Source organism: Pseudomonas asgharzadehiana, from assembly GCF_019139815.1.
In the GTDB taxonomy this organism is placed as follows: domain Bacteria; phylum Pseudomonadota; class Gammaproteobacteria; order Pseudomonadales; family Pseudomonadaceae; genus Aquipseudomonas; species Aquipseudomonas asgharzadehiana.
This window is the reverse complement of record NZ_CP077079.1, coordinates 4,749,527-4,861,765: the sequence shown is the minus strand read 5'-3', so window position 1 is coordinate 4,861,765 and position 112,239 is coordinate 4,749,527. Positions and strand designations below refer to the sequence as shown.

Below are 112,239 nucleotides of genomic sequence, written 5' to 3'. Positions count from 1 at the left end.
CGTAGCTCAGCTGGATAGAGTACTCGGCTACGAACCGAGCGGTCACAGGTTCGAATCCTGTCGAGTGCACCATACAAACAAAAAGCCCGCCTAGTGCGGGCTTTTTGCCGTCTGGGGTTTGAGTAAGATTTATCCCAAGCGCTGTTTTTCTCTCGCCTTCATGTGTTTTCCTTTCGCGCTGCGTCGTCGCAGATCCTAGATGCAGCCAATACTCAACTTTGGCTCGCAAGCGCTTGTTCTTTCCAGTTTTTTGACGTTAAAACCAGCCGAGCGGTGTATCATTGCGCCCGTCAGCCCCGCCGGGGCTTGTGGAATACCTCCATGGACTTACCCAGTAGTTACTCAGTACCCCGTTTTACCAATCATGAATTGACTGATTGATCCTTCCGGCGTGCCCCGCTGCTGGGAGTGGAGTTCGCCTATGACCGAAGTAGAAGTAAAGAAAACACAAGAAAGCCTGCAGGATCGCCTGGCTCAAGTCATCGAGCTGCTGCAGCGCCAGCGTGTGGTCGAAGACCTCACGCACCGCCAGGAAGGTCCGCATCACGACCGCGTTGAAAACCTGGTCCATCGGCAAAATCTCGTCGAGTTGCAGCGCAAGCTCGACGACCTGCACTCCGCCGACGTCGCCTACATTCTCGAAGCTTTGCCGCTCGATGATCGACTGACCCTCTGGCAGTTGGTCAAGGCTGACCGCGACGGCGACATCCTCCTCGAAGTATCCGACTCGGTCCGTGAAACCCTGATCGCCGACATGGACGATCACGAACTCCTGGCCGCGGCCAAGGAGATGGACGCCGACGAGCTGGCTGACCTGGCGCCTGAGCTGCCTCGAGATGTTGTCCACGAGCTGATGGAGGCTCTCGACGGCCAGCAGCGTGAGCGTGTGCGCTCCGCGTTGTCCTATGACGAGGACCAGGTCGGCGCCCTGATGGACTTCGAGATGGTCACCATTCGTGAAGACGTCAGCCTGGAAGTGGTACTGCGTTACCTGCGCCGGCTCAAAGAGCTGCCGGGCCATACCGACAAGTTGTTCGTGGTCGACTACGAAGGCATTCTCAAGGGGGTGCTGCCGATCAAGCGCCTGCTGGTCAACGACCCTGAGAAGAAAGTGGCTGATTTAATGGCCAGCGATACCGTGAGCTTTCATCCGGATGAAGATGCCTACGATGCGGCGCAGGCGTTTGAGCGTTACGACTTGATTTCGGCGCCGGTGGTCGACAAAAACGGCAAGTTGATCGGCCGTCTGACCATCGATGAAATGGTCGACCTGATTCGTGAGGAAAGTGAAACCGAAGTCCTCAACATGGCGGGTTTGCGTGAAGAGGAAGATATTTTTGCGTCAGTCTGGCGTTCGCTGCATAACCGCTGGGCCTGGCTGGCCGTTAACCTGATTACCGCGTTTATCGCTTCTCGGGTGATCGGCTTGTTCGAAGGCTCCATCGAAAAACTGGTGGCCTTGGCGGCATTGATGCCGATTGTGGCGGGTATCGGCGGCAACTCCGGTAACCAGACCATTACCATGATCGTGCGGGCAATGGCGCTGGACCAGGTGAGTACGGCTAACTCTTCGCGCCTGTTGCGCAAGGAGCTGGCGGTGGGGCTGGTCAACGGTCTGGTGTGGGGAGGCGTGATCGGGGTTGTCGCCTACTTGCTGTATGGCAGTTGGTCCCTGGGGGTGGTCATGACCGCCGCCATGACCCTCAACCTGCTGCTGGCTGCGTTGATGGGGGTGCTGATCCCCATGACGCTGGCACGTCTCGGTCGCGACCCTGCCATGGGGGCCAGTGTCATGATCACTGCCATGACCGACAGTGGCGGTTTCTTCATCTTCCTGGGGCTGGCGACAATCTTCCTGCTTTGATCCCTTGTGGGGGCGGCTTGCGTTGGTGAGCAAGCTTCCCTTGCCGCAGCAGGCCGGCCCCAACCCTTGCCCAGTCCGGGCGCCCTTGAAAGACGCGCAAAAAAAAAGCCAGCACATGGCTGGCTTCGGCTATCAGTTGCAGATCAATTGGCTTCTGCGGCTGCCTCTACGTCGTGCGCGATAAGCGAGACCAGGGCATTTTGCTGGCGATGGGAGAGCTGACGAAAACGCTGCAGCAGTTCGCGTTCGTGCAGTGACAGCTCTGGGCTGTCCAGGCGCATGCTCAACTCGTCGCCCAGCGCACCTTCCTGAATAAGGCTTTGTTCCAGGCGCGCGATGATTTCAGAGTTCATGCTGCGATGATGATTGCGAGCCACCTCGGCAATGCGTTCCCGCATTCCGTCTGGCAGACGTACGACGAACTTGTCAGCCGTACGGCTTGAATAGATTGCCTGTTTCAATGGGCGCATATATTTAACCGGTTAGTTCAGGGGAGCGGTTTTTGGAATTGGCCGCAAGATGAGTGTTAAGACAAGACTCACGACCAAAGTTCAACCCGAATTGCAAAGAGGCCGCATCATGCCTCAGATTTGCCAGTTCCTTGGCGTCAATTCTGTGACAAATATTGAACTGCCTAAAGGCTTTATGCCAGCACTCATTTGCATTTTTGCGGACTGGTTGGAAAAATCTTTCGCGCGGGATGCCCAGGGCGATTTCCGCGCAGAACCAAGCTGCATAAGGGTTTGAGGCCGAACATCCTATCGCAAACTGGCCTTTTGCCCTGTTGTTTAAGACTAGTGGCAATTTGCTGATTTACTAGGTTGAGGCGACATAAGGTAGGGCGGGGAACGGGCTAGCGCAAAATCGGGTCGAACTTGATGCGTCGGCCTACGATAAGCGTCAGCAGCAGAAGGCAGGCGAATACGCCGCTGGCAATCTGTGCGGTGGTGTGGCCGGTTCCCAAGCCGAACCCGGCGGTGGCAATGAACAGGCACAGAAACAGCCAGGCAGATTTGCTCATGAGTGCTTTTCTCAGAAAACCCAATGTTCAGAGGCTGGCGAAGCCTGACTACCTTGAGCCAAGCGCAGTGGCGCTTGCGCGGTCGGGGTCATCACCGCCAGTTGCGGGCGTTGTTGCAGATGGTGTGGCACGGCCTGGCTGATCTGCGCGGGGTCGTTGCTGCCGGTCGATTGGAAATGAAACATCACCAGCGCAGCCAGGGCGACGGTATTGAGGGCTAACAGAAGGGCACTGTTCATGGTCATGTTCTCCGTTTAACGCCGTGGCTGAGGGGGTTCACATGAAACATTGCAGGTCGCGTGCCAATCTATTATTTCAATAAAATCAAAGGGTTGAGTCTATCTTGAGTGGCTTTCGGGTTGCAATTTGCAATGCTGGCATTTTGTCGCAGTGCATTCTGCACGATGGCGTCATGTGCCGGTGTTTACAGGGTTGAGCGACGATCGCATTCGCAAGTATCGGCCTACGCTCAAAAAGCCCACGGACGACATGACAAAACCTAACTCGACCGTTAACATGCACGCCGTCCGTCGCAGTGCCCCTGAGCCCGATGGCTGTCATTTGTCCCAGTAGCTCAATTGGATAGAGCATCCCCCTCCTAAGGGGAAGGTTGGCCGTTCGAACCGGCCCTGGGACACCATATTATTCAAGGCTTGTAGCGCTTTTTTTTCTTCTCTTGGCTCTCATGTGGACAGCGTGGGTGCAGCAGTAACAATTCAGGCAGAAAAAATCCCCGCTAAGGTTTGACCTGGTGAGACTTTTTTCGCCGGATGGTGACGAAGAATGCTTATCCGTTGTGCTACGGAGTGAGAGATTTCCCCCACCGCTTGGTTACGGTTTGGATTTCGAGCCCCATTACCTGAATACTCACTTCCAATCGGTGGTATTCAGGCGATGTCAGGCGGGCGGTCATGATCGTCGTTGCTATGCTCTTACCCCGATGAAGAGGTCCAAGCTCATCGGCAATTGTTCATTGATTGCTAAGGCAATTTGCTGCACTTGGTTTTCTGTTAGTGGAAGCTTTCCGTCGGCCTCCGCCGCCAAACTTTTCCAGCCCAGCACCTCCATAACCGCTTGCTGAAACTCAGGGCTTATATCGAGCTCAAATTTAATTGAGTCATCTTCGTTGGCGTCAGCGAGAAACCCCGTAATTTCTAAAAACATCTTGGCCCTCCAATATCACTTTGATGTGGTACGTCCTGGTTCAGCGTCCTTTGTTCGCTCTCCTGTTCCTGGGTTGAACTCCCCCCAGGTGCTTGCCTTGTTTGTCGTATAGCTCGACTCTGCCGTTCTCATAATCCCATTCATAAATTCTGCCTTTGCGATCTTTCCAACGACTTCGTTTTTTGCCTGCGCCCTGGACACTCGACATCTGTTTTGCGCGTATTGCATCTGGGCTACATTTTTTGTTGGCATTCGGTCTTTTCACCTACCAATCGAACCTTGCCGCCGATCGAGGTTCACAGCATGTGCGTCGTGTCTTTTATCGTAACGATGTACCTTGCACGCCACCCGGCAGCGTCTGAGCGGTTAAGCAAAATAATCCCCGGAAACAGCCTCTGCCGCCTGTCCGGAACCTGCCACCCGGGACTATCATGCCGATAGCCCTGTTTCTAACTGCAAGGAGCCGCTCGGAACGCCGATGCGCCAGATCTGGAAATCTTTTCGAGCCCTTTATTTCGCTTCCTTGATGATGCTGATCGGCTCCGGCCTGCTCAGTACTTACCTGGCCTTGCGCCTGGCGGCTGACCATGTCGACAGCTTGTGGGTGGGTGCGCTGATGGCGGCCAACTATTTCGGCCTGGTGCTGGGCGGCAAGATCGGGCATCGCCTGATCGCCCGGGTCGGGCATATTCGCGCGTATGCGACCTGTGCCGGTATCGTCGGTGCGGCGGTGCTGGGGCATGGTTTGGTCGACTGGTTGCCGGCCTGGATCGTGCTGCGGGTGATCGTTGGCCTGGGCATGATGTGCCAGTACATGGTGATCGAAAGCTGGCTCAACGAGCAGGCGGATGCCAAGCAGCGTGGCGTGGTGTTCAGCGGCTATATGATCGCTTCCTACCTTGGCTTGGTGTTGGGGCAGTTGATTCTGGTCATGCATCCTCAACTCGGCCTGGAGTTGTTGATGCTGGTCGCGCTGTGCTTTGCCTTGTGCCTTGTGCCGGTGGCCATGACCCGACGCATCCACCCCGCGCCCCTGCACCCCGCACCGATGGAGCCGCGTTTCTTTATCAAGCGCGTGCCGCAGTCGCTGAGCACGGTATTGGGGGCGGGGTTGATTGTCGGCTCTTTCTATGGCCTGGCACCGCTGTATGCGTCCCAGCAGGGGCTCACCACCGAGCAAGTGGGTTTGTTCATGGGTAGCTGCATTTTTGCCGGACTGCTGGTGCAGTGGCCGCTGGGATGGTTGTCTGACCGCTATGATCGCGCGCTGTTGATTCGTTGTTTTGCCCTGTGCCTGGCGGTGGCGGCATTGCCGCTCGCAATCATGACCCAGGTGCCGCTGGAGGTTTTGTTCGTCGCAGGCTTCCTCTGCTCGCTGGTGCAGTTCTGTTTGTACCCGCTGGCCGTGGCGTTTTCCAATGACCATGTCGAAGGTGATCGCCGCGTGTCGCTGACAGCCATGTTGCTGGTGACATATGGCATCGGCGCCAGTATCGGGCCTTTGCTGGCGGGTGTGGTGATGAAGATGTTCGGCAGCCAGATGCTTTACGCGTTTTTCAGCCTGTGTGCGTTGATTCTGGTGTGGCGCATCCGGCCAAAAGCCGTCACCAACCTGCACCAGGTGGAGGACGCCCCCCTGCATCACGTGGCGATGCCCGACAGTATGTCCAGCTCACCGCTGGTGGCTGCACTTGACCCGCGGGTGGATGAGGCCGTGGTCCAGGAGCAGATGCAGACCACTGCGCCTGAGCCTGAGCCTGAAACCGAGCCAGAGCAGCCGCCGATAGAGGAGCCAGGCTGCGAAGCGCCACCCGAGCATCCGGACCCGGACGAGCATCCCCATGACCTCAGCAGGGCACGCCCCTGAACGAAAAAAACGGGCAGATCCCCAAAGGATCTGCCCGTTTTTTTGTGACGACCTGTATGTATTAAAAATCGTCGTCTTTATCGAACCGTCGCGCTTCACGCTGCAACTGGTACACAAAGCGCTCGACCTGGCGCTGTACCAGCCCACTCATGTTGTGGAAGCGTACGCCGGCAAAGGTGGTATTGATCTTTTCTTCGAAGTGCAGGTAACGCAATTCGACCGAGGTGGTCATGCTGCCAAAGGGCAGGGCGGCAATAAATCGGTCGTAGACCTGGCCCAATTGCAGGCGCTCGGAGATATTGCCTTCAAAACGCAGCTTGCAGCCGGTGGCGGAAATATCCAGCAATTTACCGTTGACCGGCGCCTTGAGTTTTTCGCCACCCAGTTCGATGTTGACCAATTGCGCCAGCTTCAACGCGGCACGGAACGCATTTCGACGCTGATGGTAGACCACCTCGTCCGGCAGGCTGCCGGTGTAAATGCGGTGGCCGTCTTTCGCGCTGATAGCCAGGGTGCCCTTGCTTTCCCAGGCAACGCGAACGCCATCGTGGAAGCCTTCGATGCGGAAGGGCTCGCCGCTCTCAAGGTAGCGTTCGCCGTCGCGTGGAATCATTTCGTCCAGTGCCAGCGTGTTGCTGTCACGGTTGACGTCCACCAGATAGCTTTGGAAGCGCTGGCTGCGTTCGTGGAAGGTGATGATCAGCGGGTCATGGCTGTCTTGCAGCATCCGCAAGGTGCCGGCGATTTCCAGAGGCGTGGTGAGCACCTTGGGTGGCTGCGGGGCATCTTCCGCATTAAGGGCGTTGAACACGGTTCTTCCATCTCCAGACAAAATACGACTACACGCAAGAACCGGCATTTTGCCAGCATGTGGCGCGCCTTGGATAGGGCGCACGGTAAACCGATGTCAGGCTTGGCTGCGGGTGCTTGGTTTGACCAGACGCGAGGTGGAACCCTGGGCGTTATACAGCGCCGGCGGCTCTCCGCCGTGAAGTATGCGTAACTGGTTGGCGGTCGTGGCTTGCTGAAGCTGGATCGACTGACCGTTGAGCCGGTTGGCTTCCTGGCACTGGGCGAGCAACTGATTGAGTTCTTTGCTCTGGGACAGCAATTGGTCGCCAACCGAGGAGTGGCTGGCCAACTGCGCCAGGCCGTCATGGTCTGCCGGCAGGCCGAGACTACTGAGGATCTGGCTGCGTTTTTTGCCGTGTTGCTCCAGCAGCACAATCAGCGATTGCTTGCGCGCCAGAATTTCTTCCAGCAGCGGCATATCCCGGCCATAGAGGGCCAGGGATTCTTCTTTGAGCAGCTCGAGCAATTGTTGCGTCGGCGCTAGATCATCAATGATCAGTTGCAGCAAATTTTCGTCGTGATGCATGGCTGGCCTTGGGGTTTAAGCGTCCAAAAGCCCTGCGCAGGCCTTTGCCTAGCGCTCGGCTTCGAAATTAAGCAGCTTGCTGGCTACACGGTTGCTGTCGACTTTATAGCTGCCATCGGCGATTGCCTGTTTCAACTCGGCCACGCGGGCTTTATTGACCACTGGTTGATCGCGCAGCGAGTCAGTGACCTTCTGCAACTGTTGAGCCTCATTGCTCAGGTGTACGGATTCCCCGCTTTGGCTGACGCTGGCCTGTTCTGTCAGCGGCTGGGCCTTGGCTTCGACGCTTTCTTTGGCAGCGCTGGTACGCGTAGCGCCTGACGTCGACGGGGTGTTATTCAAACGGCTGAAATCGATGACCATGATAAAAAAACCTCTGGGTATTTGGACGCTTGCCATGTTTTCGGCCATACCCGGACAAACTTTAGGCGCGAATGACAATAAATCTCCGCACGGTAAACCGCGTGCACAGTGTAGGAAAACCCAGCGTCCTGTACCAGTAATCTATAAAGCGACCTCTACCTGTCCGGGGGCTGTGACCCGCGCTTTGATCACGCGATTGGAATTGAGATTCTTGACTCGAATTTGTTCACTCATGCCGCCGTTGGACAACGCTTCACCGGGCATTTTTACATTCAGCGTACCGCTGCTGGCGGAAATTACCACTTGGTCGCCCTTGCGAATCACTTCGGCCTGTTCCAGGTGGACCAGCGTGATCACCTGATCGGTGACCACTGGTCGGGTCAATCGTTGGCCGACGGCCTGATCCAGGGACGTCAGGTAGCCCTGGCTGATCAGGCTGATGTCGCGTTCGCGTAATACGACGTCCTCAAAACCGATGATGCCGGTGCGTTTCAGTGGTCGGGCCACTACCACAACATCGCGAAACAACTTGACCTGCGCCGGCACAAACACCGTCCAAGGCGAGGCTCCGTCGCAGCGCACCCGTACCGTCACGCGGCCGATGGGCTGGGCTGGGCTTTCAAGGGTCGCTGTCAATTCCTTGTCGCACATCGGCATGCGCAGGCGGGGGTCCAATTGGTTGACTTGGATTTCATAACGCCCCGGTGTCTGTGTGGTTGCCAGATAATCTTCTACAGTGAACTCAAGAAAGCCCTGAGTGACGCCGATAAGGAGATCAGGCAAGGTGACGTTCTCTGCGCGGGCCGTGGTGTTCAGGCTCAAAGCAAGCAACGCCACCGAGGCGCAGAGCAATCTGCGGTAACGTGGGAGTCGAAGGCGTCGGGAAACTGTCGTTTTAATGTCCATGGCCAATAAATAGCAAGGCTCGTGCCGTTTAGTGTTGGGTGCGCGCTGCCGTGTAGGTACAGCCCAAGGTTTTAGCGTAGGAGTAAAGGCATGGCAGGTGTAATGGATTCAGTAAACCAGCGCACACAGCTGGTAGGGCAGAATCGCCTGGAGTTGTTGCTTTTTCGCCTCGATGGCAAGCAACTCTATGGCATCAATGTGTTCAAGGTACGGGAAGTGCTGCAGTGCCCCAAGCTGACGATCATGCCCAAATCCAGCCCGGTGGTGTGTGGCGTGGCCAATATTCGTGGTGCGACCATTCCGATTCTCGACCTGGCCCTGGCCACAGGTTCGGCAGGCTTGCAGGACCGCGAAAGCCCATTCGTGATCATTACCGAATACAACACCAAGACCCAGGGTTTCCTGGTGCGCTCGGTGGAGCGCATCGTCAACATGAACTGGGAAGAGATCCATCCGCCACCCAAGGGCACCGGCCGCGACCACTACCTCACGGCGGTGACGCGGGTCGATAACCAGTTGGTGGAAATCATCGACGTAGAGAAGATCCTCGCCGAAGTGGCGCCGACCTCGGAATCGATTTCGGTCGGTGTGGTTGACGCGGAGACGGCGCACAAGGCGGTCTCGCTGCGGGTGCTCACAGTGGACGACTCCTCGGTGGCGCGTAAGCAGGTGACCCGTTGCCTGCAAACCGTCGGCGTGGACGTGGTGGCGCTCAACGACGGCCGCCAGGCGCTGGACTATCTGCGCAAACTGGTGGATGAGGGTAAGAAGCCGGAAGAAGAATTCTTGATGATGATTTCCGACATCGAGATGCCGGAAATGGATGGCTACACTCTCACGGCCGAAATACGCAGCGATCCACGCATGCAAAAATTGCATATCGTCCTGCATACTTCGTTGTCGGGTGTATTCAATCAGGCGATGGTCAAGAAAGTCGGTGCCGATGACTTCCTGGCCAAATTCCGTCCTGATGACCTGGCATCCCGGGTGGTCGACCGGATCAAGGCAGCAGAATAATAATAGCCAGGGGCTTTTTCCCTGGCGGTCATACGATTTTAGAGGCGGTATCAGTGTCTACAGGTAATTTGGATTTTGAGCAGTTCCGGGTCTTCCTGGAAAAAGCCTGTGGGATATTGCTCGGTGAAAACAAGCAATACCTGGTATCCAGTCGTCTTAACAAACTAATGGAGCAGCAGGGTATCAAGTCCCTGGGTGAGTTGGTTCAACGGATCCAGGGCCAGCCGCGCAGTGGGCTCAAAGAGATGGTGGTCGATGCCATGACCACCAACGAAACCCTGTGGTTTCGTGACACCTACCCCTTTGAGGTGCTCAAGAGCAAGGTGCTGCCGGAGGCTATCAAGGCCAGCCCGGGCCAGCGTCTGCGCATCTGGTCGGCGGCCTGTTCTTCGGGGCAGGAGCCGTATTCCATCTCGATGTCCATCGATGAGTTCGAGCGGACCAACATCGGGCAATTGAAGGCCGGTGCGCAAATTGTCGCCACCGATCTGTCCGGCACCATGCTCACCAACTGCAAGACCGGTGAGTACGACAGCCTGGCCCTGGGCCGTGGTTTGTCCCAAGACCGGTTGCAGCGCTACTTCGAGCCTAAAGGCGCCGGGCGCTGGGCGATCAAGGCGCCGATCAAAAACCGCGTGGAGTTTCGCTCGTTCAACCTGCTCGACAGCTACGCCAGCCTGGGCAAGTTCGACATGGTGTTTTGCCGCAACGTGCTGATCTACTTCTCGGCCGAGGTGAAGAAAGACATCCTGTTGCGCATCCATGGCACGCTCAAGCGTGGCGGCTACCTGTTCCTGGGTGCTTCCGAAGCGCTGAACGGCCTGCCGGATCACTTCCAGATGGTGCAGTGCAGCCCCGGCATCATTTACCAGGCCAAATAACCGACGCTTTAAAAACAAAAACGGGAGACCTTTGCAAAGTCTCCCGTTTTTTATTCGCGCAAAATCGCTGCCGGTCCTCATCAACAGCGCTCAGGGCGTGGTGCTCATTTGGAGGGGCCCCAGGGACAGGCCATGTTGCCCGCTGGGCACTGTTGCGTTGAAGATGCCGAGTCGCACGGTTCCCGTCGTGGCGGCGGTAAATGTTCCTGTTCCGATTTGGCGTCGGGCATCAGTAATAGTGGTGACGTCAGGCCCGATCCGGCTGCCGTTTATCGTCATGTGCAGGGTCGACCCGTCGCTGACGGCTGTACTTCCCGTCACCTCGAAGCTGCAGTTATAGGTGCGTCCTGCCGTTACCGGAACTGCACGGGTGATGATGTGGGAGCTGGTGGCCTGATTGTTGAACTGGTTAACGACCACGCGGCTACCGATCACGCTTAGCCGCGACACATAGACGCCTTGTGCTACCCAGCCTTGAAAGGTGCCGTCGCTGAAGTCCCATGACTGGTCTGGTGGCACCACAATGGGCAGGCGACCGATGTTTATTCTCGCCTCCCCTGCAGTGGAATACAGCCCTCCACGCAGGATGCGGGCCCGCAACTGGACTTCGGTGCCCGCACTGGCGATGACAATGTTCGTGGGAATCAGAATCCGCAGCGAAGCGGTGCTGTGGGCAATATTAAAGCTTTGATTGTGCGTGCCACCAAGAACGGTGCTGTTGAGGCTCAAATAGAAATAATCGGCTGGCTGCATAGGAAAATCCAACCTCAGTATGGCGACGTCGCCGCTCAGTCGGGCAGGGTCAAGATTCGGGATCGGCTGTGTCGAATCCTGTTCGACAAACCTGGGGGCCGGGATTATCAACATGTCGAGCCTCTGCGTTGTGCTTAAGGGGGTCGGTTGATAAAGCATCAAAGCCTACGCGTGTCGCAATTGTCATAAATAACAGTACGGACAAACGGTTAAATACCCCGGCCCCCTGCGCACACCGTTTATAGCCCTCCACTCGCAAGCGGCAAGCCCGATTGCCGCTTTACTGGCGCTACGCGGAAATCGCTTGCCGCTTTTCTGGCATCACCGCCGGCAACATTGCCGCAAGCCCTTGAAATTCGGGCTCTGCTCAGGTTGGCATGCACCTTGCTATAGTCCTGTTAACGAACAGCAGGTCAGCCTAAAGGTTTCCGCCATGAGCATCAGCTTCGATAAAGCGCTCGGTATCCACGAACAAGCCCTGGGCTTCCGCGCCCAGCGTGCCGAAGTCCTGGCCAACAACATTGCCAACGCCGACACCCCGAACTACAAGGCTCGGGACCTGGACTTCTCCGCTGTGCTCGCTGCACAGCAGGACAAGACCAAGAACGGCACCTTCGCCTTGAACATGACCAACAACCGTCATATCGAAGCGCAAGGCCTGAGCAGTGGTGACGAGTCGTTGCTGTATCGCACGCCGATGCAGCCATCGATCGACCAGAACACCGTCGACGCCCAACTGGAGCAATCGGCTTATGCCGAGAACTCGGTGAACTTTCAGGCCAGCTTTACCCTGCTCAACAGCAAATTCAAAGGGCTGATGTCAGCCCTGCGTGGAGAGTAAGCCATGTCCCTGTCCAGTGTTTTCAATATTGCCGGCAGTGGCATGAGCGCCCAGACCACGCGCCTCAACACCGTCGCCAGTAACATCGCCAACGCCGAGACTGTGTCTTCGAGCATTGACCAAACCTATCGCGCCCGGCACCCGGTGTTCGCCACCATGTTCCAGGCCGGCCAGAACGGTGGCAGCGATTCGTTGTTCCAGGAACAGGACGCCGCCGGCAAAGGCGTGCAGGTACTCGGTGTGGTCGAAGACCAGAGCAACCTCGAAGCGCGCTACGAGCCTAACCACCCGGCAGCGAACGAAAAAGGCTACGTGTATTACCCGAACGTCAACGTGGTCGAGGAGATGGCCGACATGATCTCCGCCAGCCGCTCGTTCCAGACCAACGCGGAAATGATGAACACCGCCAAAACCATGATGCAAAAGGTCCTGACCCTGGGTCAGTGATAAGGGGCGCCAAATAATGGCCATCGTTGATACGTCTAACAACACGGCAGTCCAGGACCTGTTCAATTCCAAGGTCAAGACTGCAACGGACAACAGCAGCCTGGGTGATGCTTCCAAGACCGCGACGGGCAACCAGTCGCTGGGCAAGGACGCGTTCCTGCAACTGCTGGTGACCCAACTGAAAAACCAGAACCCGCTGTCACCCCAGGACAACGGTGCATTCGTGGCCCAGCTGGCGCAGTTCAGCAGCCTCGAAGGCATCAACACCCTGAACGACTCGGTGAATAACATCTCCAGCAACTTCAGCTCCTCGCAAGCGCTGCAGGCTTCTTCGCTGGTCGGGCGTTCGATCATCACCCAGACCGACAAGGCCCTGGTGGATACCAGCAAGAGCATGACCGGCTCGGTGGCCGTGACCGCGGCGACGGGTAACGTCACCGTCAAGATCACCGACAAAGACGGCAACCTGGTGCGCACCCTCGATTTGGGCGCCCAGAGTGCCGGTACGTCGGACTTTATCTGGGATGGCAAGAACGGCAACGGCGAGGTCGCCCCAGCCGGCACCTACACCTTTGCGGCCACGACCAAGAATGACAAGGGCGACGCAGTGGCCCTGGCAACATCGCTGCCGGCAACCGTGACCAGCGTGACGTTGAGCAAGACCGGCGGCGAAATGCTGCTGAACCTTGCAGGTGGCATGGGCAGCGTGAAGCTGTCGCAAATTCAGACTATTGGTACATAGAGCCGGCTAGATACGGCAGAGGGAGAGAAACATGTCTTTTAACATCGGCCTTAGCGGCCTCTATGCGGCCAATAAACAACTGGACGTGACCGGCAACAACATCGCCAACGTCGCGACCACCGGCTTCAAGTCGTCCCGTGCGGAATTCTCCGACATCTATGCCGCGTCCAAACTGGGTACCGGCCAGAACAGCATCGGCAACGGCGTGAACCTGGCGGCGGTGTCCCAGCAATTCACCCAGGGTGACGTCAACGGCAGCGGCGGTATCCTGGACATGGCGATCCAGGGTGGTGGCTTCTTCGTGCAGAAGGGCAGCGACGGTTCGCTGGAGTACACTCGCAGCGGTGCCTTCCGTGCCGACAAAGACGGCTATATCACCAACAACACCGGTACCTCGCGTTTGCAAGGCTATGCGGCGGACGATGACGGCAAAATCATCAAGGGTGGCCTGACCGACCTGCAACTGAACCTGTCGAACCTGCCGCCGAAGGCGTCCACCAAGGTGGATTCCACCAGTAACCTGAACTCCTCGGAGCCGGTGATCAACCAGACGCTCAAGCCATTCGACCCGACGGATACCAGTACTTTCACCACCCAATACAGCACCACCTTGTACGACGCCCAAGGCAATGCGCACCCGATGGTGCAATACCTGGTGAAAACCGACGGCAACAAGTGGAACGCCTATACGCTGATTGATGGGCGCAACCCTAACGGTTCGTCACCAACGGGCGGTACGCCACCCACTCCGCCTGTGCCTTCGACCCTGACCTTTGACGGCTATGGCAAGCTCACCAGCATCGTCACCGCCGGCGCGTCCAGCACGACGCTGACCTTGACCGGTTGGGTGCCAGGTACCGTGACCAATGGCGTCTGGAAAGCCAACGGCGCGGATGCCAACCCTGACGGCATCGCCATCAACATGGCGAACATCACCCAGTACAACTCGGCCACCTACCGCAACCCACCGATCACCGACGGCTATGCCACCGGCCAGATCACCGGCCTGAAAATCGACGGCAGCGGCGTGTTGTTCGCCACGTTCAGCAACCAGCAGAGCAAGGCCATCGGCCAGATCTCCCTGGCCAGCTTCAACAACGAGCAGGGCCTGCAGCCAGCCGGCAGCACCACTTGGAGAGAGACGTTCGCTTCGGGCCAGCCGGGTTACGACACCCCGCAATCCGGTACCTTGGGTTCGATCGTGGCCAACTCCCTGGAGAACTCCAACGTCAACCTGACCAACGAGCTGGTGGACCTGATCAAGGCCCAGAGCAACTACCAGGCCAACGCCAAGACTATCTCCACCCAGAGCACCATCATGCAGACCATCATTCAGATGACTTGATGCCATGGCGTAATGCGCTTGACTGAAAACCCCTCGATCGAGGGGTTTTTTTTGCCCTGACAAACGTCGTCTGGAACGTCCTACGCCCTGAATGCCACCCATGAAGCCGGAAGCTATCGAGCTTGTGACCTTGGGTGGGGAATAACAATGGGAAATCAGTGGGGGATGGGTCGCAGCGAGGCCGGCGTGCATTTTGACGCGGGAGCGGCACAGTTCTATTTGAGCGGCAAAGGCGCGACACACGCGATCAACGAAGACCGGGACGCAAAAAATAAGGAGGCCGTCGCACAACTGCTCAAGGAGCTTGATGACGCGCACAGTACCGGCAAAAACCAGACTGTCCGGGAATTGCGCGACAGGCTCAATGAAAAACGCACAGCATTGGGGGACGACACGTTCAAGAAAATCCTTGAGCAACTCAAGGAAGAACGCTCCAAGCGATGGCTGGAGCTTTTAAAGATGCTGTTTCCGGACCTGTTTCCGGATACGCCTGCCCCTTCTCCGGCACCACCATCGCCTAGGGATGGCGGTGGCGGCGGTGATTTTCCCGGTCGCGGCGGCTTCGGTCCCAGTGAGTCGATGAGCAACAAGCCGATTACCGAAGGCTCACGGCATCACCACTACAAGCCCGACACGAGCAACCCCGGGAAAAAGCCGGACAATATCTGGAGTGGCTTCAGGCAGGGGCCTGACGGCAATTGCGTGACTGTATCGGCGATAAAGGCGGCGATGATGCGGTATGGGCAAAAACCTACGGACATTTTCAAAGACGTTAAGGCGTTGGGCCACGGCTACGAGGTGACCATGCGTGATGGCTTCAAGCTTTCTCTGTCCAATGACGAGGTGAGGCAGGCGGCCATTCATGCGCGTTTCAAGGGCGATGACCCGGCAATGATGACGGATGCCAACTTCATGTATGCCGCGAGCGCCAAGCGGGCGCAGATGGAAAACAATGACGGTACTGCTGGGCGCAGTTTCCAGGCGGCCATGAACAGCCTCAACGATGGCGAACACTCGCGTGAAGGGCTGGACCGTTTGGGTTTGAGAGGGTTCTACAGGCAGACAACCGTTGCTGATTTGAGAAACAGCAAGGTGGGCACCGTGGAGTTCGGTGGCCATTCGATGGCCGTGATTGATGGCCGGATTGAGTTGTGGGGCAAGCGCGGCGGCATGCCTCAATCAGGTATCGCGACCGTATTGTTTTAAATCGCGAGCGCTTTTCACCCAGCAAAAGAAAGCCCCCGATACGCCGTAAGCCTATCGGGGGCTTTCAACTTGGGTGGTTAACCCAATGGGCTCAGCTTATTGGCAAGCTTCGCAATCCGGCTCGTCAATCGCGCAGGCTTTTGGCACGGGTGCCGGGCCGGCTGGAGCAGCCAGAACCGAATCATCACCATGGTTGCCGCTGGACACTGCGTTCAGCTTGCCGGTGTTGATGGTCGACTTCTCGGTGCTGGTCGCTGCCAGGGCACGGAGGTAGTAAGTGGTTTTCAGACCACGGTACCAGGCCATGCGGTAGGTCACGTCAAGCTTCTTGCCCGAAGCGCCGGCGATGTACAGGTTCAGGGACTGCGCCTGGTCGATCCACTTCTGACGACGGCTGGCGGCGTCAACGATCCACTTGGTGTCCACTTCGAATGCAGTCGCGTAGAGCTCTTTGAGCTCCTGCGGGATGCGCTCGATCTGCTGCACGGAACCGTCGTAGTACTTGAGGTCGTTGATCATCACCGAGTCCCACAGGCCGCGAGCTTTCAGGTCGCGAACCAGGTACGGGTTGATCACGGTGAATTCGCCCGACAGGTTCGATTTCACATACAGGTTCTGGTAGGTCGGTTCGATCGACTGCGATACGCCGGTGATGTTGGCGATGGTCGCGGTCGGCGCGATGGCCATGATGTTGGAGTTACGAATACCTTTCTGCACACGGGCACGTACCGGTGCCCAGTCCAGGGTTTCGTTCAGGTCGACATCGATGTACTTCTGGCCACGGGCTTCGATCAGGATCTGTTGCGAATCCAGCGGCAGGATGCCCTTGGACCACAGCGAACCCTGGAACGTCTCGTAGGCGCCGCGCTCGTCGGCCAGGTCGCAGGAGGCCTGGATCGCGTAGTAGCTGACCGCTTCCATGGACTTGTCGGCGAACTCGACCGCCGCATCCGAACCGTACGGAATGTGCTGCAGGTACAAAGCGTCCTGGAAGCCCATGATGCCCAAGCCGACCGGACGGTGCTTGAAGTTGGAGTTCTGCGCCTGCGGCACCGAGTAGTAGTTGATGTCGATCACGTTATCGAGCATGCGTACGGCGGTGTTGACAGTGCGTTCCAGCTTGGCGGTGTCCAGCTTGCCGTTGACGATGTGGTTCGGCAGGTTGATCGAGCCCAGGTTGCAAACGGCGATCTCGTCCTTGTTGGTGTTCAAGGTGATCTCGGTGCACAGGTTCGAGCTGTGGACCACGCCCACGTGCTGCTGCGGGCTGCGCAGGTTGCATGGGTCTTTGAAGGTCAGCCATGGGTGGCCGGTTTCGAACAGCATGGACAGCATCTTGCGCCACAGGTCTTTGGCCTGGATGGTCTTGAACAGCTTGACCTTGCCTGGGTACTCGGTGAGGGCTTCGTAGTACTCGTAGCGCTCTTCGAAGGCTTTGCCGGTCAGGTCGTGCAGGTCCGGCACTTCGGATGGCGAGAACAGGGTCCACTTGCCGTCATCGAAGACACGCTTCATGAACAGGTCGGGGATCCAGTTGGCGGTGTTCATGTCGTGGGTACGACGACGGTCATCACCGGTGTTCTTGCGCAGCTCGATGAACTCTTCGATGTCCATGTGCCAGGTTTCCAGGTAGGCACACACCGCGCCTTTGCGCTTGCCGCCCTGGTTGACCGCAACGGCGGTGTCGTTCACGACTTTGAGGAACGGTACGACGCCCTGGGACTTGCCGTTGGTGCCCTTGATGTAGGAACCCAGTGCACGTACCGGGGTCCAGTCGTTGCCCAGGCCACCGGCGAATTTGGACAGCATGGCGTTGTCGTGGATCGCGTGGTAGATGCCCGACAGGTCATCCGGCACGGTGGTCAGGTAGCAGCTCGACAGCTGTGGGCGCAGGGTACCGGCGTTGAACAGGGTCGGGGTCGACGACATGTAGTCGAAGGACGACAGCAGGTTGTAGAACTCGATCGCACGGTCTTCCTTGTGCTTCTCTTCGATGGCCAGGCCCATGGCCACGCGCATGAAGAACACCTGCGGCAGTTCGAAACGGATACCGTCCTTGTGGATGAAATAACGGTCGTAAAGCGTTTGCAGGCCCAGGTAGGTGAATTGCTGGTCACGCTCGTGGTTGATCGCCTTGCCGAGTTTTTCCAGGTCGAAGGTGGCCAGGACCGGGTTGAGCAATTCGAATTCGATACCCTTGGCGATGTAGGCAGGCAGGGCCTTGGCGTACAGGTCGGCCATTTCGTGATGGGTGGCGCTGTCGGCCACGCCCAGGAAGCCCAGGCCTTCGGCACGCAGGGTGTCCATCAGCAGGCGCGCGGTGACGAACGAGTAGTTCGGCTCGCGTTCAACCAGGGTACGGGCGGTCATCACCAGGGCGGTGTTGACGTCGGTCAGGGCCACGCCGTCGTATAGGTTCTTCAGGGTTTCGCGCTGGATCAGGTCACCGTCGACTTCTTCCAGGCCTTCGCAGGCCTCGGTGATGATGGTGTTCAGGCGGCCCAGGTCCAGCGGCGCAAAGCTGCCGTCGGCCAGGGTGATGCGGATCGAGGGGTGGGCTTGCACGGCTTCGGCGGCCGGTGCGTGCACGGCACGTTCCTTGGCGCGCGAATCGCGGTAGATCACGTAGTCGCGGGCGACTTTCTGCTCGCCGGCACGCATCAGGGCCAGTTCGACCTGGTCCTGGATTTCTTCGATGTGGATGGTGCCGCCCGACGGCATGCGACGCTTGAAGGTCGCGGTGACCTGTTCGGTCAGGCGGGCAACGGTGTCGTGGATGCGCGACGAAGCGGCAGCGGTGCCGCCTTCAACTGCGAGAAACGCTTTGGTGATGGCGACGGTGATTTTGTCATCGGTGTAAGGAACGACAGTGCCGTTACGCTTGATCACACGCAATTGGCCAGGTGCGGTAGCGGACAGATCCATATTCGAATCAGCGGCCTGCGGCACGGAGCCCTGCGGGTTCTCGCGAGTTGTGTCGGTTTGCATGGGGGGTTGTCTCCACGTTCTATATTTGATTGCGAGTGCCAGGCTCTTCCTGCAACACCCGTACCGTTTTCCATATCGGGATGGAGAAACAGGTGCCATCCGCGTGAGCGGTTTGGTCTACTGAAAATCGGTTGGTTCCACGCTGTGTCAGCAATAAAACGCTTGAATTTCGTGCCACTTGTGTGGTTGGGCAATTTGTTCAAAAACCCTACATGTAGGGTCTGTGTTGTCGCCGAGCTACAAGATAATGCGTTTTGGACGCCTTAGCAACGCACTAACCTGTGGATAACGCTGTGAGTAAAATGTGTATGAAAGGTGGAACTGCCGTGTAGGCCGCATCACTGCTGCATTGCGCCGTTTGTCACTAAATGTTCCAAGGACCAAACAGCCCGGCGAATTTCGAAGGGCGCGAACCCTATCACAAAAAAATGCGATCACCGAATGGATTTCCCGGCTTGTGCGCAAGGGTTGGGGCATGGCTACAATCGCCTCCTTTTATGCCTTCCCAACATGACAAACAGGGTATCTGCCTGGTGAAGACCAACCTGTGGGAGGGGGCATTTTTTATAACAATGAGGACAACGCATGGAGCAAGAAGCCTGGCACATATTGATTGTCGAGGACGACCAGCGATTGGCCGAGTTGACCCGCGAGTACCTGGAGAGCAACGGCCTGCGCGTGTCGGTCGAAGGTGACGGCGCCCTGGCCGCGGCGCGGATCATCGCCGAGCAACCGGACCTGGTGATCCTCGACCTGATGCTGCCCGGTGAAGACGGCCTGAGCATCTGCCGTAAGGTGCGCGAACGCTATGACGGCGTGATCCTGATGCTTACCGCGCGCACCGACGACATGGACCAGGTGCTCGGCCTGGACATGGGCGCCGACGACTACGTATGCAAACCCGTGCGCCCGCGCCTGTTGCTGGCGCGCATCCAGGCCTTGCTACGGCGCAGCGAGCCGGTCGAGCCCGTGGCGGTGGAAAACCAGCGCCGCCTGCAATTCGGCCCGTTGGTGGTGGACAACGCCCTGCGCGAAGCCTGGCTGCATGACAGCGGCATCGAACTGACCAGCGCCGAATTCGACCTGTTGTGGCTACTGGTGGCGAATGCCGGGCGCATTCTGTCCCGCGAAGAAATCTTTATCGCCCTGCGTGGCGTCGGCTATGACGGTCAGGATCGCTCCATTGATGTGCGCATTTCGCGCATTCGCCCCAAAATCGGCGACGACCCGATTCACCCGCGCCTGATCAAGACCATCCGCAGCAAAGGCTACCTGTTCGTCCCCGAAGCCTGCGCCGACATGCCGCTGTGAACTCGATCTTCCTGCGCATCTACGGCGGCATGTGCGCGGCGCTGATTCTGGTGGCGCTGCTCGGTGTGCTGGCCCTGCACTTGCTCAACGAGGTGCGCAGCGGCCAGTACCGCGAACGCCTGGCCCATGGCACCTTCGCCTTGATGGGCGACAACCTGCGCCCCATGAGCGCCATCGAGCGTCAGCGCGCGTTGGCGGTATGGGAGCGTTTGCTGGGCATTCCGCTGGAACTGCGCAGCCTCACCGACGCCCAGCTGGACCTCAGCCAGCGCAATCGCCTGCAACGCGGCCACGTGCTGGTACAGCAGACCGGGCCCCATGCCGCCCGCGTGCTGCGCCTGGTCAGTGATAAAGAGCAGTGGGTGCTCACGGGGGAGGTGCAGCAGATCAGCGAGCAGCTGGCCCGTGCGACCATTTACCTGTTGGCCGACGAACTGGTGCGCTTTGCGGTGGCCGAGCAACCGCAACGGCTGGCGGATATAAAACAGGCCAAGGGCTTTGGCTTCGACATGCACTTGATGACACTCGATCAGGCGGACATGGACGATGACCAGCGTCGCCGTGTGTCGGAAGGCGATACGGTGATGGCCCTGGGCAAGGGCGGCGACTCGATCCGCGTGTTTGCCGGTATGGTCGGCACGCCCTGGGTGCTGGAGCTCGGCCCGTTGTACCAGATGAACCCGTATCCGCCGCAATGGCTGGTGCTGATCGCCTTGATCGGCCTGACCCTGATCGGCCTGATCGTCTATCTCTTGGTGCGTCAGCTCGAGCGTCGGCTGCGCGGCCTGGAAGCCGCCGCCACACGCATCGCCAAAGGCAATCTGGAGGTGCGGGTACCGGCCCGTGGCGCCGACTCGGTAGGGCGCCTGGCCGCGGCGTTCAATGGCATGGCCGAGCACTTGCAACAATTGCTGGCGATCCAGCGAGAACTGGTGCGCGCCGTGTCCCATGAACTGCGCACACCGGTGGCGCGCCTGCGTTTTGGGCTGGAGATGATTGGCGAAGCCGCCACCCCTGAAACGCGGCGCAAGTACCTGGACGGCATGGACAGTGATATCCAGGACCTCGACGGCCTGGTGGATGAAATGCTCACCTACGCCCGGCTTGAGCAGGGCGCGCCGGAGCTGAATTTCCAGCGGGTCGATCTTGATGCGTTGCTCGACCAAGTGATCGGCGAATTATCGCCACTGCGCCCGCAAGTGACCGTCGCCCGTGGGATCTGCCTGTCATCGGCGCATTGGGACGATGCCTGGGTCGACGCCGAACCGCGTTACCTGCACCGCGCCCTGCAAAACCTGGTGAGCAACGCCATGCGCCATGCCCAGGGCCAGGTGTTGATCAGTTATCAGGTCGGCCAGGTACGTTGCCGCATCGATGTGGAAGATGACGGCCCCGGTGTGCCGGAAAGTGCCTGGGAACGCATTTTTACGCCGTTCCTGCGTCTCGACGACAGCCGCACCCGCGCGTCCGGCGGGCATGGCCTGGGCTTGTCGATTGTGCGGCGGATTATTTACTGGCATGGCGGGCGGGCGCTGATCGGCAAGAGCAATAACCTGGGCGGGGCATGCTTCAGCCTGAGTTGGCCGAGGGATCAGGACAAGCCCTGACACCGCTGTCGAAGGTAGCCACAGATCACAGTGTGGGAGGGGGCTTGCTCCCAATAGCGATCGATCAGACGCCGACGGCCACCAGGCTCAACAACTGCCCATCAGCCACCGCAAACTGCCCAACCAGCTCCTTGCCGTGGCACCACTCGCTGGACAGGTCGATCAACAGCCGCAAGCGCACGTGCCCGGCCGGCGACCATTGCACCACCTCGGCATGCTCAAAGTAGAAGCGCGTCTGCACAATCGGATACAGCGCCTTGAACAGGCTCTCTTTGACCGAAAACGTCAGCGTCACCAACAGGGCCGCCTGCTCGCGGTCTACCGTGGCCATGCGCTGCAATTCATCAGCGGTGAGAATCTCCCCGGCCAGGCGCTCCGCCCGTTCTCGTGTCAGCACATTTTCCAGATCCATGCCCAGCCCGCGCCATTGGGCCTTGTGCCCGACAATCGCTGCCGCATGCCCGGTGCTGTGGGTGATCGAGCCACTGATATGCGAAGGCCATACCGGCGCACGGTCTTCGCCGATCGCGGGGATGCAGTTGAGGTGGTCGAGCTGTTGCAGTGCGGCGCGGGCACACACTCGACCGGCGAGAAACTCGGCCTGGCGCTTGGCCACCGAGCGCTGGATGCTCGGCGGTGGCGGCACGGCGCTGCGCTGGAAGTCCCCAGCGGTTAATAGCGCCGGGTCAAAACGGGTGCTGAGAAACACCGTGCCCGGCAAGGGAACGGGCAGCGGCCAATGGGCATCGAGTGGAGTGCAGCAAGCGGGTAGGGGCGTCATGGGGCGGTATTTTGCCGAGTTGCAGCGCCCGCGGATAGCCCGCGGCTGTTCAGGGGGAGTTCAGGGGCGTTTGCGTAGGCTGGTCACAACAGCCCAAACGCGTATGAGGTAACCCACCATGACTGCGATCAAAAAGCTGATGTTGGCCTTGACCCTGCTCAGTGCCACCGCCGGGGCCCAAGCCTCGGAAGGTGCCTTCGCCGAGTTCGGCAGGGAGAAAACCAAGAAAACCAGTAGCCTGATCCAGCGTGTGAGTTTCGAGGATGCAGGCAGCCAGCCCCAGCCTTGGGGCCAGGCCCTGGGGCTTGCTGCCCCGCAGCCAACCTACCGCGTCGGCTATGAACATCTGAGCGGCCGGTTCAATGGCATTAAACTGCGCCCGCAAGACCTGCAGGGCCGCTATGATGTCCTCCTGTCGGACAGTTGATTTGCTTTGGAGAGCCTTATGAAATTGCTGGTGGTGGAAGATGAGGCGCTGTTGCGTCATCACTTGTTTACCCGCCTGACCGACAGCGGCCATGTGGTCGAGGCTGTGGCGAATGCCGAAGAGGCGCTTTACCAGACCGGCCAATTCAACCACGACCTGGCGATCATCGACCTGGGCCTGCCCGGCATGGGCGGCCTGGACCTGATCCGCCAATTGCGCACCCAGGCCAAGACCTTCCCGATCCTGATCCTCACCGCACGCGGTAACTGGCAGGACAAGGTCGAAGGCCTGGCCGCCGGTGCCGACGACTATGTGGTCAAGCCGTTCCAGTTCGAAGAGCTGGAGGCGCGCATGAACGCCTTGCTGCGTCGCTCCAGCGGGTTTACCCAGTCGACCATCGTCGCCGGGCCTCTGCTGCTGGACCTCAACCGCAAGCAAGCGTCGCTCGACGAACAGCCCTTGGCATTGACCGCCTACGAATACCGCATCCTCGAATACCTGATGCGCCATCACCAGCAAGTCGTCGCCAAGGACCGCTTGATGGAACAGCTCTACCCCGATGATGACGAGCGTGATCCAAACGTCATTGAAGTGCTGGTCGGCCGCCTGCGCCGCAAATTGGAAGGCCCGGCCGGGTTCAAACCGATCGACACCGTGCGCGGCCTGGGCTACCTGTTCAATGAGCGCTGCCGTTGATTCGCTCGTTACGCGTGCGCTTGATGCTGGCGGCCACCACCCTGGCCGTGCTGTTTATGCTGGGCTTGTTGCCCGCCATGCAAGGTGCGTTCAGCCTGGCGTTGCAGGACTCTATCGAGCAGCGCCTGGCGTCGGATGTCACGACGTTGATCTCGGCCGCGCGGGTCGAAAACAATCGTCTGCTGATGCCGGCGCAATTGCCGGATGAGCGTTTCAACCTCACCGATAGCCGGTTGCTCGGCTATATCTACGACCGCGAAGGCCACCTGGTGTGGCGCTCGCGGGCGACCCGCGACGAAAACATCAACTACAAGCCGCGTTACGACGGGCGTGGCAATGAGTTTGCGCGGATCCGCGAGGCCGACGGCCAGGAATTCTTCGTCTATGACGTGGAGGTCAAGCTGCTTGGCGGCAAGAGCGCGGCGTTCAGTATCGTGGCCCTGCAACCGGTGCGTGAATACCAGCTGACCCTGGAGGGCCTGCGCGAGAACCTTTACCTGGGTTTCGGCGCGGCATTGCTGGTGCTACTGACCTTACTGTGGCTGGGCCTGACCTGGGGCCTGCAAGCCTTGCGGCGGTTGAGCCAGGAGTTGGACCAGATCGAGGGCGGCACCCGTGAAAGTCTCTCCGAACAACACCCCCGTGAATTACTGCGCCTTACCGGCTCCCTCAACCGCTTGCTGCACAGTGAACGCGAGCAGCGGGCGCGCTACCGCGATTCTCTGGACGACCTGGCCCATAGCCTGAAAACCCCGCTTGCGGTGTTGCAAGGCGTGAGCGAAGACATGGCCCAGCGCCCCGAGGACCGCGACCAGGCCTGGGTGCTGCAATCGCAGATCGAGCGCATGAGCCAGCAGATCAGCTATCAGCTCCAACGTGCCAGCTTGCGCAAAAGCGGCCTGGTGCGCCATCAGGTGCGCCTTGAACCGGTGCTGCAAAGCCTGTGCGATACGCTGGGCAAGGTGTACCGCGACAAGGGCGTCACGGTGTCTTTTGACTTGCCGCAGGCGTGCGACATACCAATCGAGAAGGGCGCCTTGCTCGAGTTGCTCGGCAACCTGCTGGAAAACGCCTACCGCCTGTGCCTGAGCGAAGTGCACATCAGCCTGGTAGAAAGCCTTGAAGGCATCGAGTTGTGCATCGAAGATGACGGCCCCGGCGTACCGCCGGATCAGCGCGCGCGGATTTTGCAGCGCGGCGAGCGGCTGGACCGCCAGCACCCTGGACAGGGGATTGGGCTGGCGGTGGTCAAGGACATCATCGAAAGCTACGGCGCGCGGCTGACCCTGGGCGATTCACCTTTGGGTGGGGCGGCGTTCAGGATTCATTTTCCGGCTGTTTGATCCTTATGGGCTGTAAAGGCCTCATCGGGGGCAAGCCCCTCCCACATTTTGATCTCTGAATACATTCAAGTGTGGGAGGGGGCTTGCCCCCGATGAGGCCCGGCCAGGCGACACATCTTTAACGCTCCTGCGCTCTGTAGGCCCCCGGCGTGAGCCCCGTCCACTTCTTGAACGCCCGATGAAACGCCGACGGTTCTGAAAAGCCCAACTGCTCGGCGATCGCTTGCAACGACAAATCCGCCCGGCCCAAGTGGTAGATGGCGATGTCCCGCCGCAGTTCGTCCTTGAGCGTCTGGAAACTGGTGCCTTCTTCGCGCAAATGCCGACGCAGGGTTTGCGGGCTGACGTGCAGGTGTTGGGCGACGGCTTCCAGATCCGGCCAGGGCGTGCGGTCGCGACTTAACAGACGACGCAACTGGCTGCTCAGGCTATCGCCTTCATCCGGGCGTGACAGCAGGTCGGCGGGGGAGCGTTCGAGAAAATGTTTGAGGGTGCGTTCGTCCTGCAACAGCGGCAGGCTCAAATAGCGGGCGGGAAACACCAGGCTGCTGTTCGGTGCACCGAACACCAGGGGGCAGGGGAACAGCAGGTCATATTCACTGGCGTGGGCGGGCATCGGGTAGCTGAACGTGGCCTGGTGCAGCCGGATGCGCTGGCCAATCAGCCAACTGCCCAGGCGATGCCAGATCACCAGCAGGCATTCGCTGAGAAAGTGGTCCGGGTCCCATAGGTGCGAGTCATCCAGGCTCAAGTGGGCCATTTCGCCATCTAGCGTCAGCTGCCAGCGCGGGCCTTGTGGGAATAGGCTATAAAATAATAAGCCGCGTTCCAGGGCCTTCTCCAGCGTGCGGCAGTGAATCAGCGCGTGGCACATCATGGCAAAGGTGCCGCGTTTGCTCGGGGCCTCGGCGAACCCCAGGTATTCGTCGTCCAGCCCCTGCCAGAGCATTTGCAGCAAGTGGGTAAATTGTTCCGGGGTGATGCGTGCACGCGCTTCGGTCAACAATTCAGGAGTGATGCCCACCTGCTGGAGCAGGCCCGAATAATCGTAACCGGCCCGACGCGCACCCCCGAGGGCAGCGCGGGCGTAGTGACTGGCGATGGTACGTTCACGCATGCGGGGCCCTCGTTGCGGAAGGCCAGAGGGTAGTCATTGACGAGCAGGGCAACAAGGCGGATATCCGCCAAATTGTAGGACGGGATCGGGCCGTGCGGCGGAAATCCGCCAACCGCTTCGGTGGCGGGAACCCTGCTTGGAAACCCTAAACCCTGATGTCTAAAGGCCTTTAGCGGATTTGCCGAAAGTGGCACGGCGTTTGCGATACACAAGACAGCGCAGGCTTAGTCCTACAGGCCTCGTAAACAACAAATCCCTCCAGTGCAGGAGGGTTCGCAATTCAAGTGCCGTGGGCAATGGCGGATATTTGCCCCATGGGACGTTTGAGGAATTTCGCAATGACGACTCGTCAGCCAATCTACAAATCCCTGTATTTCCAGGTGATCGTTGCAATCGTTATCGGTATTTTGCTGGGCCACTTCTACCCGCAGACCGGTGTGGCCCTCAAGCCGCTGGGTGACGGGTTTATCAAACTGATCAAAATGGTCATTGCGCCGATCATCTTCTGCACCGTTGTCAGCGGCATCGCCGGCATGCAGAGCATGAAATCGGTCGGCAAAACCGGCGGCTACGCGCTGCTGTACTTCGAAATCGTATCCACCATCGCCCTGCTGATCGGTCTGGTTGTCGTGAACGTTGTGCAACCGGGCGCCGGCATGCACATCGACGTGGCCACCCTGGACGCGTCCAAAGTCGCGGCTTACGTGACTGCCGGTAAAGACCAGAGCATCGTCGGCTTTATCCTCAACGTTATCCCGAACACCATTGTCGGCGCCTTCGCCAACGGCGACATCCTGCAAGTGCTGATGTTCTCGGTGATCTTCGGTTTCGCCCTGCACCGCCTGGGCGCCTACGGCAAGCCGGTACTGGACTTCATTGATCGCTTCGCCCACGTGATGTTCAACATCATCAACATGATCATGAAGCTTGCGCCGATCGGTGCCCTGGGTGCGATGGCGTTCACCATCGGTGCCTACGGTGTAGGTTCGCTGGTGCAACTGGGCCAGTTGATGATCTGCTTCTACATCACCTGCGTCCTGTTCGTGCTGGTGGTGCTGGGCGCCATCTGCCGCGCCCACGGCTTCAGTGTGATCAAACTGATCCGCTACATCCGTGAAGAGCTGTTGATCGTACTGGGTACTTCTTCTTCCGAATCCGCACTGCCACGCATGCTGATCAAGATGGAGCGTCTGGGCGCGAAGAAATCCGTGGTAGGCCTGGTGATCCCGACCGGCTACTCGTTCAACCTCGACGGTACCTCGATCTACCTGACCATGGCGGCCGTGTTCATCGCCCAGGCGACCGACACCCACATGGACATCACCCACCAGATCACCCTGCTGCTGGTGCTGCTGTTGTCCTCCAAAGGTGCTGCCGGCGTGACCGGTAGTGGTTTCATCGTACTGGCGGCAACCCTGTCGGCCGTCGGCCACCTGCCGGTTGCCGGCCTGGCGCTGATCCTGGGCATCGACCGCTTCATGTCCGAAGCCCGCGCACTGACCAACCTGGTGGGTAACGCAGTTGCCACTATCGTTGTGGCCAAGTGGGTCAAGGAACTGGACACCGACAAGCTGCAAAGCGAGCTGGCGTCCGGTGGTACCGGTATCTCCGAAACCCGCGAACTCGATGACCTGGGCGTGGCCGAAGGCCCTGCACCTGTGGTCAAGTAAACGACTGATGGCGTGAACTCACGCTAGCCGTCATCTGCAAACGCCCCGACTGGTTCGGGGCGTTTGCGTTTGTGCGCGGCCACTTTTGAATTCTTTTGCTTTACAGTAAATAAATATTTCAGCAACAACGCTGGCGGGAGGCGTGATGGACAGTGTGGATCTGAATGTCCTGCGTAGCGTGCTCGAATGGCGCCGCGCCGGGCAGCGAGTGGTGTTGTACAGCGTGGTGCAGACCTGGGGCAGTGCCCCGCGCCCACCGGGGGCGATGCTGGCCTTGCGCGGCGATGGGGTGGTGATTGGCTCGGTTTCGGGTGGGTGCATCGAGGATGACCTGATCGCGCGCCTGCAGGATGGCCGCTTACCCGCTGACGGCCCGCCCGTGCAATTGGTGACCTACGGCGTGACGCGCGATGAAGCGGCGCGTTTTGGCCTGCCTTGCGGCGGCACCCTGCGCCTGACTGAAGAGCGGGTGGATGACTGGGGTTGGGTCGAGGAATTGCTGGCGCGTTGTGAGGACCATCAAGTCGTCGCGCGCGAGCTGAACCTGGTCACCGGCGAAGTCACCTTGAGCAGCGCGAGCAAGACCGACGTGGTGAGCTTCGACGGTGAACGCTTGCGGGCCATCTACGGCCCGCGCTGGCGCCTACTGTTGATCGGTGCCGGGCAACTGTCGCGCTACGTGGCCGAAATGGCGCGTTTGCTGGATTTTGAAGTGTTGATCTGCGACCCGCGTGAAGAGTTTGTGTACGGCTGGGAAGAGCAACATGGTCGTTTTGTGCCGGGCATGCCTGATGAAGCGGTATTGAGTATCCAGACCGACGAGCGCACGGCCATTGTCTGCCTGACTCACGACCCGCGTCTGGACGATATGGCATTGCTGACTGCGTTGAATTCGAGTGCTTTTTACATCGGTGCGCTGGGGTCGCGGGTCAACACGCAAAAACGCCGGGAAACCCTCGCTGCATTGGGCTTATCGGCGGCGGCGATCGCGCGGTTGCACGGGCCGATTGGGTTGCATATCGGCAGCCACACACCGGCGGAAATCGCTCTGTCGCTACTGGCGGAAATTGTCGCGATCAAAAATGGCGTGGCGCCGATGCAGAAAAAACCCTTGCCGGTGGTGGTTGAGTGACGCTCGCCGCGATTGTGCTGGCGGCAGGGCAGGGCAGCCGGTTTCGCGCTGAAGCGGGGAGGGATCAGGATAAGTTGCTGGCGCCCTGCGTCGGCCGGGACGGCGTGACGCGGCCGGTGATCGAACAGGTGCTGGTGAATCTGCCGCAGGGGCTGGTGGAGCGCTGGGTGGTGACTTCGCCGGATCGTACGGCCGTTATTCAGTTGGCCAAAACGTATGGCTGCAAGGTCTTGTTGCTGCAATCGGCCGGCATGGGCCACAGCATTGCCGCAGGCGTCGCGGCCAGCGCTTCGGCGCAGGGCTGGCTGGTGGTGCTGGGGGATATGCCGTTTATTCAGGCCTCGACAATCGAGCGCGTGATGGAAGGTCTCGATAGCATCAACGTGCCCGTGCATGCCGGGCGATATGGGCATCCGGTCGCGTTTGCCCGCGCATTCGGGCCTGCCTTGATGGTATTGACCGGGGACCGTGGTGCCAAATCGCTGTTTGCGCAGGCTGCGCTGAAGGAAGTGCCGGTGGATGACCCCGGTGTGTCATGGGATGTGGATGTGCCCGCGTCGTTGGATTACCGCTAATCAGCAACCATAAAAAAGCCCCGCCTGATCACTCAGGCGGGGCTTTTTAGTGGCTCATGGAATCAGACGAGAGGTTTGGTCTCGTGTTCTTCTTCCTGGGCCTGGTGCTCTACCACTGCTTCAGCAGCGGCGTGCTCAACCACGGTTTCAGCAACCGGGGCTGGCGCCTCGACGGCTTCGACTACGGCTGGAGCAGCAGCAGCAGCGGCGGCTTCAGCTTCCTTGCGACGGCGACGCACTTCACGAGGGTCGTTCGGTGCGCGGCCGTTTTCGGTCAGGGCGCTGGCAGGGGGCGTTTCGACCACTGGCGCTTCAACTTCGGCGACGGCCGGCACTTCGACCGCTGGCGCAGGCTCGGCAACCACAACCGGAGCCGCTTCAACCACTTCGGCAACCGGTGCCGGCGCTTCTTCTACGACAGGCGCAGGCGCTTGGGCTTCAATCGGAGCGGCGGGCTCGGCAGCCCATTGGAAGGCGGTCTGTTCTTCACGAACTTCACGAACTTCACGCACTGCCGGGGCGGCTTCTTCGGCAACCGGGGCTTGAGCCGCGACTTCAACCGGGGCTTCAACCACTGGCTGAGGTTCAACCACTGGAGCCGGTTCAACGGCAACCACTTCGGTGTCTGGCTGGGCGTCGCGAACCGGTGCCACTTCCACTTCCGGAACCACTGGGGCTTCGATCGGGGTGGTGGCTTCAACGACAGGTGCTTCAACTACGGGAGTCTCGGCAACAGGCGCTTCTACAGCAGCGGTTTCTTCGACAGCAGCCGTGGCGCGTTCAGCTTGCTCGTGAGCCTGGGCTTCAGCAGGTGCGCTGATGACCGAGCTGGCAACGGCAGCGGTAACGGCCAGCCCGGCAGCCAGTTCGGCGCCGGTCGGTTCGCTGGTGTGGGCCTGCGCGTTCTCGCCGGCTTCTTCCGAGCCTTCGATCACGTTGCCGTTGGCATCACGCTGACGCTCGCGACGGTTGCTGCGACGACGCTGGCCACGGGAGCGGCGGCGTGGACGGTCGCCTTCGGCGCCTTCCTGGCCATCTTCCTGCGAGTGCTCTTCACCGGTCAGCACTTCTTCTTCGCTGGCGGCAGCGGCTTGCTCGGCGCGTGGTTGACGCTCTTCACGCGCAGGGCGCGGCTGGCGCTCTTCACGTGGGGCGCGTTCTTCACGCGGCTGGCGGGCCGGGCGCTCTTCGGTAGTGGCGGCAGCGCCAGCAACGGCTGGCGCGGCGGCGTCCAGCGGCTCGCGCAGTTCACGCACGCGCTCTTCACGCTCGCCACGTGGCTTGCGGTCTTCACGTGGGGCGCGCGGGGTGCGGGGTGCGCGCTCTTCGCGGGGTGCACGTTCTTCACGGGCGACGGCCGGGGTGTCTTCACGGGCTTCGCGAGGCGCACGCTCTTCACGTGGCGCGCGATCTTCACGCGGTGCACGTTCTTCGCGAGGCTTGCGCTCTTCGTCACGGCGACCGTTGCGGTTACGGCTTTGCTGGCGACCGTTGCGACGCTCTTCGTTGCGTGCCGGGCGTTCGGATGCTGGTTTTTCAACCACTACCGGTGCCACAGGCTCTTCCTTGCTGGCGAACAGGCTGACCAGCGACTTCACCAGCCCTTTGAACAGGCTTGGCTCAGGCAGGGCGGCCGGCGCGGCAACCGGGGCTGCGACTTCAACCGGCACCGGTGCGTTGGCGCGGGCCGGCGCGGTCTTCACGGCTGCTTCCTGGCGAACCAGGGTGCGGGTCGCGGCAGCTGGCTGGACTTCTTCCACTTCGGCAGCTGCCGCGGCGATTTCATAGCTGGACTGGCCGCTGTGGGCTTCCGGGCTGTCATCACGCAGGCGCTGCACTTCGAAGTGCGGCGTTTCGAGGTGATCGTTCGGCAGGATCACGATACGGGCGCGGGTGCGCAGTTCGATCTTGGTGATCGAGTTGCGTTTTTCGTTGAGCAGGAAGGCTGCAACCGGGATCGGCACTTGCGCGCGGACTTCGGCGGTGCGGTCTTTCAGGGCTTCTTCTTCGATCAGGCGCAGGATCGCCAGGGACAGCGATTCAACGTCACGGATGATGCCGGTGCCGTTGCAGCGCGGGCAGACGATGCCGCTGCTCTCGCCCAGGGAAGGGCGCAGGCGCTGACGGGACATCTCCAGCAGGCCGAAGCGCGAGATGCGGCCGACCTGTACGCGGGCACGGTCAGCTTCCAGGCATTCGCGGACTTTCTCTTCCACGGCGCGCTGGTTCTTGGCGGGGGTCATGTCGATGAAGTCGATCACGATCAGGCCGCCGATGTCACGCAGACGCAGCTGGCGGGCGATTTCTTCAGCCGCTTCCAGGTTGGTCTGCAGGGCGGTTTCTTCGATGTCGCTACCCTTCGTGGCGCGCGCGGAGTTGATGTCGATGGACACCAGGGCTTCGGTCGGGTCGATCACGATGGAGCCGCCGGAAGGCAGTTCAACCACGCGCTGGAAGGCGGTTTCGATCTGGCTTTCGATCTGGAAACGGTTGAACAGCGGCACGCTGTCTTCGTACAGCTTGATCTTGCTGGCGTACTGCGGCATCACCTGGCGAATGAAGGTCAGGGCTTCGTCCTGGGCTTCAACGCTGTCGATCAGCACTTCGCCGATGTCCTGGCGCAGGTAATCGCGGATAGCGCGGATGATCACGTTGCTTTCCTGGTAGATCAGGAACGGCGCGGAACGATCCAGCGAGGCTTCTTTAATGGCGGTCCACAGTTGCAGCAGGTAGTCGAGGTCCCACTGCATTTCTTCGCTGCTGCGGCCCAGGCCCGCAGTGCGCACGATCAGGCCCATGTCGGCCGGTGCGATCAGGCCGTTCAGCGCTTCACGCAGTTCGTTGCGCTCTTCGCCTTCGATGCGACGGGAGATACCGCCGGCACGTGGGTTGTTCGGCATCAGCACCAGGTAACGGCCGGCCAGGCTGATGAAAGTGGTCAGGGCTGCACCCTTGTTGCCACGTTCTTCTTTTTCGACCTGAACGATGACTTCCTGGCCTTCGCTCAGGACGTCCTTGATATTCACGCGACCTTCAGGGGCTTTCTTGAAGTACTCGCGGGAGATTTCTTTGAGGGGCAGGAAGCCGTGGCGCTCGGAGCCGAAATCGACAAAGGCTGCCTCAAGGCTTGGTTCGATGCGAGTAATACGGCCTTTGTAGATGTTGGCCTTCTTTTGCTCGCGTGCACCGGACTCGATGTCCAGGTCGTAGAGGCGTTGGCCATCTACCAGTGCAACACGCAACTCTTCGGGTTGAGTTGCGTTAATCAGCATTCTTTTCATGTTGTACCGTCGGTTTCCGGGCTGCCGGAAACGGCGTTCGGCACACACGACTTCTCACGGTCGGTGTCAGGTGCGTCAAGAGTGGTTGGCCACTCCAGTGTCCAGCAAAGCCTGCCAATTGGGCGGGCATCGCGACGGACGCGTCCTGCTTGTTAGCGGTGGTGACAAAGGCACCACTTCAACAAAAGCTAAGGTCAGGAGGAGGAATCAACCGACGACTGTGGACGAGATGAAGCGTCTAAATATAAGCCTAGTGCTACACGGTCCGACGGTTGTGCATCTCCACCCTACACGTATCCCTGATAATTCGGGTGCTGCCGCGCGCAGAATCCGCAGCGGGTTGGCATTTACCGTGTTCTCCAATGGGGAGTCCACGCTCATGGCTAAACAAGACTGAATGTGGGCGATTGCGCTCTCACTCAGCTCTTAACAGGCGTTGTTTCCGAAGCATTCGCCATGGTCTGGCACAAGACTGACTGCACTTTGTGAACTGGCCGTAAATATCGGCGCGCAACGCGAGTATTCACTCTGCGCATCGCACTCGCTTCAGGCCTCATGTCACCTGCGCTTGTTACAATCCTGAGCCTTCCAAGGTGGCGAAAGCCCCGTAGGACGGCCTCGCGTCCTGATGAATTGCGATGGTCAGGGCCGGCAGTTTGCCGCATGTCCTCTGGCCAGGCCGCTTTTGGCGGCGTTCGCGACTATAGCAGCAATGATTAAGTGCTTCAATTCCATAAAAAATTGTTATCATCGCCGCCATGACGACTACCGCCCCCCCGACCCCCAGCGTCCAGCTGCTTGAGGTCTCGCCGGAATATGCCGGCCAACGCATCGACAATTTTCTCCTGGCCAGGCTCAAAGGCGTGCCCAAGACCTTGATTTACCGCATCTTGCGTAAAGGCGAAGTGCGCGTGAACAAGGGGCGCATCAAGCCCGAGTACAAGTTGCAGGCGGGCGATATCGTTCGTGTGCCGCCCGTGCGCGTGCCTGAGCGTGACGAGCCTGTGCCCTTGGCCCAGGGGCTGTTGCAGCGCCTGGAAGCATCGATCGTGTTCGAAGACAACAAGCTGATCGTGATCAACAAGCCGTGTGGCATTGCGGTTCACGGTGGCAGCGGCCTGAACTTCGGCGTGATCGAAGCCTTCCGTCAATTGCGCCCGGATGCCAAGGAGCTTGAGCTGGTCCATCGGCTGGACCGCGATACCTCTGGCCTGCTGATGATTGCCAAAAAACGCAGCATGCTGCGCCACTTGCACACCGCCCTGCGTGGCGATGGCGTGGACAAGCGCTACATGGCGCTGGTGCGCGGCAACTGGGCCAGTTCGATCAAGAGCGTCCGCGCGCCGCTGCAAAAGAGCAACCTGCGTTCGGGCGAGCGCATGGTCGAAGTGGACGAGGAGGGCAAAGAAGCCCTGACCCTGTTCAAGGTGCTGCGCCGCTTCGGTGACTTCGCCACCATGGTCGAGGCCAAGCCGGTGACCGGGCGTACCCACCAGATCCGCGTGCATACCCTGCATGCGGGCCACTGCATTGCGGGCGATACCAAGTACGGTGATGAGGGTTTCTCCAAGGAAATCCGCGACCTGGGCGGTAAGCGCCTGTTCCTGCATGCCTACATGCTTACTGTGCCGCTGCCGGATGGTGGCGAATTGAAGCTGCAGGCGCCGGTCGATGAGATGTGGGCCAAGACCGTGGAGCGTTTGAGTGTCGCACCTTGATTACAAGCTGCTGATTTTTGATTGGGACGGGACCCTGGCCAACTCCATTGGCCGTATCGTTGAATCAATGCACGTGGCGTCTACCCGTTCAGGCTTTGCGTTGTGCAGCGACCTGGCGGTCAAGGGCATTATCGGTCTGGGCTTGCCTGAGGCGATTCGCACCCTGTATCCCGAAATCACCGACCCTGAGTTGATCACTTTTCGCGAGCACTACGCCGATCACTACATTGCGCTGGAGGCTGAGCCTTCGCCGCTGTTTGAAGGGGTTGTGCAATCGCTGGACACCTTCCGTGCCGAGGGTTACTACCTGGCGGTCGCCACCGGCAAGGCGCGTCGCGGGCTGGATCGGGTGCTCAGGGCCCATGGCTGGGAAGACTATTTCGATATCACCCGCGCCGCCGATGAAACCGCCAGCAAACCACATCCTCTGATGCTGGAGCAGATCCTGGCTCATTGCGGCGTGTCTGCCCGCCAGGCACTGATGGTGGGTGACGCCTCCTTCGACTTGATGATGGCGCGCAACGCCGGCATGGACAGTGTGGCGGTCAGCTATGGCGCCCAATCCGCCGAGGCGTTGCAGCCATATGAGCCCAGGGTCATGATCGATCATTTTTCGCAATTGCAGGCCTGGCTCAGCCGGGCCCGATAAGTCTTAGCCGGGGTTGATGGCACATGAGTGACGAGTGGAAAGCGCCTGAAAAGGCAGAAAGTGGTGACGACAAAAGCTGGAAGCTGCTGGAGAAGACGCTTCTGGCCAGCGTCCAGGAGCAACGTCGCGCACGGCGCTGGGGGATTTTCTTCAAGCTGCTGACCTTTACTTATCTGTTACTCATGCTGGCCTTGTTCAGCCCGCTGATGGACATGGAAAAAAGCGCGACGCGCGGCGCCAACTACACCGCGTTGATCGAAGTGCGTGGGGTCATCGCCGACAAGGAGCCGGCCAGCGCCGATAACATCGTCGCCAGTCTGCGTGCCGCATTTGAGGACCCAAAGGTCAAGGGCGTGATCCTGCGCATCAACAGCCCAGGCGGCAGCCCGGTGCAGTCGGGCTATGTGTATGACGAGATTCGCCGTCTGCGCGGCCTGCATCCGGATATCAAGCTGTATGCGGTGATTTCCGACCTGGGGGCTTCGGGTGCCTATTATATTGCCAGCGCCGCTGACCAGATTTATGCCGACAAGGCCAGCCTGGTGGGTTCCATTGGTGTGACAGCGGCGGGTTACGGCTTTGTTGGCACCATGGAGAAGCTCGGGGTAGAGCGTCGCACCTATACCTCAGGCGAGCACAAAGCGTTCCTTGACCCATTCCAGCCGCAAAAGGCCGATGAGACCCAGTTCTGGCAGGGCGTACTTGATACTACCCATCGCCAGTTCATTGCCAGCGTGAAGCAGGGGCGTGGCGATCGTCTGAAAGACAAAGAGCACCCGGAGTTGTTCTCGGGTCTGGTTTGGTCAGGCGAGCAGGCGCTGCCGCTGGGCTTGGTCGATGGCCTGGGCAGTGCCAGTTCGGTGGCGCGTGACGTGATTGGCGAGAAGGAGTTGGTGGATTTCACGGTTGAGGAATCGCCGTTTGATCGCTTCTCCAAAAAACTCGGTGCCAGCGTGGCGGAGAAGCTGGCCCTGTACATGGGCTTCCAGGGCCCGAGCCTGCGCTGACAGTTCGGGGCAGGTAGATATCAAAAATGTGGAAGGGGCTTGTGCCCGATGACGGTGTGTCAGCCATAAATAAGCTGGTGGGTCCATCGCTATCGGGGGCAAGCCCCTCCCACATTTTGATTTATGTTTCTCCTAGGGGATTTGCACGCCTTCGGCCAGCAGCATGTCCACCAGTCGAATCAGTGGCAGGCCTACAAGGCTGGTGGCATCCGGCCCTTCGGTACTCTGGAACAGGCTCACGCCCAGCCCTTCGGCCTTGAAGCTGCCCGCGCAGTCATAAGGCTGTTCGGTCCGCAGATAGCGCTCGATGCGCTCAACGTCCAGTTCGCGCATGTGTACGGTAAACGGAACGCAGTCCACCTGGCAGTGCCCTGTCTTGGTATTGAGCAGCGCCAGGCCGGTGAGAAAGCTCACACGCTTGCCGCTGGCCGCCAACAACTGCTCGCGGGCGTTTTCGAAGGTGTGCGGTTTGCCGATAATCCGCCCGTCCAGTGCGGCAACCTGGTCCGATCCGATAATCAGGTGCTCGGGGTATTGAGCTGCAAGGGCGCGTGCCTTCTGTTCAGCCAGGCGCTTGACCAGTTCCACGGCAGGCTCGTTGGCACGGTGGCTTTCGTCGATATCCGGCGAGCTGCAGATGAACGGCAGGCGTAGGCGGCTCAGCAAATCCCGGCGATAAACCGAGCTGGAAGCAAGTAATAAAGGCAGCATGGGCATCTCCTCAAAGCAGTCGCGGATTCTAGCGGGGCGACCGGCTGACGCACAGGGCTGAATTTCCTTTGACATGGCCGGGTGCATCCCTATAATGCTGCGCCTATGTTGAATGACCCGATTCCACCTCACGTTGACCCGCGCAAATTGGCTGACCGTGGCACCACCCTTCAAGGTGAACTGCTGCTGGCCGATTTGAAGAGACTCTGCGACCCGCTTTCCGACGATGTCGGTACGGTGCAGGCCAAATTCGTTTTTGAACGAGATGAACGCAAATCTGTGGTGATCCACAGCTTTGTCGACACCGAAGTCAAAATGGTTTGCCAGCGTTGTCTTGAGCTGGTCACCCTGCCGATCCACAGCGAATGCAGTTACGCCGTGGTGAAGGAGGGTGCGAATACCCAGTCGTTGCCGAAAGGTTATGACGTGCTGGAACTGGGCGAAGATCCATTGGATCTGCATGCACTGATCGAGGAGGAGCTTCTGCTCGCCTTGCCCATTGTGCCTGCTCATCATCCGGAAGAATGCCAGCAGCCGGAGGGTCTCGATGACGAGGCCGAGCCGAGCGAGGACGAGGTAACGCGGTCCAACCCGTTCAGTGTATTGGCGCAGTTAAAGCGTGACCCAAACGTTTAGGAGTTAATCAATTATGGCTGTTCAGCAGAACAAAAAATCCCGCTCCGCCCGTGACATGCGCCGTTCGCACGACGCTCTCGAGGCTAGCACCCTGTCCGTGGAAAAGACCACTGGTGAAGTTCACCTGCGTCACCACGTATCGCCAGAAGGCGTATACCGTGGCCGTAAAGTGATCGACAAGGGCGCTGACGAGTAATCACTTGTCTGCTCAAGTCATCGCGATTGACGCAATGGGCGGGGACTTCGGTCCCCGCAGCATTGTTCAGGCCTGCATTGCCAGCCTGTCTGCCACGCCCTCGTTGCACCTGACCCTTGTCGGTCAACCCTCACTCCTTGAAGAATTGATTGCCAGCCATCCGGTTGTGGATCGCGCGCGCCTGACGATTGCGCCAGCCAGCGAAACCATCACCATGGATGAAAAGCCGGCGGCAGCGTTGCGCGGCAAGCCCGACTCCTCAATGCGGGTGGCCCTGGAGTTGCTGCGTGATGGCAAGGTGCAAGCCTGCGTCAGTGCCGGTAATACCGGGGCGTTGATGGCGTTATCGCGGCACGTGCTCAAGACTCTGCCGGGTATTGACCGACCGGCGATGGTCGCGGCGATTCCGACGCAGAAAGGCTATTGCCAGCTGTTGGACCTGGGCGCGAATGTGGATTGCAGTGCCGAGCACCTGTTCCAGTTCGCCGTGATGGGCTCGGTGGCCGCCGAAGCGCTGGGCGTGGCCCGCCCGCGAGTCGCCCTGCTGAATATCGGCACCGAAGACATCAAGGGCAACCAGCAGGTCAAGCTGGCCGCTACCCTGTTGCAAGGCGCGCGCGGCCTGAACTACATCGGTTTTGTCGAGGGTGACGGTGTATACCGCGGCGAAGCGGATGTGGTGGTGTGCGACGGGTTTGTCGGCAATATCCTGCTCAAGTCCAGTGAAGGGCTGGCGACCATGATCGCCGCGCGCATTGAGGCGTTGTTCAAGCAGAGCATGGTCTCGCGCTTTGTCGGCGCCCTGGCGCTGCCATTGATGCGGCGGTTACAGGCTGACCTGGCGCCGGCAAGGCACAACGGCGCGAGCTTTCTGGGGTTGCAGGGCATTGTGGTGAAAAGCCACGGTTCGGCCGGTGTGGAAGGGTTTCAAAGTGCCATTGCGCGAGCCGTGATCGAGATCCAGGAAAACCTGCCGCAACGGTTGCACGGCCGTCTTGAGGATCTGTTGCCTTAGGCGAATTGGCCCGGGAGTGCTTAAATGTGACCGGCCAGTTCAATTGACCATCCAATCTGTCAGTTTCGTGCGCTCCCACCCTTCATTTTAAGATCGGGAGCGACCATTTCCGACGACCTGATCATTTAGGGGCTTGTTACATGTCTACATCCCTCGCATTCGTCTTTCCAGGGCAGGGTTCGCAGTCCCTCGGCATGCTGGCCGAGCTGGGCGCGCAATACCCGTTGATCCTGGACACCTTTAAGGAAGCTTCCGACGCCCTGGGTTACGACCTGTGGGCGCTGACCCAGCAAGGGCCGGAAGAGCAACTCAATCAAACCGATAAAACCCAACCGGCCATCCTGACCGCTTCGATCGCCCTGTGGCGCTTGTGGCTGGCCGAAGGCGGCGCGCGCCCGGCATTCGTGGCCGGTCACAGCCTGGGTGAATACAGCGCCCTGGTAGCGGCGGGCAGCCTGACCCTGGGTGAGGCCGTCAAGCTGGTCGAGCGCCGTGGTCAATTGATGCAGGAAGCCGTCCCGGCTGGGCAGGGCGGCATGGCCGCTATCCTGGGCCTGGACGACGCGGTAGTGATCGAAGCCTGCGCCGAAGCGGCCCAGGGTGAAGTGGTCAGTGCGGTGAACTTCAACTCCCCAGGCCAGGTGGTGATTGCCGGTGCCAAGGCGGCAGTCGAGCGTGCCATTGAAGGCTGCAAGGCCCGTGGCGCCAAGCGCGCGTTGCCGTTGCCGGTGAGCGTGCCGTCGCACTGCGAGCTGATGCGCCCGGCGGCCGAGCGTTTTGCCGAGTCCATCGCCGCCATCAACTGGCAGGCGCCGCAGATCCCGCTGGTACAGAACGTCAGCGCGGCGGTAGCCGCCGACCTCGAGACCCTCAAGCGCGACCTGCTGGAACAACTGTACAAGCCGGTGCGCTGGGTTGAATCGGTCCAGACCCTGGCTGCCAACGGCGCCACCGAGCTGGTCGAATGCGGCCCAGGCAAAGTCCTGGCAGGCCTGAACAAACGCTGCGCCGATGGCGTGTCGACTGCCAACCTCAATACCCCGGATGCCTTCGCTGCCGCTCGCGCGGCGCAGGCCTGACCCCTCGAACTTAGGAGAAGCCTGCATGAGTCTGCAAGGTAAAGTTGCACTGGTTACCGGCGCCAGCCGTGGCATTGGCCAGGCGATCGCCCTGGAACTGGGCCGTCAGGGCGCTATCGTGATCGGCACCGCCACGTCTGCTTCGGGCGCCGAGCGTATCGCCGCTACCCTGAAGGAAAACGACGTTCAAGGCACCGGCCTTGAGCTGAACGTGACCAGCGACGAGTCCGTGGCTGCCGTACTGGCCGAGATCACCGCACAGTTCGGTGCGCCGGCGATTCTGGTGAATAACGCCGGTATCACCCGTGACAACCTAATGATGCGCATGAAAGACGACGAGTGGCACGACGTGGTCGATACTAACCTGAACAGTCTGTTTCGCCTGTCCAAGGGTGTTTTGCGTGGGATGACCAAGGCGCGTTGGGGTCGAATTATCAATATTGGCTCCGTAGTGGGTGCCATGGGCAACGCAGGCCAAGTAAACTATGCAGCCGCCAAGGCCGGTCTGGAGGGTTTCAGCCGTGCACTGGCGCGTGAAGTCGGCTCGCGGTCGATTACGGTCAACTCGGTGGCCCCAGGGTTCATCGACACCGATATGACCCGCGAACTGCCTGAAGCACAGCGTGAAGCCTTGCTGACGCAGATTCCGCTGGGCCGTCTGGGCCAGGCTCAAGAGATCGCGAATGTGGTCACTTTCCTGGCATCCGACGGTGCGGCATACGTGACTGGGGCTACAATCCCGGTGAACGGCGGGATGTACATGAGTTAAATTGTGACGGATCGCTTCAAAAAAATGTCATACGAGCTGTCTAAAATCCGTTATAAAGCTGCAACTTAATTTATAGACAGGTGGCCGAGCGGGTACAGGGTGAAGCTTTCAGTTGAAAAGCTGAAATGGCTTTCTATACACTTACCCACTGGCCAGCTGCCTGAATTTGTCCATTAGGAGTTAAACAAGGTATGAGCACCATCGAAGAGCGCGTCAAGAAAATCGTTGCCGAGCAACTGGGCGTTAAAGAAGACGAAGTGGTCAACACTGCTTCCTTCGTAGAAGACCTGGGTGCCGATTCCCTTGACACCGTTGAGCTGGTGATGGCTCTGGAAGAGGAATTCGAGACCGAAATCCCGGACGAAGAAGCTGAAAAAATCACTACTGTTCAAGCTGCCATCGACTACGTTACTAGCCACCAGGCGTAATAGTTTGTAGTCGTCGCTTGCTGTCAGGGAAAAACCGCACTGCTGTAACGGCGTGCGGTTTTTTCTTTAGCGTCTATGAAAACTGGCGCCGATGAAAAGTGAGCTCTGAAACGAAGTGTCGTCATCAAGAAAAAGGAGAGTGCTGTGTCGCGTAGACGCGTCGTAGTCACCGGTATGGGTATGTTGTCGCCACTGGGTACGGATGTGCCGAGCAGTTGGCAGGGCATTCTGGCTGGCCACAGTGGTATTGGTCTGATCGAACACACGGACCTTTCTGCCTATTCCACCCGTTTTGGCGGCTCGGTAAAGGGTTTCAATGTCGAGGAATATCTCTCGATCAAAGAATCCCGCAAACTCGACCTGTTCATTCAATACGGCCTGGCAGCCGGTTTTCAGGCGGTGCGTAACGCCGGCCTGGAAGTCACCGACGCCAACCGTGAGCGCATCGGCGTGGCCATGGGTTCGGGTATTGGTGGTTTGACCAATATCGAAGAAACCAGCCGCACGCTGCATGAATCCGGCCCTCGTCGAATTTCACCGTTCTTCGTGCCTGGCTCGATCATCAACATGATTTCCGGTTTCCTGTCCATCCACTTGGGTGCACAGGGGCCTAACTACGCCATCGCCACAGCCTGTACCACGGGCACTCACTGCATCGGGATGGCGGCGCGCAACATCGCCTATGACGAAGCCGACGTGATGATCGCCGGCGGCGCCGAGATGGCCGCCTGCGGCCTCGGCATGGGCGGCTTCGGCGCGTCGCGTGCATTATCGACGCGCAATGACGAGCCGACCCGTGCCAGCCGTCCGTGGGACAAGGGCCGTGACGGCTTCGTGCTGTCCGACGGCGCCGGTGCGCTGGTGCTCGAGGAGCTGGAGCACGCCAAGGCGCGCGGTGCCACCATCTACGCCGAGCTGATCGGTTTTGGTATGAGCGGCGACGCCTACCACATGACCTCGCCACCGTCCGACGGTGCCGGTGCTGCGCGTTGCATCACCAACGCACTGCGCGATGCGAAGGTCAATGCGGACCAGGTGCAGTACATCAACGCCCATGGCACTTCGACCCCGACGGGCGATCTGGCGGAAGCCGAAGCCATCAAGTCGGTGTTCGGCGAGCACGCCTACAAGCTGGCCGTGAGTTCCACCAAGTCCATGACCGGCCACCTGTTGGGCGCGGCGGGCGCGGTCGAGGCGATCTTCAGCGTCATGGCCATCAAGGATCAGGTCGCTCCGCCGACCATCAACCTGGATGAGCCGGACGAAGGCTGCGATCTGAACTTCGTGCCTCACGAAGCCCAGCCGATGCCGATTGATGTGGCAATCTCGAACTCCTTCGGGTTTGGTGGCACCAACGGTTCCCTGGTGTTCCGCCGGTTCGCCGAGTGATGTACAGCTGGGTCGACGGTCAGCCAGCGGACAGCGTGCCCCTGAAAGATCGCGGCCTGGCGTATGGCGATGGGCTGTTTGAGACCATGGTGGTCAAGGCCGGGCAGCCTGTGCTGCTCGACCGCCACCTGCAGCGCCTCGACGAGGGTTGCAGGCGCCTTGCGCTGGTGGCGGAGCCGACCGTGATCCGCCACGAAGTGCTGGCCTACGCTGGCGCCCTTGGCAGCGGTATTCTCAAACTGATCCTCACCCGCGGCGACAGCCTGCGCGGTTATGGGATCAACCCTGACGCGCCGGTGCGTCGTATCTTGCAGGGCAGTCCGCCCGCTACTTATCCCCCCGCCCATGCAATCGATGGCATCCGCCTGTTTGCGTGTGCCACCCGCCTGGCTGAACAGCCGTTGCTGGCCGGTCTCAAGCACCTTAATCGCTTGGAGCAGGTGATCGCCCGTGCCGAGTGGCAGGATGCCGAGCACGCCGAAGGCTTGATGCTGGATATGTCCGGGCGTGTGATCGAGGGTGTATTCAGCAACCTGTTCCTGGTGCGCAACGGCTTGTTACTAACCGCCGATCTGAATCGTTGCGGCGTAGCCGGGGTGATGCGCGCCGAGATCCTGGCCCAGGCACAAACGCTGGGCGTCCCGGTGGCCGTGGCTGATATCACTGTCGAGCAACTGCAGCAGGCCGACGAAGTTTTCATGTGCAACAGCGTTTATGGCATTTGGCCGGTGCGCGGGTACGCTGCGATGCGCTGGCCGGTTGGCCCGCTCACCCGTAAACTGCAGGGCATTGTTCGCGCGCTATTGGATATTTGAGTTGATACGAAAACTGGTTGTACTGCTGCTGGTCGGTCTGTTCTCGGCGGCGTTGCTGTTGGGCTTTTCTGCCTGGAAATACGACGCTGCCTTGAAGCAACCGTTGAACCTGACCCAGGAGCAGTTGCTCGATGTGCCGGCTGGGGCGACCCCTACCGGTATGTTCAATCGCCTTGAAGCCGACGGCGTGCTCGATGGCGCCTTCTGGTTGCGCCTTTACTGGCGCTTCAACCTCGATGGGCAGCCGCTGCACAGCGGCGAATACCGTATGGCTCCCGGCATGACCGCCCAAGGCCTGATCGGCCTGTGGCAGCGCGGCGAAGTGGTGCAATACAGCCTGACCCTGGTAGAAGGCTGGAATTTCCGCCAAGTGCGCTCGGCCTTGGCCAAGCACGAAAAGATTGTGCAGAGCCTGCCGGGGCTGAGTGACAGCGAAGTGATGGAGAAGCTCGGCCACCCCGGCGTATTTCCCGAAGGACGGTTCTTCCCCGATACCTACCGCTTCGTGCGTGGCATGACGGACGTCGAATTTCTCAAGAAAGCCTACAACCGCCTGGATGACGTGCTTGCCCAGGAGTGGAACACTCGCGCCGCCGATGTGCCGTACACCGATCCGTATCAGGCACTGATCATGGCCTCCCTTGTCGAGAAGGAAACCGGCGTACCGCAAGAGCGCGGGCAGATCGCCGGGGTTTTTGTGCGGCGGTTGAAGGTCGGTATGTTACTGCAGACCGACCCCACGGTGATCTACGGCCTGGGCGAGCGCTATAACGGCAAGTTGACCCGCGCCCACCTCAAGGAAGCCAACCCCTACAACACCTACATGGTGGCTGGCCTGCCGCCGACGCCGATCGCCATGGTCGGCCGCGAGGCGATCCATGCCGCGCTGAACCCGGTGCCGGGCAGCAGTCTGTATTTCGTCGCCCGTGGCGATGGCAGCCATATTTTCTCCGATGACCTGGGTGCGCATAATGCCGCCGTGAGAGAGTTTCAGCTCAAGCGCCGCGCCGACTACCGCTCCAGCCCGGCGCCGGTGGCAAAGCCTGCCGAAGACGTGATGCCGCCCGCAGACGCACCCGCCGAGCCCACGCCGGACACCGCCGCGCCGCAAAGCCCGCAATGACTCTGACTAAGGACTGCCTGTGACTGGCTTGTTTATTACCCTGGAAGGCCCGGAAGGCGCCGGCAAAAGCACCAACCGCGATTACCTGGCCGAGCGCTTGCGCGCCGAAGGTATCGAAGTGGTGTTGACCCGCGAGCCTGGCGGTACGCCGCTGGCCGAGCGCATTCGTGAAGTGCTGCTTGCCCCAGGCGAGGAACAGATGAACCCGGACACCGAGCTGCTGCTGGTGTTTGCCGCCCGTGCCCAGCACCTGGCCGAGGTGATTTGCCCGGCCCTGGCACGTGGAGCGGTGGTGATTTGCGACCGTTTCACCGATTCTACCTACGCCTACCAGGGAGGTGGTCGTGGCTTGTCTCTGGAGCGTATCGCCACTTTGGAAACCTTCGTGCAGGGCGATCTACGCCCTGACCTGACGTTACTGTTCGACCTGCCGGTGGAAGTCGGTATGGCCCGCGCCAGCGCCCGTGGCCGTCTTGATCGTTTCGAGCTGGAAGGCCAGGCATTTTTCGATGCCGTACGCAGGGCCTTCCTCGCGCGTGCCGAGGCTGAGCCGGCGCGCTATCACCGGCTGGACGCCGCCCGGCCATTGGCCCAGGTGCAGCAAAGCATTGATGCGCTGCTGCCCACGTTATTGGAGCGCGCCCGTGGCTGAGGCCTATCCGTGGCAGGACAGCCTTTGGCAGCAGTTGGCCGGCCGTGCCCAGCACGCCCATGCCTACTTGCTGCACGGGCCAATCGGTATCGGTAAGCGCGACCTTGCCGAGCGCCTGATGGCCAGCTTGCTGTGCCAACGCCCGGTCAACCTGAACGCCTGTGGCGAATGCAAATCCTGCCTGCTGCTCAAGGCCGGCAGCCACCCCGATAACTACCTGCTGGAACCCGAGGAAGCCGATAAGGCGATCAAGGTCGACCAAGTGCGCGACCTTGTCAGCTTCGTGGTGCAGACCGCGCAAATGGGCGGGCGCAAGGTGGTGCTGATCGAGCCCGTGGAGGCGATGAATATCAACGCCGCCAACGCCTTGCTCAAAAGCCTGGAGGAACCTTCCGGCGACACCGTGCTGTTGCTGGTGAGCCATCAGTCCAGTCGCTTGCTGCCGACCATTCGCAGCCGTTGCGTGCAGCAGGCGTGCCCCTTGCCCAGCGAGGCTATGAGCTTGCAATGGCTGGGGCAGGCGTTGCCGGACTGCTCCGAAGACGAGCGGGTGGAATTGCTCACCCTGGCAGCCGGCTCGCCTCTGGCCGCAGTAAAGTTGCAGGCCCAAGGCGTGCGCGAGCAACGGGCACTGGTGGTGGATGGCGTTAAAAAGCTGCTCAAGCAGGAACTCTCCGCGACACAACTGGCCGAGAGCGCCTGGAAGGATATTCCACTGCTGTTGTTGTTCGATTGGTTCTGCGACTGGTCGAGCCTGATCCTGCGTTACCAGTTGACCCAGGATGAAAACGGCCTTGGCCTGCCGGATATGCGCAAGGTGGTGCAATACCTCGCGCAGAAAAGCGCCCAGGAAAAAGTACTGAATATTCAGGACTGGATCCTCGCCCAGCGCCAGAAGGTGCTCGGCAAGGCCAACCTCAACCGTGTGCTGTTGCTCGAAGCGCTGCTGGTGCAGTGGGTCGGGTTGCTTGGCCGACGTTAATTTCCGTGGCCGACAGGTGTATCGTCGGCCAGACAACTTTCTGTGATCTCAAGTCGTAATTTCCTATGCTCGTAGACTCCCATTGCCACCTTGATCGTCTCGACCTCGCCCAGCACAACGGCTCCCTGGATGCAGCGCTGCAAGCCGCTCGCCAGCGTGGGGTAGGGCACTTCCTGTGTATCGGCGTCAGTGCCGACAACGCCGCCGACGTCAAGGCCCTGGCGGACCGTTATGCCGACGTAGACTGCTCGGTGGGTATCCACCCACTGGACCTCAAGCCCGGCGAAGCCCCCGCCCTTGATTGGCTGCTGAGTGAGCTCAACCATCCGCGTGTGGTCGCCATCGGCGAAACCGGCCTGGATTATCACTACGAGCCTGAAGCCGCCGAGTTGCAGCAGGCTTCCTTCCGGTTGCACCTGCAAGCCGCCCAGCACACCGGCAAACCGGTGATCATCCACACCCGTGGCGCCCGCGCCGACACCTTGGCGCTATTGCGCGAAGCCGCCTTGCCCCAGGCCGGTGTGCTGCATTGCTTTACCGAAGACTGGGATATGGCCAAGGCCGCCCTGGACCTGGGGTTCTATATTTCCCTGTCGGGTATCGTCACCTTTCGCAATGCCGATGCCCTGCGTGACGTGGCGCGGCAAGTGCCGGCGGATCGGCTGCTGGTGGAGACCGACTCGCCGTACCTGGCCCCCATCCCTTATCGTGGCAAGCCGAACCTGCCGCAGTATGTGCGCGAGGTGGCGGATTACCTGGCGATGCTGCGCGGTGAGCCTTACGAGCGGTTTGCCGAACAGACCACCGAGAATTTCAAGCGCCTGTTCCCATTGGCCCGCGTTGGCGGGTAACGAGGCCAAATCGCGGGCAAAAAAAACCCGGGTTCTGGGGGGTGAATCCGGGTTAAGACCATTAGGAGTAAAACAAGGGCACACAGTCCGTCGGTACCCAGGTCGGCGCTTCACTTGGGGGAGATGTCACGCCGACAGTTGAAGTATTGATCATGTTCTGATTCAGTCCAGTCTTTGCTGCTCGTTTTTTAAACAGATTTGGAATACGTCCACTTCGCTTGAGTTCTCATGGCGGGGTGTACGGGGATAGATGTTGCGTATTATTTCTGACTGATTCCCATGAAAACGTTGGCGTGCTGAAAGTAAGTGCGTGCTGGGTTCACATAGGCGTTGCCCAACGACCGTTCAGTCGGGATAATCCCTTGCACTGGGTAAATCGTATCGCCATGTATTCGTGGCCCTGCGCAACCCTTCCTATTCCGACCTTTGCAGACCTCTTCCTCATGCACAAAGAACCCCGTAAGGTCCGTGAGTTTCGCCGCCGTGAGCAGGAAATTCTCGACACCGCCCTCAAGTTGTTCCTCGAACAAGGCGAAGACAGCGTCACCGTCGAGATGATCGCGGATGCCGTGGGTATCGGCAAAGGCACCATCTACAAGCACTTCAAGTCCAAGGCCGAAATCTACCTGCGGCTGATGCTCGATTACGAGCGCGACTTGAACGAGCTGCTGCATTCGGCCGATGTGGACAGGGATAAGGAAGCCCTGTCCCGCGCTTATTTCGAGTTCCGCATGCGTGACCCGCAGCGCTATCGTCTGTTCGACCGCCTGGAAGAGAAAGTTGTCAAGGGCCATCAGGTGCCGGAGATGGTCGAGGAGTTGCACAAGATCCGTGCCTCGAACTTCGAGCGTCTGACCCTGCTGATCAAGGGCCGTATCAGCGAAGGCAAGCTTGAAGACGTACCGCCGTATTTCCACTACTGCGCCGCCTGGGCCCTGGTGCACGGTGCCGTGGCGCTGTATCACTCGCCGTTCTGGAGCAATGTGCTGGAAGATCAGGAAGGATTCTTCCAATTCCTGATGGACATCGGCGTACGCATGGGCAACAAGCGTAAGCACAGCAGCGAGCCGGCGCCGGTGGAAGCCGCACCCGTCGACGCGCCTGCCACGTAATGATTTGCTGCCAGGCGTAGTACCCCAGGAATATACTCAGGCAAGGACCTTGCTAAAAACTGATTTATAAGTCAGCTTTCAGTGCGCCCGAATTATCCTCTGCCGGAGTGATCCATGATCGTTGATCGTCAAGGCAGGCGTTTTCGCAATTTGCGGATCAGCCTGACCTCAGCCTGCAATTATGCGTGTACCTACTGCGTGCCTAACGGCAAGCGGCTGGTGGCTGCTCAGGACGAACTCTCGGCCGAGGCCATGGCCCGTGGCGTGGCGTACCTGATCGAAGCGGCGGGCATCGACCGCCTGCGCATCACGGGCGGTGAGCCGCTGGTGAGCCCCAAGCTGGAAGCCTTCATGGGGGCCGTGGGGCAAATGGGCCTCAGTGATATCAGCCTGACGACCAATGGCCAACTGCTGGCACGCAAACTTCCGCTATTGGTGGATGCGGGTATCAAGCGCATCAACGTTTCCCTCGACACACTAGATGCCGACGCCTTCCGCGGAATCGCCCGGGGCGGCGACCTCGCCACCGTACTTGATGGCATGGACCAGGCTCGCGCGGCCGGAATCAAGATCAAAGTCAATATGGTGCCGTTGCGTGGCCAGAACCTGGACCAGGTCATGCCGCTGCTCGACTACTGCCTGGAGCGCGGCTACGAATTGCGATTTATCGAGTTGATGCGCATGGGCCACCTGGCCAAGGATTCCAATGCGTTCCTGCAGCAATTCGTCAGCCTGCAGCAGCTGCTTGGCTTGATCGGCGAACACCATGAATACCTGCAAGCCAACGCGCCCGTGGATGCCACGGCGGTACGCTACGAAGTACCGGGCAAAGGCTTCTTTGGCGTGATCGCCAACGAAAGCGTGCCGTTCTGCCGCACCTGTTCGCGGCTGCGCTTGTCATCCACCGGGTGGCTGCATGGCTGCTTGTCGTCGAGCAACCGTCACTACGTCGGCGACTTGCTGGACAAACCGCGTCATCAAGCGCTGCCGGCCCTGCAAGGCTTGCTGATGAAGGCGCTGGGCGACAAGCAGGAAGTGGCGTTCTCCGGAGGGGCCACCATCATGAAAATCATTGGCGGCTGAGCCTATTCCAACCATTTCACATAACTGAAGGTGGGAGGGGGTTCGCAAGCACCCTCCCACCTTGAGTTATGCGTTGTTTGCAGATGGCGCGGTTTCTGCATCTCACGCCCATTCGCCGGTTTTCCGTCACCGGCTTCTGGAGGATTAGGATGCGTAGTCTGGTTTTGTTGCTGGCGTCGTTGACGCTGAGTGGTTGCATGACCGTCAGCGATATGGCCGAAGGCACCCGCTATCAGATGAGCGACGCCGGCTTGCTTGACCATAGCGATACCCGTCGAACCGCATCGGTTCGCATACAACCGGACTCCTTTGTCTTTATAGCCCAAGGCGCTTTCGTGCCGCCGGGCAGCGCCTATCCGCGCCCGAACGTAGTGGCCGAAGAAGCCTTCAATGGCTTCGTTGAGTACTTTCCCATGGTGCGCCGCGCCCGTCAGCCCGAAGGCTTGGAGCAGGCGCTGGCCGAAGCCCGTGCGGCGGGTGCGCACTACTTGCTGTACTGCCGCTTCGCCAAGGCGGATGACCGTATCGGCAACGCCGATGAATGGGCGGACCAAGAGGCCCTGGATCGTGTCGGCCTGGACAATGGTGTTATCCAGATCATGTTGATCGAGACCAGCACGCAGTATTTAATTGATACCGCACGTATCCGCAGTCGTGGCGGTTTACTGACGTTCCACGACAACAAGCCGGAAGACCTGATCGCCCGCCCACTGGCGCAGTACGCACGAGGGCTGCTGGGCATGGGTGATCAGTAAGCCCGGCAGGTAAAAAAGGGAGACCTCATGACCGATTCCGCCAAGGCCAACGATCTGCTCGCCCAACTGCCCAAAGGCAAGGGACCGGCGCCGGTGCACCTGTGGAACCCGGATTTCTGCGGCGACCTCGACATGCGCATCGCCCGCGACGGCACCTGGTTCTACCAGGGCACGCCGATCGGGCGTAAACCGATGGTCAAGTTGTTCTCCAACATCATCCGCCGCGATGGCGATGATTACTTCCTGGTGACTCCCGTCGAAAAAGTCGGCATCCGCGTCGATGACGCGCCCTTCGTCGCGGTGACCCTGGAGGTCGAAGGGCAGGGTGAAAGCCAGGTGCTGCGCTTTACCAGCAACGTCGACGAGCAGATCGAGGCGGGCCTCGAACACCCGCTGCGGGTCGTCACAGACCCCGTCACCCAGGAGCCGTCACCTTACTTGCGTGTGCGCACCAACCTCGAAGCCCTGGTGCATCGCAACGTGTTCTACCAATTGGTCGAGTTGGCGGTAAGCCGCCCAATCAACGGTCAGAACTGGCTGGGCGTATGGAGCGGCGGCGAGTTTTTCCGCATTGGCCTGGAGCCCTGAGGTCGGTATTTTCACCTCGCTGAAATAATTCGCTTGCTGCAATCTGACGCTTTCGGTTATCAATTTGGACATGATTAGACATGTGCGATTTGATAAGAAAAAACGCGTCGTCGACGAGCTCATCCGCCGTATCGAGGGTGGGGTGATGGCCGACGGTGTCCTGCTGCCTGGGGAACATCAATTGGCCGAGGAGTTTGCGGTCAGTCGCGGCACCCTGCGCGAGGCCCTGGCCGAACTCAAGCGGCGTCATTACATTGCGACCCAGAGCGGCGTAGGTTCCATCGTCACCTTCGACGGCATGGTGCTGGATCAAAATAGCGGCTGGGCCCAGGCCCTGGCTGACACCGGTGCGCTGGTGACCACCGATATCCTGCGTCTGGAAGCGGTGACCCGGCCGGACCTGCTCAGCCGATTCGGCAACGACCAATTCATTGCTCTCGACCGCCGCCGGCGCACCACTGACGGTACCGCCGTATCCCTGGAGCGTTCGCTGATGCCGGCGTCCGGCGGGCTGGAAAGCCTGCCCAGGGTCGGCCTCATCGATGATTCCCTGACAATCACCCTGGCGGCCTATGGTTACATCGGCGCCGACGGTGACCAATGGATCGGCGCCGAGCCACTGAGCGATGAAGACGCCGAACTGCTGGGTCGCCCGGCGGGTAGCGTGTTCCTCAAGGCGTCGCGTACCACTTACGACCGTCGTGAGCGTTTCATGGAATACGTCGAGAGCTTGCTCGACCCTGTGCATTTTCGCCTGCACTTGCAGTTTGGATCTTCGAAATGACCCCTCAAACCCGCGCCCTCGGCGCCTTCTACGGTCTGGCCCTGGGCGATGCCCTGGGTATGCCTACCCAGTCCCTGAGCCGTGAGCAAGTGCAACAGCGCTTCGGGGCCATCACTGCCCTGGAAGCGGCTGGCCCCGACCAACCCATCGCACCGAATATGCCCGCGGGCGCCATCACCGACGACACTGAACAGGCGATCCTGGTCGGTGAGTTGCTGGTCGAGGGCCAGGGCAAGATCGCACCCACCGTACTCGCCCAGCGGTTGATCGACTGGGAAGCACGGATGCGCGCCAAGGGCTCCCAGGATTTGCTCGGGCCGTCGACCAAGCGTGCCATCGACCTGATCCTTGCCGGGCACACGCCCCAAGAGTCCGGACGCTACGGCACCACCAATGGCGCCGCCATGCGCATCACGCCCGTGGGCATCGCCGTGGATGTGAGCGACCCGGCAAAGTTTATCCAGGCGGTGATCCAGGCGTGCCAGGTCACCCACAACACCACATTGGGCATCTCCAGCGCGGCGGCGGTGGCTGCGGTAGTGTCCGCCGGCATCAATGGCGTCGACTTGGGCGAAGCCTTGAACATCGGCACCCAGATCGCCCAACAGGCGCAAGGCCACGGCCATTGGGTTGCCGGCGGGCGTATTTCCACCCGTATCAGTTGGGCGCGCACCTTGAGCGTCGGCAGTGGCGACAAAGCCCTGTTTGCCGACCTGGTGTATGAACTGATTGGCACCTCCGTCGCCTCCCAGGAGTCGGTGGTGGTGTCGTTCGCCCTGGCTCAGCAAGTGGCGGTGGGCGACATGAACGCGTTCGAAGCCCTGTGCCTGGCCGCCAGCCTGGGCGGCGACACCGACACCATCGCGGCGATTCTGGGAGCGATGCTGGGGGCGTGCCTGGGCATGCAGTGCTGGCCCGAGGCGATGATCGAGCAGGTCAAGCGGGTCAACGGCCTGGATCTGCAGCCGCTGGTGCAGGCGCTGCTCAACATGCGCTAAGCACCGCAGGCAAGCCCTCTGCCACACGGGGCTCGTTCAGTCAGGAAGACATCTGCCACAACCACAACAATGCAGGCATCAGGGAGCATCCTCATGAGCAGCACCTCTTGCGGCCAAAGCGCCGGGCAATTGGAAACACGCGGCATCGAACCGGTCCCCGAAAGCGAGTGCAACGGCCATCCGCTGCAACTGTTCTGGGTGTGGTTTGCCGCCAACATCAGCATCCTGGGTTTGCCGCTGGGGGCGACGCTGGTGGCGTTTCGTGGCCTGGCGATCTGGCAGGCGATCATCGTGGCGGTCCTCGGCGCCGCCGGTTCCTTTGCAGTGGTGGGCATCATCTCCATTGCCGGTCGTCGTGGCCGTGCGCCGAGCCTGACCTTGTCTCGCGCCATTTTCGGCGTGCGCGGCAATATCGGTCCTACGCTGGTCTCGCTGATGTCGCGCCTGGGCTGGGAAACGGTCAACACCACCACGGCGGCGTTCGTGTTGCTGTCGCTGTGTTCGATCCTCTTCGGGTCAGCGGTAGAGGCGAAAAGCGCACCGCTGCTGACGTTGATCTTTATCGGTATTTTCGTGCTGCTGACCCTGGCCGTTTCCGGCCTGGGCCATGCCACGTTGCTGGTGATCCAGAAGTGGGCCACCTATGTGTTCGGTGCGTTGAATATCCTGGTAGGCGGCTTCCTCTGCGCCACCATCGACTGGAGCGCCGTGTTCAACGCCACACCGGCCCCGCTCAGCGCGATGATCATCGGCATCGGCACCATGGCCGCCGGCACCGGTATTGGATGGGCCAACGCCGGCGCCGATATGTCGCGCTACCAGCATCGCAGCGTCAAGGCCGCGCGCCTGGTGGCGTCCGCCGCGTTCGGTGCGGGCATTCCGCTGGTGCTGCTGATCACCCTCGGCGGCCTGCTGTCGGTGGGTAACAACGACTTGGCCTCGGCCACCGACCCGATTATTGCGATTCGCGACATGCTGCCCACCTGGATGGCCGTGCCGTACCTGATCACCGCGTTCGGCGGGCTGTTGCTGTCCAATAACCTGTCGGTGTATTCGGCCGGGCTCACCACCTTGACCCTCGGGTTGAAGGTCAAGCGCGTACATGCGGTGATCGTCGACATTGTCGCGATCTTTGCCGGTTCGATCTACTTCATGCTGATCGCCGACAGTTTCTACGGCCCATTCATTACCTTCATCTCGTTGCTGGCGGTGCCGATCACCGCGTGGGTCGGAATTTTCGTGGTCGACCTGATCCACCGTCACCACTACAGCGCCAAAGACCTGCTGGACGTGAGCCCAAGCAGCGCCTATTGGTATCGCGGCGGTGTGGAATGGCGTGCCTTCGGCGCCTGGGCCGTGGCCATCGTGCTGGGGTTCAGTTTCACCACCATTGGCACCACGGCCGAGAACATCTGGTTTGCCGGCCCATTGTCCGACTCCTGGCTGGGCCATAACGGCTTGGGCTGGATCGTTACCTTCCTGCTGGCCGGCGGGGTTTATGCGGTGTTGGGTGGCGCGGCTGACCGTCGCCCAGTGCCGGTAGAAAGCCACAATGTCTAGATTGCTGCACACCGGCCAGGTCATCGTCGACTTGGTCATGGCCCTGGATACCTTGCCCGCGACCGGCGGTGATGTACTCGCCAAATCGGCCAGTTTCGAGGCCGGAGGTGGTTTCAACGTCATGGCCGCTGCCCGTCGCAACGGGTTGCCGGTGGTCTACCTGGGGCGTCATGGCAACGGGCGCTTTGGTGACCTGGCACGCGCGGCGATGCAGGCCGAGGGTATCGACATGGCCCTTGCCACAAGCCCTGACAAGGATACCGGCCTGTGTGTGTCGCTGACCGAAGCCACCACCGAGCGCACCTTCATTTCCCACCTCGGCGCCGAGGGCGAACTCAGCGCCCAGGACTTGGCTGACGTGGTACCGCGTGCTGACGACTATATCTATGTCAGCGGCTACAGCCTGCTGCTTGAGGGCAAGGCCCAACCCTTGCTTGACTGGCTGCTGGCATTGCCACGAAACACTGTGGTGGTGTTCGACCCAGGCCCGTTGGTCAAGGCGCCGGGTTCGGCCTTGATGCGCAGGCTGTTGCCGCGTATCGACATCTGGACCAGCAACGGGCCGGAAGCGCTGGCGTTTACCGGTGCGTCGGATATCAACGCAGCGCTGCCCGCGTTGAGCCGGCACCTGCCCGCCAACACGCTGCTGGTGGTGCGTGATGGACCCAATGGCTGTTGGGTCGGGCGCGTGGGGCACATTGAGCACGTGCAGGGCTTCAAGGTGCGTGCCGTGGACAGCAACGGCGCAGGCGATGCGCATGCCGGGGTGTTTATTGCGGGGTTGGCAAACGGTCTGGAACCCGCTGAAGCGGCACGCCGAGCGAATGCGGCGGCGGCGTTGGCGGTGACGCGCTGGGGGCCGGCTACCTCTCCCGGTACCGCTGAAGTTGACGCCTTGCTCGCCGAATAAACACGGGCAACCTGTGGGAGGGGCAAGCCCCCTCCCACATTTGGCTCTATGTTTAGCCGGCCTTTTTCAGCGCCGCGATCAGTTCATCCTTACGCATCGTCGAACGCCCCGGAATATTCTTGGCCCGCGCTTCCTTCATCAGGCTTTCCTTGGTTTGCGTCCCCAGCGAAGCACCGCTACTACGCGAATGACCCTTCCGGCTGGCGGCCGCTCGTTTGGCCGATTCCTCTCGGTCCTGGGCCTTCTTCGCCGGGGCCTTGCGCTGGCCCGAGCCCCCGGCCTTTTCGCCACCGCCGGACTGCTTGTTGACGGTAGCCCAGGCACGGGCTTCGGCTTCTTCCTTGGACACGCCCTTGTGCTCGTAACTGTCTTCGATATGAGCGGCTTTGCGCTTCTGTTCGGCGGTGTATTTGGCTTTGCTTCCACGAGGCATCGCGATACTCCTTTTGGCCCTCGGTAACCGGGCCAGGCCAGGCAAAATAGATTACTGAGTGAGTTCACCGTCGAGCTTGCGCGCTTCGTCCACGCCCGATGCGGTCAGCTTGATGGGCAGGTTCAACGAATATTCGCCGGCGTCGTCGGTGGTGACATGACCATCCCTGATAAAACCGCGGTCTTGCAGGCCGGCCAACACGCCGGCCACTTCCTTTTCGCCACGGTAGTTGTCCAGCAGCTCCTTGCCCAGGCCCTGGGGGTGGGCGTGCAACAGGCGGGTGAGCACTTCTTTTTCGAGGTTTCTATCAACGTTCATGCATACCTCTTCACTGGGAAATGATCAGGTGTCGGTGTTGCGTGCGAAGGCTCAAGGCGCCGGTTGTTTCGGCGTGCCTGGCACGTTGGAATCGTCACCTTTGTTGACGCCGGGCTGATTGATTCCGGGGCCCATCTTGCCGTTGCCGACGCCCGCAGGTGCTTGGCGTTGCGGGTCGTCACCTCGGGTGCGTGGGTCGGTGCCGTTGTCGATGATCGCGCCGCCGTTGGTGTCGAGGCCGGTGCCCATGGACTTTTGCGAATCGGTGGTGGCGTCCGGGGTCGGGTCGGTCGGGCCGGTGGTCGAGCCGGCGGCAAATGCGCTCAGCGAAGCGGCGGACAGCAGGCCGGTGAGGGCGAGGGCAGCAAACTTGGTCGTGTTCATGAGGATGTCTCCATAGGGTTATTGTCCTTACCCTTTATTGGTCAGTCCTCGTTTTGCGTTGGTGCCTGGGTGGCGACGAACGGTATCAGCCCAGCTGCAAGATTTTCTCTGCTGTCGCCCTGCGCCACGCCAGCCGCGCCACGCTGATCAACCAATTGCCGGCAGCCACTGTCAGCACGCTGAGCATCAGCGCGGGCAAGCCGAAGTCAACGATGATCCAGCCCGCCAGCCATGGGAAACCGAACACACCGACGAAGTAGGCGAGGCTGAACAACAGCAAGGCCTGGGGCGTAGTGCCAACGGGTGCCTCGTTGGCCACCTGGCCATTGATCACCGAATACGTCAGGCCATAGCCGACCCCCAGGGTCACGGCCGCGAACAGGTAACTGGCATTCCCGCTCACGCCAAAGGTGAACAGCAGGATAGCCCCCAGCATCAGCCCGGACAGCGCACAGGCGGCCACATAGGCATCGCGCTTGACCACGTAGCCGGCGATCAACAGGCGGCTGGCAATCGCCGCACTCACGAAACCTGCGAAGAACAGCGAGTAATCCAGCCCGTGGGCCGCCGCATAGCTGGTCTGGAACGAAGACAACCCGCCAAACACACACCCTCCGAGGCCGACCATGACGATGGCAAATACCGCCCGCGAAGACAGCACGCGGCGGCAAGCTGCCCAGGAAATTTTCGACACCGGCGCCGTGGTGTGGCGTTTGAGCGCGGTGCCCAATCGCCAGAACACCAGCACCCCGAGCAGGCTGGCCAGGGCGGCAATGTAGAAAGCGCTGGTCAACGGCAGGCCCAGGGCATTCGCGGCCCGGCCCAGCAACGGTCCCGAGCCGATGCCGCTCATCATGCTGCCCGACAGCAGAGCGAAATATCTGGCGCGTTGTTGCGGCTCCACCAGCATCGCCACGATGATCGGCCCCAAGGTATAGAACACGCCCCAGCCCAGCCCGAGGGACAAGCCGAACAGCATCAAGCCCTCGCCAAAACCCGGCGCCAGCGCAAAACCCAGGCACGCCACCACCAGCAACCCACCCATGCCCGCAATCGCCCGCGCCGCGCCCCAGGCATCCGCCAGATGCCCGCAAAGCAGCACCGCCACGAAGGTACTGAGCATCGCCGTGGAGATCACACTGCCCGCGTCGTGCTCGTTGCCGCCGCGCGCATGAATCAGCAACGACAATAGGAACGTCGAGCCGTAGGACAGCGACAACAGGAAACTGGCAAGGCAAAACAGCGCGAACAGCTTCGTGCTCACCGGGGACGTGGACTGCATGGGGCCGCCTGGAGGTGATTGGAGTGATGCACCACTGTTTACCACGCACACCGTCCGGGTTTGTTCTGTGGTTAGTGGTGCTTGCATTGCTTCAGGCCGGAGTAACCCGGCAACCCGCGAAATTGCACTGCAATCAGTCATCAAAGCGCCTTAGTATGTGTGCTTTGAAATTGCCCAAGGCTTGCCCATGACCATCGAGATTCGCCCTGCGGTGCCCAGCGATGCTGCGCAGATCCTGACGTTCATCACTGAACTTGCCGAGTACGAAAAGGCTCGGCATGAAGTGATCGCCAGCGTGGCGGACATTCAGCGCAGCTTGTTCGGCGAAGGCGCCACCGCCCATGGCCTGATCTGCTTGCGCGATGGCTTGCCGATTGGCTTTGCGGTGTTCTTTTTCAGTTACTCCACGTGGCTGGGCAGCAATTGCCTGTACCTGGAAGACCTCTATATCAACCCCGAGCAACGCGGCGGCGGAGCGGGCAAGAAGTTACTGCGCCACCTGGCCAAGATTGCGTTTGATAACGGTTGCGCGCGTTTCGAGTGGAGCGTGCTGGACTGGAACGAGCCGGCGATTGCCTTCTACAAATCCATCGGCGCCCAGCCCCAGGAGGAGTGGGTGCGCTACCGCATGGAAGGCGACGCGCTGCGCGACTTTGCCCTCGGCTGATGGAGTTTTGGTGCTTGGAAAAACCGGCCCTTGAAGCGCCGGTTTTTTTATTAATTTGCTCACAATATGGGATGCAAATTTATATATTGAGATGTTTCTGAGTCTGGGTTTATAGTCGGCGGCATCAGCACTCACTACCAAAAATAAAACAGGTGAAGCGATGCAGGCACAACCGTTGTCACTCCCCGCCGTGCCCGAGCCCACTTACGGCGAGCGGCTCAAAGGCAAGGTGGTGATCATCACCGGCGCCGCCCAGGGCATTGGCGAGGCGATCGTCGCGTGTTTCCAGGCCCAGCAGGCGCGCCTGGTCATCGCGGATATCCAGGGCGAAAAAGTCGAGCGCGTCGCCGCCCATTGGCGCGAGCGTGGCGCCGAGATTGACGCGCAAGCGGTCGACATCACCTCCAAGGAGCAATGGCAGGCGCTGGTCGATACGGCCATTGCGCGCTTCGGTAGGGTGGATGTGCTGGTCAACTGCGCCGGCGTCAACGTGTTCCGCGACCCGTTGCAAATGACCGACGAAGACTGGCGCCGCTGCTTTGCCATCGACCTCGACGGCGCCTGGTTCGGCTGCCGCGCGGTGCTGCCGCACATGATCGAGCAGGGCATCGGCAACATCATCAACATCGCCTCCACCCATTCCAGCCACATCATTCCCGGTTGCTTCCCGTACCCGGTGGCCAAGCACGGCCTGCTTGGCCTTACGCGCGCCCTCGGTATCGAGTACGCGCCCAAGGGCATTCGCGTCAACGCCATCGCTCCCGGCTATATCGAAACCCAGCTCAACGTCGACTATTGGAACGGTTTCCCCGACCCCCATGCCGAGCGTCAGCGCGCCTTCGACCTGCACCCGCCCAAGCGCATCGGCCAACCGGTCGAGGTGGCCATGACGGCGTTGTTCCTGGCCACCGATGAAGCGCCTTTTATCAATGCCACCTGCCTGATGATCGATGGCGGGCGGTCTGTGATGTACCACGACTAGTCCTTGAAACGCTCAATAACAAGAAGAGGTGCTCCATGCTTGGCAAAAACAGGTTCAAGAAGACACTCGGTGCCCTGGCACTGGCGATGGCGTTCAGCGGCGTTGTATCGGCTGAAGAAGTGAAGATCGGTTTCCTGGTCAAGCAGGCCGAGGAGCCGTGGTTCCAGACCGAATGGGCCTTTGCCGAAAAAGCCGCTCAGGACAAGGGGTTCAAACTCATCAAAATCGCCGTGCCCGATGGCGAAAAAACCCTTTCGGCCATCGACAGCCTGGCGGCCAACGGCGCCAAGGGCTTTGTGATCTGCCCGCCGGACGTGTCCCTGGGCCCGGCCATCGTGGCCAAGGCCAAGCTCAACGACATGAAAGTGATCGCCGTGGATGACCGCTTCGTCGATGCCAAGGGCAATTTCATGGAAGACGTGCCGTACCTGGGCATGGCCGCCTTCGAAGTGGGCCAGAAGCAGGGCGCCGCGATGGCCGCCGAAGCGAAAAAACGCGGGTGGGACTGGAAGGAGACCTATGCCGTGGTCAACACCTTCAATGAACTCGACACTGGCAAGAAGCGCACCGACGGTTCGATCAAATCCCTGGAAGAGGCCGGCATTCCCAAGGACCACATCCTCACCGCCCCGCTGAAAACCCTCGACGTTCCCGGCAGCATGGACGCCACCAACTCGGCCCTGGTCAAACTGCCCCGTGGCGCGAAAAACCTGATCATCGGCGGCATGAACGACAACACCGTGCTCGGTGGCGTGCGCGCCACTGAAAGCGCCGGTTTTGCCGCCGCCAACGTGATCGGCATCGGTATCAACGGCACCGACGCCATCGGCGAACTGAAGAAAGCCAACAGCGGCTTCTTCGGCTCGATGCTGCCAAGCCCGCACATCGAAGGCTATAAAACGGCCGAGATGATGTACGAGTGGGTGACCAAAGGCACCGAGCCGCCGAAGTACACCGCCATGGACGAAGTGACGTTGATCACCCGCGAGAACTTCAAGGAAGAACTGACCAAAATCGGGCTGTGGAAATGACTGCTGCGGCCCTGCGGTTTGACGGTATCGGCAAAACCTTTCCCGGGGTCAAGGCGCTCGACGGCATCTGTTTCACCGCCCACCCGGGGCAGGTACATGCCTTGATGGGCGAAAACGGCGCCGGCAAGTCGACGCTGCTGAAGATATTGGGCGGTGCCTATATCCCCAGCAGCGGCACGCTGCAGATCGGCGATCAGACCATGGCCTTCAAATGCGCCGCCGACAGCATCGCCAGCGGCGTGGCGGTGATCCACCAGGAGTTGCACCTGGTGCCGGAAATGAGCGTGGCCGAGAACCTGTTCCTGGGGCATTTGCCGACGCGTTTGGGCGTGGTCAACCGCGGCCAGCTGCGCAAGCAGGCTCTGGCCTGCCTCAAGGGCCTGGCCGATGAAATCGACCCGGACGAGAAGCTCGGGCGTTTGTCCCTCGGCCAGCGCCAGTTGGTGGAAATCGCCAAGGCGCTGTCCCGTGGCGCCCATGTGATTGCCTTCGATGAACCCACCAGCAGCCTCTCGGCGCGCGAGATCGACCGTTTGATGGCGATCATCACGCGCCTGCGCGACGAGGGCAAAGTGGTGCTGTATGTGTCGCACCGCATGGAAGAAGTCTTCCGCATCTGCAACGCGGTGACGGTGTTCAAGGACGGCCGTTACGTGCGCACCTTCGATGACATGAGCACGCTGACCCACGACCAGTTGGTGACCTGCATGGTCGGTCGCGACATTCAGGACATCTACGATTACCGCCCGCGCGAGCATGGCGAGGTAGCGCTCAAGGTCGACGGCTTGCTCGGTCCTGGCCTGCGTGAGCCGGTGAGTTTCGCGGTGCGCAAAGGCGAGATCCTTGGCCTGTTCGGGCTGGTGGGGGCAGGGCGCACCGAGCTGCTGCGCCTGCTCAGCGGCCTGGAACGCGCGAGTGCCGGCAGCCTGCAACTGTGCGGCGAAAAACTGCAGTTGCGCTCGCCCCGCGACGCCATTGCCGCCGGTGTCTTGCTGTGCCCGGAAGACCGTAAAAAGGAAGGCATCATTCCGCTGTCGAGCGTGGCCGAGAACATCAACATCAGCGCGCGGGGCGCCCATTCCACCTTCGGCTGGCTGCTGCGCGACGGTTGGGAGAAGGGCAACGCCGAGCATCAAATCAAGGCCATGAAGGTCAAGACCCCGAACGCCGCGCAGAAAATCATGTACCTCTCCGGCGGCAACCAGCAGAAGGCCATTCTCGGCCGCTGGCTGTCGATGCCGATGAAAGTGCTGCTGCTCGACGAACCGACGCGGGGCATCGATATCGGCGCCAAGGCCGAGATCTACCAGATCATTCACAACCTCGCAGCCCAAGGCATCGCGGTGATCGTGGTGTCCAGCGACCTGATGGAAGTCATGGGCATTTCCGACCGCATCCTGGTGCTGTGCGAAGGCGCCATGCGCGGCGAACAACTGCGCGCGCACGCCACTGAATCCAACCTGCTGCAGCTGGCCTTGCCGCGCCGCGTGACGAACTGAGAGAAGACCATGACCACTCAAAACAACGCGTTGCCAACCGCACGCAAACCCCTGGATATGCGCGCGCTGCTCGACAACTGGGCGATGCTGCTGGCGGCGGTGGGCATTTTTGTGCTGTGCGCCTTGCTGATCGATAACTTCCTTTCGCCGCTGAACATGCGCGGGCTGGGCCTGGCGGTGTCCACCGTGGGCATCGCGGCGTGCACCATGCTGTTTTGCCTGGCATCGGGGCATTTCGACTTGTCGGTGGGCTCGGTGATCGCCTGCGCCGGCGTGGTCGCGGCCATTGTCATGCGCGATACCGACAGCGTCATGCTCGGCATCGGCGCGGCGCTGGGGATGGGCCTGATCGTCGGGTTGATCAACGGCATCGTCATTGCCAAGCTGCGGGTCAATGCGCTGATCACCACCCTGGCGACCATGCAGATCGTGCGCGGCCTGGCTTACATTTTTGCCGACGGCAAGGCAGTGGGCGTGTCCCAGGACCAGTTCTTCATCTTCGGCAACGGCCAGTTGTTCGGCGTGCCGGTGCCGATCCTGATCACCATCCTGTGCTTCCTGTTCTTCGGTTGGCTGCTCAACTACACGACCTACGGGCGCAACACCATGGCCATCGGCGGCAACCCGGAAGCAGCATTGCTGGCGGGGGTCAACGTTGATCGCACCAAGATCCTGATCTTTGCCGTGCACGGTCTGATCGGCGCGCTGGCCGGGGTGATCCTCGCGTCGCGCATGACCTCGGGCCAGCCGATGATCGGCCAGGGCTTCGAGCTGACGGTGATCTCGGCGTGCGTGCTGGGCGGTGTGTCGTTGAGCGGCGGGGTCGGTATGATCCGCCATGTGATTGCCGGGGTACTGATCCTGGCGATCATCGAGAACGCGATGAACCTGAAGAACATCGACACGTTCTATCAGTACGTGATCCGTGGTTCGATCCTGTTGCTGGCGGTGGTCATCGACCGTATGAAACAACGTTGAAAACCGGTCTGTAGAACACAGAGGATCAAATGTGGGAGGGGCGGTGCGACGATTCGACTTGCTCCCGATGGCAGAGTGTCAGCTTGCACATTTTTCCCTGACCCACCGCCATCGGGAGCAAGCCCCCTCCACATTTGGATCTCCACTGTATTGATATTCAGCATTTGCCATAATGGCGCCGTTTTCGTACTTCCCAATAGGCCCGATATGCAGGAAACCCCCCACACCCCCGTCAAAGACGCCGTTCCCACCGGCACCCAGACCCTGCTGCGTGGCCTGGGCGTGGTGCAAGCGGTGGCGGCCGGTGCGCGGGATCTGAAAGAGATCGCCAAGCGCATCGGCACCACCCGCAGCACCACCCACCGCCTGGCCAGTTGCCTGGTGGAGGAGCGTTACCTGCGCGTGGTGCCGCAAGTCGGTTACCTGCTGGGGCCGAAGTTGATCGAGCTGGGGTTCCAGGCTCGCGAAGAATTGCCCTTGGTGACCCTGGCGGTGCCCTACCTGGATGAGTTGTCCGCGCTGACCGGCGATACCATCCACCTGGCCATTCGCGAATACGACGACGTGCTGTACCTGCACAAGAACCCCGGCCGCAACGGCCCGGAGATGCGTTCGCGGGTCGGCCACCGCATGCCGTTGGCACGCACGGGCGTGGGCAAGGCGATGTTGCTGGATGACTCGGTACAGGAGTGGCAACGCTTATACGAAACCAGCTTGCCGGCGGGTGGGAAAAACCTGCAATGGCCGCAGCACCCGGAACAGTCCTGGGCGCAGTTCGAGCAGCGCATGCATGAATATGTGTTGGGCGGTTATGCGTTCGATCTGGAAGACAACGAACCGTCGATCCGTTGCGTCGCGGCACCGGTGCGCGATGCCAGCCGGCGAATCGTCGCCGGCATCAGCATCGCCAGTACCGTGCCCTACATGCCGCTGGAGAAAATGGCCGAGCTGATCCCTGTGATCAAACAGGTTGCAGCGCGGCTTTCCGCGCAGTTGGGCGCGAAGGTTTGATCAGGCTTTCAAGGTTGCCATGTCGATAACAAAGCGGTACTTCACGTCACCGGCGATCATGCGGGCGTAGGCCTCGTTGATCTGGCGGATGTCGAGCATTTCGATGTCGCAGGTGATGCCATGCTCTGCGCAGAAATCCAGGACTTCCTGGGTTTCGGCAATGCCGCCGATCAGCGAGCCGGCCAGCACTTTACGCCCCAGCACCAGTTTGGCGGCGTTGACGGGCGGGTCCACCGGCTCGATCAAACCGACCAGAATATGCACGCCATCAAAGCGCAGCACATCGAGGTAGGGGTTCAGGTCGTGCTGCACCGGGATGGTGTCCAGCAGGAAGTCGAAGTGCCCGGCGGCGGCTTTCATCTGTTCGGCATCGGTGGACACGATCACGTGGTCGGCGCCCTGGCGGCGACCTTCTTCGGCCTTGCTCGCCGAGCGGGTGAACAGCGTGACTTCGGCACCCATGGCCTTGGCGAACTTGATGCCCATGTGGCCCAGGCCGCCCATGCCCAGGATCCCCACCTTGTCGCCAGCCTTGACGCCGTAATGCTTGAGCGGCGAATAAGTGGTGATGCCCGCGCACAGGATCGGCGCGGCGCTGGCCAGGTCGAGCGTGGCCGGGATTTTCACCACGAAGTGCTCGCTGACCACGATGCTGTCGGAGTAACCGCCCATGGTGTTGCTGCCGTCCACGCGGTCGGGGGTGGCGTAGGTCATGGTCGGGCCTTCGAGGCAATATTGCTCGAGGTCCGCTTGGCAGGCGTCGCAGTGGCGGCATGAATCGACCATGCAGCCTACGCCGACCAGGTCGCCGACTTTATGGGCGGTGACGCTGGCACCGACGGCGGTAACTTTGCCGACGATCTCATGACCGGGCATCAGCGGGTACACGGCGATGCCCCACTCGTTGCGTGCCTGATGGATGTCGGAGTGGCAGACGCCGCAATAGAGGATCTCGATGGCCACGTCATCGGCGCGCGGGCTGCGGCGTTCAAACGACATGGGGGCGAGGGGCGTGGTGGCCGATTGGGCGGCATAGCCGATGGCGGTGTACATGGAAAACCTCGCAAAAGCGTTGGAAAGTGAGGTGGGCCATTCTCCGTGCCGACCTTGTGGGCGGCCATGGCGATTGCTCCGAGTCTCATGCCTATTCGTCCGGCAGTGCCCTCTGTTTGGATTTATGTACCGTCAGACCTGCGATGATGCTCGCATCTCTTTTTCACGAAGTTTTTTGCCATGTTGTTGACCCGCCATCTCGACGCCAATGCCACGCTGGTTTCCTTGATCGAGGGGCTCACGTCCCGCGACGGTTTCTCCCCGACCCACCTGCCCGGCGTAAAGGTATTGCGCGCCAGTTGCGACGTGGCGCGCGGGCCGCAGATCTATGAGCCGAGCCTGATGTTCGTGGCGCAGGGCAGCAAAGTCGCGTACCTGGGCCCGCGGACGCTGGAGTATGGCGCCGGGCATTACCTGATCCAGGCCATGCCGGTGCCGTTCGAGTGCGAGACCTTCGCCATGGCGCCGGGTGCGCCATTATTGGGGGTGACGGTGGGTATCGACCGCGTGGTGCTGGGTGAGTTGGTCATGGCCATGGGCATGCAGGCCGGGCCACCGCCGACGGCGCAGACGCTGGCGTCGATGAGCTCCGTGGTGCTTGATGATGCGATGCGCGGTTGCGTCGAGCGGCTGCTGCAGTGCCTGCACGATCCGCTGGAAAGCCGGATCATCGGCCCGTCGCGAGTGCGCGAATTATTGTTCACGGCGTTGCGCGGGCCCCAGGCCGATGTGTTGCGCGCGCTGGTGGAGCAACAGGGGCAATTTTCGCGAATCGCCACCTCGTTGAACCACCTGCACGCGCATTTCGCCGAGCCGCTGAACATCGAGACATTGGCCGGGTATGCGCATATGAGCGCTTCGACCTTTCATGAGCACTTCAAGCGCTGCACCTTGCTGTCGCCGGTGCAATATCTGAAGCGCCTGCGCTTGCTCAAGGCCCAGCAGTTGCTGCTGGTGGACGGCATGAGTGTGGCGCAGGCGGCGCACAGCGTGGGGTACCAGAGCACGTCGCAGTTCAGTCGCGAATACAAGCGCTACTTCGAGCGCAACCCCGGCGAGGAGCGCGCGGCCTAGTAGTAACGGCGCGGGTCGGTTTCGATCAGGCTGGCCAGTTTGGTCAGGGCAAAGCGCAATTCGTTGCGGCTGGTGGGCGACATCAGCACCAGTCGCACGCAGCGTGTCATTTCAGAGCGTTCGGCCTGGAACTGCGTGCCACTAAGTACCAGCACGCCATTGGCCCGAGCCAGCATGGTGAACTCGTCGCTGGTCCATGGCTCCGGCAATGTCAGCCACACATGGTAGGCGTAGGGCTGGGTCTTGAGCTCGAACCTGGCGAAGATCTCGCGGGCAATCGCTTGCCGGCCGGCCGCCTCGTTGCGGTGGATGCGGATCAGTTTTTGGTCCATGCCTTCGGTGATCACATTGCTGGCCAGTTGCGCGGTCAGTGGTGATGGCATCCAGACGCTGCTACGCACCATCGAGCTGAGCCGCGACAGCAATTTTGGCGGGCTGTGCAGGTAGCCGATACGCAATGCGGGCATCACCGACTTCGACAGGCTGGTGAGGTACACCGAGCGGTCCGGGGCAAACGCCGAAAGGGGTTTGATGGACGGGTCGGTGGCAAGAAAGCCGTAGATGTCGTCGTCGAGGATGATGAAGTCGAACTCTTCGGCCAACGCTGCGATTTGCGCCCGACGTTGTTGCGACATGATCGCCGCCGTCGGGTTCTGGCAGGTCGCGACGCACACCAGCATCGCCGGTTTTTCCCGCCGGCACAGTTCGCGCAGCGCCTCGGGAATGATGCCTTCGTCATCCATCGGCACGCCACGCAGGCGGCGTTCAAGACCATGGGCCAGGGAAATGATGCCGGGGTAGCACAGTGCCTCGCAGAGCACCAGGTCGCCGGCGTTGGTCAGGGCGCTCATCGCCACCATCAAGCCATGCTGCGCGCCGGCGGTGATGATCACCTGCTGCCACTGTGCCTCGGGCAATGAATGCCGTAGCCACTGTGCTCCCGCCTCGCGATGCGCCGGGTGACCGCCGTCCGGGGCGTAGTCCAGGGCGCCCGCGAAATCGGTGCTCCTGGCCAGGCTCACCAATGCGTCGCGCAGCCAGTGTTCCAGGGTTTCGCTGCCGGGCTTGATGATCGACAGGTCGAGCAGTTCCGGCTGCCCCAGATTCAGCGCCGCCGGGCTGTTGCTCGCCGCCGGCCCCGGTGGGTTCTGAGTGAGCACAAACGTACCGCGGCCCACTTCCCCCTGCACCAGGCCCCGGCGCTGCGCTTCGCTGTACGCGCGGCTGATAGTGCCCGGCGTGACATCCAGGGCCGTGGCCAGCTCCCGCAGGGTCGGCAGGCGATCGCCTTTGTTCAACACGCCGTTGCTGATATCGCGTGCCAATGCGTCGGCAATCGCCAAATACACCGGCTGGTTGAACTCGCTTAGCTGGGGAACCCACATGAATGATCACTGCCCTTCGTAGAAATGATGAAGCGTCGAGCATATCACAGGGATATGGATGCCTGATCAGATGAGCTAATCGCTTTATTGATTCGATTGAATCGATAATTTTATGGCTGATTGCTTTTATTGTAGAGGGTGTATTTTAGTATTTTATTTAGTAATCAAAGGGTTGTATTCAAGTCGTTGAGGAGATGCGCTGATGATCTCAAAAAATATTGGGTGATAATTGAGTTGCTTATTGAATCAACTCAATTTAATCAAATACACTCGCCTCGAATCGAGTCAATCGAATCGATCATCCCCCTGGTCACTGCGCGACGCTGCCGCGCCAAGTCGAGACATCATGGACACACTCAGAAAGGATCTATCCCTGTCAGCCGTGATTGCGGGTTTTATCGCCGTGATCATTTCGTATGCCGGTCCCTTGATCATCGTGTTTCAGGCGGCTAAGGAAGCGCACCTGCCCAATGACGAGGTGTCATCGTGGATCTGGGCAATTTCCATTGGCAGCGGGATTACCGGCCTGTTTTTGAGCTGGCGCCTGCGGGTGCCGGTAATCACCGCGTGGTCGACGCCGGGAGCGGCGTTGCTGGTCTCGATGCTGCCCACGGTGACTCTGCCCCAGGCCATCGGCGCGTACGTGGTTGCGTCAGTGATTATTGCCGTGGTGGGTTTGTCTGGCGCGTTCGACAAGCTGATGAGTCGCCTGCCCAAAGCCATCGCCGCCGCCATGCTCGCCGGCATCCTGTTCCGCTTCGGTGCCGAGCTGTTCACCTCGATCAAGCTGCAACCGGCGCTGGTGCTGGCGATGATCGCGACTTACCTGGTGTTCAAGCGTTTCTCGCCACGTTACGCCATCCTGTCCGTGCTGATTATCGGCTGCGCGGTCGCTGCCTCGTTTGGTGAACTCAACAGCGGGGCAATGACTATCGCCGTCGCCCAGCCGGTGTTTATCGCGCCGCAGTGGAGCTGGCACGCCATCATTAATATCGGCTTGCCGCTGGCGCTGGTGACCCTGACCGGTCAGTACGTGCCGGGCATGGCGGTATTGCGCACTTCGGGCTACCACACGCCAGCGCGCTCAATCATTTCGGTGACGGCGATCGGCTCGATCCTGATGGCACCGTTCGGCTCCCATGGTTTGAATCTGGCAGCGATTACCGCCGCCATCTGCACCGGCCGCGAAGCCCATGAAGACCGCGACAAGCGCTACATCGCCGGGATCGCCTGCGGGGTGTTCTACATCCTGATGGGTATCTTTGGCGCGACCCTGGCTTCGGTATTTTCTGCCTTGCCCAAAGAGCTGATTGCCTCCCTGGCGGGCCTGGCACTGTTCGGCGCAATCAGCACCGGGTTGACAGGCGCCATGGCCGACGAGAAACAACGCGAAGCGGCGCTGATTACCTTTCTGGTCACCGCTTCGGGCATGAGCTACCTGGGGCTGGCCGCTGCGTTCTGGGGCTTGATCTTCGGCCTCGTCGCGCACTGTGTGCTGAGTTACACCCGGCAAAGCAAAGCCGCCGCTGTCGCCGAGGGCAGCCGACCATGAGGCACGGGTTGAGCGCTTGAGCGGGTACAAAAAAAGCCAACGCTTGAGGCGTTGGCTTTCAGGTGTGGCGAAATGCGTTGTGAGGAGCCGCGTTACATATTCGGGTAAGTCGGCCCACCTGCGCCTTCCGGTGTAACCCAGGTGATGTTCTGCGAAGGGTCCTTGATGTCACAGGTCTTGCAGTGCACGCAGTTCTGGGCGTTGATCTGGAAGCGCTTCTCGCCGTCTTCCTGGGTGATCACTTCATACACGCCGGCCGGGCAGTAACGCTGTGCCGGTTCATCGTAGAGCGGCAGGTTGGTGCCGATCGGGATGCTCGGGTCTTTCAACTTCAAGTGGCACGGCTGTTCTTCTTCGTGGTTGGTACCGGAAATGAACACCGAACTCAGCTTGTCGAAGCTCAGCTTGCCGTCGGGCTTGGGGTAGTCGATCTTCGTGCTGTCTTTGGCCAGCTTCAGGCAGGCGTAGTCCGGCTTGGTGTCGTGCAGGGTAAACGGCATTTTGCCGCCGAGGATGTTCTGGTCGAACCAGTTGAAGCCGGCGCCGAGGATTGGGCCGAACTTGTGCATCGCCGGGCCGAAGTTGCGGGTGGCGAACAGTTCTTCGTAGAGCCAGCTGGTTTTGAAACCGTCGACGTAGTTGGTCAGTTCATCGCCGCCTTCGGATTCGGCGAACAGGCGCTCGGCCACGGCGTCGGCGGCGAGCATGCCGGACTTCATGGCGGTATGGCTGCCCTTGATCTTGGCCACGTTCATGGTGCCCAGGTCGCAACCGATCAGGGCGCCGCCCTTGAAGACCATCTTCGGCAACGAGTTGATGCCGCCTTTGGCCAGGGCGCGGGCGCCATAGCTGATGCGCTTGCCGCCTTCGAGGTACTGGGCCAGCACCGGGTGATGCTTGAGGCGCTGGAACTCATCGAACGGCGACAGGAAGGCGTTGCTGTAGGACAGGTCGACGATCAGGCCGACGACCACCTGGTTGTTTTCCAAGTGGTAGAGGAACGAGCCGCCGGTGTTCTCGTTGCTCATGATGTCCAGCGGCCAACCGGCGGTGTGTACCACCAGGCCGGGTTGGTGCTTGGCCGGGTCGATTTCCCAGATTTCCTTGAGGCCGATGCCGTAGTGCTGGGCGTCGGCGTCGCTGTCCAGGTTGAAGCGCTTGATCAGTTGCTTGCCGATGTGGCCACGGCAACCTTCGGCGAACAGCGTGTACTTGCCACGCAGCTCCATGCCTGGGGTGTAGACGCCTTCTTTCGGGTGGCCTTCACGGTCGACGCCGAGGTCGCCGGTGATGATCCCGCGGACCACGCCGTTTTCGTCGAACAGCGCTTCCTGGGCGGCGAAGCCTGGGTAGACTTCAACGCCCAGGTTTTCGGCCTGTTGGGCCAGCCAGCGGCACAGGTTGCCGAGGGAGATGATGTAGTTGCCTTCGTTGTGCATGGTCTTGGGCACGAAGAAGTCAGGCACCTTGGTGGAGGCCTCGCTGCTGCGCAGTACATAGATGTCATCGCGCACCACGGGGGTATTGAGCGGGGCGCCGAGGGCTTTCCAGTCCGGGAACAGTTCGTTCAGGGCGCGAGGTTCAAACACGGCGCCGGAGAGGATGTGTGCGCCGACCTCGGAGCCTTTCTCGACCACGCAGACGCTGATTTCCTTACCGGCTTCGGCGGCCTTCTGCTTCAGTCGGCAGGCGGCGGACAGGCCCGCCGGGCCGGCGCCGACGATGACCACGTCGAATTCCATGTATTCGCGTTCCACAGGCTATCTCCTACTCAAGGCTCAACAGGCTTTTTTTCTAATGGGTGGAGGTTCGGTGTGGTCCGGCGGCAACGGCGGGACCCACCTTTCTCTCTAGGTGGCGCATTATATATAGACCACTGTCAGCGTCCAATACAAACGTTTGTTTGAATTGCCCGCAGGCTAGGTAAATCAAAGCAACGCGGCTTATGACTGGCTATTTTGCTGTATTGACCAGAATAGGCGTTCCGGTCAATATACGGTCGGTTTTGCGCTTACCGTAGGCAGACAGCAGGTTTCAAGAGCACGTCCAAAAGCGAAACAGGTGACGCGCGCCTACCCACCGGGGCGCAGTTTACACGCCGCGATAAAGAATGACCTCTCAGTCACCACTGACGAACGGTCATCGTTTCCCGTGAGCAAGGTCATTTGCCTGGGTTTTTGGAGGTGCCCTTGTGTGCCGATGAGCATCAACCGCCAGGTTCGCCTAGGCGATTTTCTTTTCACCGGAGAGTAACGAGGAATCCATGAAGGTTCTTGTAGCTGTCAAACGCGTTGTCGATTACAACGTGAAAGTTCGCGTCAAGGCGGACAATTCCGGCGTCGATCTTGCTAACGTCAAGATGTCGATGAACCCATTCTGTGAAATCGCCGTGGAAGAAGCCGTACGCCTGAAAGAGAAAGGCGTTGCGACTGAAATCGTCGTGGTTTCCATCGGTCCTGCCACTGCTCAAGAGCAGCTGCGTACCGCCCTGGCGCTGGGTGCCGACCGTGCCATCCTCGTCGAATCCGCTGAAGAACTGACCTCCCTGGCCGTGGCCAAGCTGCTCAAGGCGGTTGTCGACAAGGAGCAGCCTTCGCTGGTGATCCTGGGCAAACAAGCCATCGACAGCGACAACAACCAGACTGGCCAGATGCTGGCTGCACTGACCGGTTACGGCCAGGGTACTTTCGCATCCAAAGTGGAAGTGAGCGGCGACAAGGTTGCCGTGACCCGCGAAATCGACGGCGGCGCGCAGACGGTTTCCCTGAAACTGCCGGCCATCGTCACCACCGACCTGCGTTTGAACGAGCCGCGCTACGCGTCCCTGCCAAACATCATGAAAGCCAAGAAGAAGCCTCTCGAAGTGCTGACTCCGGATGCTTTGGGCGTTTCCACCGCCTCCACCAACAAGACCGTCAAAGTCGAAGCGCCGGCTGCACGCAGCGCCGGCATCAAGGTCAAGTCGGTGGCTGAACTGGTCGAGAAACTGAAAAACGAAGCGAAGGTGATCTGATCATGGCTATCCTCGTAATCGCCGAACACGACAACAAGGTGCTGGCCCCGGCCACCCTGAACACCGTGGCCGCTGCCGCTAAAATTGGTGGCGACATCCACGTACTGGTAGCAGGTCAAGGCGCTGGCGCCGTGGCTGAAGCCGCTGCGAAAATCGCCGGTGTGAGCAAGGTCCTGAACGCTGACAATGCTGCTTACGCGCATCAGTTGCCGGAAAACGTTGCCCCGCTGGTTGCAGAGCTGGGCGCCGGCTACAGCCACATCCTGGCCGCCGCTACTTCCAACGGCAAAAACATCCTGCCACGCGTTGCTGCGCAGCTGGACGTTGACCAGATCTCCGAGATCATCTCGGTCGAAAGCGCCGACACCTTCAAGCGCCCGATCTACGCGGGTAACGCCATTGCCACCGTGCAATCGAGCGCTGCCATCAAAGTCATCACCGTGCGCGCCACCGGTTTCGACCCGGTTGCCGCCGAAGGTGGTTCGGCTGCCGTTGAGGCCGTCGCCGCTGCCCATGACGCCGGTACTTCCAGCTTTGTTGGCGAAGAGCTGGCCAAGTCGGATCGCCCTGAGCTGACCGCTGCCAAGATCGTCGTTTCGGGCGGGCGTGGCATGCAGAACGGTGACAACTTCAAGCACCTGTACGCCCTGGCCGACAAGCTCGGCGCTGCGGTCGGCGCTTCCCGCGCGGCCGTCGACGCAGGTTTCGTACCCAACGACATGCAGGTCGGCCAGACCGGCAAGATCGTCGCGCCACAGCTGTACATCGCGGTCGGTATCTCTGGCGCGATCCAGCACTTGGCCGGTATGAAAGACTCCAAAGTGATCGTTGCGATCAACAAGGACGAAGAAGCACCGATCTTCCAGGTGGCCGATTACGGCCTGGTCGCGGACTTGTTCGAAGCCGTACCGGAGTTGGAGAAGCTGGTCTAATCCAGCCGCTTCACTTATAAAGAGCCCGGTCTTATGACCGGGTTTTTTTTGCCCGGTCTTTTGTGAACCTCGGAGAAACCGCCATGGAACTGCGCCCCTGGGCCTTACTGCTGGGCCTGTCGCTGTTGCCGGGCCTGGCGCTGGCCGCCGGCAAATGTGAGCGCCTGGTGATCACCGGCAGCCCGGACACCCCCCCTTTGCTCTGGCGTGATCCCCAGGACCCCACCCACCTGATCGGTGCCACCGCCGATGTGTTGCAGCAGGTAACGAAAGACCTGGGTGTGAAAATCGACCTGCTCTACGGTGGCAATCGTTCGATGGCGCTGGATGAAGTACGCAGCGGGCGCATGGATATTTTTGCCGATGCGCCGTTGAACCACGCGCAACTGGGCAACTTCGACTACATCCACCCGGCCCTGGTGCAGACCGACTATAGGGTCTGGACGCGTACGGATTCGGCACTGGTATATGCCAGCGCTACCGACCTGCAGGGTTTCAAGGGGGCGGCCTCGGAGCGTGCCCGCTTGAGCCAGGGATTCGAAACCCTGGCCCAGCACCTTACCCTGCAACGATTCCCGAGCTTGACCCCCGCCTTCCAAAAACTGCTGCTGGGCGAGGTGGACTACGTACTCGCCGGGCGCTATTCCGGCATGGCCATGGCCCAGACGCTGGGCATGAGCAATGACTTGATTGCCCGCGATACGCCTGTCGATCAGGCCGGCCTGCACCTGGCAATTTCCCACAACTCGGCCTGCAATGATCCGTGGTTGCGCGGACAGCTTGCCAAAAAGATGACAGAATTGCCCGGGTCTGGTGTGACGGAAGCCGCGCTGCAGCGCAACCTCGAGCGCTGGAAGGCGCAATTGCAACAACCCGTCGGCACCCCAACACAGTAGGGATTTTTAGTGACTCTTCGACCTTTTTTCGCGGCCCTCGCCGTTGTTGTAGCCCTGGCGGGATGTGCAGCCGATCCTGCGCCGAATGAACAGATTCGCCTCACCCAGCAGGCCCTGGAACAGGCCAACGCCGTCGGTGCCAGTGCCGATGAATCGCCTGACCTGAAACTGGCCGAAGACAAATTCGCCCAGGCCAAGGCCGACATGGCCGACCAGTCCTACAAGGATGCGCGTATGCGGGCCGAACAGGCCGAGCTGGACGCACGCCTTGCCGAAGCCCAAGTGCTGACCCGCAAAAGCCAGGAACAACTCAACGTGCTCAACACCCGCATCACGCGCCTGCGCAAGCAATTGCAGCTGGGAGAAGCCCAATGAGCCCGATCATGCGTGGTATGAGCTGTGCCGTGTTGCTGGGCAGTGCGGTACTGGGCGGTTGTGCCAGCCATCCCAATGGCGAGCAAGCCTTGCAACAGGCCGGCAATGATTTCCAGAAGGTCAAGGAAGACGCGAATGTGCTGCGCATCGCGCCCAAGGACGTGATTCGCGCCGGTGAATCCCTGGCGCGCGCCGATCGTTTGTCCAGCTATTGGGGCAGCGGCACGGACGTGGTGCATTACGCCTACCTGAGCCAGCGCTACAGCGCCATAGCCCGCGAACACACCGAGCAGGCGCTAAACGAAGAACGCGCCGCCAAGCTCGAACTGGAACGCCAGCGCCTGCAATTGGCCCTGCGTGAAAACAAGCTGATCAGCGTGCAACAGCAGGGCAAATGGCTTGAAGAACAGATCGCCAGCCTGACCACCACTCAGACCGACCGCGGCCTGGTGATGACCCTGGGCGACGTGCTGTTCGACACGGGCGAAGCGGAGCTGAAAAACTCGGCCAACCGCACCGTGTTGAAAATTGTGCAGTTCCTGCAACTGAACCCCAAGCGCGTGGTGCGCATCGAGGGCTACGCCGACAACACCGGCGGCCAACAGGAAAACCTCAGACTGTCGCGTGACCGCGCGCAGTCGGTGGCCGATGTGCTGGTGGACCTGGGGATCGACGAAAAACGCATCCAGGTCGAAGGCTATGGCGACCAGTATCCGGTGGAGGCCAATGCGTCCGAACGGGGCAGGGCGCAAAATCGCCGGGTGGAGATAGTATTCTCGGACGAAAAAGGCCAACTCGGCGCCGCCCGTTAAATGTGGGAGGGGGGCTTGCTCCCGATAGCGGTGGGTCAGTTGAACATCTATGACTGATTCACCGCTATCGGGAGCAAGTCGAATCGTCGCACCGTCCCTCCCACTTTTTGTTCGATGTACACCTGAAACGTCGTGTATCCCGTTTACAGTTTTTACTGTCACTCCCGCCCGCGCTCGACTATTGTGGCAACTGTCCCCGTACACTTTTAAACTGTGCCGGTATGTTTCACACAAAAATAAATACCCGTGAAATCGAGTGCTGCGTCATGACCAATCTGCTGCTTTATCAACGTATCGCCCAGCAACTGGCTGAGGATATCCGGCGCGGTGTCTATCAGCCGGGCGAGCGCGTGCCTTCGGTGCGCAAGATGAGCTCCCAACTCAATGTGAGTCATGCCACGGTATTGCAGGCCTATGCCAACCTGGAAGACCAGGGGCTGATCCGCGCGCGACCGCAGTCCGGCTACTACGTGCATCAGACGCCGGCGCTCACCGCGCCGACACCGGATATCGCACGGGTCGAACGCCCCGGGTTGGTCACCCGCAGCAGTATCATTCAACAGGTATTGGGCGAGTCGCGCCGTGAAGGGGTATTCCCGTTGGGCGCCGCCGTGCCGAGTGTCGACTACTTGCCGGTCCGCGCGTTGCACCAGCAACTGGCCAAGGTCACACGGTTCCAGAGCCCGCGGGCATTCAGCTACATGTTCAGCCCCGGTTTCGAGCCGCTGCGACGCCAAGTGGCGATCCGCATGCGCGATGCCGGCGTAGTGGTGGACCCTTCCGAAGTCGTGATCACCCACGGCTGTGTCGATGCGTTGCAGATGTCGCTGCGGGTGCTGACCCGTCCCGGCGATCTGATCGCAGCGGAATCACCGACCTATTATGGTTTGCTGCAACTGGCCGATCTGCTAGGCCTCAAGGTCATCGAGATCCCCAGCGATCCGTCCACCGGCATGAGCCTTGAAGCCTTGCAGTTGGCGGCCAATCAATGGTCGATCAAAGCGTTGGTACTGACCACGCGCCTGAGTAACCCGTTGGGTGGCACCATGCCCGAGGAGCGGCAGAAACAGCTGCTGCGCCTGGCATCGGATTTCGATATCCAGATCGTCGAGGATGATATCTACGGCGAACTGATGTTCGAGCTGGGCCGCACCAAAGCCCTCAAAGCCTATGACCGCCTGGATCGGGTGATCTATTGCTCAAGCTTCTCCAAGACATTGTCGCCGGGCGTGCGGATCGGCTGGATGATTGCCGGCAAGTACCAGCAGGAAATCCAGCGTTTGCAGATGTTCAGCACCCATTCGGCGTGCAGCGTGACCCAGATGGGGGTCGCGGCCTACCTGGAGAACGGTGGCTACGATCGACACCTGCGCTACATTCGTCAGGAGTACCGCAAGAACCTCAGCGCGTTTCAACTGGCGGTGCAGCAATATTTCCCGGAGGGCACCCAGATGACTCGCCCGACCGGCGGTTTTATTTTGTGGGTCAGTTTGCCGGGCCGGGTCAATACCCAGGAACTGCATGTGCGCGCCCTGCAACAGGGCATCAGCATTGCGCCGGGGTTGATCTTCAGCAATACCGAGCAGTTCAACCACTGTATTCGGCTTAACTGCGGCACACCCTGGAACCGCGAGGCAGAGCGCGCGCTGATGACCCTGGGGATGCTGGCCAGCCAGTTATGCCAGGAAACCGCAGCGGGTTTTTGAGCCGTAAAAAGAGGGCAACTCCGATAGCTGGCGAGTCACCGCGCTTGTCATGCCGCGCACAACAAGCGAGCATATGGCCCTCTGCCGTTAATGCTGTAGGCGATATGACCTGTATTTTTCGCACTGCTATGGTGATTGGCCTGTTAAGCCTGTGTAACGTCAGCACCGTGCTGGCGGCATCACCCGTGACTGAAAACAAGCCTGCTGCCAGCAGCGAACAGAAGCCCTCCGCAAAAAAAACCACGCCAACCCAGCAAGCACCTGCGGCGAAGAAAAAAGCCGCAGCCGCTAAAAAGCGGGCGTCGGCGAAAAAGTCCAAGTCAGCCCAGGAAGTGGCACAGACCCAGCTGCCACCGGCGCAGTTGGACCTGTCCCTGCCTTCGGACATGGTCCGGCACCTGCAGCCGCTAGGCACCATGCCCAAGCCCAAGAGCGTGCCGTTGCTGCCACCGATGTTCGGCGAGAAGCCCACTGACAACAGTGCCTTCCAGATCAACGGCCGTTTGCTCAGCAATGAAATGAAGCTGCAATTGCGCAACGAGGAACGCCGGGAGGTGGAAGGCGCCGCGTTGGAGTTTGAGTTCAAGCAGTAAACTTTCCCCCGTGCGTGACGCGAGTCATTGACCATCTGTCGCAGACCGGTCGGTCATGTTTGTTTTATGCGAAAAACCCGTGTTAGCCCATTTTAAAACGGCTGTTTAAGGGCGTACCCTAGCCCGGCCATCCCTATTGAGTCGTCGAGGACCTGCTGGTCATGAATTGCCGTGAAGGCTGTGGTGCCTGCTGCATTGCCCCCTCCATCAGTTCGCCGTTACCCGGAATGCCTAATGGCAAGCCCGCGGGCGAACGCTGCCTGCACCTGTCGGTCGAACAGCTGTGCCAACTGTTCGGGCAGCCGGAGCGCCCGGCGGTGTGCAGTGATTTCAAGGCGGATATCGATGTGTGCGGCACCGACCAGGCCGATGCGATCCGGTTGATCGGCTGGTGGGAGCAGATGACGGCGGCTTGATGGGCTTTACTCTCGGAACGTCAACAATAAGGAATACAACAATGGGTTCGCTGAAACGAATGGCGGTGCTGTGCGGTTTTACGCTGTTGTGTGCTGCCACTGCACAAGCTGAAGACTGGCAGGTCGCCAAGGACGAAGAGGGGATCAAGGTGTCCCTGAGCGAAGTGGCGGGTTCCAAATACAAGGCCTATCGCGGTGTAACCGTGATCAAGGCGCCCGTGGCCAAGATCGTTGCGCTGCAAGAAGATGTCGCCGGTGCCTGTTCCTGGATCCACGAATGCAAATCCCAGAAGCTGGTAGATAAAAAAGGCGACGAGGCCTGGACCTACACGCAGTTCAACGCCCCATTCCCGGTGACCGATCGTGATTCCTATATTCATGTCACCACCATCAAAAACGCCGATGGCAGCGTAACCCGCAAGCTTGAGGGCGTGCCGACCTACAAGCCGGACGAAAAAGGTTATGTGCGTGTCGCCCAGGTCGAGGGTTTCTGGAAGCTGGTGCCCAAAGGCGACAACCAGACCGAAGTGACTTACCAGGTCCACACCGAGCCAGGCGGCAGCGTGCCGTCGTGGCTGGCGAACAAATTCGTGGTGGATGCCCCGTTCAACACGTTGAAAGCCTTGAAAGACCACGCTGAAAAATAAGCGCGGTTGATCCGGTGCCTCAGGCCTTGAGCGGAACGTTTAGCGCGCCCTCAAGGTCCAGATACCTGTGAGCCCATACGCGGGCTTTATCGAGGAGGCACCGATGCAAACGTGGCAAATTACCTTCGTTGATGATCACGGCGAGCAGTCCGTGGAGCAGTTCACCTGCGAACAAAAGCCCAGCCTCGAAGACGCTGCGCACATGATTCGCAACAAGCTGGTGCCCGTCGCCGCTGAACTCGACCTCAACGACCTCGAAGGTCGCCAATCCGAGCCGACGGTCAAGATTCTCAAAGACCAGAACAGTATCCAGATCCTCGACATTTCTCCCTCAGCCTGAATATTCCCTTTACGCCTATCAAGCCCCTCTGGTGGAGGTGATAGCTTCGCGCTACTCTGCAAGCGAGATCAGCGAATGAATCGCTAAGGTCTGGTCTTGTCAGCTACATGCTTGTTTTCCAGCGGTGATGTCATGGCCGTTCCCGCGCCGGTAGGTGCGGGCTTCGGGAAGCACGGAAAGTCTATCCATCGGTTTGAGGAGGACGTTTCATGAGCACAGCCTATCAAGAAGACATCAGTACCCACGTTCTGCGCCGCATGAAAGAAGGCGGCTTCGATTTTTCACGTTTCCACCCCATCGAGTTCTACGCCATTTTCCCGGATGAGGAACGGGCGCGCAGGGCGGCGGGTGAGTTTCGCGGCGAGTCGCTGAACGCCCAGGTCAGTGCGCGCGACGATGGCGCCTGGTACCTGGAGCTAAGCAAGGTCATGTTTGCAACCTACGACGGCATAGGAGACTTCGAGCAGGACTTTGAAGCAGTGGTGGAGCCCCTTGGCGGCATCATAGAAGGGTGGGGCGTCAAGCACCCGGTTCGCCCGTTACCCATGTAGTGGGTTGTCACGCGCAACGCCGTGTATCGGCTGACCTCAGGGTCGGCCGATTTTGTTTGTATGACCTGAAACGCCGCGCGACGCCTACCGTACTTTTTGAACCCTAAAAAAAAGCCACCCAACGAGGGTGGCCTAAAGGGAAGAGCGGAGCGCCAAAGGTTATTCAGCAGATGGCGCGATTATCCGCAGGCTTGGCCGGGCAGTGAAATCAACTCTGGCTATGCTGTTGATAGTCAAAGCCTGCATTGCGATGAAGCGCAGGACAACACGCCGGGCATTCTGTGCACCAGGAAGGTGCGACAAGGTGCCTGGATTAATTCAACACACTGATTTTTAAGTGTTTATGCCGATGGCACGGGCCTTGCGATGGTTCTTGCGTCCGAGTGACAAGGAGTACGGCATGATCCGCACTTATTACGATGAGATGTACGATGGGGCGGGGCAGGTGCGCCCGCACTACCGCGAATTCGCCCGCTGGTTGGCCGACACCCCGGCAGAACTCTTGGCCCAGCGTCGCCGCGAAGCCGATTTGCTGTTTCACCGCGCCGGGATCACCTTCACCCTGTACGGGGACGAGCAAGGCACCGAGCGCCTGATCCCCTTCGACACCATCCCGCGCAGTATTCCGGCCAGTGAATGGCGGGTGGTCGAGCGCGGTTGCATCCAGCGGGTCAAGGCGCTGAACATGTTTCTGGCCGACCTGTACCACGAGCAACGCATCATCAAGGCCGGCATCATTCCCGCCGAACAGGTGCTGGCCAACGAGCAATATCAATTGGCGATGCAGGGGCTGGATCTGCACCGTGATCTGTATTCCCACATCTCCGGGGTCGATCTCGTACGTGATGGCGATGGCACTTACTACGTGCTGGAGGACAACCTGCGTACACCCAGCGGTGTCAGCTACATGCTCGAAGACCGCAAGATGATGATGCGCCTGTTCCCCGAACTGTTCGCGGCCCAGCGCATCGCGCCCATCGACCATTACCCCAACCTGCTGCTCGATACCCTGAAAAGCTCCAGCCCCCTGGATAACCCCAGCGTGGTGGTACTGACGCCGGGGCGGTTCAACAGCGCCTTTTTTGAGCATGCGTTCCTCGCTCGGGAAATGGGTGTGGAACTGGTGGAAGGGGCTGACTTGTTCGTACGTGATGACCGCGTATTTATGCGCACCACCGACGGCCCCAAGGCGGTGGACGTGATCTACCGTCGCCTCGACGACGCGTTTCTCGACCCGCTGGCGTTCAATCCGCACTCCATGCTCGGCGTACCCGGCCTGCTCGCCGCCTATCGTTCAGGCAACGTGGTGCTGGCCAATGCCATCGGCACCGGGGTGGCGGATGACAAGTCGGTGTATCCCTTCGTCACCGAGATGATCCGTTTTTACCTGGATGAAGAACCGATCCTGAAGAACGTGCCGACCTTCCAGTGCCGCAAACCTGATGAACTGTCCCACGTGCTGGCCAACCTGCCGGACTTGGTGGTCAAGGAAACCCAAGGCTCCGGCGGCTACGGCATGCTGGTGGGGCCCGCGTCCACCGCGGCCGAGATCGAAGCCTTCCGTGCGCGTATCAAGGCCAAGCCCCACGCCTATATCGCTCAACCGACCCTATGCCTGTCCACCTGCCCGACCTTTGTCGAAAACGGTATCGCCCCACGGCACATCGACCTGCGCCCGTTTGTGTTGTCCGGCAAGGAAACCCGTGTAGTCCCCGGCGGCTTGACCCGTGTGGCGCTGCGCGAAGGTTCGCTGGTGGTCAACTCGTCCCAGGGCGGCGGCACCAAAGACACCTGGGTGGTGGAGGATTGATGCCATGTTGAGCAGAACTGCCTCGGATTTATATTGGATGTCGCGCTACCTTGAGCGCGCCGAAAACCTCGCGCGCATGCTCGATGTCAGTTATTCGTTGTCGCTGATGCCCCAGGACGGGCGCGGCGATGGCCTGCATGAACTGGCCATGCCGTTATTGATCACCGGCACCCTGGAGGATTACCGCGAGCGCCACGGTGAATTGCATGCCGAAAACCTGCTGCACTTCTTCGCTCTGGACGCGGCCAACCCGGCCAGTATCTACAGTTGTCTCGGCGCCGCGCGGGCCAGTGCCCATGCGGTGCGTGGGCGAATTACCGCCGACATGTGGGAAAACATCAACGCCACCTGGCTGGATATCCGCGATATCGCCCAACAAGGCCTGGGCCGCTACGGCATGAGCCGTTTCTGCGAGTGGGTCAAGGAGCGCTCACATCTGTTTCGCGGCGCCACCTACGGCACCATCATGCGCAACGACGCGTTCCGTTTCATTCGTCTGGGCACGTTTATCGAGCGCGCCGACAACACCCTGCGTTTGCTGGACGCACGCTATGAAATGGCCGGCGACCGCGCCGAAGCCGTCACCGACGGCACGGCTCACGCCTACTACCAATGGAGCGCCTTGTTGCGCGCGCTGTCGTCGTTCGAGGCCTATACCGAGATTTATCGCGACGCCCCAGGCGCCCGACACGTTGCGCAACTGTTGCTGTTGCGCGCAGACGTGCCGCGCTCGCTCAGGGCCTGCAGCGAAGAGATCGACCAGATCCTCGCCAGCCTGCCAGGCCTCAACGGGCGACCGGCGCAACGCCTGGCCGCCGAGATGGACGCGCGCCTGCGCTTTACCGCCATTGATGAAATCCTCGAAGAAGGCCTGCACGCCTGGCTGACCGACTTTATCCCTTTGGTTCGCCAGTTGGGCGACGCCATCTACAGTTCCTACCTGGAGGCGGCATGAGACTCTCCATCAGCCACGAAACTACCTACCACTACGAAGACCAAGTGCGCGCCAGCATCCAGTACTTGCGTGTGACCCCCCACGACAGCGAGCGCCAGCACGTACTCAGTTGGCAATTGGACCTGCCGCGCCCGGTGCGCGCCCAAGTGGACCCGTTCGGCAATATCCTGCACGTGCTGACCCTGGATGAGCCGCATGACACCATCATCATCGGTGCCCGTGGCCAAGTGGACATCGACGAATTGCGCGAGGCCGAACACGAGAGCCAATCGCCGCTTCCGTTCCTGCGCTGCACGCGCCTGACCGAGCCCGACGAGGCGTTGCGTGAGTTTGCCGAACAGCACTGTCATCAACGTCGCGACCGCACGGCATTGATCGACCTGACGCACGCGCTCAACCACGTGATGGTCTATACCCCTGGCGCCACCGAAGTCGACACCAGTGCCGCGCAGGCCTTTGCCGGCGGGGCGGGTGTTTGTCAGGACCACACTCACGCGTTCCTGGCCTGCGCGCGCAGCCTTGGGATCGCGGCACGCTATGTATCAGGGTATTTGTACACCGAAGACAGCACGCACCTGGCCAGCCACGCTTGGGCCGAAGCCTGGTTGGACGGCGCCTGGTACAGCTTTGACGTGACCAACCAACTGGCACGGCCGGAGCGGCACCTCAAGCTCGCGGTGGGCTTGGATTATCTTGACGCCTGCCCGGTGCGCGGCATGCGCCGTGGCGGCGGGCATGAGCAGATGCATGCCAAGGTGTTCGTGGCGCCCACGCCGGTGATCGCAGTGCAGCAGCAATAATCTCAAGGCGCCGCAGATCAATGTGGGGCGGTCTCAAGGCTGTTGTTTACGCCCCGCCATATGCTTCAAATACCCCACCAGCAAATCCAACTCGCTGTCAGGCAACACGCTGGCGGCGAATGCCGGCATCTTCGCCTGGGGCCAATGCCGCAGACTTTGGGGGTCGCGGATATAGCGCTTGAGGAAATCAGCGCCGAAATATTCGGTGGGGCTGTAAGGCGTATTCAAGTCCGGGCCCACCTGTGCATCGCCTGCGCCATTTAGGCGATGGCAGGCCAGGCAGTTTTTCTGGAACAGCGCAAAGCCTCTATTGATCGGGTCATTTGCGGCCAGTGCCGGGTCAGGCAACAGCGCCGGAAAACGCTCGGCCACCGTTTGCAGTTGCTTGATTCTGGAAACTTGGAACGGCCATTGCTCAGGGCTGATATGCCCGGCCTGCGGGTCGGTCCACACCAGGTAGAACGGCCCGGCGCTGGGCTTGCCATCGGCCAGGGCAGGCCATGGTTTGGCGGGGTCTTCCACCGCCAGCCAAGCGCGGGCGCCGTGGTTCTGCAGCAGCGGGGCGGCGGTAAGTTCAGCGGCGAAGCCGTCGAGGGCCACGGCTTGCAGGTGATTTTCAGGCTTAAGGCCTGGTAGGAGTACAGCCAATGGCAATGCGCGATAGGTCATGTTGCGCTTGTAGGAAACGTCATCGACGATCTGCACCGTCTGCGCATCCGGGTGCTTGAGCAGGTCGGCGGTTTGCCAAGTTTTGCTGGTGTGGTCCAGCTCAATGGTCAATTGCGCCGCATGAGCGGGCAGGGCAAGCAGCAAGGCGATAAATGCAAAGATCGGTTTCAAGGCGCAGGCCCCGTGTTAAGTCGCGATGGGGCTCACGATAGCGCAAAAACACGCGTAAAAAGGCAGCCCCTGCAACAGGATCGCTATACACGAAGGCCCGGCAGGTGCTGCCAAAAATCGGTAGTCCTGATGCATGCAGTGCTGCGCACGCGGCATCACCCAATAACTTTGGTCAAGTTGGGCAAGATCAGAATCAGGGTGGTGGCGAACAGAATAAGTCCCGCCTGACGTACTTTTGTGTGCTTGAACATGGCTGACTGCCTTTTGTTGTTATTCCTGAGCGTCAAATACGTGCCGGTTTATTTCAGTATGGCGCGTTGACGTGTCGCTTTTCTTACAGCTGCTCCAGCAAAACCCGGCAGCAACCTCCTACTGATTGAACCTTAGAGCCCCCGTTCTTCAACGCTTAGATCCATTTCATATCAGCTAAGCAGGAAATCAGCTTAAAAACGTATGAGGCATAACGCCATCTTGGCGCCAATGCCTTGGCTAGACAGCTAAAACGATTAACCCGCGAATTACCTTAGGGCCCTACCGTTCGTCCGAGCGTGGGGGTCAAAAGCAATGAGCGCATCCGTCATTGAAACCGTGTCAATCGGGCCTAAGGTAAGGGCACTACTGCGCAATGCTCCGAGGACGTCATGACCCAAGCTTTGATCTTTGATGCGATACGCACACCCCGTGGCAAGGGCAAGGCCGACGGTGCGTTGCACAGCATCAAGCCGGTGAACCTGGTGGCAGGCCTGCTCACCGCACTGGCGCAACGCAGCGACCTCGACACCCAGCAAGTGGATGACATTGTGCTGGGCTGCGTGACCCCGGTGGGGGATCAGGGCGCCGACATTGCCAAAACCGCCGCTCTGGTGGCGGACTGGGCCATCAGTGTCGCCGGTGTACAGGTCAACCGCTTCTGCGCCTCGGGCCTGGAAGCGGTGAACCTGGGCGCGATGAAAGTGCGTTCCGGCTTTGAAGACCTGGTGGTGGTAGGCGGCGTCGAGTCCATGTCCCGCGTGCCCATGGGCAGTGATGGCGGTGCCTGGGTGCTCGACCCGCAAACCAACATGCACAGCCACTTCACGCCCCAGGGCATCGGTGCCGACCTGATCGCCACCCTCGAAGGCTTTACCCGTGAAGACGTCGACACCTTTGCCCTACAGTCCCAGCAGAAAGCGGCCAGGGCGCGCGCCGACGGTTCCTTCAACAAATCGCTGATTGCGGTGCAGGACCAGAACGGCATCGTGCTGCTCGACCATGACGAATTTATCCGTGGCGACTCCACGCTCGACGGTCTGGGCAAGCTCAAGCCCAGCTTCGAAATGATCGGGCAAATGGGCTTCGATGCCACCGCGTTGCGGGTCTACAGCCATGTGGAGCGCATCCGGCATGTGCACACGCCGGGCAACAGCTCCGGCATCGTCGATGGCGCCGCGCTGATGTTGATCGGCTCCGAGGCCAAGGGCCGCGAGCTGGGCCTGCAGCCACGGGCGCGCATCGTCGCTACCGCGGTGACCAGCACCGACCCCACCATCATGCTGACCGGCCCCGCGCCGGCTACCCGCAAAGCCTTGGCCAAGGCCGGTTTGCGCGTGGAAGACATCGACCTGTTCGAAGTCAACGAAGCGTTTGCCTCGGTGGTGCTCAAATTCATCAAGGACATGCGCATTGATGCGGCGCGAGTCAACGTCAATGGTGGTTCCATCGCCATGGGCCACCCACTGGGCGCCACCGGTTGCGCGATCCTGGGCACCTTGCTCGACGAACTCGAAGTGCGCCGGCAACGCTACGGCCTGGCCACCCTGTGTGTCGGCGGTGGCATGGGGATCGCCACCATTATCGAACGCCTCTGATCCAAGGAATTTCTGATGACCGATGCCATTCGTTACGAAAAAGGCCAGGACCGGATCGTGGTGCTTATCCTCGACATGCCCGGCCAGAGCGCCAACACCATGAACGGCGCATACCGCGAGGCCATGGCGGCCACCGTCCTACGTTTGGAAGCAGAAAAGGACCACATCGCTGGGGTGATTATCACCTCGGCGAAGAAGACCTTCTTCGCCGGCGGTGACCTTAATGAACTGATCCAGGTCGACAAGGCCCACGCCAAGGACTTCTACGACGGCGTGCGGGTGTTAAAAGCGCAACTGCGCCGTCTGGAAACCCTCGGCAAACCGGTGGTGGCGGCGATCAACGGCGCGGCCCTGGGGGGCGGTTGGGAGATTTGCCTGGCGTGTCATTACCGGGTTGCGCTGGACGATAAATCGGTGCAGCTCGGTCTGCCGGAAGTCACTCTGGGCCTGTTGCCCGGCGGCGGTGGCGTGGTGCGCATGGTGCGCATGCTCGGCCTGGAAAAAGCCTTGCCGTATTTGCTGGAGGGTAAAAAAATTCGGCCGCAGCAGGCGCTGCAAGCCGGTTTGATCAATGAGCTGGCGGTGAACCGCGACGAGTTGCTGGCCAAATCCCGTGCCTGGATCCTGGCCAACCCGGACGCCAGGCAGCCCTGGGACAACAAGGCCTATCAGCTCCCCGGCGGCACTCCAGCGAGCCCCAAGGTGGCACAGATGCTGGCGATTGCGCCGTCGATCCTGCGCAGCAAAACCAACGGCTGTTTCCCGGCTCCGGAGAAAATCCTCTGCGCCGCCGTCGAGGGTGCCCAGGTGGATGTCGACACCGCGCACCTGATTGAAACCCGCTACTTCACCGAGCTGGTCGTGGGGCAAGTGGCGAAAAACATGATCGGCACCTTCTGGTTCCAGCTTAATCAAATCAAGGCCGGCCGCTCGCGGCCCCAGGGCTTTGCCCCCTATGTGACGCGCAAGGTCGGCGTGCTTGGCGCAGGGATGATGGGCGCGGGTATTGCCTATGCCAGCGCCTGCGCGGGGGTCGACGTGGTGCTCAAGGACATCACCCAGGCCGGTGCCGAGAAGGGCAAGGCGCATTCGGCGGCGTTGCTGGACAAAAAAGTCGGCCGTGGGCAATTGAGCGCCGAGCAGCGGGAAAGCACCTTGGCGCGGATCCATCCTACGGCCTCGGATGCCGACCTGGCCGGCTGTGACCTGATCATCGAAGCAGTGTTCGAAGACCGTGAGCTCAAGGCCAAGGTCTCGGCTGCCGCGCGAAACGTGGTCGGCGCCGATGCGGTGATCGCTTCCAATACCTCCACCTTGCCCATCAGCGGCCTGGCCAAGGCGGTGCCGGATGCCGGCAAATTCATCGGCCTGCATTTTTTCAGCCCGGTACACAAAATGCCTTTGGTGGAAATCATCAAGGGCGCCAACACCTCGGACGAAACCCTGGCCCGTGGGTTCGATTTTGTCCTGCAAATCAAGAAAACCCCGATCGTGGTCAACGACCGTCGCGGCTTCTTTACCTCGCGGGTGTTCGGCACCTTCACCAACGAAGGCATCGCCATGCTCGGCGAGGGTGTGGCTGCGCCGATGATTGAAACCGAAGCGCGCAAAGCGGGTATGCCGGTGGGGCCGCTGGCCGTTTCCGATGAAGTCTCCCTCAGCCTGATGAGCCATATCCGACAGCAGGCGGCCAAAGACCTGCTGGCTGAAGGTAAGAATGTACCTGGGCATCCGGCGACGGCGGTCATCGATCTGCTGGTGAACGAATACCAGCGTTCAGGCAAGGCGGCAGGCGGCGGGTTCTATGAATATCCCAGTGGCGGGCAGAAGTACTTGTGGCCCGAACTGAAAAAGCGCTTTGAACAGCCGGATCAACAGATCTCTGCGCAGGATGTGCGCGACCGTTTGCTGTTTATCCAGGCCATCGAAACCGTGCGCTGCGTGGAGGAGGGCGTGTTGATGTCCACTGCCGACGCCAACGTGGGGTCGATTTTCGGCATTGGTTTTGCGGCGTGGAGTGGGGGAGCGTTGCAGTTTATCAACCAGTACGGCTTGAACGACTTCATCGCCCGCGCCCGTTATCTGGCTGAGCAGTATGGCGAGCGGTTTTCGCCGCCGGCGTTGTTGCTCGACAAAGCCGCACGAGATGAAGTGTTTCGGTGATCGGCGTGTGGGAGGGGGCTTGCCTTGAAGGGGTGTTTCAAGGCAGGCTCTGGGTGTTCAATATTCCCATCGCCGTGTCAGGTATTTTTTATGTCGCTACGCGTCTGCATCCTGGAAACCGATATCCTGCGTCCAGGCTTGATCGATCAGTACCAAGGTTACGGGCAGATGTTCAAGCGCCTGTTCGCCAAGCAACCGATTGCCGCCGAGTTTGTGGTCTACAACGTGGTGCAAGGCGAATACCCGTCGGACGATGAGGTGTTCGATGCCTATCTGGTGACCGGCAGCAAGGCCGATTCATTCGGTACCGACCCCTGGATACAGACCCTCAAGACCTACCTGCTCCAGCGCTATGAGCGTGGCGACAAATTGCTGGGCATCTGTTTCGGTCACCAGCTATTGGCGCTGCTGCTCGGCGGCAAGGCTGAACGCGCCAGCAAAGGCTGGGGCATGGGCATCCATGATTACAAACTCGATACCAAGGCGCCGTGGATGAGCCCGGAGGTACCGGAACTGACGCTGTTAATCAGCCATCAGGACCAGGTCACCACCTTGCCGGACAATGCCACGGTCATTGCCTCCAGCGATTTCTGCCCGTTCGCCGCGTATCACATTGGCGACCAGGTGCTGTGCTTCCAAGGGCACCCGGAGTTCATCCACGACTATTCCCGCGAGCTGTTGGAGATTCTTCAGACAACGCTGGGTGAAACGATCTACACGAACGGCGTAGCGAGCCTTAAGCGTGACCACCACGGCGCCACGGTGGCGGAATGGATGATGCGCTTTGTGGCGCACAAACCTGAGGCGCGCGCTTAAAGCCAACCAGAACGCTTGAAGCTGGCCCACAAGCCTGTGCAACCTGTCGCAATAAGCCCGAGCACCGCAAAATAGCCGTAGTGCCATTGCAGTTCGGGCATGTTCTGGAAGTTCATCCCATAAATCCCCGCCACTGCGGTGGGGAACGCGAGGATCGCCGCCCACGCGGCAAACTTGCGTTGCACCACGCTCTGGCGCGACGCCTCGAGTAACACACCGATCTCGATGGTCTGGCTGGCAATATCGCGTAGGGTGGTGAGGTCTTCCATTTGCCGTGTCACATGGATCTGCACGTCACGGAAATACGGGCGCATGTTCTTATCGATAAACGGGAAGCTCAGCTTCTGCAATTCCTGGCTGATCTCCACCATCGGCGCTACATAGCGCTTGAGCCGCAGCACGTCGCGGCGCAGGCCGTGGATCTTCTGGATGTCGCGTTCGCTGAGCGAGCTGCACAACACGTTGTGCTCCAGCTCATCGATCTCGGCGTGGATGGCCTCGCTGACCGGCTGGTAATTTTCGGTGACGAAATCCAGCAACGCATACAGTACGAAATCTTCCCCATGTTCCAACAATAGCGGCCGCGCCTCACAGCGCTGGCGCACAAAGCCGTAGGACGCCGAGTGACCGTTGCGCGCGGTGATGATATAGCCGGTGCCGGCGAAGATATGGGTCTCGATAAACTCCAGCTTGCCGTTCTCGCGCACCGGTGAGTAGGTGACGATAAACAGCGCATCGCCGAAGGTTTCCAGCTTGGGGCGGCTGTGTTTTTCCAGGGCGTCTTCGATAGCCAGTTCATGCAGGTTGAACTGGCGCTGCAGGTTGCTCAGCTCCTGGGCATTGGGCTCTTCCAGGCCGATCCACACAAAGTGCCCGGGTTTGGCGGCCCAGGCCGCGCCTTCATCAAGGGTGATATCCGTGACTTTCTTACCGGCGCTGTAGACGGCGGCTGCAACAACTCTACCCATGGTGCTGGTCACTTCTTATAAAGGGGACAGGTGTTGGGCAGCTTAGCTGGAAGGGAGTTCTATTGTTGCGGCGCTTTGAGTTCGCGGTCCATTGCGGCAATACATTCATCCATCTGCGCCTGGCAAGCCTGCATCAATGCTGGGACGTCATCCGACGTCAGCCCGACGGTAGGAATCGGCGTCAGCGAGCGTATGAGCACATCACCGCTGTTCCAGCGATTGAGCCGCATGTGGGTGACGTAATTGCTGACACACACCTGCACGATGGGCACGCCGGCCGCGATCGCCATATGAAACGCGCCTTTCTTGAATGGCCGCAGGCCTTTGCCGAGGTTGCGCGTGCCTTCCGGAAACACCCAGATCGAGGTGTCTTCATGCTGCAAGGTGTGCGTGGTGGTGAGTATCGCGCGGCGCGCCTTGTGCGCGTTGCCCCGGTCGATCAGCACATTGCCTGCCAGCCAGAACAACTGGCCGAACAGCGGTACCCATTTCAGGCTCTTCTTGGCGATACACACCGTACGGTAGGGCACCACGTTGCCACAGACAAACAGATCGTAATTGGACTGGTGATTGGCGATCACCACGCAGGTGCCAGGCTTGTTGCGCAACGAGTCGACATCGGCCTTCACGTTTAAACGCAATATCCACATGGCCGGCAACGCATACAGGCGAGCGCACAGGCGACTGTTGTCCGGGTTGAAAGGGCGACAGAGCCCAATCAACACGCCTAGCACGCCGGCGAGGATAAAGTGCAGGCCCATCAACAACATACGCAACAGGAAAAGCATCGACACGGCCTATGCGGGCAAAAGGTGGCTCAGTGTACGGTTGTGCACTGTATTCAGCAATTGCCCCTATAGAGGTAGGGGATGGCGTTTCGGATTTGCGTGTAAGAAAAAGCCCGACGAAGGTCGGGCTCTGGCACAACAACTGTAAGCACTTAGCTCAGGCTGTGGCTCTGGTCCCGAATGATCGCGTCGTCCAAGGCTTCCAGCAGCGCCTTACGCACTTTCAACTTGGTGTGCTTGTGGGCGTTCATATTGATCTTCTTCAACTGCCGCGCAGCTTCCAGGGCTGCTGCGTGCAAGTCTTCCGGTGCGACCACCTTATCGAGGAAACCGGCGTGCAACGCGCCTTGTGGATCAAACATCTCGGCATTGATCACCGAGCGATGGAACGCCGACTTGCGTAGACGATCCCGCGCCAACTCGATCCCGGCGTGGTGCATGGTCATGCCGATCGCCACTTCATTCAGGCCAATGCTGAACGGGCCTTCCACCCCAATCCGATAATCCGCCGACAGCAACAGGAAAGCGCCCTTGGCCACCGCATGCCCAGGGCACGCCACAATCACCGGGAACGGGTGGGACAGCAGGCGCCGCGCCAACGTCGAGCCCGACGTCACCAGGCTGATCGCCTCTTTTGGGCCGGCCGTCATTACCTTCAGGTCGTAACCACCCGACAAAATCCCCGGCGTGCCGGTGATCACCACCACCGCCCGATCTTTCTCGGCCTGGTCCAGCGCCTCATTAAACGCACTCACCACCGCCGGAGAAATGGCGTTCACCTTGCCGTTGCTCAAGGTCAGGGTCGCGATACCGTCTTCGAGGTGGTAGGCAATCAACTCACTCATGACGCGGTTCCTTGTAGGACTTGTTATAGAAGAATGCAGCAGACGTTACCCACCACGCCCGCGCCGGTAAAGCGCTGTGACTGACTGGCCAGTCAGGCTTTTCACTCAACCCCGCCCGCAAAAGGCCTGCCGCAGGGCGTAGTACCCAGCCTAGACCCTCTTTAACCTGCCCGAGATTGGCACAATCACCACCCCGTACCGGGGCGAATCCGGCATACCCGCCTAAGCGCATGAAAATTCTGAAAAAAACCTTTGCCATCAGCAAGGCTTTCGACTACATTAGCGCGCCTCGACAGACTGAACTGGTTTGACGAGATACGGTGAAGTGTCCGAGTGGCTTAAGGAGCACGCCTGGAAAGTGTGTATACAAGAAATTGTATCGAGAGTTCGAATCTCTCCTTCACCGCCACATTAAATAAACACAAACCCCCGGTTTTCTAGCGAAAGCCGGGGGTTTGTGGTTTCTGGCGTTTGTAAAAAACAGGCACGACCCCTGCGGGCTGGCTCTCAGGACAGTGCATACTTGTTCGAAATCTTTGGTAACTCTCCCGCCCCAGCCGGACTGCGTAAATGACCACCCGACCGAAGCCCAAGCTCAACCTTCGCACTCTGATCCTTATTTTTGTCCTGCTCTCTGCGGTCGCAACCCTGGCCAACAGTTTCTGGGTGATGTTCAAGATTCGTAAGCAGGAATTGATTGAGAACGCGCTGGAGGTCAACAAAGCCTATGCCTATAGAATCGCCACGAGTGTCGAGCAGGTATTGCGCTCCGACCTCGATAAGTTGAAGTACGCTTCAGCCGCCATTGGCAAAACGTTTGACGACAAGCGCTATCTGACAGAAGAAACTCAGCGCCTGCTTGGGCAGGATGCCAGTTTCAACTCCGTGCTTATCGCCGATGCCACCGGAACCATTATCGCGTCAGCCCCCGAGAGCCTCGCGCTCAATGGCCGTACCCTGCAACACAAGGAACCGCTCAGCCTTCGCGCGCCGATCATCAGCAATGCCTTTGAGTCCATCGCGGGTAATCTGGTGGTGTTTATCTCCCAGCCCGTGTTCGATGGGAAAGGTCAGTATCTGGGCGTTATAGGGGGCAGTGTCCGACTTGAGCAGAGGAATACACTCCAGGCATTGATGGACACCAATGTGCGCCGGGATGGCGCGCATGTTTACTTGATCGATAGCTCACGCCGGGTGCTTTATCACAACGATCCCGAGCAAATCGGCAACATTGTCGCAAAGGGTTCGATCGCCGACGCCGCGCTCAGTCAAGACGCGGGTACGTTGCAGGCAGCGGATGAAAATGGCGTGGAAATGCTCGCGGGGTTCGCCAAGGTAGCCAGCAGCGGTTGGGGAGTGATTTCGCAGCAGCCACTCGACAACATACACGCGCTCCTGCGCCAGACCATGGTCAAGGTTGCACAAGGGATAGCGCGCCTTGCGCTGTTCGGAATCCTCCTGATCTGGTGGTTGGGGGCAAGGATCTCAGCGCCGCTGTCCAAGCTCGCCGACTGCGCCAAACGGTTGGATACGCCTGACAGCTACGAGCGGATCAGTGCAGTCCCGGCGCACTATTTCGAAAGCTGGCAGATTCGCAGGGCGCTGCTATTGGGTGCCAGCCTGCTACAGGAAAAAATCGGCAAGCTGAACCAGCAAGCCCAAACCGATGCATTGACAGGCTTGGCCAATCGTCGAGCGATGCAGGACATTCTGTCGCGTTGGCAGGACGCCGATAAAATGTTCGCCGTCGTTTCCGTGGACATCGATCACTTCAAGCGCGTCAACGACACGTTTGGCCATGCTGTGGGGGATCACACATTGCGGGCCATCGCGGCGCTCATGCAGCAGAATTCACGCTCCAACGACTTGGCCTGCCGGGTCGGGGGAGAGGAGTTCGTACTGCTATTGCCCAACAGTTCGCTTCAGGCCGCAGCCGACGTCGCCGAGCGACTACGATGCTCGATTGCGGCAGCGGATATCGACACAGTCGGGCACATCACCGTCTCGCTTGGCGTGGCGCTTTGGCACCCCGCAAGTGAACCGATCTCTGCCGTGCTTGAGAGGGCTGACCGGTTGTTGTACCAAGCCAAGCAAGAAGGGCGTAATCGGGTCGTGGTGGAGCAGGCCTGAAGGGGCCTCGCAGCCGAGGTCAAAACCCGGGAAGGGTTGGCCTCGTCATGCTGGGTACGCAGCTGTCCAGCCTCATGCTAAAGATGCAACCACGCCAAACTTCCTAACACCACGGCTACCCCTGCCGCCGTATACGCCAAGCGTTTCAACCACTCCTTTCTTGTCAGCAACGTAATCGCCGCCAGCGAAATTGCGATCTGAATCGCGGTCATTGCCTGGGCCCAGCGGTGATGCTGGTGCAGGGCCTGTTCGGATTTTTCATCCCATTGCCGAGACGTGGCCTCAAGTTTCTCCGCTTGTTTGCGCACGTCTTCCTTCTGGTTTTTGTAGCGTTCGCTCTCGTCCTTGTAATGCGCGGCGTCCACGCCGGGAATATGCATGGCCAGTTCCGCCAGGTTCTGTCGGCTGGATTTGGCCTGGTAGTAATTCCACTGGTTGGCGGCTTCGGTCTTGAAGATGGCGGCGTTGTTCTTATCCATCGCCGCTTCGCTTTCGGTGGAGCCGGCCTGGTAGCTGAGCATGGCGCCGAGGGTGGCCATCAGTGCTGTCATGACGGCAATGCGGCTGGCGAAATTGTCCCCGCGGGCGTGGGCATGTTCGGTGGTGTGTTCGAGATGTTTTTCGTGGGGGCTGGGGACTTCGAAGGCTTCGGACATGGCGGCGGCTATGAAGGGGCTGAGGGACTGTGATTCTTCACCACCGCAGCTGTCTCCAGCCTGTCGATAATGTCGGATCAGCCGGGTGTACACCGCGATATTGAAGCACCCACTGGATTTGCGGCGTCAGCCCGGCCGGGTAGATCAAGGTGAGGATGTAGTGTTCGACAGCACAAGGCTGTCGGCGGCGAGACGGTAGAGCATGGCGGGCACTTCAGAAAGGCGAGGCGCACAGTCTAAAGGGTTGCTCGCAGGTAAGCGCGGCCGCTATTGTGCTGAATCCATTTAGTCCTTCCTCCCAGGATCTGTTGTGATGAATGCACCGCGTACCGCTGCTCCGATCAAGGCTGTGATTTTCGATATGGACGGGTTGTTGCTGGATACTGAAGGCATCTACACCGAAGTCACGCAGATCATTGCCGAGCGTTATGGTCGTACCTATGACTGGGGGATCAAGCAGCACATCATTGGGCGCGGGGCACAGGACCTGGCGGATTATGTGGTCAAGGCGTTGAATCTACCGATCACCCCGGCGCAGTTTCTGGAAATCCGTGAGCCGCTGATGAGCGAGCGCTTCCCCAAGGCCCTGGGCATGCCCGGTGCCGAGGCGCTGGTGCGGCACTTGAAGGCGCACAATATTCCGATTGCCGTGGGCACCAGTTCGTCGCGCAATTCGTTTGGCCACAAGACCACGCTGCACCGCGAGTGGTTTGGCTTGTTCGACACGATCGTGACTGCTGACGACCCGGAAGTCGGTGCTGCCAAACCTGCGCCGGATATCTTCCTCACCGCTGCCCGCCGCCTGGGCGTGGCGCCCGAAGATTGCCTGGTGTTCGAAGACTCGCCGTTTGGCGTCACCGCTGCCAAGGCGGCCCATATGACCGCCATCGCCGTGCCCGATGAAGCCATGGCCGACAGCAAGTACCAGCATGCCGACCAGATCATCCGCAAACTCGCGGACTTTGACCTGGCTGCGTACGGCCTGCCGCCCCTCTCCTGAACCTGTCGGTCAAAATGTGGGGGCAGGCTCCCGATGGCGGTGTGACAGTTGGTATCGTTATTGACTGAACCACCACCGTCGGCAGCACGCCCCACATTGGGTTTTGCATTTCTGCAGAAAACCTATGCGCTGAACCCGCCATCGATGGTCAGGCTGGCGCCAGTGATGTAGCCGGCTTCCGGGCCTGCGAGGTAAGCCACAAAGCTGGCGATTTCCTCTACGTGCCCATAACGCCCCACCGCCATCAAATTCATCAAGCTTGCCGCGAACTCACTGTTCGCCGGGTTCATATCGGTGTCCACCGGCCCAGGCTGCACGTTATTAATGGTAATACCCCGTGGTCCCAGATCCCGCGTCAAGCCCTTGGTCAGTCCCACCAGCGCGGCCTTGCTCATGGCATACGGCCCGCCGCCGCCAAACGGCATGCGCTCGGCATTGGTGCTGCCGATATTGATCACCCGGCCACCTTCGCCCATGTGCCGGGCCGCTTCCTGGGTGGCGATAAACACGCTGCGTACGTTGATCGCCAGGGTCTGGTCGAAGTCTTCCAGTTTGAAATCTTCCAGCGGGGCGATGGCCAGCACGCCGGCGTTGTTCACCAGGATATCCAGGTGCCCAAAAGCGGCGACGGTGGCGTTGACGGCGTTGCGAATCGCGCTGGCATCGGCGCTGTCGGCCTGAATCGCCAGGGCTTTGCCGCCTTCGTTGATCACGCTGTTCTGCAATTCTTCAGCCTTGGCGGCTGAGCTCACGTAAGTAAAGGCGACGGCTGCGCCTTGTGCTGCAAGACGTTTGACGATGGCGGCGCCGATGCCGCGAGAACCGCCTTGAATCAAGGCGACTTTGCCGCTGAGGTTAGGGGTGGTCATGTCGATCTCCTGGCTGTGCAAGGCCCAATGCCTTGTTGTTGGATCCGAGTATCGACCCCGCCCACCCCAACCGGTAGACCGTGATTGCTATAGTCTGTGTAAACCAAAAGTTTAGAGTATGGTCTTATGGAGAGCTTTGGCAGTATCGAATGCTTCGTACGCAGCGCCGAAGGTGGCAGCTTTGCCGAAGCCGCGCGCCACCTGAGCCTGACGCCGGCGGCGGTGGGCAAAAGCGTGGCCAAGCTGGAAGTGCGCCTGGGTGTGCGGTTGTTCCAGCGCAGCACGCGCCGTCTCGCGCTGACCGAGGCCGGCAAGCTGTTCCTCGAAGAGGTCAGCGCCAGCCTCATCACCATCCAGAATGCCGTGGCCAACCTGGCCAGCGCCGAGGGGCGGCCGGTGGGCACGCTCAAGGTCAGCATGGGCACGGTGTTCGGCAATCGCTATGTGGTGCCTTTGCTTGGCGCGTTCATGCAACGTTTTCCGGATATCCGCCCGGACTGGCATTTCGATAATCGCCAAGTCGACCTGATCGGCCAGGGCTTTGATGCCGCCATAGGCGGTGGTTTCGAACTGCCCCAGGGTGTGGTGGCGCGCAAGTTGACCCCGGCGCACCGGGTGCTGGTGGCCTCGCCGGATTACCTGGCGAAGCGCCCGCCGGTGTCGGTGCCTGAGGATTTGGCACGTTGCACCGGCATCCTCATCCGTTCACCGCAAACCGGCCGTGTGCGTTCCTGGCAATTGACCAGCATCGAGCGCGACCACAGCCCGTTGGTGCTCAAGCCCGGCATGACCATGAGCGACTCCGAAGCCGCCTGCTGCGCCAGCGCCCAGGGCCTGGGCATCGCCCTGGTCAGCATGCCGATGGCCGTGCCGTTCCTCGACAGCGGCGCGGTGGTTCGTGTGTTGCCCGATTGGTATGTGGATGACGGCAATATCTCCATCTACTACGCCGAGCATAAATTGCTGCCCGGCAAGACCCGGGCGTTTGTGGATTTCATCATCGAGCAGTTCGCCGAGCAGAACTTGGGCCAGAGGTTCAGCGCACTCTAAGGCCAGGCACAGTTCAAGACGTGTGTGGGGGCGTGCCCCGATAGCAGTGGGTCAGTCATCCATCAGCCAGCTGACACCCTCGCATCGGGAGCAAACCCCCACATTCGATCTCAACGGCCGAACGTGCCCGGCCAGCCCATGATCTTTTTAGGCCTTGGCGTCGCATAAGTCCGAATTTTGGACGTCGACAGCCCCAACCGCACCAACGATTCGGCAATCGTCACCGCCGCCGTCACCCCATCCACCACCGGCACGCCGGTGCGCTGGCGAATGTGTTCGTCCAACCCGGCCATGCCGCCGCAGCCCAGGCAGATCACTTCGGCCTTGTCTTCCCCAATGGCCAGCTCCGCCTGGCGCACAATGGCTTCCATGGCGGCCAGCGGGTTTTCTTCCAATTCCAGCACAGCCATGCCGCTGGCCCGCACCGAGGCGCAGCGTTGGTACAGGCCGGCGAGCTTCAGGCGGTCTTCAATCAGCGGCACCGTGCGGTCCAGGGTGGTCACCACCGAATAAGCGTGGCCCAGGAACATGGCGGTGCTGGCGGCGGCTTCGGTGATATCCACCACCGGCACGTTCAACAATTCCTGCAAGCCTTCGCGGCCATGTTCGCCGTAGCCGGCCTGGATCACTGCGTCGAATGGCTGGTCGTAAGCCATGACCCGGTCCATCACGGCGATGGCCGCCAGGTAGCTTTCGAAATTGCCCTCCACCGACTCGGCGCCAAAGTACGGGGTGAGCCCGACGATTTCGGTGCCCGGCGCCGCCACGGCCCGCGCTTGCTGGGCGATGGTGTCGGTGATGGAGGCGGTGGTGTTGACGTTGACCACGAGGATACGCATGGAATGTCCTTGATTAATGACTGACGTTATCGACTGCAATGCTTTCGCCGCTGACATCGGCGTAAAACGGTTCGCGCTTGGCGATCAGCAGGTACAGCACCCCTGCAATACCGGCGCCAAACAGCCAGGAAAACGGCGAGACGCTGGCAAAACCCGGCAACAGCGCCAGCAGGATGGCGATCACCGCCGCAGGAATAAACGCCGCGACGGCACGTAAATTGACCCCACGGCTGTAGTGATAAACGCCTTTCGGATCTTCGCTGTACAACTGCGGTACATCCACCTGGCTTTTACGGATCAGCCAGTAATCAACCATGATCACCCCGTACAGCGGCCCCAGCAGCGCGCCCAGGCCGGAGAGGAAATACACAATCACCAAGGGGCTGTTGTAGAGGTTCCACGGCAGGATCAACACCGCCACGGTGGCGCTGATCAACCCGGCACGCCGAAAGTTCAGGTACTTGGGCGCCAGGTTGCTCAGCACAAAGGCCGGGGCGACGAAATTGGCCATGATGTTCACCGCCACGGTGACAATCAGGAACGCCAGGCAACCCAGCACGAGAAAGAAGGTGTTGGGGATGGCGGCGATGATTTCGGTGGGGCTTTCGATCACTCGGCCATTGAGCTGAAATTGCCCGCCGCACAGCAGCACGGTGATGGCGGCGAACACCAGGATGTTCACCGGCAGGCCCCAGAAATTACCGACCTGTATGGTTCTGCGGCACGGTGAAGAGCGGGCGAAATCACAGAAGTTGAGGATCAGCGTGCCGTAGATCGCCAACCACAGCGCGCCGCCGGCAAAGATATTGCGCCACATCTCGCCGCCGCTCAGGGGTTCGCGGATCGACCAGGCAATATTGCCGCCCGCCTGGAAGTACATCCAGCCGGCCAAGGCAGCCATCGTTGCCAGGATCACCGGCCCGGCGAAGCCTTCGTAGCGCCGCACCATCTCCATGCCGTAGGCCAGGATCACCAGTTGCACGAACCAGATCGCCACAAAACACACCCAACCCAGGGTGGATAAGCCCAGGATCGCGTTGTGGTCATACTCGGCAAAGCCTGGATGAATTGCCGTCAGCAGCACGCGGAAAACCACCGATGCCAGGTAGGTCTGGATACCAAACCAGGCAATCGCAATCACCGCACGGATCAGCGCCGGAAGCTGCGCGCCATGAATACCGAAACTGATACGGCTGATCACCGGGAACGGCACCCCGGTCTTCTGGCCCATATACCCCGACAGGTTCATGAAGAAGTACACCAGCGCCGCGCCGATCCCCAGGGACAGCAGGATTTGCCAACCGCCCAGGCCCAGCGCATACAGGCCGATGGCGAACGAATAATTGGCGATGTTGTGCACGTCATTGGTCCACAGCGCAAAAATGCTATAGCGCCCCCAACGCCGGCCTTCCACCTTGGTAGGCGCCAGGTCCTTGTTGTGCAGGCGTGGGCTGAGTACCAGCGGGCCGGGGCCGGCGGCCTCGGGGTTCAAGGCTGAAGAGGGCAGATCCAGTGCGAGGTCATTCGAGAGGCTAGTACGCATTCCGGCAGGCTCCAGCACATCTGCAGCAAAGCGGCGGATGGTAAAGTGTATGTAGGTTTTGTATTTATTGTATACAAAGCACTTTTCACCTTAAGCCACATGCGTGCCAGTTTTGGATCTATGAAAACCCTGGCTAATTTCGTTTTAATAGGGGATCTAAATAACTGGCTGAATTTAAAGATTTATAAATTGACCGATTGAACAGTTATTTATTTTTAAGGTGTAAGCGTGGGGTTCAACGAGACAGACGATAGTCGGGGGCAGGTGTTACGTTATGGTGCGTCTGAATAAGAATTGCACACATAAATGGCACCAATGGTTACATTTGTGTGTACATTTCAAGCCTAAATACAAAACAAATGTGGGAGGGGCTTGCCTCCGATAGCGGTGTTTCAGTCAAACATACGCTGACTGACAGACCGCTATCGGGGCAAGCCCCCTCCCACATTTTCCAACCGCGTCAACCCTCACGCCTTGCTGATGATGTTCCCCGCATGCAGCCCGCATTCCTTCTGCGTGGCCTCTTCCCACCACCAGCGGCCTTCGCGCTCATGTTGGTTGGGCAACACCGGCCGGGTGCATGGCTCGCAGCCGATGCTGATAAAGCCGCGTTCATGCAGGCTGTTGTAGGGCAGTTCCAGCATGCGGATATAACCCCAGATCTCTTCGCTGGTCATTTGCGCCAACGGGTTGAACTTGTATAGGGTGCGTTCCGGGGTGGAAAAGGCTGTGTCGATCTCCAGCACCGCCACCTGGCTGCGGGTGCCGGGGCTCTGGTCGCGGCGTTGGCCGGTGGCCCAGGCGCTCACGCCGGACAATTTGCGGCGCAGCGGTTCGATCTTGCGCACGCCGCAGCATTCGCCATGGCCATCCTTGTAGAAGCTGAACAGGCCCTTTTCCTTGACGAACGGCTCCAGCTTGCTCTGGTCCGGCGAGATCAGTTCGATGTCGATTTTGTAGAACTCGCGTACCTGCTCGATAAATCGGTAGGTCTCCGGATGCAGGCGGCCGGTGTCGAGGCTGAACACCTTGACGTTCTTGTTCAGCTTCCAGGCCATGTCCACCAGCACCACGTCCTCGGCACCGCTGAAAGAGATCCACAGGTCATCGCCGAACTGGCTGAACGCCAGCTTGAGAATGTCCTGGGCGGATTTGTTGGCATAGGTCGTGGCGAGTTCAACGACGTCGAAGGCTTGGTTCATCAGGACGGTTCCTACAGGTCAGTGGCGCTGAGCGCTCTCTAGGTGGGCGATGGTAACAAAATCCGCTCTGCGTTGCGGCGGCGAGCTTGAATCGCTAGAGTTCGGCAGTCGTTTTGCCCGCTCAACCAATAAATCCAATGGAGTGTCTTGTGGAAATTGCCTGTCTTGACCTGGAAGGGGTGCTGGTTCCGGAAATCTGGATCGCCTTCGCCGAAAAAACCGGTATCCAATCCCTGCGGGCCACCACCCGCGACATTCCCGACTACGACGTGCTGATGCAGCAACGTCTGCGCATCCTCGACGAACACGGGCTCAAGCTTGCCGACATACAGGCCGTGATCGCCACGCTCAAGCCGCTGGAAGGCGCCATCGAGTTCGTCAATTGGCTGCGCGAGCGCTTCCAGGTGGTGATCCTGTCCGACACGTTCTACGAGTTCTCCCAGCCGCTGATGCGCCAACTGGGCTTCCCGACCTTGCTTTGCCACCGTCTGATCACCGATGAAAATGACCGGGTGATCAGCTACCAACTGCGCCAGAAAGACCCCAAGCGCCAGTCGGTGCTGGCGTTCAAGAGCCTGTACTACCGCGTGATCGCCGCCGGCGATTCCTACAACGACACCACCATGCTGGGCGAAGCCGACCGTGGGATTCTGTTCCACGCGCCGGAGAATGTGATTCGCGAGTTCCCGCAGTTCCCAGCGGTGCATACGTTTGAGGATTTGAAGCGGGAGTTCATCAAGGCTTCGAATCGGACGTTGAGCCTGTAAGTCATTCAGTTGATGCCCAAAGCCACGAGGGTCGTGCGTTACAAACTTTCCAAGGTTTGTAACAGCACCCGTACCTTGGTCAGCGACTCCTGATACTCCGCCTCCCACTGCGAATCCGCCACGATCCCGCCTCCGCCCCAGCAGCACACCTGGCCATCCTTGACCAGCAAAGTGCGGATGGCGATGGAGCTGTCCATCTCGCCGCGCACGTCCAGGTACACCAGGGAGCCGCAATACAAGCCGCGTCGCGTCGGCTCCAGTTCGTCGATGATCTGCATTGCGCGGATCTTCGGCGCACCGGTAATGGACCCGCCGGGGAAGCTGCCGGCGATCAGGTCGAGGGCGTCTTTGTTGTCGGCCAACTCGCCGATAACGCTGCTGACCAGGTGATGCACGTTGGGGTAGCTTTCCAGGCTGAACAACTCCGGCACGCTCACCGAGCCGGTGCGACAGGTGCGGCCGAGGTCGTTGCGCAGCAGGTCGACAATCATCAGGTTTTCGGCGCGATCCTTGGGGCTGGCCAGCAGTTCGGCGGCGTGGGCGGCGTCTTGTTCAGGCGTTGCGCCGCGTGGCCGCGTGCCTTTGATCGGGCGGGTTTCAACCTGGCCCTCGCTGACCCTGACGAAGCGTTCCGGTGACAAGCTCAGCACCGCGCCGGCATCCGGCAGGCTCTGGAAACCGGAAAAAGGCGTTGGGCAGGCTGCGCGCAAGGCGCAATAAGCCGCCCATGGATCACCGATGCACGGCGCGCGAAAACGCTGGGCAAAGTTGACCTGGTAGCAGTCACCGGCCTGGATGTAATCCTGAATGCGCACGATGGCCTGGTGGTAAGCCTCAGGGGTCAGGTCCGACTTCATTGGCCCCTTCAGCGCGAACGGCGCCGTGGTCTCGGCCGTCGGTTGACTGAACAGCGCGATCAAGCGTTGCCGCTCGCTGTCAGCCAGCGCCGGGTGGAACACCAGTTGACTGGTTTGCACCTGGTGATCACTGATCAGCGCCCAGGCATACAAACCGAAGCGCGCGTCCGGCAGGTGCAAGTCATCCACCGCCAGGTGCGGCATTTGCTCCAGGTGTCGGCCAAAGTCATAGCTCAGGTAGCCGATCAAACCACCGACAAACGGCAAGGTGTAACCGTGGGGCAGGCTGGCGTTACCCAACTGAGTCAGGTTTTTACGCAAACGCTGCAGGAAATCGCTGCCGCTTTCGTCGGGCTCCACCGCCAAGGTCGCCTCGGGCCAGGCGCTGAGCAGGTCATAACGCCCGCGCTCGGCCACCGGCCGGCCGCTGTCGAGTAGCACCGCGCCGGGCGCATGGCGAATCGCCGCAAAATACTCGGCGGGGTTGGCCCGGTAGGGCAGCGGGTGTACGGAACAGGTCGACATGCGGGGTGGATCAGCCAAGGCGCGGGGGAGGGGATTGTAGTCCCCCGTAGGATTTGCTCCTAGAGGGGATGTCGGGGATAGACAGTTCGAAGGCCGGATCAACCTTCGACGGGCGGAATATGCCCAAACATTTCCTGTACGAACTTCACTCGTTCTTCCACCGTTTCCGTCACGCCGGCAGCTTTCAGCGCTTCCAATCGGGCCTCCACCGCATGGGTGCGCAGGGTCAGCCCACAGTCGTTGGCGATCTGGATATTCAGCCCCGGCCGTGCATTCAGCTCCAGGATCAGCGGGCCTTTTTCCTGGTCCAGCACCATGTCCACGCCGATATAGCCCAACCCGCACAGCTCGTAGCAGCCCGCGGCGAGCTTCATGAAACCGTCCCAGTTGGGCAACTGCACGCCGTCCACCGCGTTGGTGGTGTCGGGGTGCTTGGTAATGATGTTATTCAGCCAGGTGCCACGCAGGGTCAGGCCGGTGGCCAGGTCCACGCCCACGCCGATCGCGCCCTGGTGCAGGTTGGCCTTGCCGCCGGACTGGCGGGTCGGCAAGCGCAGCATGGCCATCACCGGGTAGCCCATCAGCACAATGATGCGGATATCCGGTACGCCTTCGTAACTGATGCTTTTGAAGATCTGGTCGGGCACCACGCGGTATTCGATCAGCGCACGGTCACGGTGGCCGCCCAGGGAGTACAGGCCGGTGAGGATGCTGGAGATCTGATGTTCGATCTCTTCATGGCTGATGATTTTGCCGGACACCGTGCGATAGCGCCCTTCAAAGCGGTCGGCCACGACGAGGATGCCATCCCCGCCGGCACCCTGGGCCGGCTTGATCACGAAGTCGCTGCGCCCGGCGATAATTTCGTCGAGCTTGTCGATTTCCTTTTCGGTGGAGATCACCCCGTACATTTGCGGCACATGGATGCCGGCGGCGATCGCGCGTTCCTTGGTGATGATTTTGTCATCCACGATCGGGTACAGGCTGCGCTTGTTGTACTTGAGCACGTAGTCGGCGTTACGCCGGTTGATGCCCATAATCCCCCGCGCTTCGAGGGCTTTCCAGGTCTTCCAGAAGCCGAACATTACGAGTCAGCCTTGAGGAAGGCCTTGAAGCGCACCAGTTCGGTCAGGCGATAGCCGCGATAACGCCCCATGGCCAGCATGAAGCCCACCAGGATCAGCAGGATCGCCGGGAAGGTGAACACGAAGTAGATCAACTCCGGCACGCTCATGATGATGTGCGCCAGGGACGCGGCGAACAGCGTACCAATCGCCACCTTCATCGCATGGCCACCGCCGCGTTCTTCCCAGGTAATCGACAGGCGTTCGATGGTCATGGTCAGGATCACCATCGGGAACAGTGCCACGGAGAGGCCGCGTTCCAGGCCCAGCTTATGGCTGAACAGGCTGATGGCCGCGATCAGTACCACCACGAACGTCAGCACCACCGACAGCCTCGGCAGCATCTGCAGCTTCAAATGTTCAAGGTACGACCTGAGCGACAGCCCCAGCGCGGTGATCACCGTAAACAGCATGATCCCGAAGCCCAACTGCGTTTCGCGGAACGCCAGGGCGATCAACACCGGGGTGAACGTGCCCAGGGTCTGCAGGCCGATCAGGTTACGCAGGATCAGAATCACCAGCACGCCGATCGGGATCATCACCATGATCATGAAGGTCTGCTGGGTTTGCAGCGGCAAGCCATACAGCGAGTATTCGAGGAAGTTGGCGTCGGTGTTCTCGTCGGTCAGCTTGGCCAGGCGAATGGCGTTCATTTCGCTGTTGTTGAGGCTGAAGGTCACCATGGCTTTCTTGCCGCCATCGACCGTGATCAGGTTCTCATCGCCGGTCCACCACAGCAGGCGGTCGGCGGGCAGGCCCTGTTCGCCGGTTTCCGGGTTGAAATACAGCCAGTCATTGCCATTGAAGCTGCGCAGCCACAGTTCCGGGGTTTGCGGTTGGTCGGCGACCAGGCGGATGGTGTGCACCTTTTCCACCGGCACATGGGCGATGGACAACAGCAACTCGACGATCTTGGCCTTGTGCGGCGTCGACGGGTCGCCCGCCAGCAACAACTTCACATTGTCGTCATTGAGGTTGTTGGTGCGCTTGATCGCTTCGGTAATGAAGGTCTCGACGTCGGCCGAATGCTGGCGGATCGGTGCCAGCAGGGCTTCGGCGGCGATTTTTTCCGGGCCTTCCACGGCGATGCTGTCGCGGAAGGTCGGGCCTTTGATCTTGGCTTTTTCGCCGCTGTAACGCTTGGTCAGCACCAGGCGGTAATACAGGGTCTGGTTGCCCTTGGCCCGGCGTGCCGACCAGGTGACCTTGCGGTTACCGTCGATGCGGTTGACGCTGACCCCGTAGTTATTGGAAATGAAACTCTCATTAAGGCTGACGAAGTCGCGGCTCAAGGGGGGCACGAACATCTGGATTTTCACCGGGTCTTTCGGGCTGGCGACGAACTCGACTTTGGCGTCGATGTTCCACAGGTCGTCGGTGGCGTCCTCGGTGACGGGAATGCCCAGCACGAAAATCTGATAGGCGGTGACCGAAATACCCAGCACCACCAGGATGGCGATCAGGATTTTCAGGTGCAGGGTAAGAGAGCGCATTCGGTTTACTCGGCGGTATGAGCGTCGGCGGCGCAGGCGGGTTTGCCTGCTGCGTATTTAAGACTGGGGTCGATCAGCGCATCAAAGCGTTTCAACGCTTCGGAGCCGATCAGCAGCGGGTATTGGAAAGCGCTGCGGTCAGTCAAGTTCACTTCGATGCTGCGTAAAGCGCTGCCCATGCAGATATCCAGGGAAATCACCGGGCGGGCGGTGTAGTTCTTGTCTTCATCGGGGTCGTAGTCGCCAGCGCGGCGCTTGATCTTGCTGACGCGGGCCAGGGGGCGCTCGATGGGGTGGGAATGGGCGGCGTCGATGGCCAGGTAGAACCGCACCCAGGATTCGCCGTTGCGCTTGAAACGCTTGATATCGCGGGCGCTGAGGGACGCGGTCTTGGCACCGGTGTCCAGCTTGGCGGCGACCTCCAGGTCGATATCAGCCAATTGGGCATATTCGTTGAGGCCATACACGGTCTTCTCGGCGGCAACGCCAAGGCTCGGTAGGCACAGTAGGCAAAACAGGGGGAAGGGCTTGAGTCTCATAGATCCTGAGGCGGTGCAGTGCGATGTTCAATTCAAGGCGACTGGCATTGCTGCGCAAACTCCCTCGTGCGCCGTTTCATCCAATGATGTCAGGCAAAAGCGGCGGGCATTCTAACATGATGCTTTTTTGGCGCCAGCGCTGGCAGGCGGCCATGCTCTCGGTGAATACGTTGAGGGTTATTAGACGATTGTCGACAATGTGGATTTATTCTTTGACTAATGCAGGCTGATTGGCTAGTTTTTGCGGCATTGCTTTTAAAGGTGTCGACAATATGTGGGTTCAATCGGAATCTCCGGTCGCTGCTTCCGACGAGTCCCAGACAATGTCGGAGAACGTCTTCCGGCGTATCCAGGCCGCCATCGTCAAGGGCGAGATCGCCCCCGGCAGCAAGATCTCCGAGCCGGAACTGGCGCGCACCTACGGCATCAGCCGCGGCCCGCTGCGCGAAGCGATCCATCGTCTGGAAGGCCAGCGCCTGCTGGTGCGCGTGCCCCATGTGGGCGCCCGCGTTGTGTCGTTGAGCCATGCCGAGCTGGTCGAGCTCTATGAGATCCGCGAGTCCCTGGAAGGCATGGCCTGCCGCTTGGCCGCCGAGCGCATGACCGACGCCGAAATCGAAGAACTGCGCCAAGTGCTGCATACCCATGAACGGGATGCGGCATTCCAGGCCGGCGTCGGTTACTACCAGCAGGAAGGCGACTTCGACTTTCATTACCGGATAATTCAAGGCGCGGGCAACCGCACCCTCACTCAAATGCTCTGCGGCGAGCTGTACCAGTTGGTGCGCATGTACCGCATCCAGTTCTCCGCCACGCCGAATCGTCCACGCCAGGCTTTTGCCGAGCATCACCGCATTCTGGACGCGATTGCCGATCGCGACGGTGAATTGGCCGAATTGTTGATGCGCCGGCATATCGGCGCTTCCAAACGCAATATTGCCCGTCACTTTCCGGACGGCGCCCCTGATAGAGGTGAGTCATGAGTTCGAATAATAAAAGCACACCCGGCCAGCGTTTCCGTGACGCGGTCGCCAGCGAGCATCCGTTGCAGGTGGTCGGCACGATCAACGCCAACCACGCCCTGTTGGCCAAGCGCGCCGGCTTCAAGGCGATTTATCTGTCAGGCGGCGGCGTGGCTGCCGGCTCCCTGGGCGTGCCGGACCTGGGCATCACCGGCCTGGACGACGTGCTCACCGACGTGCGTCGTATCACCGATGTATGCGACCTGCCGCTGCTGGTGGACGTGGACACCGGGTTCGGTTCCTCGGCGTTCAACGTGGCGCGCACCGTCAAGTCGATGATCAAGTTCGGCGCGGCCGCCATCCACATCGAAGACCAGGTCGGCGCCAAACGCTGCGGGCATCGCCCGAACAAAGAAATCGTCTCCCAGCAGGAGATGGTCGACCGCATCAAGGCCGCCGTGGATGCGCGCACCGATGACAGCTTTGTGATCATGGCGCGTACCGATGCCCTGGCCGTCGAAGGCCTGGAATCCGCCCTGGAGCGTGCCGCCGCCTGTATCGAGGCCGGTGCCGACATGGTCTTCCCGGAAGCCATCACTGAACTGGAGATGTACAAACTGTTCGCTGCCCGGGTGAAAGCGCCAATTCTGGCCAATATCACCGAATTCGGTGCGACGCCGCTGTACACCACCGAACAGTTGAAATCTGCCGATGTTTCCCTGGTGCTGTACCCGCTCTCGGCCTTTCGCGCCATGAACAAGGCCGCCGAAAACGTCTACACCGCGATCCGTCGCGACGGCACCCAGCAGAACGTGATCGACACCATGCAAACCCGCATGGAGCTTTACGACCGCATCGACTACCACACCTTCGAGCAGAAGCTCGACGCGCTGTTCGCCGCGAAAAAGTAACGAACGCGCCTCCCATAACTACAAAATTGGAGAACGAACATGGCTGAAGCAAAAGTATTGAGTGGCGCCGGCCTGCGTGGCCAGGTCGCCGGGCAGACCGCTCTGTCCACCGTGGGCCAAGCCGGTGCCGGCCTGACCTATCGCGGCTACGACGTACGCGAACTGGCCGCCGACGCGCAGTTTGAAGAAGTCGCCTACCTGCTGTTGTACGGCGAACTGCCGACCCAGGCCCAACTGACCGACTATCGCCACAAGCTGAGCAAGCTGCGCGACCTGCCCCAGGCACTGAAAGAAGTGCTGGAACGCATCCCCGCCGACGCCCATCCGATGGACGTGATGCGCACCGGTTGTTCGTTCCTGGGCAATATCGAACCCGAGAAAGACTTCAGTGTGCAACGGGATGTCACCGACCGCCTGCTCGCCGCGTTTCCGGCGATCATGTGTTACTGGTACCGCTTCAGCCATGACGGCAAGCGCATCGACTGCGTGACTGACGAGCCAGGCATCGGCGGCCACTTCCTGCACCTGCTGCACGGCAAGAAGCCGAGCGAGCTGCATGAGAAAGTCATGAATGTGTCGCTGATCCTCTACGCCGAGCACGAGTTCAACGCGTCGACCTTCACCGCACGAGTGTGCGCTTCGACCCTGTCGGACCTGTATTCCTGCGTCACCGCTGCCATCGGCTCGCTGCGCGGCCCGCTGCATGGCGGCGCCAACGAAGCGGCGATGGAGATGATCGAACGTTTCGGCTCTGCCGCAGAAGCGGTGGAAGGCACCCTCGGCATGCTGGCGCGCAAAGACAAGATCATGGGCTTCGGCCACGCGATCTACAAAGACAACGACCCGCGCAATGAAGTGATCAAGGGCTGGTCGAAAAAACTCGCCGACGAAGTGGGCGACACCGTGTTGTTCCCGGTCTCCGAAGCCATCGACAAAACCATGTGGGAGCAGAAAAAACTCTTCCCCAACGCCGACTTCTACCATGCCTCGGCGTACCACTTCATGGGCATCCCGACCAAGCTGTTCACGCCGATCTTTGTCTGCTCGCGCCTGACCGGCTGGGCCGCGCATGTGTTTGAGCAGCGTGCCAACAACCGCATCATCCGTCCAAGCGCCGAGTACACCGGCGTCGAACAGCGCAAGTTCGTGCCAATCGAACGTCGCTGAAGACCGGCGATCCTGAAGTGGAATGAGATCAAATGTGGGAGGGCGGTGCGACGACTCGACTTGCCCCCTTCCACATTTAAATCGCATGTCAAATCTGGATCAGTGGGTCCCTCTTGCAACCACCGTGACCGAGTCCTGACGATGAACACTGAATTTCGCAAACCGCTGCCCGGCAGCCGCCTGGATTACTTCGACGCCCGCGCGGCAGTCGAAGCCATCACCCCCGGCGCCTACGCCACGTTGCCCTATACCTCCCGCGTGCTCGCTGAAAACCTGGTGCGCCGTTGCGACCCGGCCACCCTTGAGGCGTCCCTGAGCCAACTGATCGAACGCAAACGCGACCTCGACTTTCCCTGGTTCCCGGCGCGCGTGGTGTGCCACGACATCCTTGGCCAGACCGCGCTGGTCGACCTCGCCGGCCTGCGCGACGCCATCGCCCTGCAAGGCGGTGACCCGGCGCAGGTCAACCCGGTGGTGCCGACCCAGTTGATTGTCGACCACTCCCTGGCCGTCGAGGCCGGTGGTTTCGATCCGGATGCGTTCCAGAAGAACCGCGCCATCGAGGACCGCCGCAACGAAGACCGTTTTCACTTTATCGAATGGACCAAAAAAGCCTTCAAGAACGTCGACGTGATCCCGCCGGGTAACGGCATCATGCACCAGATCAACCTGGAGAAAATGTCCCCGGTGATCCAGGTGCGCGACGGCGTGGCCTTCCCCGACACCTGTGTCGGCACCGACAGCCACACCCCGCATGTGGACGCCTTGGGCGTGATCGCCATCGGCGTCGGTGGCCTGGAAGCCGAGAGCGTGATGCTCGGCCGCGCCTCGTGGATGCGCCTGCCCGAAAGCGTGGGCGTCGAGCTCACCGGCAAGCTGCAGCCGGGCATCACGGCCACCGATATGGTGTTGGCGCTGACCGAGTTCCTGCGCAAGCAAAAAGTCGTCGGCGCGTGGCTGGAGTTCTTTGGTGAAGGTGCGTCGGCGCTCACCCTGGGCGACCGCGCGACCATCTCCAACATGGCCCCGGAATACGGTGCCACGGCGGCGATGTTCTACATCGACCAGCAAACCATTGCCTACCTCAAGCTCACCGGCCGCGAAGACGAACAAGTCGCGCTGGTCGAGCAGTACGCACGCCACACCGGGCTGTGGGCCGATGACCTCAAGGGGGCGCAATACGAGCGTGGCCTGAGCTTCGACCTGTCCAGCGTCGTGCGCAACATGGCCGGCCCGAGCAACCCCCACGCCCGCGTCGCCACGCGTGACCTGGCTGCTCAAGGCATTTGCGGCCAGTGGGACGACGTACCGGGGCAGATGCCGGACGGCGCGGTGATCATCGCCGCCATCACCAGTTGCACCAACACCAGCAACCCGCGCAACGTGATCGCCGCCGGCCTGCTGGCGCGCAATGCCAACCGGCTGGGGCTGACGCGCAAGCCGTGGGTCAAATCGTCCCTGGCGCCCGGCTCGAAAACCGTGGCGATGTACCTGGAAGAAGCCGGCCTGGGCCATGAGCTGGAAAAACTCGGCTTTGGCGTAGTGGCCTTCGCCTGCACCACTTGCAATGGCATGTCCGGCGCGCTGGACCCGGTGATCCAGCAAGAGATCATCGACCGCGACCTGTACGCCACCGCCGTGCTTTCGGGCAACCGCAACTTCGACGGGCGGATTCACCCGTACGCCAAGCAAGCGTTCCTGGCGTCGCCGCCGCTGGTGGTGGCCTATGCGATTGCCGGCACCATCCGGTTCGACATCGAAAAGGACGTGCTTGGCCTGGATGCCGACGGCAAGGAGATCCGCCTGCAGGACATCTGGCCGAGCGACGAAGAAATCGACGCGGTGGTCAAGGCCTCGGTCAAGCCCGAGCAGTTCCGCGCGGTGTACATTCCGATGTTCGCGATCCACGAAGACACCGGCCCCAAGGTCACGCCGCTGTACGACTGGCGCCCGCAAAGCACCTATATCCGCCGCCCGCCGTACTGGGAAGGCGCATTGGCCGGTGCGCGCCCGCTCAAGGGCATGCGCCCGCTGGCGGTGCTGCCGGACAACATCACCACCGACCACCTGTCGCCTTCGAACGCGATCATGCTCGACAGCGCCGCCGGCGAATACCTGGCGAAAATGGGCCTGCCGGAAGTCGACTTCAACTCTTACGCGACCCACCGTGGCGACCACCTGACCGCGCAACGCGCCACCTTCGCCAACCCGAAACTGTTCAACGAAATGGTGCAGGAAAACGGCAAGGTCAAGCAGGGCTCCCTGGCGCGCATCGAGCCCGAAGGCAAGGTTACGCGCATGTGGGAAGCCATCGAAACCTACATGGAACGCAAGCAGCCGCTGATCATCATCGCCGGTGCCGACTACGGCCAAGGCTCCTCCCGCGACTGGGCCGCCAAGGGCGTACGCCTGGCCGGTGTGGAAGCGATTGCCGCCGAAGGGTTCGAACGTATCCACCGCACCAACCTGGTGGGCATGGGCGTGTTGCCGCTGGAGTTTCTGCCGGGCACCGACCGCCACACCTTGCACATCGACGGCAGTGAAACCTATGACGTGGTCGGCGAACGCACACCGCGTGCGCAGTTGACCCTGGTGATCAACCGCAAGAACGGCGAACGTGTCGAGGTGCCGGTGACCTGCCGCCTGGACACCGCCGAAGAAGTGTCGATCTACGAGGCGGGCGGCGTGTTGCAACGTTTCGCCCAGGACTTCCTGGAATCGGCGGCGACCGCCTGAGAAGAGGATGCATATGGCACCTGTAGCGCAAATCAAGATCCCCGCCACCTATATGCGTGGCGGCACCAGCAAGGGCGTATTTTTCCGCCTCCAGGACCTGCCCGCTTCGGCGCAGGTCCCGGGGAAGGCCCGCGATGCCTTGTTGCTGCGAGTGATCGGCAGCCCCGATCCCTACGACAAGCAAATCGATGGCATGGGCGGCGCCACGTCCAGCACCAGCAAGACCGTGATTCTTTCCAAGAGCACCCGTGCCGATCACGACGTGGACTACCTGTTTGGCCAGGTCTCCATCGATAAGCCCTTTGTCGACTGGAGCGGCAACTGCGGCAACCTGTCGGCGGCGGTGGGTTCGTTCGCGATCAGTGCGGGTTTGGTCGAGCCGGCTCGAATCCCACACAACGGCGTGGCCGTGGTGCGCGTCTGGCAGGCCAATATCGGCAAGACCATCATCGCCCGCGTGCCGATCACCGACGGCGCGGTACAGGAAACCGGCGACTTCGAACTGGACGGCGTGACGTTTCCGGCTGCCGAAGTGCAGCTGGAATTCATGGACCCGGCGGCGGAAGAAGAGGGCGGCGGTGGCTCGATGTTCCCCACCGGCAACCTGGTCGACGATCTGGAAGTACCTGGTATCGGCACCTTCAAGGCCACGCTGATCAACGCCGGTATCCCGACGATTTTCATCAACGCCCAAGACTTGGGTTATACCGGCACCGAGCTGCAAGGTGCGATCAACGGCGACCCCAAGGCCCTGGCCATGTTCGAGACCGTGCGTGCCCACGGCGCGCTGCGCATGGGCTTGATCAAGCACCTGGACGAAGCGGCCCAGCGCCAGCACACGCCGAAGGTCGCGTTTGTGGCCAAGCCTTCCGATTACGTGGCCTCCAGCGGCAAGGCGATCAAGGCCGGGGATGTGGATTTGCTGGTGCGTGCGCTGTCCATGGGCAAGCTGCACCACGCGATGATGGGCACGGCGGCGGTGGCAATTGGCACGGCGGCGGCGATTTCCGGGACCTTGGTCAACCTCGCGGCCGGTGGCATTGAACGTAACGCCGTGCGCTTCGGGCATCCGTCCGGCACCTTGCGCGTGGGTGCTGAAGCCACCCAGGTGAACGGCGAATGGGTCGTGAAAAAAGCCATCATGAGCCGCAGTGCGCGGGTGTTGATGGAAGGTTGCGTGCGCGTCCCCGGCGACTCTTTCTAAAGCCCAACACCAATTCCCTGTGGGAGGAAGCAAGCCTCCCCCCACAAGGGACATAAGCAGGCATACAGACCTGCGACACGATCAACCCTGACCCTGAGGATGGAACAACCCTAACTTTTGGAGCACTGCCATGAGCACCAACGTCGACCAGAACAATCGCCCCGACTACGACCAGGTCCTGCAGGACATCGCCGACTACGTCCTCAGTTACCGAATCGACTCGCCGCTCGCACTGGACACCGCGCGCAACTGCCTGATGGACACGCTCGGCTGTGGCCTGCTGGCCCTGCGTTTCCCCGAATGCACCAAGCACCTCGGGCCGCTCGTCGAAGGCAGCGTGGTGCCGTTCGGCGCACGCGTGCCGGGCACG

Annotated in this window: 110 protein-coding genes and 3 tRNA genes (2 of these 113 only partly in view); 78 read left to right on the top strand and 35 right to left on the bottom strand. The window is 60.4% G+C overall.

The window, feature by feature from the left end; all coding sequences use genetic code 11:
* Together KSS96_RS21980 and mgtE are read left to right on the top strand one after the other, a co-directional pair.
* Positions 1 to 72, top strand: a tRNA-Arg gene (locus KSS96_RS21980); it begins 5 nt to the left of the window's first position.
* Positions 73 to 421: 349 nt separating this feature from the next.
* Positions 422 to 1,864: a magnesium transporter gene (mgtE, locus tag KSS96_RS21975; RefSeq protein WP_017529426.1), complete on the top strand. Its 1,443-nt coding sequence runs from the start codon at positions 422 to 424 to the stop codon at positions 1,862 to 1,864.
* 143 nt (positions 1,865 to 2,007) lie between these two features.
* Here mgtE and KSS96_RS21970 read toward each other — a convergent pair whose 3' ends face one another.
* The 3 genes from KSS96_RS21970 to KSS96_RS21960 all read right to left on the bottom strand — a co-directional run bounded on the left by KSS96_RS21970 (position 2,008) and on the right by KSS96_RS21960 (position 3,124).
* On the bottom strand, positions 2,008 to 2,334 hold the full coding sequence (locus KSS96_RS21970) for an Arc family DNA-binding protein (RefSeq protein ID WP_003175643.1): 327 nt from the start codon (positions 2,332 to 2,334) through the stop codon (positions 2,008 to 2,010).
* 383 nt (positions 2,335 to 2,717) lie between these two features.
* Complete coding sequence (locus KSS96_RS21965; RefSeq protein WP_017529427.1) at positions 2,718 to 2,885, bottom strand: PA3371 family protein; 168 nt, start codon at positions 2,883 to 2,885, stop codon at positions 2,718 to 2,720.
* Between the two features lie 11 nt (positions 2,886 to 2,896).
* Entirely contained in the window at positions 2,897 to 3,124 is a 228-nt protein-coding gene (locus KSS96_RS21960) for a hypothetical protein (protein ID WP_017529428.1), read from the bottom strand.
* A 324-nt stretch (positions 3,125 to 3,448) separates the two neighbouring features.
* Between KSS96_RS21960 and KSS96_RS21955 the strand changes: the two genes are divergently transcribed.
* Positions 3,449 to 3,525, top strand: a tRNA-Arg gene (locus KSS96_RS21955).
* Positions 3,526 to 3,809: 284 nt separating this feature from the next.
* Here KSS96_RS21955 and KSS96_RS21950 read toward each other — a convergent pair.
* Positions 3,810 to 4,049, bottom strand: a complete 240-nt coding sequence (locus KSS96_RS21950; protein WP_217855320.1) for a pyocin S6 family toxin immunity protein — start codon at positions 4,047 to 4,049, stop codon at positions 3,810 to 3,812.
* Positions 4,050 to 4,089: 40 nt separating this feature from the next.
* Positions 4,090 to 4,257 (bottom strand): colicin E3/pyocin S6 family cytotoxin, encoded by a 168-nt coding sequence (locus tag KSS96_RS21945; protein ID WP_317617127.1) that lies wholly within the window; start codon positions 4,255 to 4,257, stop codon positions 4,090 to 4,092.
* 270 nt (positions 4,258 to 4,527) lie between these two features.
* On the opposite strand from KSS96_RS21945, the gene KSS96_RS21940 reads away from it, so the two are divergent.
* On the top strand, positions 4,528 to 5,916 hold the full coding sequence (locus KSS96_RS21940) for an MFS transporter (RefSeq protein ID WP_065876826.1): 1,389 nt from the start codon (positions 4,528 to 4,530) through the stop codon (positions 5,914 to 5,916).
* A 61-nt stretch (positions 5,917 to 5,977) separates the two neighbouring features.
* Here KSS96_RS21940 and KSS96_RS21935 read toward each other — a convergent pair whose 3' ends face one another.
* The 4 genes from KSS96_RS21935 to flgA form a co-directional block, all read right to left on the bottom strand.
* Positions 5,978 to 6,727, bottom strand: coding sequence for a flagellar brake protein (locus KSS96_RS21935; protein ID WP_017529454.1), 750 nt, complete (start codon positions 6,725 to 6,727; stop codon positions 5,978 to 5,980).
* 96 nt (positions 6,728 to 6,823) lie between these two features.
* A complete protein-coding gene (locus KSS96_RS21930) occupies positions 6,824 to 7,294 on the bottom strand; it encodes a flagella synthesis protein FlgN (protein WP_017529455.1) in 471 nt (156 codons plus the stop codon).
* Between the two features lie 48 nt (positions 7,295 to 7,342).
* On the bottom strand, positions 7,343 to 7,657 hold the full coding sequence (gene flgM / locus KSS96_RS21925) for a flagellar biosynthesis anti-sigma factor FlgM (RefSeq protein WP_017529456.1): 315 nt from the start codon (positions 7,655 to 7,657) through the stop codon (positions 7,343 to 7,345).
* A gap of 141 nt (positions 7,658 to 7,798) precedes the next feature.
* The gene (flgA, locus tag KSS96_RS21920) at positions 7,799 to 8,563 is read right to left on the bottom strand and encodes a flagellar basal body P-ring formation chaperone FlgA (RefSeq protein WP_026067398.1); all 765 of its coding nucleotides are present in this window, start codon (positions 8,561 to 8,563) and stop codon (positions 7,799 to 7,801) included.
* A 90-nt stretch (positions 8,564 to 8,653) separates the two neighbouring features.
* Between flgA and KSS96_RS21915 the strand changes: the two genes are divergently transcribed.
* Positions 8,654 to 9,580 carry a chemotaxis protein CheV gene (locus tag KSS96_RS21915; protein ID WP_017529458.1) on the top strand — a complete coding sequence of 309 codons (927 nt, stop codon included), beginning with the start codon at positions 8,654 to 8,656 and terminating at the stop codon, positions 9,578 to 9,580.
* A gap of 53 nt (positions 9,581 to 9,633) precedes the next feature.
* A complete protein-coding gene (gene cheR, locus KSS96_RS21910) occupies positions 9,634 to 10,461 on the top strand; it encodes a protein-glutamate O-methyltransferase CheR (RefSeq protein ID WP_017529459.1) in 828 nt (275 codons plus the stop codon).
* Positions 10,462 to 10,551: 90 nt separating this feature from the next.
* Here cheR and KSS96_RS21905 read toward each other — a convergent pair whose 3' ends face one another.
* Positions 10,552 to 11,328, bottom strand: coding sequence for a hypothetical protein (locus tag KSS96_RS21905; protein WP_065876838.1), 777 nt, complete (start codon positions 11,326 to 11,328; stop codon positions 10,552 to 10,554).
* Positions 11,329 to 11,647: 319 nt separating this feature from the next.
* Between KSS96_RS21905 and flgB the strand changes: the two genes are divergently transcribed.
* The 5 genes from flgB to KSS96_RS21880 all read left to right on the top strand — a co-directional run bounded on the left by flgB (position 11,648) and on the right by KSS96_RS21880 (position 15,795).
* Complete coding sequence (gene flgB, locus KSS96_RS21900) at positions 11,648 to 12,055, top strand: flagellar basal body rod protein FlgB (RefSeq protein ID WP_017529461.1); 408 nt, start codon at positions 11,648 to 11,650, stop codon at positions 12,053 to 12,055.
* A 3-nt stretch (positions 12,056 to 12,058) separates the two neighbouring features.
* Complete coding sequence (gene flgC, locus KSS96_RS21895; RefSeq protein ID WP_003175632.1) at positions 12,059 to 12,502, top strand: flagellar basal body rod protein FlgC; 444 nt, start codon at positions 12,059 to 12,061, stop codon at positions 12,500 to 12,502.
* A 16-nt stretch (positions 12,503 to 12,518) separates the two neighbouring features.
* Positions 12,519 to 13,244: a flagellar hook assembly protein FlgD gene (flgD, locus tag KSS96_RS21890; protein WP_017529462.1), complete on the top strand. Its 726-nt coding sequence runs from the start codon at positions 12,519 to 12,521 to the stop codon at positions 13,242 to 13,244.
* Between the two features lie 31 nt (positions 13,245 to 13,275).
* A complete protein-coding gene (flgE, locus tag KSS96_RS21885) occupies positions 13,276 to 14,589 on the top strand; it encodes a flagellar hook protein FlgE (protein ID WP_017529463.1) in 1,314 nt (437 codons plus the stop codon).
* 147 nt (positions 14,590 to 14,736) lie between these two features.
* A complete protein-coding gene (locus KSS96_RS21880) occupies positions 14,737 to 15,795 on the top strand; it encodes a hypothetical protein (RefSeq protein ID WP_068937451.1) in 1,059 nt (352 codons plus the stop codon).
* A gap of 96 nt (positions 15,796 to 15,891) precedes the next feature.
* On the opposite strand, the gene KSS96_RS21875 is transcribed toward KSS96_RS21880, so the two are convergent.
* Complete coding sequence (locus KSS96_RS21875) at positions 15,892 to 18,783, bottom strand: ribonucleoside-diphosphate reductase subunit alpha (protein WP_017529465.1); 2,892 nt, start codon at positions 18,781 to 18,783, stop codon at positions 15,892 to 15,894.
* A gap of 585 nt (positions 18,784 to 19,368) precedes the next feature.
* Between KSS96_RS21875 and KSS96_RS21870 the strand changes: the two genes are divergently transcribed.
* Both KSS96_RS21870 and KSS96_RS21865 read left to right on the top strand, forming a co-directional pair.
* Positions 19,369 to 20,094: a response regulator gene (locus KSS96_RS21870; protein WP_017529466.1), complete on the top strand. Its 726-nt coding sequence runs from the start codon at positions 19,369 to 19,371 to the stop codon at positions 20,092 to 20,094.
* Entirely contained in the window at positions 20,091 to 21,701 is a 1,611-nt protein-coding gene (locus KSS96_RS21865; RefSeq protein WP_017529467.1) for an ATP-binding protein, read from the top strand. The genes KSS96_RS21870 and KSS96_RS21865 overlap by 4 nt, the downstream gene beginning before the upstream one ends.
* Positions 21,702 to 21,765: 64 nt before the next feature.
* Here the strand turns inward: KSS96_RS21865 and KSS96_RS21860 are convergent, their stop codons facing one another.
* A complete protein-coding gene (locus KSS96_RS21860; protein WP_065876823.1) occupies positions 21,766 to 22,482 on the bottom strand; it encodes a 4'-phosphopantetheinyl transferase family protein in 717 nt (238 codons plus the stop codon).
* A 118-nt stretch (positions 22,483 to 22,600) separates the two neighbouring features.
* Between KSS96_RS21860 and KSS96_RS21855 the strand changes: the two genes are divergently transcribed.
* The 3 genes from KSS96_RS21855 to KSS96_RS21845 are packed head-to-tail and all read left to right on the top strand — an operon-like array spanning position 22,601 to position 24,948.
* Positions 22,601 to 22,909 (top strand): hypothetical protein, encoded by a 309-nt coding sequence (locus tag KSS96_RS21855; RefSeq protein ID WP_017529469.1) that lies wholly within the window; start codon positions 22,601 to 22,603, stop codon positions 22,907 to 22,909.
* An 18-nt stretch (positions 22,910 to 22,927) separates the two neighbouring features.
* Positions 22,928 to 23,605, top strand: coding sequence for a response regulator (locus KSS96_RS21850; RefSeq protein WP_010208358.1), 678 nt, complete (start codon positions 22,928 to 22,930; stop codon positions 23,603 to 23,605).
* Complete coding sequence (locus KSS96_RS21845) at positions 23,602 to 24,948, top strand: ATP-binding protein (protein WP_017529471.1); 1,347 nt, start codon at positions 23,602 to 23,604, stop codon at positions 24,946 to 24,948. The genes KSS96_RS21850 and KSS96_RS21845 overlap by 4 nt, the downstream gene beginning before the upstream one ends.
* A gap of 118 nt (positions 24,949 to 25,066) precedes the next feature.
* On the opposite strand, the gene KSS96_RS21840 is transcribed toward KSS96_RS21845, so the two are convergent.
* Positions 25,067 to 26,065 (bottom strand): AraC family transcriptional regulator, encoded by a 999-nt coding sequence (locus tag KSS96_RS21840; RefSeq protein ID WP_017529472.1) that lies wholly within the window; start codon positions 26,063 to 26,065, stop codon positions 25,067 to 25,069.
* 338 nt (positions 26,066 to 26,403) lie between these two features.
* On the opposite strand from KSS96_RS21840, the gene KSS96_RS21835 reads away from it, so the two are divergent.
* From KSS96_RS21835 to KSS96_RS21825, 3 genes are all read left to right on the top strand, one after another.
* On the top strand, positions 26,404 to 27,735 hold the full coding sequence (locus tag KSS96_RS21835) for a dicarboxylate/amino acid:cation symporter (RefSeq protein ID WP_017529473.1): 1,332 nt from the start codon (positions 26,404 to 26,406) through the stop codon (positions 27,733 to 27,735).
* A gap of 145 nt (positions 27,736 to 27,880) precedes the next feature.
* Complete coding sequence (locus KSS96_RS21830) at positions 27,881 to 28,867, top strand: XdhC family protein (protein ID WP_065876822.1); 987 nt, start codon at positions 27,881 to 27,883, stop codon at positions 28,865 to 28,867.
* Complete coding sequence (locus KSS96_RS21825) at positions 28,864 to 29,442, top strand: nucleotidyltransferase family protein (protein ID WP_065876821.1); 579 nt, start codon at positions 28,864 to 28,866, stop codon at positions 29,440 to 29,442. The genes KSS96_RS21830 and KSS96_RS21825 overlap by 4 nt, the downstream gene beginning before the upstream one ends.
* Before the next feature lie 62 nt (positions 29,443 to 29,504).
* Here the strand turns inward: KSS96_RS21825 and rne are convergent, their stop codons facing one another.
* Positions 29,505 to 32,714: a ribonuclease E gene (gene rne, locus KSS96_RS21820; RefSeq protein WP_194145317.1), complete on the bottom strand. Its 3,210-nt coding sequence runs from the start codon at positions 32,712 to 32,714 to the stop codon at positions 29,505 to 29,507.
* A gap of 767 nt (positions 32,715 to 33,481) precedes the next feature.
* Here rne and rluC point away from each other — a divergent pair.
* The 3 genes from rluC to KSS96_RS21805 are packed head-to-tail and all read left to right on the top strand — an operon-like array spanning position 33,482 to position 36,097.
* Entirely contained in the window at positions 33,482 to 34,441 is a 960-nt protein-coding gene (rluC, locus tag KSS96_RS21815; protein WP_003175615.1) for a 23S rRNA pseudouridine(955/2504/2580) synthase RluC, read from the top strand.
* The gene (locus tag KSS96_RS21810; protein ID WP_017529477.1) at positions 34,428 to 35,090 is read left to right on the top strand and encodes an HAD-IA family hydrolase; all 663 of its coding nucleotides are present in this window, start codon (positions 34,428 to 34,430) and stop codon (positions 35,088 to 35,090) included. Before rluC ends, KSS96_RS21810 begins: the two co-directional genes overlap by 14 nt.
* A 23-nt stretch (positions 35,091 to 35,113) precedes the next feature.
* Positions 35,114 to 36,097: a S49 family peptidase gene (locus KSS96_RS21805; protein ID WP_017529478.1), complete on the top strand. Its 984-nt coding sequence runs from the start codon at positions 35,114 to 35,116 to the stop codon at positions 36,095 to 36,097.
* A 132-nt stretch (positions 36,098 to 36,229) separates the two neighbouring features.
* Here the strand turns inward: KSS96_RS21805 and KSS96_RS21800 are convergent, their stop codons facing one another.
* Positions 36,230 to 36,808 carry a Maf family protein gene (locus tag KSS96_RS21800; RefSeq protein ID WP_116079775.1) on the bottom strand — a complete coding sequence of 193 codons (579 nt, stop codon included), beginning with the start codon at positions 36,806 to 36,808 and terminating at the stop codon, positions 36,230 to 36,232.
* A gap of 105 nt (positions 36,809 to 36,913) precedes the next feature.
* On the opposite strand from KSS96_RS21800, the gene KSS96_RS21795 reads away from it, so the two are divergent.
* The 20 genes from KSS96_RS21795 (at position 36,914) to KSS96_RS21700 (ending at position 54,533) form a co-directional block, all read left to right on the top strand.
* Positions 36,914 to 37,444, top strand: coding sequence for a YceD family protein (locus tag KSS96_RS21795; RefSeq protein ID WP_017529480.1), 531 nt, complete (start codon positions 36,914 to 36,916; stop codon positions 37,442 to 37,444).
* A 13-nt stretch (positions 37,445 to 37,457) separates the two neighbouring features.
* Positions 37,458 to 37,640, top strand: coding sequence for a 50S ribosomal protein L32 (rpmF, locus tag KSS96_RS21790; protein WP_003179396.1), 183 nt, complete (start codon positions 37,458 to 37,460; stop codon positions 37,638 to 37,640).
* 4 nt (positions 37,641 to 37,644) lie between these two features.
* Entirely contained in the window at positions 37,645 to 38,655 is a 1,011-nt protein-coding gene (gene plsX, locus KSS96_RS21785; RefSeq protein WP_217855319.1) for a phosphate acyltransferase PlsX, read from the top strand.
* Between the two features lie 140 nt (positions 38,656 to 38,795).
* Positions 38,796 to 39,734: an ACP S-malonyltransferase gene (fabD, locus tag KSS96_RS21780; protein WP_017529482.1), complete on the top strand. Its 939-nt coding sequence runs from the start codon at positions 38,796 to 38,798 to the stop codon at positions 39,732 to 39,734.
* 25 nt (positions 39,735 to 39,759) lie between these two features.
* Positions 39,760 to 40,503: a 3-oxoacyl-ACP reductase FabG gene (gene fabG, locus KSS96_RS21775; RefSeq protein ID WP_017529483.1), complete on the top strand. Its 744-nt coding sequence runs from the start codon at positions 39,760 to 39,762 to the stop codon at positions 40,501 to 40,503.
* 191 nt (positions 40,504 to 40,694) lie between these two features.
* On the top strand, positions 40,695 to 40,931 hold the full coding sequence (gene acpP / locus KSS96_RS21770; RefSeq protein WP_005892238.1) for an acyl carrier protein: 237 nt from the start codon (positions 40,695 to 40,697) through the stop codon (positions 40,929 to 40,931).
* 144 nt (positions 40,932 to 41,075) lie between these two features.
* Positions 41,076 to 42,320 carry a beta-ketoacyl-ACP synthase II gene (gene fabF, locus KSS96_RS21765; RefSeq protein ID WP_017529484.1) on the top strand — a complete coding sequence of 415 codons (1,245 nt, stop codon included), beginning with the start codon at positions 41,076 to 41,078 and terminating at the stop codon, positions 42,318 to 42,320.
* Positions 42,320 to 43,135, top strand: a complete 816-nt coding sequence (pabC, locus tag KSS96_RS21760; RefSeq protein ID WP_065876818.1) for an aminodeoxychorismate lyase — start codon at positions 42,320 to 42,322, stop codon at positions 43,133 to 43,135. Before fabF ends, pabC begins: the two co-directional genes overlap by 1 nt.
* A 1-nt stretch (position 43,136) precedes the next feature.
* Positions 43,137 to 44,258 carry an endolytic transglycosylase MltG gene (mltG, locus tag KSS96_RS21755; RefSeq protein ID WP_017529486.1) on the top strand — a complete coding sequence of 374 codons (1,122 nt, stop codon included), beginning with the start codon at positions 43,137 to 43,139 and terminating at the stop codon, positions 44,256 to 44,258.
* Between the two features lie 19 nt (positions 44,259 to 44,277).
* Positions 44,278 to 44,910 (top strand): dTMP kinase, encoded by a 633-nt coding sequence (gene tmk, locus KSS96_RS21750; protein WP_017529487.1) that lies wholly within the window; start codon positions 44,278 to 44,280, stop codon positions 44,908 to 44,910.
* Positions 44,903 to 45,892, top strand: a complete 990-nt coding sequence (locus KSS96_RS21745) for a DNA polymerase III subunit delta' (protein WP_017529488.1) — start codon at positions 44,903 to 44,905, stop codon at positions 45,890 to 45,892. Before tmk ends, KSS96_RS21745 begins: the two co-directional genes overlap by 8 nt.
* A 65-nt stretch (positions 45,893 to 45,957) precedes the next feature.
* Positions 45,958 to 46,743, top strand: coding sequence for a TatD family hydrolase (locus tag KSS96_RS21740; protein WP_065876817.1), 786 nt, complete (start codon positions 45,958 to 45,960; stop codon positions 46,741 to 46,743).
* A 443-nt stretch (positions 46,744 to 47,186) separates the two neighbouring features.
* Positions 47,187 to 47,855 carry a TetR/AcrR family transcriptional regulator gene (locus tag KSS96_RS21735; RefSeq protein ID WP_065876816.1) on the top strand — a complete coding sequence of 223 codons (669 nt, stop codon included), beginning with the start codon at positions 47,187 to 47,189 and terminating at the stop codon, positions 47,853 to 47,855.
* A gap of 114 nt (positions 47,856 to 47,969) precedes the next feature.
* Positions 47,970 to 48,938: a GTP 3',8-cyclase MoaA gene (locus KSS96_RS21730; RefSeq protein WP_065876815.1), complete on the top strand. Its 969-nt coding sequence runs from the start codon at positions 47,970 to 47,972 to the stop codon at positions 48,936 to 48,938.
* Between the two features lie 149 nt (positions 48,939 to 49,087).
* Entirely contained in the window at positions 49,088 to 49,693 is a 606-nt protein-coding gene (locus tag KSS96_RS21725; protein ID WP_017529492.1) for a DUF4823 domain-containing protein, read from the top strand.
* Between the two features lie 27 nt (positions 49,694 to 49,720).
* Positions 49,721 to 50,281, top strand: coding sequence for a DUF1285 domain-containing protein (locus KSS96_RS21720; protein ID WP_217855317.1), 561 nt, complete (start codon positions 49,721 to 49,723; stop codon positions 50,279 to 50,281).
* 70 nt (positions 50,282 to 50,351) lie between these two features.
* Positions 50,352 to 51,065 carry a GntR family transcriptional regulator gene (locus KSS96_RS21715; protein ID WP_017529494.1) on the top strand — a complete coding sequence of 238 codons (714 nt, stop codon included), beginning with the start codon at positions 50,352 to 50,354 and terminating at the stop codon, positions 51,063 to 51,065.
* Positions 51,062 to 52,063 (top strand): ADP-ribosylglycohydrolase family protein, encoded by a 1,002-nt coding sequence (locus KSS96_RS21710; protein WP_065876814.1) that lies wholly within the window; start codon positions 51,062 to 51,064, stop codon positions 52,061 to 52,063. The genes KSS96_RS21715 and KSS96_RS21710 overlap by 4 nt, the downstream gene beginning before the upstream one ends.
* A 93-nt stretch (positions 52,064 to 52,156) precedes the next feature.
* The gene (locus KSS96_RS21705; RefSeq protein ID WP_017529496.1) at positions 52,157 to 53,623 is read left to right on the top strand and encodes a purine-cytosine permease family protein; all 1,467 of its coding nucleotides are present in this window, start codon (positions 52,157 to 52,159) and stop codon (positions 53,621 to 53,623) included.
* The gene (locus KSS96_RS21700) at positions 53,616 to 54,533 is read left to right on the top strand and encodes a PfkB family carbohydrate kinase (protein ID WP_017529497.1); all 918 of its coding nucleotides are present in this window, start codon (positions 53,616 to 53,618) and stop codon (positions 54,531 to 54,533) included. Before KSS96_RS21705 ends, KSS96_RS21700 begins: the two co-directional genes overlap by 8 nt.
* Positions 54,534 to 54,585: 52 nt before the next feature.
* Here the strand turns inward: KSS96_RS21700 and KSS96_RS21695 are convergent, their stop codons facing one another.
* The 4 genes from KSS96_RS21695 to KSS96_RS21680 all read right to left on the bottom strand — a co-directional run bounded on the left by KSS96_RS21695 (position 54,586) and on the right by KSS96_RS21680 (position 56,950).
* Complete coding sequence (locus tag KSS96_RS21695) at positions 54,586 to 54,966, bottom strand: Rho termination factor N-terminal domain-containing protein (protein ID WP_017529498.1); 381 nt, start codon at positions 54,964 to 54,966, stop codon at positions 54,586 to 54,588.
* A gap of 51 nt (positions 54,967 to 55,017) precedes the next feature.
* On the bottom strand, positions 55,018 to 55,284 hold the full coding sequence (locus KSS96_RS21690) for a hypothetical protein (RefSeq protein WP_017529499.1): 267 nt from the start codon (positions 55,282 to 55,284) through the stop codon (positions 55,018 to 55,020).
* Positions 55,285 to 55,335: 51 nt separating this feature from the next.
* Positions 55,336 to 55,668, bottom strand: a complete 333-nt coding sequence (locus KSS96_RS21685) for a hypothetical protein (RefSeq protein ID WP_017529500.1) — start codon at positions 55,666 to 55,668, stop codon at positions 55,336 to 55,338.
* 85 nt (positions 55,669 to 55,753) lie between these two features.
* A complete protein-coding gene (locus tag KSS96_RS21680) occupies positions 55,754 to 56,950 on the bottom strand; it encodes an MFS transporter (protein ID WP_017529501.1) in 1,197 nt (398 codons plus the stop codon).
* Positions 56,951 to 57,137: 187 nt separating this feature from the next.
* Between KSS96_RS21680 and KSS96_RS21675 the strand changes: the two genes are divergently transcribed.
* The 6 genes from KSS96_RS21675 (at position 57,138) to KSS96_RS21650 (ending at position 63,118) form a co-directional block, all read left to right on the top strand.
* Positions 57,138 to 57,617: a GNAT family N-acetyltransferase gene (locus KSS96_RS21675; protein ID WP_017529502.1), complete on the top strand. Its 480-nt coding sequence runs from the start codon at positions 57,138 to 57,140 to the stop codon at positions 57,615 to 57,617.
* Positions 57,618 to 57,777: 160 nt separating this feature from the next.
* Positions 57,778 to 58,599 carry an SDR family oxidoreductase gene (locus tag KSS96_RS21670; protein WP_017529503.1) on the top strand — a complete coding sequence of 274 codons (822 nt, stop codon included), beginning with the start codon at positions 57,778 to 57,780 and terminating at the stop codon, positions 58,597 to 58,599.
* A gap of 86 nt (positions 58,600 to 58,685) precedes the next feature.
* Positions 58,686 to 59,630 (top strand): substrate-binding domain-containing protein, encoded by a 945-nt coding sequence (locus KSS96_RS21665; RefSeq protein WP_225913341.1) that lies wholly within the window; start codon positions 58,686 to 58,688, stop codon positions 59,628 to 59,630.
* Positions 59,627 to 61,129: an L-arabinose ABC transporter ATP-binding protein AraG gene (gene araG, locus KSS96_RS21660; RefSeq protein WP_217855315.1), complete on the top strand. Its 1,503-nt coding sequence runs from the start codon at positions 59,627 to 59,629 to the stop codon at positions 61,127 to 61,129. Before KSS96_RS21665 ends, araG begins: the two co-directional genes overlap by 4 nt.
* Before the next feature lie 9 nt (positions 61,130 to 61,138).
* Positions 61,139 to 62,107 (top strand): L-arabinose ABC transporter permease AraH, encoded by a 969-nt coding sequence (araH, locus tag KSS96_RS21655; RefSeq protein WP_017530734.1) that lies wholly within the window; start codon positions 61,139 to 61,141, stop codon positions 62,105 to 62,107.
* A gap of 207 nt (positions 62,108 to 62,314) precedes the next feature.
* Entirely contained in the window at positions 62,315 to 63,118 is an 804-nt protein-coding gene (locus KSS96_RS21650; RefSeq protein ID WP_065878274.1) for an IclR family transcriptional regulator, read from the top strand.
* On the opposite strand, the gene KSS96_RS21645 is transcribed toward KSS96_RS21650, so the two are convergent.
* Positions 63,119 to 64,171, bottom strand: a complete 1,053-nt coding sequence (locus KSS96_RS21645) for an NAD(P)-dependent alcohol dehydrogenase (RefSeq protein WP_017527394.1) — start codon at positions 64,169 to 64,171, stop codon at positions 63,119 to 63,121. It lies immediately after the preceding gene.
* Between the two features lie 180 nt (positions 64,172 to 64,351).
* Here KSS96_RS21645 and KSS96_RS21640 point away from each other — a divergent pair, with 180 nt between their 5' ends.
* Positions 64,352 to 65,245 carry an AraC family transcriptional regulator gene (locus KSS96_RS21640; protein WP_017527395.1) on the top strand — a complete coding sequence of 298 codons (894 nt, stop codon included), beginning with the start codon at positions 64,352 to 64,354 and terminating at the stop codon, positions 65,243 to 65,245.
* Here the strand turns inward: KSS96_RS21640 and KSS96_RS21635 are convergent.
* On the bottom strand, positions 65,242 to 66,630 hold the full coding sequence (locus KSS96_RS21635; protein WP_068932219.1) for an aminotransferase-like domain-containing protein: 1,389 nt from the start codon (positions 66,628 to 66,630) through the stop codon (positions 65,242 to 65,244). The genes KSS96_RS21640 and KSS96_RS21635 overlap by 4 nt on opposite strands.
* Positions 66,631 to 66,976: 346 nt before the next feature.
* On the opposite strand from KSS96_RS21635, the gene KSS96_RS21630 reads away from it, so the two are divergent.
* Entirely contained in the window at positions 66,977 to 68,182 is a 1,206-nt protein-coding gene (locus tag KSS96_RS21630) for a benzoate/H(+) symporter BenE family transporter (RefSeq protein ID WP_017527397.1), read from the top strand.
* A gap of 92 nt (positions 68,183 to 68,274) precedes the next feature.
* On the opposite strand, the gene KSS96_RS21625 is transcribed toward KSS96_RS21630, so the two are convergent.
* Positions 68,275 to 69,939 carry an electron transfer flavoprotein-ubiquinone oxidoreductase gene (locus KSS96_RS21625; protein WP_068932220.1) on the bottom strand — a complete coding sequence of 555 codons (1,665 nt, stop codon included), beginning with the start codon at positions 69,937 to 69,939 and terminating at the stop codon, positions 68,275 to 68,277.
* A gap of 506 nt (positions 69,940 to 70,445) precedes the next feature.
* Between KSS96_RS21625 and KSS96_RS21620 the strand changes: the two genes are divergently transcribed.
* From KSS96_RS21620 to KSS96_RS21555, 14 genes are all read left to right on the top strand, one after another.
* A complete protein-coding gene (locus tag KSS96_RS21620) occupies positions 70,446 to 71,195 on the top strand; it encodes an electron transfer flavoprotein subunit beta/FixA family protein (protein WP_017527399.1) in 750 nt (249 codons plus the stop codon).
* A 2-nt stretch (positions 71,196 to 71,197) separates the two neighbouring features.
* Positions 71,198 to 72,127, top strand: coding sequence for an electron transfer flavoprotein subunit alpha/FixB family protein (locus KSS96_RS21615; protein ID WP_017527400.1), 930 nt, complete (start codon positions 71,198 to 71,200; stop codon positions 72,125 to 72,127).
* An 83-nt stretch (positions 72,128 to 72,210) separates the two neighbouring features.
* On the top strand, positions 72,211 to 73,023 hold the full coding sequence (locus KSS96_RS21610; protein ID WP_137219847.1) for a substrate-binding periplasmic protein: 813 nt from the start codon (positions 72,211 to 72,213) through the stop codon (positions 73,021 to 73,023).
* A gap of 9 nt (positions 73,024 to 73,032) precedes the next feature.
* Positions 73,033 to 73,398, top strand: a complete 366-nt coding sequence (locus KSS96_RS21605; RefSeq protein ID WP_017527402.1) for a DUF4398 domain-containing protein — start codon at positions 73,033 to 73,035, stop codon at positions 73,396 to 73,398.
* Positions 73,395 to 74,210 (top strand): OmpA family protein, encoded by an 816-nt coding sequence (locus KSS96_RS21600; RefSeq protein ID WP_065878266.1) that lies wholly within the window; start codon positions 73,395 to 73,397, stop codon positions 74,208 to 74,210. The genes KSS96_RS21605 and KSS96_RS21600 overlap by 4 nt, the downstream gene beginning before the upstream one ends.
* Positions 74,211 to 74,476: 266 nt before the next feature.
* Entirely contained in the window at positions 74,477 to 75,916 is a 1,440-nt protein-coding gene (locus KSS96_RS21595) for an aminotransferase-like domain-containing protein (protein ID WP_017527404.1), read from the top strand.
* A gap of 104 nt (positions 75,917 to 76,020) precedes the next feature.
* The gene (locus KSS96_RS21590) at positions 76,021 to 76,509 is read left to right on the top strand and encodes a translation initiation factor 2 (protein WP_068932221.1); all 489 of its coding nucleotides are present in this window, start codon (positions 76,021 to 76,023) and stop codon (positions 76,507 to 76,509) included.
* 161 nt (positions 76,510 to 76,670) lie between these two features.
* Complete coding sequence (locus tag KSS96_RS21585) at positions 76,671 to 76,925, top strand: YkgJ family cysteine cluster protein (protein ID WP_017527406.1); 255 nt, start codon at positions 76,671 to 76,673, stop codon at positions 76,923 to 76,925.
* A gap of 41 nt (positions 76,926 to 76,966) precedes the next feature.
* Positions 76,967 to 77,572, top strand: a complete 606-nt coding sequence (locus KSS96_RS21580; RefSeq protein ID WP_017527407.1) for an START domain-containing protein — start codon at positions 76,967 to 76,969, stop codon at positions 77,570 to 77,572.
* Positions 77,573 to 77,675: 103 nt separating this feature from the next.
* Complete coding sequence (locus KSS96_RS21575) at positions 77,676 to 77,912, top strand: hypothetical protein (RefSeq protein WP_017527408.1); 237 nt, start codon at positions 77,676 to 77,678, stop codon at positions 77,910 to 77,912.
* A 209-nt stretch (positions 77,913 to 78,121) separates the two neighbouring features.
* Positions 78,122 to 78,463 (top strand): ribonuclease E inhibitor RraB, encoded by a 342-nt coding sequence (locus KSS96_RS21570; RefSeq protein ID WP_003175566.1) that lies wholly within the window; start codon positions 78,122 to 78,124, stop codon positions 78,461 to 78,463.
* A gap of 400 nt (positions 78,464 to 78,863) precedes the next feature.
* On the top strand, positions 78,864 to 80,273 hold the full coding sequence (locus KSS96_RS21565; protein WP_017527409.1) for a circularly permuted type 2 ATP-grasp protein: 1,410 nt from the start codon (positions 78,864 to 78,866) through the stop codon (positions 80,271 to 80,273).
* A gap of 4 nt (positions 80,274 to 80,277) precedes the next feature.
* Entirely contained in the window at positions 80,278 to 81,228 is a 951-nt protein-coding gene (locus KSS96_RS21560) for an alpha-E domain-containing protein (protein ID WP_017527410.1), read from the top strand.
* On the top strand, positions 81,225 to 82,028 hold the full coding sequence (locus tag KSS96_RS21555; RefSeq protein ID WP_068932223.1) for a transglutaminase family protein: 804 nt from the start codon (positions 81,225 to 81,227) through the stop codon (positions 82,026 to 82,028). Before KSS96_RS21560 ends, KSS96_RS21555 begins: the two co-directional genes overlap by 4 nt.
* Before the next feature lie 33 nt (positions 82,029 to 82,061).
* On the opposite strand, the gene KSS96_RS21550 is transcribed toward KSS96_RS21555, so the two are convergent.
* Positions 82,062 to 82,868 carry a c-type cytochrome gene (locus KSS96_RS21550; protein WP_017527412.1) on the bottom strand — a complete coding sequence of 269 codons (807 nt, stop codon included), beginning with the start codon at positions 82,866 to 82,868 and terminating at the stop codon, positions 82,062 to 82,064.
* 641 nt (positions 82,869 to 83,509) lie between these two features.
* Between KSS96_RS21550 and KSS96_RS21545 the strand changes: the two genes are divergently transcribed.
* The 3 genes from KSS96_RS21545 to KSS96_RS21535 all read left to right on the top strand — a co-directional run bounded on the left by KSS96_RS21545 (position 83,510) and on the right by KSS96_RS21535 (position 87,694).
* A complete protein-coding gene (locus KSS96_RS21545) occupies positions 83,510 to 84,715 on the top strand; it encodes an acetyl-CoA C-acetyltransferase (protein WP_065878258.1) in 1,206 nt (401 codons plus the stop codon).
* 15 nt (positions 84,716 to 84,730) lie between these two features.
* Positions 84,731 to 86,878, top strand: coding sequence for a 3-hydroxyacyl-CoA dehydrogenase NAD-binding domain-containing protein (locus KSS96_RS21540; protein ID WP_017527415.1), 2,148 nt, complete (start codon positions 84,731 to 84,733; stop codon positions 86,876 to 86,878).
* A gap of 90 nt (positions 86,879 to 86,968) precedes the next feature.
* Entirely contained in the window at positions 86,969 to 87,694 is a 726-nt protein-coding gene (locus KSS96_RS21535) for an amidotransferase (RefSeq protein ID WP_017527416.1), read from the top strand.
* On the opposite strand, the gene KSS96_RS21530 is transcribed toward KSS96_RS21535, so the two are convergent.
* The 3 genes from KSS96_RS21530 to KSS96_RS21520 form a co-directional block, all read right to left on the bottom strand.
* Positions 87,691 to 88,662: a magnesium and cobalt transport protein CorA gene (locus KSS96_RS21530; RefSeq protein WP_017527417.1), complete on the bottom strand. Its 972-nt coding sequence runs from the start codon at positions 88,660 to 88,662 to the stop codon at positions 87,691 to 87,693. The two genes, KSS96_RS21535 and KSS96_RS21530, sit on opposite strands and share 4 nt — an antisense overlap.
* A 59-nt stretch (positions 88,663 to 88,721) precedes the next feature.
* Positions 88,722 to 89,450, bottom strand: a complete 729-nt coding sequence (locus tag KSS96_RS21525; RefSeq protein ID WP_017527418.1) for a 1-acylglycerol-3-phosphate O-acyltransferase — start codon at positions 89,448 to 89,450, stop codon at positions 88,722 to 88,724.
* Positions 89,451 to 89,602: 152 nt separating this feature from the next.
* Entirely contained in the window at positions 89,603 to 90,295 is a 693-nt protein-coding gene (locus tag KSS96_RS21520) for a crotonase/enoyl-CoA hydratase family protein (protein WP_017527419.1), read from the bottom strand.
* Positions 90,296 to 90,614: 319 nt separating this feature from the next.
* Between KSS96_RS21520 and KSS96_RS21515 the strand changes: the two genes are divergently transcribed.
* Positions 90,615 to 90,704 (top strand) — tRNA-Ser (locus KSS96_RS21515).
* 161 nt (positions 90,705 to 90,865) lie between these two features.
* The gene (locus KSS96_RS21510; RefSeq protein ID WP_217855313.1) at positions 90,866 to 92,425 is read left to right on the top strand and encodes a sensor domain-containing diguanylate cyclase; all 1,560 of its coding nucleotides are present in this window, start codon (positions 90,866 to 90,868) and stop codon (positions 92,423 to 92,425) included.
* A 77-nt stretch (positions 92,426 to 92,502) separates the two neighbouring features.
* Here KSS96_RS21510 and KSS96_RS21505 read toward each other — a convergent pair whose 3' ends face one another.
* Complete coding sequence (locus KSS96_RS21505; protein ID WP_017527429.1) at positions 92,503 to 93,081, bottom strand: DUF4337 domain-containing protein; 579 nt, start codon at positions 93,079 to 93,081, stop codon at positions 92,503 to 92,505.
* A 313-nt stretch (positions 93,082 to 93,394) separates the two neighbouring features.
* On the opposite strand from KSS96_RS21505, the gene KSS96_RS21500 reads away from it, so the two are divergent.
* Positions 93,395 to 94,081 (top strand): HAD-IA family hydrolase, encoded by a 687-nt coding sequence (locus tag KSS96_RS21500; RefSeq protein WP_116079297.1) that lies wholly within the window; start codon positions 93,395 to 93,397, stop codon positions 94,079 to 94,081.
* A 122-nt stretch (positions 94,082 to 94,203) separates the two neighbouring features.
* Here the strand turns inward: KSS96_RS21500 and KSS96_RS21495 are convergent, their stop codons facing one another.
* On the bottom strand, positions 94,204 to 94,950 hold the full coding sequence (locus tag KSS96_RS21495; protein WP_217855311.1) for a 3-oxoacyl-ACP reductase family protein: 747 nt from the start codon (positions 94,948 to 94,950) through the stop codon (positions 94,204 to 94,206).
* Between the two features lie 126 nt (positions 94,951 to 95,076).
* Here KSS96_RS21495 and KSS96_RS21490 point away from each other — a divergent pair, with 126 nt between their 5' ends.
* Positions 95,077 to 96,000, top strand: a complete 924-nt coding sequence (locus KSS96_RS21490; protein WP_065878227.1) for a LysR family transcriptional regulator — start codon at positions 95,077 to 95,079, stop codon at positions 95,998 to 96,000.
* A gap of 110 nt (positions 96,001 to 96,110) precedes the next feature.
* Here KSS96_RS21490 and KSS96_RS21485 read toward each other — a convergent pair whose 3' ends face one another.
* The 3 genes from KSS96_RS21485 to KSS96_RS21475 all read right to left on the bottom strand — a co-directional run bounded on the left by KSS96_RS21485 (position 96,111) and on the right by KSS96_RS21475 (position 99,584).
* Complete coding sequence (locus KSS96_RS21485) at positions 96,111 to 96,839, bottom strand: aspartate/glutamate racemase family protein (RefSeq protein ID WP_065878222.1); 729 nt, start codon at positions 96,837 to 96,839, stop codon at positions 96,111 to 96,113.
* A gap of 13 nt (positions 96,840 to 96,852) precedes the next feature.
* Positions 96,853 to 98,382, bottom strand: coding sequence for an NCS1 family nucleobase:cation symporter-1 (locus KSS96_RS21480; protein ID WP_017527435.1), 1,530 nt, complete (start codon positions 98,380 to 98,382; stop codon positions 96,853 to 96,855).
* Positions 98,383 to 98,849: 467 nt separating this feature from the next.
* Positions 98,850 to 99,584 carry a phosphoadenylyl-sulfate reductase gene (locus KSS96_RS21475; RefSeq protein WP_065878221.1) on the bottom strand — a complete coding sequence of 245 codons (735 nt, stop codon included), beginning with the start codon at positions 99,582 to 99,584 and terminating at the stop codon, positions 98,850 to 98,852.
* A gap of 149 nt (positions 99,585 to 99,733) precedes the next feature.
* Between KSS96_RS21475 and thrH the strand changes: the two genes are divergently transcribed.
* Positions 99,734 to 100,351 carry a bifunctional phosphoserine phosphatase/homoserine phosphotransferase ThrH gene (gene thrH / locus KSS96_RS21470; protein ID WP_017527437.1) on the top strand — a complete coding sequence of 206 codons (618 nt, stop codon included), beginning with the start codon at positions 99,734 to 99,736 and terminating at the stop codon, positions 100,349 to 100,351.
* Between the two features lie 38 nt (positions 100,352 to 100,389).
* Here the strand turns inward: thrH and pabB are convergent, their stop codons facing one another.
* The 4 genes from pabB to rloA all read right to left on the bottom strand — a co-directional run bounded on the left by pabB (position 100,390) and on the right by rloA (position 104,889).
* Complete coding sequence (gene pabB, locus KSS96_RS21465; RefSeq protein ID WP_017527438.1) at positions 100,390 to 101,733, bottom strand: aminodeoxychorismate synthase component I; 1,344 nt, start codon at positions 101,731 to 101,733, stop codon at positions 100,390 to 100,392.
* Positions 101,734 to 101,831: 98 nt separating this feature from the next.
* A complete protein-coding gene (locus tag KSS96_RS21460) occupies positions 101,832 to 102,818 on the bottom strand; it encodes an alpha-L-glutamate ligase-like protein (protein WP_017527439.1) in 987 nt (328 codons plus the stop codon).
* Entirely contained in the window at positions 102,818 to 104,350 is a 1,533-nt protein-coding gene (rloB, locus tag KSS96_RS21455) for an osmotic stress tolerance membrane protein RloB (RefSeq protein ID WP_017527440.1), read from the bottom strand. Before rloB ends, KSS96_RS21460 begins: the two co-directional genes overlap by 1 nt.
* Positions 104,351 to 104,355: 5 nt before the next feature.
* Positions 104,356 to 104,889: a retropepsin-like aspartic peptidase RloA gene (gene rloA, locus KSS96_RS21450; protein WP_017527441.1), complete on the bottom strand. Its 534-nt coding sequence runs from the start codon at positions 104,887 to 104,889 to the stop codon at positions 104,356 to 104,358.
* A gap of 272 nt (positions 104,890 to 105,161) precedes the next feature.
* On the opposite strand from rloA, the gene KSS96_RS21445 reads away from it, so the two are divergent.
* The 6 genes from KSS96_RS21445 to prpD form a co-directional block, all read left to right on the top strand.
* A complete protein-coding gene (locus KSS96_RS21445; protein ID WP_017527442.1) occupies positions 105,162 to 105,872 on the top strand; it encodes a GntR family transcriptional regulator in 711 nt (236 codons plus the stop codon).
* Positions 105,869 to 106,762, top strand: a complete 894-nt coding sequence (gene prpB, locus KSS96_RS21440; protein WP_065878219.1) for a methylisocitrate lyase — start codon at positions 105,869 to 105,871, stop codon at positions 106,760 to 106,762. The genes KSS96_RS21445 and prpB overlap by 4 nt, the downstream gene beginning before the upstream one ends.
* Positions 106,763 to 106,801: 39 nt before the next feature.
* Positions 106,802 to 107,929, top strand: coding sequence for a bifunctional 2-methylcitrate synthase/citrate synthase (gene prpC, locus KSS96_RS21435; RefSeq protein WP_017527444.1), 1,128 nt, complete (start codon positions 106,802 to 106,804; stop codon positions 107,927 to 107,929).
* 141 nt (positions 107,930 to 108,070) lie between these two features.
* Positions 108,071 to 110,665 (top strand): Fe/S-dependent 2-methylisocitrate dehydratase AcnD, encoded by a 2,595-nt coding sequence (acnD, locus tag KSS96_RS21430; protein WP_065878215.1) that lies wholly within the window; start codon positions 108,071 to 108,073, stop codon positions 110,663 to 110,665.
* Positions 110,666 to 110,678: 13 nt separating this feature from the next.
* A complete protein-coding gene (prpF, locus tag KSS96_RS21425) occupies positions 110,679 to 111,869 on the top strand; it encodes a 2-methylaconitate cis-trans isomerase PrpF (RefSeq protein WP_017527446.1) in 1,191 nt (396 codons plus the stop codon).
* 130 nt (positions 111,870 to 111,999) lie between these two features.
* A protein-coding gene (gene prpD, locus KSS96_RS21420; RefSeq protein WP_217855308.1) for a 2-methylcitrate dehydratase crosses the window boundary here: on the top strand, positions 112,000 to 112,239 show its start. The gene runs 1,245 nt beyond the window's last position; 240 of the gene's 1,485 nt are visible here — the first part of the coding sequence; it begins with the start codon at positions 112,000 to 112,002; the stop codon falls past the right edge of the window.

Coding starts and splice junctions, on each gene's coding strand:
- mgtE (WP_017529426.1), top strand. CDS start 422: ATGACCGAAGTAGAAGTAAAGAAAACACAAGAAAGCCTGCAGGATCGC.
- KSS96_RS21970 (WP_003175643.1), bottom strand. CDS start 2,334: ATGCGCCCATTGAAACAGGCAATCTATTCAAGCCGTACGGCTGACAAG.
- KSS96_RS21965 (WP_017529427.1), bottom strand. CDS start 2,885: ATGAGCAAATCTGCCTGGCTGTTTCTGTGCCTGTTCATTGCCACCGCC.
- KSS96_RS21960 (WP_017529428.1), bottom strand. CDS start 3,124: ATGAACAGTGCCCTTCTGTTAGCCCTCAATACCGTCGCCCTGGCTGCG.
- KSS96_RS21950 (WP_217855320.1), bottom strand. CDS start 4,049: ATGTTTTTAGAAATTACGGGGTTTCTCGCTGACGCCAACGAAGATGAC.
- KSS96_RS21945 (WP_317617127.1), bottom strand. CDS start 4,257: ATGTCGAGTGTCCAGGGCGCAGGCAAAAAACGAAGTCGTTGGAAAGAT.
- KSS96_RS21940 (WP_065876826.1), top strand. CDS start 4,528: ATGCGCCAGATCTGGAAATCTTTTCGAGCCCTTTATTTCGCTTCCTTG.
- KSS96_RS21930 (WP_017529455.1), bottom strand. CDS start 7,294: ATGCATCACGACGAAAATTTGCTGCAACTGATCATTGATGATCTAGCG.
- flgM (WP_017529456.1), bottom strand. CDS start 7,657: ATGGTCATCGATTTCAGCCGTTTGAATAACACCCCGTCGACGTCAGGC.
- flgA (WP_026067398.1), bottom strand. CDS start 8,563: ATGGACATTAAAACGACAGTTTCCCGACGCCTTCGACTCCCACGTTAC.
- KSS96_RS21915 (WP_017529458.1), top strand. CDS start 8,654: ATGGCAGGTGTAATGGATTCAGTAAACCAGCGCACACAGCTGGTAGGG.
- KSS96_RS21905 (WP_065876838.1), bottom strand. CDS start 11,328: ATGTTGATAATCCCGGCCCCCAGGTTTGTCGAACAGGATTCGACACAG.
- flgB (WP_017529461.1), top strand. CDS start 11,648: ATGAGCATCAGCTTCGATAAAGCGCTCGGTATCCACGAACAAGCCCTG.
- flgC (WP_003175632.1), top strand. CDS start 12,059: ATGTCCCTGTCCAGTGTTTTCAATATTGCCGGCAGTGGCATGAGCGCC.
- flgD (WP_017529462.1), top strand. CDS start 12,519: ATGGCCATCGTTGATACGTCTAACAACACGGCAGTCCAGGACCTGTTC.
- flgE (WP_017529463.1), top strand. CDS start 13,276: ATGTCTTTTAACATCGGCCTTAGCGGCCTCTATGCGGCCAATAAACAA.
- KSS96_RS21880 (WP_068937451.1), top strand. CDS start 14,737: ATGGGAAATCAGTGGGGGATGGGTCGCAGCGAGGCCGGCGTGCATTTT.
- KSS96_RS21875 (WP_017529465.1), bottom strand. CDS start 18,783: ATGCAAACCGACACAACTCGCGAGAACCCGCAGGGCTCCGTGCCGCAG.
- KSS96_RS21870 (WP_017529466.1), top strand. CDS start 19,369: ATGGAGCAAGAAGCCTGGCACATATTGATTGTCGAGGACGACCAGCGA.
- KSS96_RS21860 (WP_065876823.1), bottom strand. CDS start 22,482: ATGACGCCCCTACCCGCTTGCTGCACTCCACTCGATGCCCATTGGCCG.
- KSS96_RS21855 (WP_017529469.1), top strand. CDS start 22,601: ATGACTGCGATCAAAAAGCTGATGTTGGCCTTGACCCTGCTCAGTGCC.
- KSS96_RS21850 (WP_010208358.1), top strand. CDS start 22,928: ATGAAATTGCTGGTGGTGGAAGATGAGGCGCTGTTGCGTCATCACTTG.
- KSS96_RS21840 (WP_017529472.1), bottom strand. CDS start 26,065: ATGCGTGAACGTACCATCGCCAGTCACTACGCCCGCGCTGCCCTCGGG.
- KSS96_RS21835 (WP_017529473.1), top strand. CDS start 26,404: ATGACGACTCGTCAGCCAATCTACAAATCCCTGTATTTCCAGGTGATC.
- KSS96_RS21830 (WP_065876822.1), top strand. CDS start 27,881: ATGGACAGTGTGGATCTGAATGTCCTGCGTAGCGTGCTCGAATGGCGC.
- rne (WP_194145317.1), bottom strand. CDS start 32,714: ATGCTGATTAACGCAACTCAACCCGAAGAGTTGCGTGTTGCACTGGTA.
- rluC (WP_003175615.1), top strand. CDS start 33,482: ATGACGACTACCGCCCCCCCGACCCCCAGCGTCCAGCTGCTTGAGGTC.
- KSS96_RS21805 (WP_017529478.1), top strand. CDS start 35,114: ATGAGTGACGAGTGGAAAGCGCCTGAAAAGGCAGAAAGTGGTGACGAC.
- KSS96_RS21800 (WP_116079775.1), bottom strand. CDS start 36,808: ATGCTGCCTTTATTACTTGCTTCCAGCTCGGTTTATCGCCGGGATTTG.
- KSS96_RS21795 (WP_017529480.1), top strand. CDS start 36,914: ATGTTGAATGACCCGATTCCACCTCACGTTGACCCGCGCAAATTGGCT.
- rpmF (WP_003179396.1), top strand. CDS start 37,458: ATGGCTGTTCAGCAGAACAAAAAATCCCGCTCCGCCCGTGACATGCGC.
- fabD (WP_017529482.1), top strand. CDS start 38,796: ATGTCTACATCCCTCGCATTCGTCTTTCCAGGGCAGGGTTCGCAGTCC.
- fabG (WP_017529483.1), top strand. CDS start 39,760: ATGAGTCTGCAAGGTAAAGTTGCACTGGTTACCGGCGCCAGCCGTGGC.
- acpP (WP_005892238.1), top strand. CDS start 40,695: ATGAGCACCATCGAAGAGCGCGTCAAGAAAATCGTTGCCGAGCAACTG.
- pabC (WP_065876818.1), top strand. CDS start 42,320: ATGTACAGCTGGGTCGACGGTCAGCCAGCGGACAGCGTGCCCCTGAAA.
- KSS96_RS21740 (WP_065876817.1), top strand. CDS start 45,958: ATGCTCGTAGACTCCCATTGCCACCTTGATCGTCTCGACCTCGCCCAG.
- KSS96_RS21735 (WP_065876816.1), top strand. CDS start 47,187: ATGCACAAAGAACCCCGTAAGGTCCGTGAGTTTCGCCGCCGTGAGCAG.
- KSS96_RS21730 (WP_065876815.1), top strand. CDS start 47,970: ATGATCGTTGATCGTCAAGGCAGGCGTTTTCGCAATTTGCGGATCAGC.
- KSS96_RS21725 (WP_017529492.1), top strand. CDS start 49,088: ATGCGTAGTCTGGTTTTGTTGCTGGCGTCGTTGACGCTGAGTGGTTGC.
- KSS96_RS21720 (WP_217855317.1), top strand. CDS start 49,721: ATGACCGATTCCGCCAAGGCCAACGATCTGCTCGCCCAACTGCCCAAA.
- KSS96_RS21715 (WP_017529494.1), top strand. CDS start 50,352: ATGATTAGACATGTGCGATTTGATAAGAAAAAACGCGTCGTCGACGAG.
- KSS96_RS21710 (WP_065876814.1), top strand. CDS start 51,062: ATGACCCCTCAAACCCGCGCCCTCGGCGCCTTCTACGGTCTGGCCCTG.
- KSS96_RS21705 (WP_017529496.1), top strand. CDS start 52,157: ATGAGCAGCACCTCTTGCGGCCAAAGCGCCGGGCAATTGGAAACACGC.
- KSS96_RS21700 (WP_017529497.1), top strand. CDS start 53,616: ATGTCTAGATTGCTGCACACCGGCCAGGTCATCGTCGACTTGGTCATG.
- KSS96_RS21695 (WP_017529498.1), bottom strand. CDS start 54,966: ATGCCTCGTGGAAGCAAAGCCAAATACACCGCCGAACAGAAGCGCAAA.
- KSS96_RS21690 (WP_017529499.1), bottom strand. CDS start 55,284: ATGAACGTTGATAGAAACCTCGAAAAAGAAGTGCTCACCCGCCTGTTG.
- KSS96_RS21685 (WP_017529500.1), bottom strand. CDS start 55,668: ATGAACACGACCAAGTTTGCTGCCCTCGCCCTCACCGGCCTGCTGTCC.
- KSS96_RS21680 (WP_017529501.1), bottom strand. CDS start 56,950: ATGCAGTCCACGTCCCCGGTGAGCACGAAGCTGTTCGCGCTGTTTTGC.
- KSS96_RS21675 (WP_017529502.1), top strand. CDS start 57,138: ATGACCATCGAGATTCGCCCTGCGGTGCCCAGCGATGCTGCGCAGATC.
- KSS96_RS21670 (WP_017529503.1), top strand. CDS start 57,778: ATGCAGGCACAACCGTTGTCACTCCCCGCCGTGCCCGAGCCCACTTAC.
- KSS96_RS21665 (WP_225913341.1), top strand. CDS start 58,686: ATGGCGTTCAGCGGCGTTGTATCGGCTGAAGAAGTGAAGATCGGTTTC.
- araG (WP_217855315.1), top strand. CDS start 59,627: ATGACTGCTGCGGCCCTGCGGTTTGACGGTATCGGCAAAACCTTTCCC.
- araH (WP_017530734.1), top strand. CDS start 61,139: ATGACCACTCAAAACAACGCGTTGCCAACCGCACGCAAACCCCTGGAT.
- KSS96_RS21650 (WP_065878274.1), top strand. CDS start 62,315: ATGCAGGAAACCCCCCACACCCCCGTCAAAGACGCCGTTCCCACCGGC.
- KSS96_RS21645 (WP_017527394.1), bottom strand. CDS start 64,171: ATGTACACCGCCATCGGCTATGCCGCCCAATCGGCCACCACGCCCCTC.
- KSS96_RS21640 (WP_017527395.1), top strand. CDS start 64,352: ATGTTGTTGACCCGCCATCTCGACGCCAATGCCACGCTGGTTTCCTTG.
- KSS96_RS21635 (WP_068932219.1), bottom strand. CDS start 66,630: ATGTGGGTTCCCCAGCTAAGCGAGTTCAACCAGCCGGTGTATTTGGCG.
- KSS96_RS21630 (WP_017527397.1), top strand. CDS start 66,977: ATGGACACACTCAGAAAGGATCTATCCCTGTCAGCCGTGATTGCGGGT.
- KSS96_RS21620 (WP_017527399.1), top strand. CDS start 70,446: ATGAAGGTTCTTGTAGCTGTCAAACGCGTTGTCGATTACAACGTGAAA.
- KSS96_RS21615 (WP_017527400.1), top strand. CDS start 71,198: ATGGCTATCCTCGTAATCGCCGAACACGACAACAAGGTGCTGGCCCCG.
- KSS96_RS21610 (WP_137219847.1), top strand. CDS start 72,211: ATGGAACTGCGCCCCTGGGCCTTACTGCTGGGCCTGTCGCTGTTGCCG.
- KSS96_RS21600 (WP_065878266.1), top strand. CDS start 73,395: ATGAGCCCGATCATGCGTGGTATGAGCTGTGCCGTGTTGCTGGGCAGT.
- KSS96_RS21595 (WP_017527404.1), top strand. CDS start 74,477: ATGACCAATCTGCTGCTTTATCAACGTATCGCCCAGCAACTGGCTGAG.
- KSS96_RS21590 (WP_068932221.1), top strand. CDS start 76,021: ATGACCTGTATTTTTCGCACTGCTATGGTGATTGGCCTGTTAAGCCTG.
- KSS96_RS21585 (WP_017527406.1), top strand. CDS start 76,671: ATGAATTGCCGTGAAGGCTGTGGTGCCTGCTGCATTGCCCCCTCCATC.
- KSS96_RS21580 (WP_017527407.1), top strand. CDS start 76,967: ATGGGTTCGCTGAAACGAATGGCGGTGCTGTGCGGTTTTACGCTGTTG.
- KSS96_RS21575 (WP_017527408.1), top strand. CDS start 77,676: ATGCAAACGTGGCAAATTACCTTCGTTGATGATCACGGCGAGCAGTCC.
- KSS96_RS21570 (WP_003175566.1), top strand. CDS start 78,122: ATGAGCACAGCCTATCAAGAAGACATCAGTACCCACGTTCTGCGCCGC.
- KSS96_RS21565 (WP_017527409.1), top strand. CDS start 78,864: ATGATCCGCACTTATTACGATGAGATGTACGATGGGGCGGGGCAGGTG.
- KSS96_RS21560 (WP_017527410.1), top strand. CDS start 80,278: ATGTTGAGCAGAACTGCCTCGGATTTATATTGGATGTCGCGCTACCTT.
- KSS96_RS21555 (WP_068932223.1), top strand. CDS start 81,225: ATGAGACTCTCCATCAGCCACGAAACTACCTACCACTACGAAGACCAA.
- KSS96_RS21545 (WP_065878258.1), top strand. CDS start 83,510: ATGACCCAAGCTTTGATCTTTGATGCGATACGCACACCCCGTGGCAAG.
- KSS96_RS21540 (WP_017527415.1), top strand. CDS start 84,731: ATGACCGATGCCATTCGTTACGAAAAAGGCCAGGACCGGATCGTGGTG.
- KSS96_RS21535 (WP_017527416.1), top strand. CDS start 86,969: ATGTCGCTACGCGTCTGCATCCTGGAAACCGATATCCTGCGTCCAGGC.
- KSS96_RS21530 (WP_017527417.1), bottom strand. CDS start 88,662: ATGGGTAGAGTTGTTGCAGCCGCCGTCTACAGCGCCGGTAAGAAAGTC.
- KSS96_RS21525 (WP_017527418.1), bottom strand. CDS start 89,450: ATGCTTTTCCTGTTGCGTATGTTGTTGATGGGCCTGCACTTTATCCTC.
- KSS96_RS21520 (WP_017527419.1), bottom strand. CDS start 90,295: ATGAGTGAGTTGATTGCCTACCACCTCGAAGACGGTATCGCGACCCTG.
- KSS96_RS21510 (WP_217855313.1), top strand. CDS start 90,866: ATGACCACCCGACCGAAGCCCAAGCTCAACCTTCGCACTCTGATCCTT.
- KSS96_RS21505 (WP_017527429.1), bottom strand. CDS start 93,081: ATGTCCGAAGCCTTCGAAGTCCCCAGCCCCCACGAAAAACATCTCGAA.
- KSS96_RS21500 (WP_116079297.1), top strand. CDS start 93,395: ATGAATGCACCGCGTACCGCTGCTCCGATCAAGGCTGTGATTTTCGAT.
- KSS96_RS21495 (WP_217855311.1), bottom strand. CDS start 94,950: ATGACCACCCCTAACCTCAGCGGCAAAGTCGCCTTGATTCAAGGCGGT.
- KSS96_RS21490 (WP_065878227.1), top strand. CDS start 95,077: ATGGAGAGCTTTGGCAGTATCGAATGCTTCGTACGCAGCGCCGAAGGT.
- KSS96_RS21485 (WP_065878222.1), bottom strand. CDS start 96,839: ATGCGTATCCTCGTGGTCAACGTCAACACCACCGCCTCCATCACCGAC.
- KSS96_RS21480 (WP_017527435.1), bottom strand. CDS start 98,382: ATGCGTACTAGCCTCTCGAATGACCTCGCACTGGATCTGCCCTCTTCA.
- KSS96_RS21475 (WP_065878221.1), bottom strand. CDS start 99,584: ATGAACCAAGCCTTCGACGTCGTTGAACTCGCCACGACCTATGCCAAC.
- pabB (WP_017527438.1), bottom strand. CDS start 101,733: ATGTCGACCTGTTCCGTACACCCGCTGCCCTACCGGGCCAACCCCGCC.
- KSS96_RS21460 (WP_017527439.1), bottom strand. CDS start 102,818: ATGTTCGGCTTCTGGAAGACCTGGAAAGCCCTCGAAGCGCGGGGGATT.
- rloB (WP_017527440.1), bottom strand. CDS start 104,350: ATGCGCTCTCTTACCCTGCACCTGAAAATCCTGATCGCCATCCTGGTG.
- rloA (WP_017527441.1), bottom strand. CDS start 104,889: ATGAGACTCAAGCCCTTCCCCCTGTTTTGCCTACTGTGCCTACCGAGC.
- KSS96_RS21445 (WP_017527442.1), top strand. CDS start 105,162: ATGTGGGTTCAATCGGAATCTCCGGTCGCTGCTTCCGACGAGTCCCAG.
- prpB (WP_065878219.1), top strand. CDS start 105,869: ATGAGTTCGAATAATAAAAGCACACCCGGCCAGCGTTTCCGTGACGCG.
- prpC (WP_017527444.1), top strand. CDS start 106,802: ATGGCTGAAGCAAAAGTATTGAGTGGCGCCGGCCTGCGTGGCCAGGTC.
- acnD (WP_065878215.1), top strand. CDS start 108,071: ATGAACACTGAATTTCGCAAACCGCTGCCCGGCAGCCGCCTGGATTAC.
- prpF (WP_017527446.1), top strand. CDS start 110,679: ATGGCACCTGTAGCGCAAATCAAGATCCCCGCCACCTATATGCGTGGC.